Source organism: Herbaspirillum autotrophicum (genome assembly GCF_001189915.1).
In the GTDB taxonomy this organism is placed as follows: domain Bacteria; phylum Pseudomonadota; class Gammaproteobacteria; order Burkholderiales; family Burkholderiaceae_D; genus Herbaspirillum; species Herbaspirillum autotrophicum.
In genome coordinates, this window is the sequence record NZ_LFLS01000011.1 from 57,672 (window position 1) to 156,638 (window position 98,967).

The 98,967-nt window shown below is 55.1% G+C and carries 78 protein-coding genes and 4 pseudogenes (1 of these 82 cut by a window edge); 24 read left to right on the forward strand and 58 right to left on the reverse strand.

What is annotated here, in order from left to right; translation table 11 throughout:
* Positions 1-681, reverse strand: partial view of an MFS transporter gene (locus AKL27_RS10720; protein WP_050462817.1) — the 5' portion only. The gene continues 609 nt to the left of window position 1, outside the view; the window shows 681 of its 1,290 coding nt (coding positions 1-681); the start codon lies at positions 679-681; its stop codon lies beyond the left edge, outside the window.
* 103 nt (positions 682-784) lie between these two features.
* On the opposite strand from AKL27_RS10720, the gene AKL27_RS10725 reads away from it, so the two are divergent.
* Positions 785-1,678 (forward strand): LysR family transcriptional regulator, encoded by an 894-nt coding sequence (locus AKL27_RS10725; RefSeq protein ID WP_050462818.1) that lies wholly within the window; start codon positions 785-787, stop codon positions 1,676-1,678.
* A gap of 26 nt (positions 1,679-1,704) precedes the next feature.
* Here the strand turns inward: AKL27_RS10725 and AKL27_RS10730 are convergent, their stop codons facing one another.
* From AKL27_RS10730 to pgaA, 4 genes are read right to left on the reverse strand one after another with little or no spacing between them, the layout of a single operon-like run.
* Positions 1,705-2,241: a hypothetical protein gene (locus tag AKL27_RS10730; RefSeq protein WP_050462819.1), complete on the reverse strand. Its 537-nt coding sequence runs from the start codon at positions 2,239-2,241 to the stop codon at positions 1,705-1,707.
* A complete protein-coding gene (gene pgaC / locus AKL27_RS10735) occupies positions 2,234-3,505 on the reverse strand; it encodes a poly-beta-1,6-N-acetyl-D-glucosamine synthase (RefSeq protein WP_050462820.1) in 1,272 nt (423 codons plus the stop codon). The genes AKL27_RS10730 and pgaC overlap by 8 nt, the downstream gene beginning before the upstream one ends.
* The gene (gene pgaB, locus AKL27_RS10740) at positions 3,502-5,589 is read right to left on the reverse strand and encodes a poly-beta-1,6-N-acetyl-D-glucosamine N-deacetylase PgaB (RefSeq protein WP_232310963.1); all 2,088 of its coding nucleotides are present in this window, start codon (positions 5,587-5,589) and stop codon (positions 3,502-3,504) included. The genes pgaC and pgaB overlap by 4 nt, the downstream gene beginning before the upstream one ends.
* A gap of 9 nt (positions 5,590-5,598) precedes the next feature.
* A complete protein-coding gene (gene pgaA, locus AKL27_RS10745) occupies positions 5,599-8,100 on the reverse strand; it encodes a poly-beta-1,6 N-acetyl-D-glucosamine export porin PgaA (RefSeq protein ID WP_050462821.1) in 2,502 nt (833 codons plus the stop codon).
* Positions 8,101-8,643: 543 nt separating this feature from the next.
* On the opposite strand from pgaA, the pseudogene AKL27_RS10750 reads away from it, so the two are divergent.
* A pseudogene (locus tag AKL27_RS10750) lies at positions 8,644-9,132 on the forward strand (methylated-DNA--[protein]-cysteine S-methyltransferase); the annotation flags it as partial.
* A gap of 69 nt (positions 9,133-9,201) precedes the next feature.
* On the opposite strand, the gene AKL27_RS10755 reads toward AKL27_RS10750, so the two are convergent.
* The 3 genes from AKL27_RS10755 to AKL27_RS10765 form a co-directional block, all read right to left on the reverse strand.
* On the reverse strand, positions 9,202-11,718 hold the full coding sequence (locus tag AKL27_RS10755) for a TonB-dependent siderophore receptor (RefSeq protein ID WP_083438976.1): 2,517 nt from the start codon (positions 11,716-11,718) through the stop codon (positions 9,202-9,204).
* A gap of 111 nt (positions 11,719-11,829) precedes the next feature.
* The gene (locus AKL27_RS10760) at positions 11,830-12,828 is read right to left on the reverse strand and encodes a FecR domain-containing protein (RefSeq protein WP_232310964.1); all 999 of its coding nucleotides are present in this window, start codon (positions 12,826-12,828) and stop codon (positions 11,830-11,832) included.
* The gene (locus tag AKL27_RS10765) at positions 12,807-13,307 is read right to left on the reverse strand and encodes a sigma-70 family RNA polymerase sigma factor (RefSeq protein WP_050462878.1); all 501 of its coding nucleotides are present in this window, start codon (positions 13,305-13,307) and stop codon (positions 12,807-12,809) included. Before AKL27_RS10765 ends, AKL27_RS10760 begins: the two co-directional genes overlap by 22 nt.
* 386 nt (positions 13,308-13,693) lie before the next feature.
* Here AKL27_RS10765 and AKL27_RS10770 point away from each other — a divergent pair, with 386 nt between their 5' ends.
* The 3 genes from AKL27_RS10770 (at position 13,694) to AKL27_RS10780 (ending at position 16,078) form a co-directional block, all read left to right on the forward strand.
* Positions 13,694-14,860, forward strand: a complete 1,167-nt coding sequence (locus AKL27_RS10770) for an ABC transporter substrate-binding protein (protein WP_050462879.1) — start codon at positions 13,694-13,696, stop codon at positions 14,858-14,860.
* A 30-nt stretch (positions 14,861-14,890) separates the two neighbouring features.
* A complete protein-coding gene (locus AKL27_RS10775; RefSeq protein ID WP_050462825.1) occupies positions 14,891-15,334 on the forward strand; it encodes a cupin domain-containing protein in 444 nt (147 codons plus the stop codon).
* Between the two features lie 132 nt (positions 15,335-15,466).
* On the forward strand, positions 15,467-16,078 hold the full coding sequence (locus AKL27_RS10780) for a helix-turn-helix domain-containing protein (RefSeq protein WP_050462826.1): 612 nt from the start codon (positions 15,467-15,469) through the stop codon (positions 16,076-16,078).
* A 44-nt stretch (positions 16,079-16,122) separates the two neighbouring features.
* Here AKL27_RS10780 and AKL27_RS10785 read toward each other — a convergent pair whose 3' ends face one another.
* On the reverse strand, positions 16,123-17,244 hold the full coding sequence (locus AKL27_RS10785; RefSeq protein WP_050462827.1) for a zinc-binding metallopeptidase family protein: 1,122 nt from the start codon (positions 17,242-17,244) through the stop codon (positions 16,123-16,125).
* Positions 17,245-17,653: 409 nt separating this feature from the next.
* On the opposite strand from AKL27_RS10785, the gene AKL27_RS10790 reads away from it, so the two are divergent.
* Together AKL27_RS10790 and AKL27_RS10795 are read left to right on the forward strand one after the other, a co-directional pair.
* The gene (locus AKL27_RS10790) at positions 17,654-18,673 is read left to right on the forward strand and encodes a hypothetical protein (RefSeq protein WP_050462828.1); all 1,020 of its coding nucleotides are present in this window, start codon (positions 17,654-17,656) and stop codon (positions 18,671-18,673) included.
* A 262-nt stretch (positions 18,674-18,935) separates the two neighbouring features.
* A complete protein-coding gene (locus tag AKL27_RS10795) occupies positions 18,936-19,985 on the forward strand; it encodes an NAD(P)-dependent alcohol dehydrogenase (protein WP_050462829.1) in 1,050 nt (349 codons plus the stop codon).
* 82 nt (positions 19,986-20,067) lie between these two features.
* Here AKL27_RS10795 and AKL27_RS10800 read toward each other — a convergent pair whose 3' ends face one another.
* The 20 genes from AKL27_RS10800 to AKL27_RS10895 form a co-directional block, all read right to left on the reverse strand.
* On the reverse strand, positions 20,068-21,003 hold the full coding sequence (locus tag AKL27_RS10800) for an AraC family transcriptional regulator (protein WP_232310965.1): 936 nt from the start codon (positions 21,001-21,003) through the stop codon (positions 20,068-20,070).
* A gap of 243 nt (positions 21,004-21,246) precedes the next feature.
* Positions 21,247-21,528 carry a hypothetical protein gene (locus tag AKL27_RS10805; RefSeq protein WP_198155939.1) on the reverse strand — a complete coding sequence of 94 codons (282 nt, stop codon included), beginning with the start codon at positions 21,526-21,528 and terminating at the stop codon, positions 21,247-21,249.
* Between the two features lie 96 nt (positions 21,529-21,624).
* Complete coding sequence (locus AKL27_RS10810) at positions 21,625-21,984, reverse strand: DUF6277 family protein (protein ID WP_050462880.1); 360 nt, start codon at positions 21,982-21,984, stop codon at positions 21,625-21,627.
* A 74-nt stretch (positions 21,985-22,058) separates the two neighbouring features.
* Positions 22,059-25,544, reverse strand: coding sequence for a type VI secretion system membrane subunit TssM (tssM, locus tag AKL27_RS10815; RefSeq protein ID WP_050462831.1), 3,486 nt, complete (start codon positions 25,542-25,544; stop codon positions 22,059-22,061).
* Positions 25,538-27,046 (reverse strand): type IVB secretion system protein IcmH/DotU, encoded by a 1,509-nt coding sequence (gene icmH / locus AKL27_RS10820; protein WP_050462832.1) that lies wholly within the window; start codon positions 27,044-27,046, stop codon positions 25,538-25,540. Before icmH ends, tssM begins: the two co-directional genes overlap by 7 nt.
* Positions 27,047-27,127: 81 nt before the next feature.
* Positions 27,128-28,489, reverse strand: coding sequence for a type VI secretion system baseplate subunit TssK (tssK, locus tag AKL27_RS10825; protein WP_050462833.1), 1,362 nt, complete (start codon positions 28,487-28,489; stop codon positions 27,128-27,130).
* Positions 28,489-29,055: a type VI secretion lipoprotein TssJ gene (locus AKL27_RS10830; RefSeq protein WP_050462834.1), complete on the reverse strand. Its 567-nt coding sequence runs from the start codon at positions 29,053-29,055 to the stop codon at positions 28,489-28,491. The genes tssK and AKL27_RS10830 overlap by 1 nt, the downstream gene beginning before the upstream one ends.
* Positions 29,055-29,441, reverse strand: a complete 387-nt coding sequence (locus AKL27_RS10835) for a DUF4150 domain-containing protein (protein WP_050462835.1) — start codon at positions 29,439-29,441, stop codon at positions 29,055-29,057. The genes AKL27_RS10830 and AKL27_RS10835 overlap by 1 nt, the downstream gene beginning before the upstream one ends.
* 24 nt (positions 29,442-29,465) lie before the next feature.
* The gene (locus AKL27_RS10840; protein ID WP_050462836.1) at positions 29,466-30,047 is read right to left on the reverse strand and encodes a DUF3540 domain-containing protein; all 582 of its coding nucleotides are present in this window, start codon (positions 30,045-30,047) and stop codon (positions 29,466-29,468) included.
* Entirely contained in the window at positions 30,047-31,117 is a 1,071-nt protein-coding gene (locus AKL27_RS10845; protein ID WP_050462837.1) for a pentapeptide repeat-containing protein, read from the reverse strand. Before AKL27_RS10845 ends, AKL27_RS10840 begins: the two co-directional genes overlap by 1 nt.
* On the reverse strand, positions 31,114-33,333 hold the full coding sequence (locus tag AKL27_RS10850; RefSeq protein ID WP_050462881.1) for a DUF2169 family type VI secretion system accessory protein: 2,220 nt from the start codon (positions 33,331-33,333) through the stop codon (positions 31,114-31,116). The genes AKL27_RS10845 and AKL27_RS10850 overlap by 4 nt, the downstream gene beginning before the upstream one ends.
* Before the next feature lie 5 nt (positions 33,334-33,338).
* The gene (locus tag AKL27_RS10855) at positions 33,339-35,630 is read right to left on the reverse strand and encodes a type VI secretion system Vgr family protein (protein ID WP_050462838.1); all 2,292 of its coding nucleotides are present in this window, start codon (positions 35,628-35,630) and stop codon (positions 33,339-33,341) included.
* Positions 35,621-38,293, reverse strand: coding sequence for a type VI secretion system ATPase TssH (tssH, locus tag AKL27_RS10860; RefSeq protein ID WP_083438978.1), 2,673 nt, complete (start codon positions 38,291-38,293; stop codon positions 35,621-35,623). Before tssH ends, AKL27_RS10855 begins: the two co-directional genes overlap by 10 nt.
* Before the next feature lie 2 nt (positions 38,294-38,295).
* On the reverse strand, positions 38,296-39,261 hold the full coding sequence (gene tssG / locus AKL27_RS10865; protein ID WP_083438979.1) for a type VI secretion system baseplate subunit TssG: 966 nt from the start codon (positions 39,259-39,261) through the stop codon (positions 38,296-38,298).
* The gene (gene tssF, locus AKL27_RS10870; RefSeq protein ID WP_050462839.1) at positions 39,258-41,120 is read right to left on the reverse strand and encodes a type VI secretion system baseplate subunit TssF; all 1,863 of its coding nucleotides are present in this window, start codon (positions 41,118-41,120) and stop codon (positions 39,258-39,260) included. The genes tssG and tssF overlap by 4 nt, the downstream gene beginning before the upstream one ends.
* A gap of 16 nt (positions 41,121-41,136) precedes the next feature.
* Positions 41,137-41,565, reverse strand: a complete 429-nt coding sequence (locus tag AKL27_RS10875) for a GPW/gp25 family protein (RefSeq protein WP_050462883.1) — start codon at positions 41,563-41,565, stop codon at positions 41,137-41,139.
* 73 nt (positions 41,566-41,638) lie between these two features.
* Positions 41,639-42,166 carry an Hcp family type VI secretion system effector gene (locus tag AKL27_RS10880; protein WP_050462840.1) on the reverse strand — a complete coding sequence of 176 codons (528 nt, stop codon included), beginning with the start codon at positions 42,164-42,166 and terminating at the stop codon, positions 41,639-41,641.
* A gap of 147 nt (positions 42,167-42,313) precedes the next feature.
* Complete coding sequence (tssC, locus tag AKL27_RS10885) at positions 42,314-43,825, reverse strand: type VI secretion system contractile sheath large subunit (RefSeq protein ID WP_050462841.1); 1,512 nt, start codon at positions 43,823-43,825, stop codon at positions 42,314-42,316.
* A complete protein-coding gene (gene tssB / locus AKL27_RS10890) occupies positions 43,822-44,373 on the reverse strand; it encodes a type VI secretion system contractile sheath small subunit (RefSeq protein ID WP_050462842.1) in 552 nt (183 codons plus the stop codon). Before tssB ends, tssC begins: the two co-directional genes overlap by 4 nt.
* 31 nt (positions 44,374-44,404) lie before the next feature.
* Positions 44,405-45,337 carry a type VI secretion system protein TssA gene (locus AKL27_RS10895; RefSeq protein WP_050462843.1) on the reverse strand — a complete coding sequence of 311 codons (933 nt, stop codon included), beginning with the start codon at positions 45,335-45,337 and terminating at the stop codon, positions 44,405-44,407.
* A 634-nt stretch (positions 45,338-45,971) separates the two neighbouring features.
* Between AKL27_RS10895 and AKL27_RS10900 the strand changes: the two genes are divergently transcribed.
* On the forward strand, positions 45,972-46,898 hold the full coding sequence (locus AKL27_RS10900) for a LysR family transcriptional regulator (RefSeq protein WP_083438980.1): 927 nt from the start codon (positions 45,972-45,974) through the stop codon (positions 46,896-46,898).
* Positions 46,899-47,422: 524 nt separating this feature from the next.
* Here AKL27_RS10900 and AKL27_RS10905 read toward each other — a convergent pair.
* From AKL27_RS10905 to AKL27_RS10950, 10 genes are all read right to left on the reverse strand, one after another.
* Positions 47,423-47,827 carry a hypothetical protein gene (locus AKL27_RS10905; RefSeq protein WP_050462844.1) on the reverse strand — a complete coding sequence of 135 codons (405 nt, stop codon included), beginning with the start codon at positions 47,825-47,827 and terminating at the stop codon, positions 47,423-47,425.
* A 17-nt stretch (positions 47,828-47,844) separates the two neighbouring features.
* Positions 47,845-49,077 carry a beta-ketoacyl-[acyl-carrier-protein] synthase family protein gene (locus tag AKL27_RS10910; RefSeq protein WP_232310968.1) on the reverse strand — a complete coding sequence of 411 codons (1,233 nt, stop codon included), beginning with the start codon at positions 49,075-49,077 and terminating at the stop codon, positions 47,845-47,847.
* A gap of 55 nt (positions 49,078-49,132) precedes the next feature.
* A complete protein-coding gene (locus AKL27_RS10915; RefSeq protein WP_050462845.1) occupies positions 49,133-49,450 on the reverse strand; it encodes a hypothetical protein in 318 nt (105 codons plus the stop codon).
* A 166-nt stretch (positions 49,451-49,616) separates the two neighbouring features.
* Entirely contained in the window at positions 49,617-50,618 is a 1,002-nt protein-coding gene (locus AKL27_RS10920; RefSeq protein WP_050462846.1) for a fimbrial protein, read from the reverse strand.
* A 216-nt stretch (positions 50,619-50,834) separates the two neighbouring features.
* Complete coding sequence (locus AKL27_RS10925) at positions 50,835-53,621, reverse strand: fimbria/pilus outer membrane usher protein (RefSeq protein WP_050462847.1); 2,787 nt, start codon at positions 53,619-53,621, stop codon at positions 50,835-50,837.
* A 120-nt stretch (positions 53,622-53,741) separates the two neighbouring features.
* Entirely contained in the window at positions 53,742-54,488 is a 747-nt protein-coding gene (locus AKL27_RS10930; protein WP_050462848.1) for a fimbrial biogenesis chaperone, read from the reverse strand.
* Positions 54,489-54,623: 135 nt separating this feature from the next.
* Positions 54,624-55,181 carry a fimbrial protein gene (locus AKL27_RS10935; RefSeq protein ID WP_050462849.1) on the reverse strand — a complete coding sequence of 186 codons (558 nt, stop codon included), beginning with the start codon at positions 55,179-55,181 and terminating at the stop codon, positions 54,624-54,626.
* A 734-nt stretch (positions 55,182-55,915) separates the two neighbouring features.
* Complete coding sequence (locus tag AKL27_RS10940; protein ID WP_050462850.1) at positions 55,916-56,617, reverse strand: response regulator transcription factor; 702 nt, start codon at positions 56,615-56,617, stop codon at positions 55,916-55,918.
* Between the two features lie 242 nt (positions 56,618-56,859).
* Positions 56,860-57,105, reverse strand: coding sequence for a hypothetical protein (locus tag AKL27_RS10945; protein WP_050462851.1), 246 nt, complete (start codon positions 57,103-57,105; stop codon positions 56,860-56,862).
* 380 nt (positions 57,106-57,485) lie between these two features.
* The gene (locus tag AKL27_RS10950) at positions 57,486-60,794 is read right to left on the reverse strand and encodes an ATP-binding protein (protein ID WP_050462852.1); all 3,309 of its coding nucleotides are present in this window, start codon (positions 60,792-60,794) and stop codon (positions 57,486-57,488) included.
* On the opposite strand from AKL27_RS10950, the gene AKL27_RS27685 reads away from it, so the two are divergent.
* Positions 60,793-61,179, forward strand: a complete 387-nt coding sequence (locus AKL27_RS27685; protein WP_157056884.1) for a hypothetical protein — start codon at positions 60,793-60,795, stop codon at positions 61,177-61,179. The genes AKL27_RS10950 and AKL27_RS27685 overlap by 2 nt on opposite strands.
* A 139-nt stretch (positions 61,180-61,318) precedes the next feature.
* Here the strand turns inward: AKL27_RS27685 and AKL27_RS10955 are convergent, their stop codons facing one another.
* Complete coding sequence (locus AKL27_RS10955; RefSeq protein WP_050462853.1) at positions 61,319-61,672, reverse strand: hypothetical protein; 354 nt, start codon at positions 61,670-61,672, stop codon at positions 61,319-61,321.
* 435 nt (positions 61,673-62,107) lie between these two features.
* Here AKL27_RS10955 and AKL27_RS27690 point away from each other — a divergent pair, with 435 nt between their 5' ends.
* Together AKL27_RS27690 and AKL27_RS28400 are read left to right on the forward strand one after the other, a co-directional pair.
* The gene (locus tag AKL27_RS27690) at positions 62,108-62,557 is read left to right on the forward strand and encodes a hypothetical protein (RefSeq protein WP_157056885.1); all 450 of its coding nucleotides are present in this window, start codon (positions 62,108-62,110) and stop codon (positions 62,555-62,557) included.
* Between the two features lie 1,349 nt (positions 62,558-63,906).
* Positions 63,907-64,145, forward strand: a pseudogene (locus AKL27_RS28400) (IS21 family transposase); the annotation flags it as partial.
* 81 nt (positions 64,146-64,226) lie between these two features.
* Here the strand turns inward: AKL27_RS28400 and AKL27_RS10960 are convergent.
* The 12 genes from AKL27_RS10960 to AKL27_RS11015 form a co-directional block, all read right to left on the reverse strand.
* Positions 64,227-65,264: an aromatic ring-hydroxylating dioxygenase subunit alpha gene (locus AKL27_RS10960; RefSeq protein WP_050462854.1), complete on the reverse strand. Its 1,038-nt coding sequence runs from the start codon at positions 65,262-65,264 to the stop codon at positions 64,227-64,229.
* A 64-nt stretch (positions 65,265-65,328) separates the two neighbouring features.
* Entirely contained in the window at positions 65,329-66,297 is a 969-nt protein-coding gene (locus AKL27_RS10965) for a PDR/VanB family oxidoreductase (protein WP_050462855.1), read from the reverse strand.
* 114 nt (positions 66,298-66,411) lie between these two features.
* Entirely contained in the window at positions 66,412-67,197 is a 786-nt protein-coding gene (locus AKL27_RS10970) for a cyclase family protein (RefSeq protein ID WP_050462856.1), read from the reverse strand.
* On the reverse strand, positions 67,190-68,221 hold the full coding sequence (locus AKL27_RS10975) for a fumarylacetoacetate hydrolase family protein (RefSeq protein WP_050462857.1): 1,032 nt from the start codon (positions 68,219-68,221) through the stop codon (positions 67,190-67,192). The genes AKL27_RS10970 and AKL27_RS10975 overlap by 8 nt, the downstream gene beginning before the upstream one ends.
* Before the next feature lie 12 nt (positions 68,222-68,233).
* Positions 68,234-69,352, reverse strand: coding sequence for an FAD-dependent monooxygenase (locus AKL27_RS10980; RefSeq protein ID WP_050462858.1), 1,119 nt, complete (start codon positions 69,350-69,352; stop codon positions 68,234-68,236).
* Positions 69,352-70,362 carry an amidohydrolase family protein gene (locus tag AKL27_RS10985; protein WP_198155940.1) on the reverse strand — a complete coding sequence of 337 codons (1,011 nt, stop codon included), beginning with the start codon at positions 70,360-70,362 and terminating at the stop codon, positions 69,352-69,354. Before AKL27_RS10985 ends, AKL27_RS10980 begins: the two co-directional genes overlap by 1 nt.
* Before the next feature lie 98 nt (positions 70,363-70,460).
* The gene (locus AKL27_RS10990; RefSeq protein WP_050462860.1) at positions 70,461-71,444 is read right to left on the reverse strand and encodes a VOC family protein; all 984 of its coding nucleotides are present in this window, start codon (positions 71,442-71,444) and stop codon (positions 70,461-70,463) included.
* Position 71,445: 1 nt separating this feature from the next.
* Positions 71,446-72,459 carry a fumarylacetoacetate hydrolase family protein gene (locus AKL27_RS10995; RefSeq protein ID WP_050462861.1) on the reverse strand — a complete coding sequence of 338 codons (1,014 nt, stop codon included), beginning with the start codon at positions 72,457-72,459 and terminating at the stop codon, positions 71,446-71,448.
* Between the two features lie 25 nt (positions 72,460-72,484).
* Entirely contained in the window at positions 72,485-73,570 is a 1,086-nt protein-coding gene (locus AKL27_RS11000; RefSeq protein ID WP_050462862.1) for a porin, read from the reverse strand.
* 64 nt (positions 73,571-73,634) lie between these two features.
* Complete coding sequence (locus AKL27_RS11005) at positions 73,635-74,012, reverse strand: nuclear transport factor 2 family protein (protein WP_050462863.1); 378 nt, start codon at positions 74,010-74,012, stop codon at positions 73,635-73,637.
* 7 nt (positions 74,013-74,019) lie between these two features.
* On the reverse strand, positions 74,020-75,675 hold the full coding sequence (locus AKL27_RS11010) for a sodium:solute symporter family transporter (RefSeq protein WP_050462864.1): 1,656 nt from the start codon (positions 75,673-75,675) through the stop codon (positions 74,020-74,022).
* Positions 75,665-76,000: a DUF485 domain-containing protein gene (locus AKL27_RS11015; RefSeq protein ID WP_050462865.1), complete on the reverse strand. Its 336-nt coding sequence runs from the start codon at positions 75,998-76,000 to the stop codon at positions 75,665-75,667. Before AKL27_RS11015 ends, AKL27_RS11010 begins: the two co-directional genes overlap by 11 nt.
* A gap of 147 nt (positions 76,001-76,147) precedes the next feature.
* Here AKL27_RS11015 and AKL27_RS11020 point away from each other — a divergent pair, with 147 nt between their 5' ends.
* On the forward strand, positions 76,148-77,089 hold the full coding sequence (locus AKL27_RS11020) for a LysR family transcriptional regulator (RefSeq protein WP_050462866.1): 942 nt from the start codon (positions 76,148-76,150) through the stop codon (positions 77,087-77,089).
* A gap of 64 nt (positions 77,090-77,153) precedes the next feature.
* Here the strand turns inward: AKL27_RS11020 and AKL27_RS27115 are convergent.
* A pseudogene (locus tag AKL27_RS27115) lies at positions 77,154-77,522 on the reverse strand (helix-turn-helix domain-containing protein); the annotation flags it as partial.
* Between the two features lie 803 nt (positions 77,523-78,325).
* Between AKL27_RS27115 and AKL27_RS28790 the strand changes: the two are divergent.
* From AKL27_RS28790 to AKL27_RS27695, 6 genes are all read left to right on the forward strand, one after another.
* The gene (locus AKL27_RS28790) at positions 78,326-78,520 is read left to right on the forward strand and encodes a transposase (protein WP_157056886.1); all 195 of its coding nucleotides are present in this window, start codon (positions 78,326-78,328) and stop codon (positions 78,518-78,520) included.
* Positions 78,521-79,064: 544 nt separating this feature from the next.
* Complete coding sequence (locus AKL27_RS11025) at positions 79,065-80,228, forward strand: response regulator (protein ID WP_050462867.1); 1,164 nt, start codon at positions 79,065-79,067, stop codon at positions 80,226-80,228.
* Between the two features lie 33 nt (positions 80,229-80,261).
* Positions 80,262-84,650 carry a response regulator gene (locus AKL27_RS11030; protein WP_050462868.1) on the forward strand — a complete coding sequence of 1,463 codons (4,389 nt, stop codon included), beginning with the start codon at positions 80,262-80,264 and terminating at the stop codon, positions 84,648-84,650.
* Positions 84,651-84,713: 63 nt separating this feature from the next.
* Positions 84,714-86,444: a methyl-accepting chemotaxis protein gene (locus AKL27_RS11035; protein WP_050462886.1), complete on the forward strand. Its 1,731-nt coding sequence runs from the start codon at positions 84,714-84,716 to the stop codon at positions 86,442-86,444.
* A gap of 195 nt (positions 86,445-86,639) precedes the next feature.
* Positions 86,640-87,005: a plasmid pRiA4b ORF-3 family protein gene (locus tag AKL27_RS28795; protein ID WP_408609765.1), complete on the forward strand. Its 366-nt coding sequence runs from the start codon at positions 86,640-86,642 to the stop codon at positions 87,003-87,005.
* A 431-nt stretch (positions 87,006-87,436) separates the two neighbouring features.
* Entirely contained in the window at positions 87,437-87,751 is a 315-nt protein-coding gene (locus tag AKL27_RS27695) for an EexN family lipoprotein (protein ID WP_157056887.1), read from the forward strand.
* A 41-nt stretch (positions 87,752-87,792) separates the two neighbouring features.
* Here the strand turns inward: AKL27_RS27695 and AKL27_RS27125 are convergent, their stop codons facing one another.
* Entirely contained in the window at positions 87,793-88,050 is a 258-nt protein-coding gene (locus AKL27_RS27125; protein WP_083438983.1) for an MbcA/ParS/Xre antitoxin family protein, read from the reverse strand.
* Between the two features lie 834 nt (positions 88,051-88,884).
* On the opposite strand from AKL27_RS27125, the gene AKL27_RS11045 reads away from it, so the two are divergent.
* The gene (locus tag AKL27_RS11045) at positions 88,885-89,130 is read left to right on the forward strand and encodes a helix-turn-helix domain-containing protein (protein ID WP_050462870.1); all 246 of its coding nucleotides are present in this window, start codon (positions 88,885-88,887) and stop codon (positions 89,128-89,130) included.
* A 666-nt stretch (positions 89,131-89,796) separates the two neighbouring features.
* Here AKL27_RS11045 and ssb read toward each other — a convergent pair.
* Both ssb and AKL27_RS11055 read right to left on the reverse strand, forming a co-directional pair.
* The gene (ssb, locus tag AKL27_RS11050; protein ID WP_050462871.1) at positions 89,797-90,303 is read right to left on the reverse strand and encodes a single-stranded DNA-binding protein; all 507 of its coding nucleotides are present in this window, start codon (positions 90,301-90,303) and stop codon (positions 89,797-89,799) included.
* Between the two features lie 271 nt (positions 90,304-90,574).
* A complete protein-coding gene (locus tag AKL27_RS11055) occupies positions 90,575-91,774 on the reverse strand; it encodes an MFS transporter (RefSeq protein ID WP_050462872.1) in 1,200 nt (399 codons plus the stop codon).
* A 420-nt stretch (positions 91,775-92,194) separates the two neighbouring features.
* Here AKL27_RS11055 and AKL27_RS11060 point away from each other — a divergent pair, with 420 nt between their 5' ends.
* From AKL27_RS11060 to AKL27_RS27135, 5 genes and pseudogenes are all read left to right on the forward strand, one after another.
* Positions 92,195-93,922: an ArnT family glycosyltransferase gene (locus AKL27_RS11060; protein WP_083438985.1), complete on the forward strand. Its 1,728-nt coding sequence runs from the start codon at positions 92,195-92,197 to the stop codon at positions 93,920-93,922.
* A gap of 124 nt (positions 93,923-94,046) precedes the next feature.
* Positions 94,047-96,902: an excinuclease ABC subunit UvrA gene (gene uvrA, locus AKL27_RS11065; protein ID WP_050462874.1), complete on the forward strand. Its 2,856-nt coding sequence runs from the start codon at positions 94,047-94,049 to the stop codon at positions 96,900-96,902.
* An 18-nt stretch (positions 96,903-96,920) separates the two neighbouring features.
* The gene (locus tag AKL27_RS11070; protein ID WP_050462875.1) at positions 96,921-97,685 is read left to right on the forward strand and encodes a phytanoyl-CoA dioxygenase family protein; all 765 of its coding nucleotides are present in this window, start codon (positions 96,921-96,923) and stop codon (positions 97,683-97,685) included.
* Between the two features lie 275 nt (positions 97,686-97,960).
* Positions 97,961-98,104: pseudogene (locus tag AKL27_RS28800) on the forward strand (transposase); the annotation flags it as partial.
* A 16-nt stretch (positions 98,105-98,120) separates the two neighbouring features.
* On the forward strand, positions 98,121-98,267 hold the full coding sequence (locus AKL27_RS27135) for an IS3 family transposase (RefSeq protein ID WP_408609766.1): 147 nt from the start codon (positions 98,121-98,123) through the stop codon (positions 98,265-98,267).
* 89 nt (positions 98,268-98,356) lie between these two features.
* On the opposite strand, the gene AKL27_RS27700 is transcribed toward AKL27_RS27135, so the two are convergent.
* A complete protein-coding gene (locus AKL27_RS27700) occupies positions 98,357-98,611 on the reverse strand; it encodes a hypothetical protein (protein WP_157056888.1) in 255 nt (84 codons plus the stop codon).
* Positions 98,608-98,967: hypothetical protein (locus tag AKL27_RS28130; RefSeq protein WP_198155941.1), on the reverse strand; the 360-nt coding region annotated here is incomplete at its 5' end. The genes AKL27_RS27700 and AKL27_RS28130, both read right to left, overlap by 4 nt.

Sequence of the window (98,967 nt, forward strand, 5' to 3'; positions counted from 1 at the left end):
CTCATCGCGCAGCAAATGCCACAAGGATTTCAGCAGGCCACTATAGGAATGCGCGTCGCGCTTGTTACCCGTCTGTGGATAACGCTGCGGCAACACCCGCGCCAGCAGCAACGCCAATAATCCAATCGCCACACCGAGTGCGGCGTACATGCTGCGCCAGCCGGCGAAATCCGTAATCAGGCTGGCCAGCGGACGTGCCAGCAAGATACCCACCATCAACCCCGACATGACATTGCCAATGGTGCGTCCGCGATGTGCTTCGCTGGACATCATGGCGGCCATCGGCACCAGCATCTGGATCGCGCTGGAAGTGGCGCCGGCCAGGAAGATTGCACTCAGGAACAATACTTTATCGGTAGCAAACATGGCACCCAACAAAAACAGGGCGCAACATCCGAGTATCCCCACAATCAAGCGCCGGTTCTCCAGCAGATCAACCAGCGGCACCAGCAACACCAGTCCGACGGCATAGCCCAATTGCGGCAGCATGGCGATGACGCCGGACCACGCCGGCGGCAAATCCAGCGCCTCCTGAATCACGCCGATCACCGGCTGCGGCGCCACCAGGTTCATGATGATGACGCCAACCGCGACTGCGAACAGCAGCGTCAAGGCAGTGGTCAGTGGCGGTACGGTGACAACGGGAGCAATTCCCGATGACTGCGGGCAAGTCTGGTTCATGTTGTTCTTCACGGAATATCAATGCCTTGCAGTGTATGCACATTCACAATATGCAACAATTGAATTATTATCATACACATTATGCAAATATATTTAGACAACCATGAATACCCATGACATCCAGGCGTTTGTCGCCGTCGTTGAAACCGGCTCCATCAGCGGCGCTGCGACGCGCCTGCATTTGACGCAACCGGGAATCAGCCGGCGCATTCAAAGCCTGGAAGCCACTCTCGGCGTGACGCTGCTGGATCGTCTGTCGAAGCCGTTGAAGCCGACCGTCGAGGGACGCGATGTCTACGCGCTCGGTCAGCGGGTCTTGCGCTCGGTGGATGAACTGGTCCGCAGCACCGATGAAAAAAGGGAGTTTACCGGCTCGTTGCGGCTGGGCGTGCCATCGATATTGTCGGAACTGGTGCTGTCTGAACCCATCAACAATCTGTTGGCCGCCTATCCGCGGCTGGGCCTGAAAGTCAGCTCGGCGTGGTCGCCGGTGTTGCTGACGCAGGTGCAAGAGAATGTCGTCGATGCCGCCGTGGTGATCATGCAAGATGATGCCCAACCGGGCGAACGGCTGGCCGGGCACAAGCTGGCCCAGCAAGCGTTGCTGGTGGTGGCATCCGAACAGCTGGACATTCCCGATCACGATATCGGTCTGGATGCCTTGTCGCGCCATCCGTGGATCCTGAATCAGGATGGCTGTGCCATGCGCGGTGCGCTGCGCCGCAAATTTACTGACGCTGATTTACCGCTGGAGATTGCAGTGGAAGCATTCGGCGCCGAACTGCAAATGTCACTGGTCAGCCGCGGCCTCGGACTTGGCATCGTGACGGCCGGGGCATTTTCCCGCAGTGCATTCCGACGCCAGTTGAAAGTGGTCTCGGTGCCCGCCCTGCACGCCAGCTCAGCCTTGTGGCTGGTGCATGACTTGCAGCCGGGACGCTTGATCGGCCCGCTCGACAACCTGAAAAAATCGCTGGCCAGTATCAGCACGTATTAGCAGCACGCGATCAGAAACGCGCCTTCTCAGATACGAATCGCCGCTGAACGGAAGTGTCCGTGTTCATCGTGATAGGCCACCAGGCTGCGGTCGTTTTGCCAGGTGGACAATAGCTGACGATCAAGTTCTGCGTATGCCGCGATCTCCATGATGCTGTCCGGATCGGGAACCGTCGCCAGCAAATTCTTGCGGATGCTGACGATGTAATCCGGATCTTCGTCAGGCTGCGCCGGCGGCGTGTCGCGGCTATCGAAAATCAGTTGTGCACCCAGCAGCGCCAGCAGAATCAGAAACAAACCCAGGCCGACCTGACACACCACAACCAACAGGGAGACATGAATCGTCTCCAGCTTCAGGAAGCATCGATGAGCATACCCGCCCAGTACGGCCCAGGTCAGCAATACCAACAGCGGCCTGAGCAGACGAAACCAGAGCAGCTTCAATACCGCAGCGTTTCTCTTGCCGGCGCGCGCCGATATGTCGAAAGGCTGATAACTGATATCGATAATGTAAGCCGCCATCACCTGATCGGCTGATTGTCGTGCATTTGTCGTATTAGTCATGCTTTACTCCCCGATCCGGACTGACCCAAACAGCGCGTGCTCCGCGCCGACGCAACAACACCGATGGCACCGCCATGACGGTCGTGATCAGATTGATCATCCAGAACGCCAGCGGATACCAGATGGTCCACAGAAAATAGCGCAGCAAATGACAGTCATAGCGGTAATCAATCAGCAACCCGATCATCAATTGCAGAAAACAGGTAAAGATCAACAGCAAGCCGCTCCATTCCGGAATCAGCGCGGTATCCAGCGTGTGCGGCACCAGCCCGAGGGATTTGAGCAAGGCCAGCACCAGTGCCAGCACCATCGAGTACGACCAGAACACGCTGAGGAGATACTCGCCATAAATCGGCCACATGCGACGCTGCGAAAGATGACGCATGTTTGACGAATATTTCAACAAGGTCTGAATCCCGCCCATGGCCCAGCGCAAGCGCTGCTTGTACAAACCTCTGATCGTTTCCGGCATCAGAATCCAGCACAGCGCATGCGGTTCGTAACGGATGCGCCATCCGGCAACCTGCAATTTCCAACTGATATCAATATCTTCAGTCAGCATGTCGGTACTCCAGAAGCCGACATCCAGCAACGCCTTGCGCCGGAACATGACGATCACGCCGGAGACACTGAACAGGCGTCCATACAATTGCTGGGTGCGTTTGATCAAACCGATGAATGAAGAAAATTCTCCTACCTGCATGCGGCCCAGCAAGGTCGATCGCGTGCGGATGCGCGGATTGCCGGTGACCGCAGCAATGTCGTCATGCCGCAGAAAATGCCGCAGCATCCAGCCGATGGCCTTCACATCAAGAATGGCATCGCCGTCAATACCCAGAATGAACTCGCCCTGCGCCAGAATGGTTGCCGTCGTCAGTCCTACCGCTTTACCCTGATTGACGTTCTGATGAATCACCCGCAGCAGGGGAAACCGGCGCGCCATCTCATCCAGTTGCGCGCCAGTGTCATCAGTACTGCCGTCGTTGATCGCAATCACTTCATAATTGGGATATTCCAGTTGCATCAGATGACCGATGACTTCCCGGACATTGTCACCTTCATTGAAACAGGGAACCAGGATGCTGACCCGCGGTAAATCTGCCAGCAATTCCAGCGCATCGCGCGTATCCCTCTGACGCCACTCGAACAGGAAAAAGTGCACTACCCCTCCGGCCATCCATACATAAGCCATGAAAAACGGATAGAAAAAAACAAAGTCGAACAATATATCCAGGCATAGCAACCACCAGATGGCGAGCGTCATTTTTCCACTCCCCGGGAGGGTTTGCGCCCCCTGACTTCAGTTCCCTCGACTTTGCCCGGGACTGATTCCAGAAAACTTTGCTTGGACAGCGTCCTTTTCACCAACCCCAGATCAGGCTGATTTTCCAGAAAGTCATCCGGGTAGTACGCCAGATGTCGCACGCCCATACTGCGCAACAGCGAAAACTGTTTTTCCAGAGTTGCATCGGCCACGGGCTTTCGGACATTCCAGTCGAATGCCTGCAGTTCGAAGATCGTGCCATCCAGTCCGCCGGGCGTTGCCGCCACCCGCCGCGCCAGTTCCCTGAGCCACGGCAGAGGCTCTGCAACCCGCTCCATATAGGGCATCGCCATCACCGCGGTATAGTCGTAGCTGTGCAGAAATTGCTGGTAATTCTGGGCGAACCAATGCTCCGATTCCGGTTCCATCAGCGGCGCCGCATACATGTTGCGGGCGGTCATCAGCGCTGGCTGGGCGGTTTTCAACACCGCGACCAGTTCATGCGTGAAATCGGTCAGATACCGCGTCTTCAGATCCGACCAGCGATCCGCCAGTACCGGCGACCGCCGGATCGCTTCGATATCGGATGGCAAACCCCATGACTGATAGACCTGCAACGCAGCGTGACTGGCATCTTCATAATCATTGAGCGTGGCATCGTCATGAAACAGAACGCCATTGAAGCGCGCATATTTGCCAAGGTCTTCGTAGATCTCCCGAATCAGGTCGCGTACCTGAGGATCGAATGGCGTGAGGCGATGGTAACGATCTGCATATGCCGCTGCCGGTGCGCCTGCACCCATCTTGACTACCGAGCCCGCCAGCGGATTTTTCGACGGCAAGCGGAATGCCATGACCGGCATCCATGCATACACCTTGACCCCTGAGCGCGTCATCAATTGCCAGGCGACCCGGCTGAACAGGTCTGCCCGCAGCGGCAAATGACGATTGGGAAAGTAGACCGAATCGGCGACGCCATCGCCATCCGGATCGGCATACGCTTGCAGGAATACGCTGGTGGGACTGATCTTCTTGACCCGCTCCAGCAAGAGCGACAGATTTTCTTCCTGCTGCTTGGGGTCCGGATCATAAACATAATCCAGATCGACGTGCATCACGCGGTTGACCGGACGCACATCGCCATCAAAACCGGCCGGTGTGCGCAAATAATATAAATAATCGGGCGCCAGCGCGTCGAACGAAACCAATCCGCGCCGGATCCGGTTCAAGGGTACATCCGGCGAATTCGGCCCGCTCTCAAGCGACATGGCGAACGGCAGACCGACAGCATCAGCAGCCGCCAGCGCCGTATTGTTATACGCGCCGTAGGGCCAGACCACCGCGCGCACCGGCACGCCGGTGTGCTTCTCGATCAACTGCTTTCCCAGTTGCAAATCAGCAATCAGACGCTGCTGATACGCGGCGTCGCTTTCATAGGTGGCGGTGCGGGAATCATAGCGATGCGTCACGACTGCCGGTATTTCATTACCTTGTGGATTTGCCACCGTGCCTTTATGCAATGCATGGGTATGCGTGGCAAATTCAGCCAGTCCGGAAGCAGACATTTCAGTGATCTCCGACCAGCTCAGGAATTTTTCGCGCGGCACGCCGGTCTTCCCGTATGACATGACCCGCTGGCCGCCAGGCACCTCCAGCCACTCCGTCACCAGCGCGAAGATGGCCGGAAACCGAAACAGCTTCAGCAGAGGAAATACTTTGCTGTAAAAACTCTGATAACCGTCATCGAACACCAGCAACACCGGCTTTCCCGGCAACGGCGCGCCGCCGTTCCGGGAAGCCCGGATCTGATCCAGCGTAACCGGGTGATAGCCGTTGTCCCTGAGCCAGGAAAAGAAGTTCATCAACACGCTCTGATCGACCGCCAGTTCTTCCGGGTCAGTATCAAACGTGGCCCGTACATTTTCACGTATGTCATGAAACGCAAAAACGCGGAAGGTCTTGCCATCATCGGGATCAGCTTGCGGCAACGATGCTGCCTGCGCCGCCGACAGCATGCCGCCTAGGACCAGCATCCACACCGGCACCATGATGCAGCGCCTTATCAACCAGATCAATATCAGCACAGCGTCTCCTTAGTCAAACGGAACAGACAAGTTCAAATAGCCATAGCTGCGGCGGTCGCTGACCCCATCGTAGGGATGCGCCGCGAGGCCGGCGCCATAGGTCAGCGCCAGTCGTTCACCGAGTTGCCATTCATGTTCGTAGCGGATGCCCCATAATGGCCGGCCATCCTGGCCGGCCTGCCGATACCAGCCAAGCGTGCCGTAAATGCGTTGTGTCAGACGTCGCTCATCCCGTTTCCAGGTCAGCCACTGAAAACGGCTGACCTGCTCCAGAGACGCATCTGTACGAGGATTGAAATAGGCCGCCGGGCGCTCGCCGTTGAGCGCCGCCGCCATGCTCAGCGTGGTTGCGAATTGCGCGCGCGGACTGCTGTACCAGCGCTCGCTCCAGCTCAGCGAAAGCGCGTGACGACGATTGCCATCTGAAAAACCGATATGCTGATAAAGGGTGTCAAACTGGCGACTTTCATTGACGACATAGACGATGCCGGTGTTGTACTCGCTGCCGCGGACGCCATCGGCATATGCCTTGGCAGAAAGATTGATGCTGTTGCTGTCCGCAAAAGCACTCCAGCGCCACTGATCATCAATACGATAAGTGAGCGCGGCCGTGGCACCTGCGGCGAGACTGGCCTGCGCGGTATGGTGCAGACCAGCGCCGATTTTCCAGCGTTCGTTGAGCCATGATATGCCGGCTTCACTGCGCTGCCGGCTGATATTTCCCTGATCGGTGTTGGCATGGACAAAGATTTTCTGCGCATGGACGCGCCACTGATCATTGAACAATGCCGAATTGCCGCGCACTGCGATGCGTTGTTCGCTGTTGGCCACACTGCCGCCGCCGCTGCTGCTGCGGCCTGCACTTGATGCGATTTCCACCGACGGTCCGCGCAACGCATCGTTGGCACGCACCAGACGCTGCACCATCGCCGCCTCGGGAAACTCCCGTTGCAGTTGCGCCACCAGCCTGCTGCCTTCACCAATCCGGTTGGCCGCCAGCAAGGCACTGGCATAACTTGCTCGCGCATCCAGCGAGGTCGGCCTGTCGGTCAGGATCGCTTGCAGCAAGCTCAGCGAAGCATCCATTTGCCCGCGTTGTCCGAGCGCCTGCGCCAGGCCTAGCGAGAAATCCTCATTGAATGGCGCCACGTCATGCAGAATTTCAAAACGCTCAAGCGCCAATTTTTCGCGCTCGGTATACAAGAGATATCTGGCTTGCAGGGACTGAATCGCCAGATATTCCGGATTCGGCTTGCCCAGATTGTTGCGTAATGGTGTCGCCGCTTCCAGTTCGACCAACAACTGTTCGGCCGATCTGAAACGACCGGTATCGAGGTAGGCATAAAACAAACCAATGTGCGCCTCGCTTGGCATGCGCAGGTGGTTTCCGCCTTCCTTCAATGCCTGTTCATACAATTGCACGGCCTGCCTGGAATCACGTTCCTGAGCGCAGGCATCGGCGACAGCCGCAAGAACATAATAAGGAAAGCGGATGCCTTGGCGCTGTCGTTCATGAAACAGTGCAATTGCCTGATCATTGCGCCCCCGCGCCACCAGAGCGACCAGATAATCATTGTCGAGACTGGCGCGCAGCTCACGCATCTGCGGGACATCCGCAAGCGCGTTCCGCAAGTGCTCTATTTTCAGCAACACGGTTGTCAGCGCATCGAATCTGCGCTCGTCGCCAAATACCTCACGGTCGCGCAGTGCCCATTTCAATTCGTCACTGATCGCGCGTTGTTCCAGTTGCCGCATTTCTTCAGGCGTAAACAGCGGCCCGGCGGCGGCCTGTCCGCTGCGTGCCTGTTCCAGCGCAAATGTCGCGGCACCGGTACGTGACAACAAAAACAATCGCTGACGTTGCAAGTCCTTCCTGTGCGGCGCCAGCGCCAGCGCCCTGGCGTAGAGATCAATCGCTGCAATCCATTTTTCACGCGTCTCGGCCAGCAACGCTTCGGCTTCCAGCACCTGCACTTGCTGCACTGTACCGGCGGCGATCTGGCGCAACGCCGGCAAGCCGGCTTCAGCCGCCGGCAGTTGGCTACTATCGATCAGCCAGTATGTCTGTTTGAGCCGGGCATCGAATGCCATCGGATGTCGCCGCATCAACACCTGTACCACCATCGCTTCCAGCGTTACCTGACGCAGTGCGCGCGCCGCGCTGAACAGGGCATCAAGAGCGTAGTCCGGCAATTGCTCCGGCGCGATGGTTTGGATCACCGCTATCGCGGCTGCTGCATGTCCCTGCTCTTGCTGCCACACCAGATAATCGGCCAGCACTCTGACGCTCTGCGCCGCGCTGAGCTGATGCCTGGCGTCGCCGGACACCCAGGCCGACAATGAAGACAAGGCCGCCTCCCGTTCTCCATTTCGATACTGCTTGATCAGTGCGTCATGCCGCGCCTGCGAATAAGGCACGGCCACCGCACCGGGCGTCAGGCCCTGGGCCAGCGTGTGCGCGTGGCTTACGACAAACATCACCAGCAGAAAAGGCAACTTCCGTGACGGCATTGCACGACTCCCTGTTCAAGAACTACTGTTACCTCCCGCTGAGCGAGCCCATCAGCAACCGGACCGGAATACGGATGAACGCATTTGATCAATCAATATTGTTTTTTTAACAATCTCATGATGAGAATGAATGTAGACCCGCATCCACAAGAGCGAAGTAAGAAAACTCTCAAAACCGACATGCGATCTGCAAAACCCGCATGTATTCGATTTACTTCAACGCATTTAGCTGCCGGGAGAGATAGCGGGATTGTGGAAACGACGATGACCATCAACACATAACAACGAGCCGGTGATCATCTGTATGACGGAGGAAATTCCCGGCGTGCAGCAGGTGCACGGTTTGCCGCTGTTCCTGCAAGATGGATGGCTGGCAAGCCATCACGAGAAAATGACAGCGGCTGCAAGGCTGACCCGCATGCTTCGGCAAACCTGTTGCGGATGGCGTATATTCTCACCGTAAACAGGCAGCGCCAGTGCCATCCGGCAAGCGCTGCGGCAACATCAGACATGACCATCGTCTGCGATTTCCGGAACAAGTAAATGACCTATGTATTCAAGACCGCCGACACGCCGGTCGGCAAGCTCAAACTGGTGGCAAACGGCCAGCGCCTGGCGGCAATTTTGTGGGAGCACGACAAACCCGACCGGGTACGGCTCGGCCCCATGACCGAAGATCCGGACAGCGTCGTGCTGTACGAAACCGAGCGGCAGTTGCGCGAATACTTTGCCGGCACCAGACAGCAATTCGATCTGGAACTGGAATTTTCCGGCACCGAATTCCAGAAGCAAGTGTGGAATGCATTGCTGACCATTCCGCTCGGCGAAACCAGAACCTACAGCGACATAGCCTGGCAAATCGGCAGACCCAAGGCGGTGCGCGCAGTGGGTGCTGCCAATGGCCGCAATCCGATTTCCATCATCGCGCCGTGCCATCGGGTGGTCGGCATGTCGGGCGCACTGACCGGATTTGCCGGCGGCTTGCCGATCAAGAGAAAGTTGCTGTCGCTGGAATGCGGCACGCCCGATTTGTTTTGAACCACACTCCGGGCCTACCGGCAACAGCACCGGATGCAGTCTGCATCCGGTGCGCGTTCAAGATCAGAACTTCATACGCAAGGTCACCGCGCCATTGCGCGGCGTGCCGATATGGTTGCCCCAGTTGGTACCGCCGATGGTGGAGTAATACAGCTTGTTGAATACATTGTTCAGATTCAACTGGACTTCCGTGCTGCGATCAAACTGATAAGACGCCATCAAGCCATACACCTGATATGCCTTTTGTTCGACCCGATAAGGTATCGCGCCATAGTTATATGACTGATAGCCGGTGGTGGTCTGGTCCTGGTAAATCGAACTTTGCGCTTGCATGTTGGCGCCGACCTTCCAGGCCTGCATGGCGCCGGGCAATTGCCATGTCGTCGCCAGCTTGACCAGATGGCGCGGCAAGTACGTGTTGTAGTCCTTGTCGACGCTGCCGCCGGCGGCATACTTCGAGACGTTGTAGGTATAGCCGGCAGCGATGCTCCAGCCCGGCAACAACTCTCCTGAGATATCGAATTCCAGACCGCGATTGCGCACCTTGTCGGACGCCTCATAGCACGTCATTGTCATGCTGAAACAATTGGTATTGTTGGCGACTCCCTTGGGCAGATTGTTTTGCACCGTTTGAAACAGCGCCGCCGACGCATTGAGCTTGCCGCCAAAGAATTCGCCCTTGACCCCCAGTTCATAATTGCTGCCGGTGACCGGCGGTAGCAATTGCCCGGTCACATCGCGCTGACTTTGCGGCTGGAAGATTTCCGTGTAACTGGCATAGGCCGAAGTAGTCGGGCTGAGTTCGTGGACCAGACCGGCATACGGCGTGAATTCGCGCGTCGCTTTGTAACTGGCGGACGACCACGAAGTCTTTGAGACATAGTCGACCCAACTGAAACGTCCGCCCAGAATCAATTTGGTAGAAAAAGGCAGATCGAAACGAGTCGCCATGTAAACGCCGGTGTCCTTGCGGCGGCTGCTTTCATAGCTGGTGGACCTGATGGCTGTCGGATACGGCAGACCGGATAAATTGAAGTTCCACGGATCGAACGGGGTACGCACACCGATGCCCGCAGACCAGTAGTACCAGTCGGTATGCTGGACATTGGCGCCGACCATCAGCTCATGACGCCGGCCCAGCAACTCGTAGGCACCTTGCAGATGGAGTCCGAAATTTTCCCGCTCATCGGTATAGCGCAGATCGGTATTGCTGATGCTCAGCTGATCGTTGACCGCATTGGTATGCACCAGCGAACGGCCCATCATGGCAGCCTTGGCTGAAATCTTGTTGGCAGAAAAGGTCAGCTTCCAGTCATCGTTGAATTGGTGCGTCAGTTCGGCAAAGACTTGCTGATTTCTCTTGTTGAGGAAGGTCCAGTCCGGAATCAAGGTCGTGGATGCAGAAAACGGATAGAACGATCCGTCGATGCGGGTCGGCAAGCCGCCCCAGTCATAGCCTCGGTTGCGCTCGTTCTGCAAGACCAGGCCGGCGGTGAGCATGGTGTCGGGCGTGAGGTCGGCTTCCAGAATGCCGTATCCCAACTTGTTGTCCTTGCTGCTGTCTTGCTGATAACTGTTACCGTCAGTACCATACAGCACGCCGCGCGCACGCAAGGTGCCGGCTTCATTGAGCGGGCCGCCGGCGTCGATCTGGGCCGCATACGTGGACCAGGAACCGGCGCTCAGTTCCACGGCTACCTGCTTCTCGCGCGTGGGACGCTTGCGCACCATATTGACCGCTGCCGAGGGGTTGCCGGAACCCTGCATCAGGCCGTTGGCACCGCGCACGATTTCGATATGGTCATACAGCACGGTCGCCGGCAATGACAACGAATCGGTAGAAAAACCATCCGAAATGCTCAGCGGCAAACCGTCAATCTGCAAGCTCTGAATCCGTTCACCACGGGCGTACCACAGGGCGCGGCCGCTGCCGTTATAGGTTGAAGTCAGGCCGGTGGTGGCGCGCAAGACATCATCCAGCGTTTGCAGGCGCTCGTCTTCCATGCGCTGACGGGTGACGACGGAAACCGATTGCGGCGTGTCGCGCATGCTCAAGCCCAAACCGGTTGCGGTACTCATGGAGCCGGTGGTGTAGGAACCACTGCCTTCGGTCACGGCGCTGCGCTCAACGCCGGCAGTCACCACTACCGCCGGCAGCTTGTCGTTGTTGCCTGCCGCAGGAACGACATCCCGTTCGCGCAAGATGTAATCGCCATTGCCCTGATGCACGGCTTGCAGGCCGGTGCCTTCCAGCAGAGAGACAAACGCCTGATCAACCCCAAGCTTGCCTTGCAGCGCCCGCCCCTGTTTTCCGGCCAGCAGCGCCGAGGGTGCCGACACACTGATGCCGGCCTGCGCCGCAAATGCCGGCAATGACGCGGACAACGGGCCGGCCGCGATCTGATACAGGCGCTCGCTGCTGCGGCTCTCCACGGCGCGCGCCGCGCCCGGCTGTTGGGCCAGCACGCTGCTGCAAGCGGTGGCCAGCATCAATGCCAGTGCCCCGCTCCGGTGGCGGGCGGAACAATACGGCGCGCGTGGTGCGCGGACGAGGACTGGCCCCGGGTGTTTCGGTGTCATGCTGCGCTTCCCTTTCGATTCGTCAAATTATTCTGGTTCTCATGACATTGACGAAGCGGCCGGCAAAAAGGGACAGCGACGGTTGAATTTCCGTGAAATTTCCTGAATGGTTCAGAGCGCGCCCACGCTGGCCCAGTAACGCGTGAAATAACGCACGCGCACCGGCAGGGATTGTTGCAAAAGATGAAGCACGGCATCGGTGTCGCGCAGACGGAAAGCACCCGATACCCGCAGATCGGCGACGTCCGCATCACAACGCAAGCTGCCGCGACGATAGCGCGCAAGCTGCGTCAGGAATTCGGCAAGCGGCGTATCGTCGGCATAGAGCAAGCCCTGCACCCAGGCTTCTGCATTGAGCGTCAAGGCACCGGCGGCAGCGCAGGAATCTTCATCAAAACTGCTTTGCCAGCCGGCCTTGATGATCTGCACCGGCCGTTCGCGGTTGACCGGACGTATTTCAACCGCGCCGGACATCACCGCCACATGCGTGCGTGAACCCGCACCGCGTGCATCCTGCCGTACCGCGAAGCGCGTGCCCAGTGCGCGGATCCGGCCATGTGCAGTCTCTACCGTGAACGGCCGGTGCTGCGGTGCCGGATCGGGCGCGGTGTCGATGTGAATCGCGCCGCTCCACAAGCGGATCAGACGCAGTTCTTGATCAAAACGGATATCGACTGCACTGGCGCTGTCGAGCGTCAGGCGCGAACCGTCAGCCAGTTCGATATGACGGATTTCGCCGGTAGCGCTGCGCCATTGCGCATTCCATTCACGCCACGGCGTCGCTTCGTACGCGCCCCAACCGAGCGAGCCGGCCCCGATCAGCAGACACAGTGTTTTCAATGCCGCGCGCCGTTGCCGGATCGATGGCCGGTCCAGTGTCGACATGCCCAGCGCCAGCGGCACCATCTCCAATGTTTTACTGACACGCTCGGCACGTTGCCAGGCGGCTTCATGTTCGGGATCGGCGGCGCGCCAGTTCATCCATGCCTGCCGTTGCGTTTCGCTGAGGGCACCGTCATGCAGGCGCATCAGCCATTGTGCTGCGGCGCGCGCGCTGCGCGGGGTAATGGCGGGCTCGATGACGTGACTCATGCGATCAAGAGAATGCATTGTTCCAGCGCCCGCACCATGTGCCGCTTGATGGTGCGCTCACTGAGATTGAGGCGCACCGCAATCTCGGCATACGTCAGCCCTTCCAGTTGCGCCAGCAGAAACGCACTGCGCACCGGCGGCGGCAAGCCATCCAGCATGGTATCTACCTGATGCAGGGTTTCCAGCATGATCAGCCGTTCTTCCGGCGCCGGCATGAAATTTTCCGGCATCAGCGCCAGCGTGTCGAGCCAGGCTTGTTCCAGCGAGCGGCGCCGGTAATGGTCAATCACCAGCCGTTTGGCAACCGTGGTCAGGTACGCGCGCGGCTCGCTCATCGGGCGTTCGTGGGGTGAAGTCAGCAGCCGGACAAATGTATCTTGCGCCAGATCAGCGGCTTGCTCGGCGCAATTGAGCTTGCGCTTCAACCAGCCCAGCAGCCAGCCGTGATGCGCGCAATAAAGATCCGCAAGGGGATCGGAAGAACGGGCGAAGTGCAAGGGATGCTCCGGAAAAGGCGGCGCATGGCCGTGCGATGCTCCTGCCTGAATCACAATGTATTGATAATGATTCTCATTATTGAGCAAATGCTAGTTCTGCGTCAAGCAGAACCATCATCAAATACGGCGCGCCATCGCCGGTGTTGTATGGCGCGCCATCAGGGCAACGGCAGATCGGCTTCCGCATTTTTCTCCCACCTCAAAATTTGCATTGAGTGAACATTTATTTTGCACTATAGTAAACAACAGAAAAATCAGAACACCTCAAAACAAGACAGGAGACAAGCGCAATGACGCAAAGAAAACCATCGCTGACAATAGCGAAAACACCGGCCCAATGGCGCAATGCCGTCAAATGGCTGGGACTGACGGCCGCGCTCACATGCATGTTCGGTAACGCTTATGCGGCGCCCGAAGCCTTCTCGGGCGACGTGGTCAAGATCGGGATCCTGAATGACCAGTCCGGCTTGTATGCCGATCTGGCCGGACAAGGTTCGGTCGAAGCGGCGCGCATGGCCATCGAGGAAATGGGCGGCAGCGTGGCCGGCAAGAAAATCGAACTGGTGTTCGGCAACCATCAAAACAAAGCTGACGTCGGCGCGTTGATTGCACGCGGCTGGTTCGACAAGGATGGCGTCGACATGATTGCCGACTTCTCGAATTCATCGGTCGGCTTTGCGGTGCAGGGACTGGCTGCCGAGCGCGGCAAGATTGCGATGATCGCGGCCGCCTCCTCCGACTTCACCGGAAAATCATGTACCGCCACCTCAGCGCAATGGGTCTACAACAGCTATACGAATGGTTATGGCCTGGCCAAGGTATTGACTGAACAAGGCTATAAATCCTGGTTCTTGCTGACCGTCGATTATGCTTTCGGGCATGCCTTTGCCAGCGACATGAAAGACGCCATCAAGGCCGCCGGCGGCACGGTCGCCGGCGAGGCCCGGCATCCGCTGAATGCCTCCGACATGAGCTCTTTCCTGTTGCAGGCGCAGGCATCCAAGGCCAGCATCATCGGCCTGGCCAGTGCCGGCGCCGACATGACCACCGCCATCAAACAGGCCGGCGAATTTGGCGTTACTGCCAAACAGGCACTGGCAGCGCCGGCAGTATTCATCACCGACATCCACGGCATGGGGCTCAAGGCGGCACAAGGATTGCGCTTCATTACGGCGTTCTACTGGGATCGCAATGAGCAAACCCGGGCCTGGTCACAAAAATTCTTCCAGCGCCGCAAGGCCATGCCGACCATGACGCAGGCCGGTGTTTACTCCTCCGTGCTGCACTACTTGAAAGCAGTCAAGGCCGCCAATACCGACAACGCCGCAGCGGTGATGAAGAAAATGCGCGAGTTGCCGGTCAATGACATGTTTGCGCAAAACGGTCATTTGCGGGAAGACGGTCAAATGGTGCATGACATGTTTTTGGTCGAGGTCAAGAAACCCTCCGAATCCAAAGGCGCCTGGGATTACTACAAGGTGATCGCCACCATCCCCGGCGACAAGATTTTCAAGCCGCTGGCGCAAAGCGATTGTCCATTGATCAAACGCTAATCAAGAAATGATTTTCCGAAGGAGACTGAAATGACTGCAGCAGCAAAGAATCCGAACCAACAAGACCCGCCGCCACTGGTACGCCACGCCGATGACATGGAGTGGGAAACCATCCGCTGGCCGGGCGAAACCGGCAAGATGCTGTTTCACCCGACGGCGGAAAATCCGACCGCACCGAATGCCGGCCTGTTGCGTCTGGAACCGGGGGCGCATCATCCGTGGCACCGGCATGACTTCGCCCAGGTCTGGTACATCCTGGAAGGCGAATTCAATATCGGCGGCAAGATCTGCACACCGGGCACCATGTTGTTTCACGGCGATCCGCATTGCGAGGAAGAATTGCATACGGCGACCGGCGGCATGATGCTCATTGTGCAGTATCCGGGTCCTACCACGCAGGGGCGCCCGATCTACGACAAGCGTTTCAACATGGACCAGCGTGTCGCCCTTGATCTGGAGCGTACCGACATCTGATTGTCGTACCCGCAATGCCGACAGCCGCCGCAGATACATGTGCGCCGGCTGCCATGTTTTGTTTGACGCATTTCAAGACAGGTACAATAGGCTCGCACCGGCGCAGGCCTTTATCCCTCATAAAAACAAAGCATGGACAACCCAGAATTGATCGCGATTCAAATTGGCAGTCGCATCCGCGAATCCCGCCGCGCACGCCATATCACGCTGCAGGTATTGAGTGCGGAAACCAGTCTGTCCACCGGCTTTCTGTCCAAGCTCGAACGCGGCGAAGCCAGTGCCTCCATCGCCAATCTGATTTCCATCTCGAAGTATCTCGGCCTGTCGCTGCAAGATCTGTTTCAGGCCGGCACCGGCGAGATACCGGCGGTTCCCGATTATGTGTTGTCGAAAGCCAAAGAGCGCAATGACAGCCCACCATTGCCGGCAGTCGGTTATACCTTTCACCGCTCCTGCGGCGACCTGCCCGATCAGCAACTGGCAGCATTCGAGCTGGAGTTTCCGGCCAATCAGGAAAACCAGCCGGTACTGGTGGCGCATGAAGGCGAAGAAGTCTTGTACATGCTGGAAGGCAAGCTGGAATTCCAGATCGGCGATGCCACGCTGGTTCTGGAACGCGGCGACTGTGTCCATTTCGATTGCGAAAAACCGCACATGGGTCGCAATATCGGCAACAAAACGGCACGGCTGTTGATGGTGGTTTCCAGCGCCTCGCCAATCAAGCGCCGCTTCGGAAAAAGCTGAGCAATCCCGGCATCACGCCTTCTTGCGCAACACCGTCCGGCAACTCATGCTTGCGCTCCGGGTTCCGGCTCCCGGTGTGCCTGCCGCATCACCACCTCATGCACAAATGCCAGCTTCAGCAATACCGGCGTGGTTAACGTAAACGGATACGAATCCGGCATGCCGATACTGCGGTTGAGGCTGTTCAGTACATAGGTCAGGGCAAACCATTCCTTGCTGAGTTCATCGAAAGACAGCGCATCGACCGGCGAGCTGTCAATCGTCATCGCTTGTTCGTTGCGATTTTTCGGGCGTAGTTGCACACCGCAGGAATAAGCGGTCTCCAGCGTATCGAACATGTGCAGGTAATGCGCCCAGGTTTCCGCCCAGTCTTCCCATGGATGGCTGCTGGCGTAGACGCTGACGAATTGTTGATTCCAGTCCGGCGGCGGACCATTGTCATAGTGCCGCTGCAAGCTGTCGCCATAGTTCGCGGTCTCGTCGCCGAACAGACGGCGGAATGCATCGATGTCGGGAGTGCCCGCAATCAAACGATCAAAATAGTAATGCCCGCTTTCGTGACGAAAATGTCCGAGCAGGGTGCGATACGGTTCCGCCATCTGGGCCCGCATCTGTTCCCGGTACGCCGGGTCTGCCTCCGCAACATTGATAGTGATCACGCCTGCGGCATGGCCGGTCAATACCGACGGACCATGCGGCACATCTTCCAGGAATTCGAACGTGAGACCGGCGCGCGGATCTTCCGGTTTCGACATTGGCTGCAACTGCAGCGTCCAGAGGGTATGCAACAACCGGCGCTTGGCTACTTCGAGGCGTTTCCAGAGAATGCGGTTCTGTTCTGTCGCCAGCGAAGGAATCACGCTCGTCAGACGACACGATGCACACAGCGCGTTGTCGTCCGCATCGTCGATCATCCAGTTGCACACCTCTTCCTGCACATAGTTGCGGCATTGCCGGAAGAGCCGGTTCTGGTTCACCGGATTGATACTGCGCCAACGTTGCGCGCCGGAGCCGTCACCGGCAATGCTGGTCACATCGGCCGCAGGCGCAAAGCTGCTGATGATCTGAAATTCAGGCTGACAACCCAGCAACCAGCCGCAGTGTTCGCACAGTGTGTTTTCAAAGAAAACCTGGCTGGCACAGTTGTCGCAATGAAACGTCTTCATGCCGCTCCCTGTTCTGATATCGCGTTGTCGCATTGGCATGCATGCACGCGCTGCCCGCATCCGCGACGCGCTACGGAATGGCACGGCTACCTCACTACTGACCGCCGCCACGGCCGCCTTGTTCCGGCATCGGCTGCAAGATGAGCATAAATAATTGAGCACAGATAATGCCGCCAGCCAGCGCGCTGCCGGCCGCTTCGCAGGAAGCGCGCCGCGCCGTCGGACGAAATGCGGCGACCGGCGCTGCGTTTGCCGCAAGTCCTACAAAATGTCACGTCATCGTCCTATGGTCTGCGGCCAGTGCTGTCGGTACATTTCGTGTGTCTTGATGCAAGACGTAAATCATCAGGTTGCGGAGGGTGCGCGACTGAGCTGCCGTTCCATGGTGCATCAATAACAGGAGATCATTATGATAAGTCGTACTCTGCATGAACCTGACACAGAGGCGAGCGGATCCGCCGCCTCCGGCGTGTCCTGGGGCGCCATCCTCGCCGGGGCATTTGCCGCAGCGGCGCTGTCGTTCATCCTCGTCATTCTGGGCTTTGGCCTGGGATTCTCGTCGGTGTCGCCATGGTCGGGCAGCGGTCTCAGCGCTCAGACTATCGGCTATTCGACCATCGTCTGGATCGCCTTCACCCAGATCGCGGCATCCGCCATTGGTGGTTATCTCGCCGGCCGGCTGCGCGTGAAATGGACCAGCGTGCATACTGACGAAGTGTATTTTCGCGATACCGCGCACGGCTTTCTGGCATGGGCAGTCGCCTCGCTGGCTACCGCCGCATTGCTTAGCAGCGCGGTCGGCGCGGTCTTGTCGGGCGGCGCCAAAGTGGCCGGTTCTGCCGGCGCGGCAGTAGTCGCAGCCGGTGGCGCAGCGATGACGGCCGATGCCAATGACAGCCGTGGCGGTGATGGCATATCAGGCTATTTCATTGACTCGCTGTTCCGTCCTGCTACCGCAACCGCATCCGGCGCACCGGCAGCACCCGGCACTGACACCGCTGCCGCAGTTGCACCACTGGCAGACGGTCGCAGCACCCCGGTCACGCAGCCCCAACGGACAGAGGTCACCCGCATTTTCGCCAATGCATTGCACACCGGCGCATTGCCGGACAGCGACAAGAAATATGTCGCGCAATTGCTGGCGCAACGCACAGGCATGAGCCAGGCCGATGCGGAAAAGCGCGTCTCTGACACCTATGCCACGTACAAAAAGAACATCGACGACGCCACCCTGAAAGCCAAGGAAGCCGCCGACAGCGCGCGCAAGGCAGCCGCTTATGGTTCGCTGTGGATGTTTGTGGCCTTGTTGTGCGGTGCCTTTGTTGCCAGCTTTTCGGCGACCTGGGGCGGCCGCCGACGCGACCATGTTGTATTCACCGAAGTGGAACCGCGCATCACCGAGTCCACCGAACATGTCACCATTTCCTAGGAGATCACCATGCCAGCAATTCTGCTTTGGTTACTCGGCGTACCTATTCCACTCATCATTCTGATCATTTTGTTCATGCACTAAGAACAACGCGATCTTGAAATGACAGCCGCGCTTGCCAGCGCGGCTTTTTGTTTTCGCGCGCGGCGGCTTGCCGGGGATTTGCAGTATCAGACAAATATCCGCGAGGATCGCGCTAAAGCCAATTGTGTGAATGCGTTACAGTGTATTCACTGTCTCAACCCTCACTGGACTATCAACCATGACACTCGCACGCGGATATGCGGCATCAGCCGTCAAAGCAAAACTGGCTCCCTTTTCATTCGAACGTCGCGCAGTGAATGCCGACGACGTGGCCATCGACATCAAATTCTGTGGCGTCTGCCACTCGGATATCCACCAGGCGCGTGATGAATGGGGCGGCGCGATGTTTCCGATGGTGCCGGGCCATGAAATCGCCGGCATCGTGACCGCGGTCGGCGCCGATGTCACGAAATTCAAGGTCGGCGACCGTGTCGGTGTCGGCTGCTTCGTTGATTCCTGCACCACCTGCGGTACCCGCCACGCTGATCTGGAACAATACATGCCGGGCCTGGTGCAAACCTATAACAGCGTTGAAGCCGATGGCGTCACGCCAACCTACGGTGGTTATTCCGATCACATCGTGGTCAAGCAAGGTTACGTGCTTTCCATTCCGGACAACTTGCCGCTGGATAAGGCCGCGCCGTTGTTGTGCGCCGGCATTACGCTGTATTCGCCGCTCAACCACTGGAAGGCCGGCCCGGGCAAGAAGGTCGCGATTATCGGCCTCGGTGGTCTGGGTCACATGGGCGTGAAGATCGCGCATGCCATGGGTGCCGAAGTGACCGTGCTGAGCCAGTCGCTGTCGAAGCAGGAAGACGGCCTGCGCTTTGGCGCTGCCAGTTACTATGCCACCAGCGATCAGGAAACATTCACCAAACTCGCTGGCCAGTTCGATCTGATCATCAACACCGTCGGCGCCGCCATTGATTGGAACGATTACCTTCAATTGCTTAAGGTTGACGGCACCATGACGCTGGTCGGCGTACCCGACGCCGCAACCCCGCCGGTCAATGCCTTCCACCTGATCGGCGCGCGCCGCACACTGGCCGGCTCGATGATCGGTTCGATCAAGGAAACCCAGGAAATGCTGGATTTCTGCGGCAAGCACAATATCACCGCGGACATCGAAATCATCGATATCCAGGCCATCAATGAAGCGTTTGACCGGGTCGTCAAGAGTGATGTCCGTTACCGCTTTGTCATCGACATGAAGTCACTGGCGGCGTAACACCTCGCCATAACGCAGCATCCTCACTAAGAAAAAGCACCCGCGGGTGCTTTTTTCTTTTATCTGCGCGGCTAACGCCAGCTCAGGGAACTGCCGCCACCGCTGCCGTCGCAGCGGCAACATCTCCCAGCAACTGCGCCCGCGCCTGCGCGACGTCACGCATCGGCGCCTGACCGAAATGGCGCGTGTATTCGCGGCTGAACTGGGACTGGCTTTCATACCCGACCCGAAATCCGGCAGCGCCGGCATCGATCATATCGATCAGCATCAACTGACGCGCGTTCTGCAGGCGCAGTACTTTCTGGTACTGCATCGGCGTCATCGCGGTAATGGTTTTGAAGTGATGGTGCAGCGACGACGGACTCATGTTGACGTACGCCGCCAATTCATCAATCCGCAATTGGGTGGAAAAATTTTCCTTGATCCAGCTGATCGCACGTCCGATCCGGTGGGTCTGACTTTCCGACGCCGCAACGTGACGCAGCCGCACGCTGTCGGCTCCGGTCAATAAATGATAGGCAATTTCCTTGCGAATGAGCGGCGCCAGAATCGGAATTGCAGACGGCGTCTCCAGCAAGCGCAACAAACGCACGCAACTGTCCATCAACGAGGGCGGCAAATGGTTCACCGACAAGCTGCGCTGGGACTTCTCGGAAGCCACGGCAGCGTTGTCAATCTGGTTCATGGTTTCGGTCAGTTGCAAGACATCGATATCGAGCAGCAGGCACAAATGCGGCCGTTCAACACTGGCTTCCGTAACCCGCGCCATCACCGGCAGACCAATCGACGTCAGCAAATATTCACCTTCGCCATACTGGAAACATTCCGTGCCAAGAATCGCGATTTTGCTGCCTTGCGCGACAAAGGCCAGACCCGGTTTGTATTCCAGCGCCACCGGCTCGGTCGGCACCGAACTGCGGTACAGCCGCAAACCGTCAATCGCCGTCTCCAGACTGCCGTCATGGGGCAGGAACTGCGCGATCAATGCGCTGATTTCCGAATGCAAAGAGTCGAACACGAGCATGTTGAGGGGAGCCGTTGGTGGTGAGGAGTGCAGCCATTATAGCCAGATGCCGTATCTGGTCATGCGGTGGCGATATTTCAAGAGGAGGCGGCATGACAGCCCTGATCCGCCACATGCGACATCCTGCCGGAATTGCCGCCAGACAAAAAAACCCGCTCGAATGAATCAGCGGGCTGTATATTCATCTGCGCAAGGCACTTGATGCAGCATGCGGAAAAACATACTGCATCAGATACATTACTTCGGCTTGACGTCCTGGTTCTCCGTCGATGCTTCTTTCGGTGCCTCTTTCGACACGTCTTGCGATGCGGACGAACGTACCGACTCGACTATTTTTCCGGTACGCGACTGCGCCGCTTGTATTGCCTCATTCGTCGCCGAACGCGCTCCCTGACTGATTTGATTTTGCGCTGAATTCACCACCTGCCCCTTGACCGACTCAAGCAACTGGCTGAATTGCGCATTGGCATTCATTGAAAACAGCACCGCGAACAGCGCCCACAAAAATTTCCTTACCATCGTCAACTCCCATTAAATGAAAATGAAATAACTTGTCAATAGCGCCGGCATCGGCGCACGCCCCGGAGGACATGGCAACACCTGTATTCGCGCTGGTTACTTTCCGGTCTTGAACGGCGCGAAGAAATTTTCCGGCAATTCCTGAGGGAAACCGACCGCATTGGTGGGAGTCAGATCTGACATATTGACGTCGAAGTCGTAGGTTTTCTGGCGTCTCTGCGCGTCCTGATGTGCAGCAACTTGCTTGTCAATGGACGATTTGATATTCGACATCTGTTCCAGCATCTTGTTGCCGACCTGCTGGACGGTCCCGATCATGTTGCTGGCGTTGCTCGTTGAAGCCACCGACATGTCCGGAATCGCATTGATGAACGACTCAGACAGCGAGCTGCCAGCACTTTGGCCATAGCCGTGCATCTCGTTGCACGCAGCCATAATCTCTTTCGGATCAATCATGTCCTTGGGGTCAATCATTACCACTCCTTTTCAGTTTAATTGAAGCGCCGGCGGCGCCTTTGATACCATCTGCATCACGACGGACATCTGAACGACTGCAACATGCCCGACCAAATCGGCGACAGCGCCGTTAACGCCTGCCACTCCAGCCGAACCGTCCCGATGTTCGTCTGATACAGTCTTTCGCGACGGTCCGCGGTTCCACCCGCCGCCTGTCCCGCGTCGAAGAAACGGAACAGCGCCCATGGGCCGGTGAACTGAAGCGTGCTCAGCCGGCCATCCACCGATTTCAATTGCATTTGAATCGCGAGCTTTGTACTTTGGCCGTTCCAGTCAATCCGTTGCGGCGACGTCATTCCGTGCGCATACCGCAACGTCTGGCCGTCGATCGTCAGTTGCACTTCGGATATTTGTGAATCCATATCAATGAAACGCAGCACCGTAGACACCCGCAAATGCCCCGCGTCATCGAGCATGGCGCTGCGGATGCGATCGGCCGCTTCATAAGAAGACAACACGCCCGGGCTTACCATGCCGAGGTTGCCTCCATTCGAATTCAACGCCTTCCATGGCGTACCCGAGGTATCGACATGGGCTGCCAGGTGCTCGCGAAAATAGCTCGCCATCAGCCCTTGCGCGCTGAACAATCGTTCGAAATCGGCCACTCCCGCATCGAGCTGCGAACCCTGGCGAAACGGATAACGTGCAGTGAAACCATTACTGCACACCGATGAGGTTACGCCGGCGGCGCCCCGATTGAGCAACGCACCGGACTCCTTGGTCGTCATCGTGCTGCCGTTGCCGATCAAATCGAACATGATCCCGCGTACCGGTTCCGGCTGGCGCGCAGCGGTTTGCTTGAGCCGCGAAAACACATCGTATTGTGCGGGCAGAACCTGCCCTACTTGCAGTGCACCACTGACCAGTCCCAATTGCCGGTACAGTGGCTCAAACAGGCGGGCCAGCGGATTGGTCGGTGCATCGCTACGGTTATTCAGTTGTGCCGCCAGTTGCCGGATGGCCTGGAAATGTTCCTCGACAACGTGTTCCGGCAATAACACCGTACGATAATGCTGACCACTCAGTTCGCCTACGATCTGACGTCGTCCCTTTTCAAAACGATATTTCTGGCGATCGATCCAGCTATCGATATTGCCTTCATCATTGGCGCCGGTAAGCGTCGTCTCTCGGGCTGCGAAACGCAACAAATTCACCAGCGACGACTGCGAATCCATCATCGCCGCCGCCAGTTGAGCAGCGTCATCAAGTCCCGTCACGCTGCGCACTGTCACATCGTTGAGGAAATTCTGCCAACTGGTAATGTAATTTTGCAAAAACTGAGCCCGGGTAGAGTCGGTCAGCTTCTGAACTACCCCGTCAATTTGAAAGCTGTTGCCGCGCAACTGTTCATCGCGCAACACCCAGCTCTCCTCTTCAAGCATCGCACGAGCGCTCTTCTCGACGCGGGGCAGGAACACATCCGTATAACCCGCCCGCGTGAACCAACCGGATACCGCAACATCGGTGGAAGGGATATTGCTGCGCAAGCGCAGGCTCATCGCCGATTCAAATCCCGCCGCGCGTGACAGCGAGATATCGTTGACATTGGCAGGCAGCTCTTGCGTCCGAATGTGCTGCAGTACGCGTGTAACAAGTGGAATTTGTGCTGCCCGCGCACGCGCCGAACGCACCAGGCTGGCGTCCTCCGGGGTGGCAGGAAGTTTTGGCAGAGAGATCAGCTCGCGCACGTGGGCCAGCAATACGCGCTTATCGTCTTCATTGTATTGTCCGCCGGAAAGACCATCCCAGCGTGTCCCCAGCCAGCGCACGACTTCTTCAGCGTGGCGCCGGTCAGGTCGGCACAGCATCAGATAGACCTTGAGCGTCTGGTATACATCGCCTGATGCACCATCCGCTTGCGCCAGCAATACACGCCGGACTTCATTGTGCAGCTCCGGCATCAACATTTTTTGCAATTGGCGATGGTAGGTATCACGCGCAACATCGGCGACGCGATCATGTTCGAAATACGGCGTCGCCATCCCGCGCCCGGCTTCTTCTGCCTGTATCTGCGCATAACGCATTTGGCCCGCAACCTCAAGCAGCGGTGAGCCGCCATCAGGTCCATACGACACCTGCGCCTGTGCCAGACGTTTCGTCTCACTGAACTGCGCCCAGACATCTTCCAGGTAGTTGCGCTCGGCGAAGTATCCCCAACCGAACCACAGCAGCAGAAACATGGCAAGAACCGGCAATGCCATCGCGCGTATCCCATGACCAACCCGGTTGCGCCATGATCGCTTACCGCTTGGTCGCACCGCATTGCGTTCGAGCACCACCTGTTTGAAAAGTGGCGTCCACAGTTCCCCCAACGATCTGGTCGGTGCTGGCGAACCCGGCATCGTACCGCCGGACTGCGTCACGGCCAGTTCTGCCATCGATCCTATCCACACGCCCCGCAACCGCGCGGCCACGTTGAACTCAGCCGGTGCAATCGCAATTTGCAACCAGACAAAGAGCGTTTTGTGCAACTGGCTCAAGGTCTCCACGAAGCGCAATTGTGCATAATTCGAGGCGACCTCAGTCACCGCCGGTGTGGAGAACAACACCTGTTGCTGGACTCGCCGCTGCAGTTCGTGCAACGCACTGTCCCAGCTCGCGCCAGTTTCCGCAGCGCTTTCATCGCGCGCCTGCTCAGGCAGGCAGAATCCCATTCCGCTGGCCCAATAGCCGGTATCCAGTTGCGACAGCACCGAGACCGCGCCATCAAGCCGGTCGATACCGTTCAGGGCGACATATACCTGCGCCTGCTGTCCGAACATTTCACGCATGTCTGCAAGCCGGCGATGCACAACGTCAGCCATGCGCTTACGCGCTTCCAATTGGGCATCAACCATCACCCCGCTATCAACACACAGCACAACACCACTGATTGGCGCGCTTCCGCGAAGACGGTACAAGCCCTTCAGCAATTTCTTCCAGGCTTCCAGCGACGCATCGTCGATACCCTCGCGCAGATTCCAGCGCCCACCGATATCAAACCAGACAGCATCGTTCGCGATACGAACATTGAGATCCGCACCTCGGCTGTTCAACGGTTCGATCGCAAGTACCCGCTCCTCGCCGGAGCCTGCCGCATTCACTGCCTTCGCCACCAGGTTGGTCTTGCCACTGCCCTCCGTACCCAACACGAGGTACCACGGCAAAGCGCTCATATGCTCCCGACGCAACACGCCGATCCAGTGCTTCCAGCGGCTGCGTGGCTGGCGTTCCCAGCGGGTCTTCAGTTGCCGCCCCAGTTCCTGCAGCCGCTCATCGATAATATCGGCCCGCGCCACCGGCTGCGATATCCGCACCCGGCGCGGGCTCATGGCGAGCCGTGCCCAGAGCCGCCCCAGCGTCGGCCACAGCCCCCACGCCAGCACCAGCACAATCAGGATCTGGCGCACCACGACTCCTGCGAACGGATGATAAATACCAAACGCAAACAACGGCCCCACCCACCAGATCATCACTGCAATCAGAAGCGCAACAAAGACTCTAAGACTGGCTCTTACCATGGTTTCACCTTCTGTGTTGCATAGGGAGATTGTCCTTCCGGTGTCATCTCCACACCGTCCGGCATGGCGTTCGTATCGTGGTAGGGAGTAGTGGCGGCAGCGTTGCGCTCAGTGCGCCTGCCACCGCCCGGAATCACTTTCCACAAGACATCTACCCGGCGATTTTTCTCGTAGGCGGCCGATGTCCGGGCCGGATCCATCGGCTGCGTGTCACCCAATCCTGAAAAGCCGATGTTTCGCTGTACTGCATTTTCAGGGGCCTGCGCCCCGCCCGGCAACGCAGTCCTGCGCAACTCGTTGGCCACGGTACGCGCACGCGCCTCCGACAACACTTGGTTATTCGCGAACTCACTCGTGCGAATCGGTTGCCGGTCGGTGTGACCGATTACCTCAAGGTCGCCTGGCCACGGTGCGAACGCCAGGCCGAGTCGTTCAATATTGCCTTCGAAATCGGCGCGCACTTTGGCCTTGCCGACGTCAAATGCGCCATCGCTGCGAAACACAAGCAGCCAGCCTTCGGGATGTTTGTATGCGGTCAGCCAGCCTTCCGACAGCAGCAGCGGCAGCGGCGGTGGCAGCGTTTCCGCGAGATTGATGGTGCGGGTCGGCGGCATCCATGCGGCGAGTGCATTGCGTATTGGTGCGCCTTGTGAATTCAGTACAGCGCTGATGATTCCATAGATCAGCAACACCGCGGCCAGAGCGACCGCTCCCGCTCTGGCCACAGTCCACCACCGCTGATGCGGTCGCGCCAGCGTGATCAGTTTCGTACCCAACGGCTCGGGTGGTACATGACGCCAGATCAATACATGCAATTGCGAACGCAGGTCCCGCAACAACACATCGCCGCGGTCCAGTACCCGATAACGGCCTTGCCAGCCGAGTGAGAGAATCAACTCGTAGAACGACAGCAAAGCGACGGACGAATCATCCTCGGTCTTCATCCAGCGTGCCAGATCGGAAAATGCATCCTCGCCGCCCCAGGCATCATCGTGAAACTCGACCAACAGGCTGCGTTCACCGTCGTACAGCACCAGTGACCCAGCGCGCGCGGCATCGCTGGCATTCTCGTCCAAATAGGTACATAACAAATAAGACGCGTCGCGGATTTTTTCCCACTCACAACCAGAGCTGGCCAGCCGCTCACGATAAAGCCGTACCTCGAGACCGAGCTGGGTGCGCATGGCCGACTGACTGAGCGAACTTTCCGACAAATGTCGCGACAATTGCAGAATCGCCGGCAACGCATGCGACACGAACGGATTGCTCCAGTTCGCTGATTGCTGCCCGGCTTTCAGGATGGCTACCGGTTCGCTTTGCTGACTGTAGACCACAGGTGAAGTGACTACCGTATCGGCCTGAAGCGCAGAAGGGTTGTCCTTTACTGTCGTGGTCGCACCCACACTGGTGGTCGTACCGATACTTGACGATGCATTGACCAGCGATGACAACGTCGGCGCACGCGTCATCAGATCCGGATTAGAGGCGGCCCGGTCGAGCATGTGGGACGCCGACGTCGCACGCCGGATGGCAGAAGAAAGATTTCTTAGCAAATTCATATTAGTAAAAGCTCATGTCAGTGGTCATGCAACCTTGCCGTCTCGCAAGCCCCATGCTTCAAAGCGCAGGTCTGGAAACTCGCCGACGATGCGCAGCGCCATCGCGGAACCGGAGAGTGTCTGTTTCCAGAACGGATCGCTCGATTCGACTTCGAAGTAGGTGCTTTGGGCGTAATAAGGAATCTGGCGCGGTGGATTGGGCAACGGAATCAGACGCGCCCCCGGCAATTGCAGATCTACCAGTTTCTGAATTTGCTCAACCGCGCCCAGCTTGGTTTGTTGAGGCAGCAACTGACGGAGTTTTTCGGCCGGCATCGCGGCGGAGACCGCAAACACGAGCTTTCTGAGATTCCACTGCTGATCGACCATGCAGATATGGACCTGATCGCCCCGATCTTCGAAGCGCAGGGGCAACACCGGTGTCTCGATCACGCGCGCCAGTGCGTGCCGCACTGCCGTCGCCAGCGGCTCGAAACAACTTTGCAAATCGTCATGGCGATAGCCAAATTCGCGACCGGCCAGTTCTTCGTCAACACCGGGCAACACGCTCAGTCGCCCCAGCAAGCCGATCAGCTCGCGATATAACAACACGGGTGGCAACGGGTCGAACGCATCGAGATTGGCCAGCCGCATGCGGTACTCGGCAATCGCCTGTCTCAGCATCAATTCGATAAAATCCGCGATGCCGCCGCCGGCCGTCAGGATTCGTTGTCCGGACGTATTTTCCAACCGTACCCGCAGCGTACTTTGCAGTTCGTTGATCAATGAATTCAGCACCACATGCGTGCGGGTGTCGAGCAGCGGCGGAATAAAACGCGGATCCAATAGTATCGTGCGGCTCGCACTGCGGCCCGCAACGCGGGCGATCGGTAACGCCACCTCGTCGGTACGAAGCTGCTTTTGCCAACACAGTCGCGTCATCAACTGACCAGTTTCAATCGTCAGGTTGCGCGGTGTGCCTGGCGCATCGAGGCCGATACTCAAGTCGCGGACCTCAGTGGCCGCAGCACGGTAACGCGAAGCCGACGTCACTTCACCGAACGCCATCTCAGGGCCGCCGCTGCCCGCAGCCTGAATCGCGAAACAGGCGACGTCGCCGGCCTGCGCCTGTTCGGTTCCCAGCGGTAACGGCAATGCATCGTGGGATGGCAATGAAAATGCGGTGCCATCCTGGAACACGCCGCGTGCACTGCGCAGGCCGAGCCTGCCAAGCCCGAGCCCGTCCTGATCGACATCGAGCTGCGTAAAACCCCAGCCGTGATTCACGGTTTGTCCGAGTCGCGACGCAACCTGGTGTGAAAAATAACGTTCCAGTTGTTGGAAATGCTGAGTTTCGATCAACATTCCATCACTCCACGCTACCGGCCCAACCGGTAAACTGCTCATTATCTTCGTCTCCTTATACCCGTTGCGTGGGGGGCTGGTTCAACTGCCACGGCATTGGTGTTTATGTTTACAGGTGCATCAAGTGCGAGCGGCACGGGGCCCGGCAGCGATGCGTTATAGATACCGCTGCGCTCAAGCAACACGGCCAGATGAATCACTTCCTGGCCATCGATGCGCACGCGAAGCGGCGCATAATTGGGCGGACGCTGCGCGTAATCCGCGTCTGCCAACAGCCAGATCTCGCCGGTGCGCGGTACTTCGATCCAGAATTGCAAAACCTGATTCGGCGCTATGACATGACGAGAAGCGGCAAGCACGGAACCATCCTGATCACGTCCGGCGCACGACGAATCGTTGCTTCCCATCGGCACCCAATCAGCCACCCGCACGATATATATGCACGACTGAACCGGTCTCGAATCGCCGTTGACACCGGGATTGAGCCGATTGCTGCCTACCAGCGTAACGTGCAACCGGCGCGGCTCGACATTCTTCGAACCAAGCGACGAACACGCTGACAGAACGCTCAGTACGAGACATGCAATCAGCGTCTGGATATATTTCATCAGCTGAGCGTCATCGTGATGGTCTGGGATGGCGTGACTGTCTGACCCGACGTATTCTGCTTATTCGGCAAATTGGTATCGGTCAGTCTGGTCTGCGGCGCACCTTGTATCAACACCTTTCCCGACCCCGTCACATGACGCGACTCGGAGGAAACGGTGCCCGATGCGACCCCGCCCATTGAACCCGGCTCATCACTGTGCGTGATCGGAATAGTCGTATTCATGTTGTGCACCGGCCCGCCGCTGTAAATGATAGTCGGCACATTCGGCACCGCTTCAGGCTTGTTCGCGATGTTCGTATACGATATCGGGATCGCCAGCGGCGGCGTTTTGCAGACATCGGAATCTGACTGCGCCATCCCGCCGGCAGAGCAATTGGCAAACATAACAACCTCCATGTATAAACTGGTTCAACCCATGTGGATTTGTCCGGCGTCGATCTTAATCAACGCTTCGGCCGACACCACAGCGCTTTGTGCATGCATCCCCAAATGCCCCTCCGTATGGACGAACGTGTTTCCGGCACGAGTGGAGTCGGTCCCACGGACATGGGTGTAACGCTCTGCCGCCACCTCTGTAACCACATCCGCCCGGCTCGCGATCTGAACCGCCTCGAAATCCAATCTGTCACTGGCTTGCAGGAGCATGCCGTGCGCCTGTATGCGAAGGCTGGCAGCACCGAAATCAAGTACCACCGCTTCCGCATCACCGCTTCGTTCGAGAATCGCGAGTACCCAGCACCCTCTTGCCGTCTGGTACAACTGGACCAGATCGTCCAATTGCGGTTTGACCAGACAACTGACCGCGACGCGGGCCAGCACCGTGTCGCCGGGCAGTGCAGAAATTCGCCACACGCCGTGGTCCTCCGATCCGCACACACGGCCGATAGTCAAATGATCGGTCCTTGTGAACAGCGCCAGCAGCGGCGCAGAAATTTCTTTGTCGCGTTCATTTACCTTCGTTTCCCGGCCCGGTTGCATTTCACTCGTCATCAGATTCCTCTTGCTCCTGGTTGGATGCGCTGCCGCCAAAGACCATCGTCATCCAGGGCAGCATCATCAAATTTTGTATTCTTCGTGTCGGCAGCGCTCCAGACATTTCTCGGCTGTCCTGTCAACAGTCCGGAGCGACAATCACTGCCGGTCAGATTGACATCACACAAATCAGCACCGCGAGCATCGATGCCCCGCAATTCCGCAGCCACGAGCTGTACGCGTTCGAGTCGGGCATGACGAAAGGCAACGCGCGGAGCGCGCAACGCCTGAAAATCGCAGTTTTTGACATTGGCATGATCGAACATGGCCTGAAACAATTCAGAGTTCCGGATCGTCATGTCGGTCAGTACCGCGTGATCGAAACTCACGAACGGCAACGTGCTCCCGTTTATGCTGCCACCGGTCCAGTGGCTGTGTGACCAGGCGGCCTGTTTCAACTTGCTCGCTTGCAGCGTCATCTGTTCTATTTTCGAATCTATCCAGCGCACGTTGATGCCGCTGCAATCAGTCAGAACAACGCCGGTGCAAAGACTCTGACCAACGATGAAATTCTCAAGCTCGACCGCCATGACTTGCAGTTCGGAAAGCTGGACGTCGATCCACGACACATCGGACCAACGCGCGCCGCGCAGCGAGACCTTCGTCAGTTCGCTCGCCACGAACGATACGTGGGCCGCGCGGACTGCATCGAACTGCAACGACGCACCTTTGATATTGGCCAGCACCATGTCCTTTAACAGACTGTCCTGCCATCTGGCGCCGCGAATCTCGCCGCCCGTGAAGGATAGTCCTCGCAGCACGCTGTCGGCCCATTCCCCCTCGGCGATCTGGCAATTTTCAAAGACCAGACGCGTCAGGTCACAATCTTCAAAGTGATTCGCATCGAACCGGCAATTGACGAATCGCAGGCCGGACAGCCGGCACCGCGACCAGTGCAGCTGGTCGAAATGGCAATCCTCGTAAATCGTATCGGACAAATCGAGGTTTTTGTGCGACGACGTGTAATGCCGTCCCCGAATTACTGACGGCAAGGCGGGCACATCCGGCGGCAACAGGGGGGCATTCATTCGCCCCTCCTGGGTACATCGATTCGTCCCGTGTTGAGGTTCCGGCTCCATACACCGGACTGTGGCAACAGGGCCCATGAAGTACTTGCCCGGATCAGATTGCAATCGTGCATCCGGGTCTCGCGCATGTCGGCGCCGTAAAGGATCGCCTCTTTCAGCGAACAGCCGTCAAACGATGCGCCGGCCAGACAGGCATGCATGATGTTCGCGCCGTCGAGTAACGTCGATGTCCAGTTCGACCGCTCTGCCTTCAGGTGTTGGCCGTTGAATTTGATGAACGAACAGTGATTGACCTGCACCCCGAGTGCCTGCAAGTCCTGAAAGCTCGACGACCGGAACACGCAATCGGTAAGGTGCGCGTGCTCCAGCGACGAGCCGTACGACAATACTGCCGACGACAACGTCGTTTGTTGCCATGTGCTCCGGCATAAATTACTCAACAGCACACTCAGTTTTGTCATCGTGCATTGCGACAGTTTCAGGTCTGTCAGTTTGCATTCAACCAGGTCGATTCCCTTCGCACGTACCTGGTTCCAGGTCCAATGACAGGCATCGACGTCGTTCCAGGACACGCCCTGCCATTCCACATCCTGTATGCAACCACGCGCACCGCCGCCGCCCTGCACGACCACCATCGACCACGCTCCCGCTGTCGCTGTAAAGTCGTCAAGCCGGCACGTCTCCAGGTTGACGCGCTCCAGCGTCACGTTGTTCCAGGAACTGCGCGCAAGTTCGCAACGAATCAGTGCACCGTCCTGCCATTGCACCTCGTTGAACGCGGCATCGACGCATGTGCAGTCGACCATCTGTACCTGGCTCAGCGAACAGTTCAGCCAGTTGCTCTGATCGAATCGGCAACGCTCGAACCGCACTTCTTCGAAACACCAGCCGTCAAGTCGCAACGCCGACAGATCAGCGCCCCGGATGGTCACCCGCGCAAGCCCGGCAGCATCAGCTACGCTCAAACGTTGTCGCCAATCCTGACCGTCAGGCGGCGGTGCCGGCAATGTACCGGATTGCATTTTTTCTCCGGACGCGTTCAGCCTGATCTGGTCTTCGCGTGCCACGGTGAGGCTCATAAGCTGGCCTTCGAGCCGCGTTCTGACTTCCTTGCGATGGTAAGGTACAGGACTAAAACGAGGGTGATCATCCGCATCAAGAATGAGATCCCAACTCCAGCCCCGGTCGACCGACGGCATCAACGGATGATCCGCCTGTTGCGTCGGATCAATGCAGCTCAAGTCCACACGCTGCCCGGCAAATGCCATCAAGGTGTCGACGTCGAATGGTTCCTCCGCATCCTTGAATGCAGCGACCAGCATGGCCGGACTGTCATCAAGAACGTAAGCGGTCGCAATTGCGCCATTCCACCACAGCACACCGATATCACGATCAGGAAGGAACCAGAGAGTCTGTTGCCTGAGCGCAAGTTGATCGGCGCCGGTGCGGTCGGTGCGCGTGACCAGCGCGACTGCGGCAAGACGTGGCAGTAACCCGCTATACCCTGCGCCATGCTCGCCGAAACCGCGCAGTTCGAAACGCGCGCCCGGTGTCCAGCTTTCGCGATGCGACCATTGATCCGGTGCCGCCTGCTGAAAAAACCGAAGATCGACACTGGCAGGCCATCCCATGTGCGTACCGTCACGCGCCATTGCCTCAGACGTGCCGGGCCGGGCGGGCATCCATTGCCGGCGTTCTGGCCAGTCATTTGCGAGCGCCCCCATCGCGGCCAGCGGTTCTGGAGCAACGCCCAGCACCCCCACACGCTGCAATGGCGCCGTACCTGACACGATGCCGAACGGATTTTCTCCGGCCCCGCCCGCGGCCGCCTGCACCGGATCAATCGTGAGTCGCGCGAAGGCATCTGGTGCCGACCCGGGGTTCGCTTTCACGCGACACGACACCGTCTTGCGAACGCCGTCGAGTTCAACCGAAGCGTTCCACTCAACCATGCCTCTATGGTCTGCGGCGGTTATCCGGTGCACTGATTCGCCGGCCAGCAACCACTCCGCGCAACGCTTCGGCATGGCGACCTCGGCCAACGGCACCGATGGCGTCGCCGCCTTCAGCGCCTCCCAGACTGCCGCTTCATGGACCAGGATCGTCGGATCGCTGAGCCGGAAGCCGACACCGATACTGATCGCCAGCATCGGCGTAGCACCAATCTGGGTTCGCGCCGTCGCAATAAGTGCGGCCTGAGGCTTGATATGACGCATCGGCATCAGCTTTTCACTTGCATGCCAAGTTTCTTCAGATCCACACCGGTATCCGAATAACTGGCACCGGTGTACGAATAGCTGACACCGGTGACCGACGTGCTGTTGCCGGTGGTCGAATTGCTTGAACCGACAGTAGAGGTCGTGCTGCCTGTGGTAGACATGCTCGTCCCTACCATTGTTGTCGATGATCCCGTGGTCGACATGGAAACACCGGTGACGCTGGTCGACATGCCCGTATTCGACATCGATGTGCCAACGATACTGGTTGTTGAGCCCACCACTGATGTGCTGGCGCCGGTCATGCTGTTCGATGTCCCGGTAAACGACAGCGAGACGCCGGTCATGCTTTGCGACTGTCCTGTGGCAGACGTGCTGACGTCGGTCATCGAGGTTGAAATGCCCGTCATGCTGGTTGACACCCCGGTCACCGATGTCGTGGTGCCGGTCATACTGGTTGCTACGCCGGTGAACGAGGTGTTGACGCCGACGAACCCTGTATTGACGCCGGTGAACGAGGTATTGACGCCGTTGAACGAGGTATTGACACCGGTGAACGAGGTATTGACGCCGGTGAAGCCGACCGACGAACCGGTAAACGACAAATTGGCGCCGGTAAAATTTACCGACAATCCGGTGAAGTTGACCGACAGCCCGGTAAAGGTTACCGCGATACCCCTGAAACTGATCGCCGCCCCCGTCACCGACGTCGACGTGCCGACCACCGATACGCTCGAATCCTGGCCGACTGCCTTCGAGCTGTTACGCTCGACGGTCTCTTGCATGTCGCGCTCGGCATGAATCATCACGCGCTCCGCGCCACGCTGGTCGTCGAAGGTGAGCTGACTGGCATTCTGAGGTTGTCCTGCCTGCTTGATCGATCGCGATACCAGCCCCGTATAGCGAGCATCCTTCGGCAAGTCGTAGGGTGTCGGATTATCGCCGTTGTAGACGATACCGGTCACCAATGGCCGATCAAGGTCACCGTCCACATACGTCACCAGGACTTCCTGTCCGGCCCGGGGCATGGCGATGACACCCCAGCCCTTGCCGGCCCACGCCTGAGACACCCGGATCCAGCATGAAGCGTCGGCTTCCACCGTCTTGTAGCGATCCCAGTGGAAGTGCACCTTGATGCGCCCCAGATTATCTGTATATACCTCGGAAATCAGGGGTCCCACTACAGTTGCGCTCTGAATCCCCGGTACCTGCGGTCGCGCCGTCACCAGCAGCGGCCGATATGGCTGATTGTCAGCCAACGCCCTGAATTTGACGCCGACATTGCGCCCTTGCGACGAGCTGTCCGGTCCATCCTGGACGAATGACAATTCGCTGCCGATGACGTAATAACGGCGATTGCGCGTAGACGCCGGGTAACCTACCAGCGTAAATGCCTGGCCCGTCGTCAGGCCGCGTGCATTGGCCTCGCCGATCAAAACATGGGCATCTGCCTGAAACGCATCCAGCCGCAGCCGTGCCAGCCGTTCGCCGTTTTGTTCGTCCTGATAGCCCGTCGCGTAGTCGTAATATTCGAGCTGGACACCGGACAATGCCCGCCCGGATGGCGTCTGCGCATCGCTGTCCAGGCGGTTCGACGGCACCAGATAGTTGAAATCGCGCAGCGCGACGTTATTCGACCGTACCCGCCGGGTACGCTGTAATCGCTGCACCCCTTCGCGTCCATGGATGGCCCGCGCTTCTTCGCCGTCAGGCAAATACTGGAGCTGGCCATAGGGCGATGCCTGGTCACCGAAGCGTTGCGTGTCTGACAGCACGACAACATGCCGGTCTGATTCGTGCGCAATCCAGAAATATATTCCCTCGTCTTCCAGTAATCGCTTGACGAAATTCAGGTCGGATTCCTGAAACTGCACGCAGTATTCGCGTGGCTCATACATTCCTTCCAATTCAAAGCGAAAGCCGCTGCGTTGATGTCCGGCGAACACCTGTTCGACGATTTCCGGCACCGTCAGGTTTTGAAAAATCCGGCTGTTCCGGTTTTCTTCCAGGAACGACAACCAGCTTCTCAAGTCCAGCGTATAGGTATATTGCCCGCTCAGTTGTCCGGTGTCATAACCGCCAAACACATAGGTACTGAAGGTGCGCACCGCGCCATTACCCAAATCGATATCAACCGATAACGGCGTACCAAGCAGTTCATCCAGATCCAATTCCGGATCATGACTCAACACATCAATACGATACGACGGCTCCTGCGAGAAATCCTCTCGCACCGTCAACGCCAGCGCCATGCAACCCGAGTCCAGCGCATCACTACGCAATTCGATCAGACGCATGCCGGTTCTCCCTTCGTACCGGCATCAGCCGGCATATTCAGACCAACCGGCATCAACTCCCCATCGGTCTCGTCCTGCTCGGTTCCATCATCGAGTGTGAGCAACAGCCTGTCGGTCGCGGACAACCGTACCGTCTGTAACGTTCGGCCTTCCGCACGCGCAACCAGCACGCCATGCGCCACTACCGGCAGCACATGTTGACGCAGCAATTCGCGTACTGCGCGGCCGTTGGCCGGATGTTGTGCAATTGCCCTGGCAATCCAATCCGCGACGTTGTCTTCGACCTGCCAGCCAAGTCCGTTTTGAGCCAGTCGCTGGCCAATTTCATCAAGCGCCTGATATGCAATACCGGTCAGCGCCGCAAGATCAAGCGGCCGGAACACGACAACCTGAATCCGCGCCAGCAGTGCCGGAGAAAAACGTCCTTGCAATCGCTCCCGCACCAGTGCCTCCAGGCTGGCCTGCGACACCTGCGGATCGGCCTTGCACGATGCTTCAATCTCCGCATCGCCCAGATTGGTCGTCAGCAAGATCAAGCTGTTGCGAAAACTGATCCGGCGTCCGTCGCCATCCTCCATCCACCCCTGATCGAAGACCTGATAGAACACCTCATGAATGTCTGAATGTGCCCGGTCAAATTCGTCGAGCAACAAGACGCTATACGGCTTTTTCCGGATCGCCTCAGTCAGGCGTCCGCCCTTGCCGTATCCAACGTAGCCGGGAGGAGCCCCTTTCAGCGTTGAGGCCGTGTGCGCCTCTTGAAATTCGTTCATGTTGAACTGTACGAGGTTGCGCTCTCCGCCGAACAGCAACTCCGCCAATTTTGCCGCAGCCTGACTCTTGCCAGTACCTGTCGGTCCCGCCAGCAACATGACGCCCAACGGGCGCTGCGGATCGCCGAGACCGGAATGCGAGACATGCAATGCCTGCACAATCGCGCGTATCCCATCTGACTGGCCGTGGATGCAAGTGTTCAGCGAACACTCCAGATCAACGATCCGCTGTGCTTCGTCCTGTGCCAGTTGTGTGACCGGAACACCGGTCCACTCTGCCAGAACTTCGGCGATGACGTGGGCGTCGACCCAGGGCCGCACCAGATGATCAGCATCGACACGTGCCGCCAGCGTGCCGTCATCATCGGATTTGCTTGCAGCTGAAGCCGGCGTGGCGCGCATCCGGGCCAGCCACGAGTTCACTTCCTCGCGTTGTGTTTCAACAATGCCCTTGAGCGTTTCCGCTTCGACTTCAATGCGATTGCGCTGAGCTTCAAGATCAGCATCATCGTCCGGCGTTGAAACACCCATCCGGCGATCGTTAGCCCGCCACTGCAAAGCCTGCCCGATTGCCATCGCCTGCTGCCCGAGGCGCTCCAGGCCGGCTGGCGCACAGCTCTGGCTCATCGCGACCCGCGCGCATGCCGTATCCAGCAAACTGATCGCCTTGTCCGGCAGTTGCCGGGCCGGAAGATAACGTCTCGACAGCGCGACAGCACTGCGCAGCGCAGCATCGACGATGTGTACCTGATGATGCTCGGCAAAACGCGGTGCGATAGTGCGCAGCATGTCAATGGCTGCAGCATCACCCGGTTCATCGACTGCCACGGTCTGAAAGCGCCGGACAAATGCAGCATCGGGCTCGATATATTGCTTGTATTCCGACCACGTAGTCGCCGCCACCATGCGCAATTGCCCGCGCGCCAGCATCGGCTTGATCAGATTGGCGGCGTCACCGGTACCGGCCGATCCACCGGCACCGATCAGCGTATGGGTTTCATCGCAAAACAGAATGATCGGCGCCGGTGCCGCGATCACTGCATCAACCAACGCCTTCAGCCGTTGTTCGAATTCGCCGCGGACCCCTGCCCCGGCCTGCAGACGCGCCAGATCCAACGCCCACACTTGCGCCCCCAACAGACCCGGAGGCACGGCACCCGAGTGAATTCTCTGTGCCAGTGCTTCGACTACGGCCGTCTTCCCCACGCCAGCCTCACCGACCAGGATCGGATTGTTCTGACGTCGCCGCGACAGGATGTCAATCACGATTCGCAACTCGTCATCACGCCCTACCACCGGATCAAGTTCGCCACGCGCAGCCTGGTCGGTCAGGCAGGTTGCCCACTTGGCAAGCACACCATCCGAACCCGCCTCGTCAACCGGAAAATAACCAGAGCTTTGCGACGGATTTTCCGCTGCCTCGGACCATCTCGCTTCCAGCATTTCGTAGCGTTTTGCGACCTCATCGGTTGAAGCCGCAGTGATGCCTTGCGGGATCCGTTGCTGAAGCCAGCGGCGTGTGACATCTTCATCAAGCCACGCGAGCAGCAAATGTCCGGAGCGGACTTTGCCCGACGGTGCCGCAATCTGGCTCCAGATCACGGCAGGACCGACACTGCGCTCCAGCGAAGCAGATATGTCGCGCAGCGAATCTCCGCTTACGTCGAACCCGTCCAGCGCTTTCTCCAGGCGGCGCTTCACGTCGTCGACATCGTGTCCCCATTCCGCGAAAAGCCTGGAAAAATCACTCTGCTCACGCTGCAACAGACACAAAGCCCAGTGGTCAAGATCGATAAAGGTGTGGTGCCTGGACCGACCCAGCGTCGTGGCATCAACCAGCGCCGCATAAGCCGTGCGACCAAGGCAATTGAAAATACGTTCGCGATTCACGTCTAGTTCCGAAAAAAATCGTAGATGGTTAAAGTACGTAGTGCATGATTCGGTCGAGACCATGTATCGACACCGAGGCGCATGCGTCCAATTTTTCCGGCGATTTCAGGGCGTGTTCGCACCTGGACCCTGATCACCGGATCAATCTTGCCGTCGACAAAATCCGTGACGACTGCGCATAACGCCATCGCAGCCGCTGAACGACGTTGCCAGCGGTAAAATTCTGCTGCATCTATCGGGCCGATTACGACTTCCATCGAGTGCTGGACATCCCAAATCCTGGCCCCGATCCGGCGCCCGCCGCGCAATGCCAGCGGCACCGGAATCCAGCGTCCGTGACGCGGCGTGATCCTGAACGGCACACCAAAGTAGCGCACCAGCATTCGCTGCAAATCGGCCAGCGACCGCCGAGGAGCGCAGTACACCCCTGGGAAGGCACGTCGGCAAGCCCGGGCGTCATGACTTGCCGTCGCTTCTTCATGCCGGCGACCGGCATCCGCCAATGCCGTTACCCGCTCGGCGAAAGGATTGCGCGCGCGCTCGTATCCAAGCACCGGATGCATTGACGACCAGGCAAAGTAATGCAGCCATGCCATATCGCCACAAATGACGTTGACAAAACGTTCGAATGCAGCATTGCGTTCAAAGCGCTTTTCTTGCATTGCATGTTCAGTCACGTGCAACGGCATCGGACCATACGGTGCGAACAATCCGAAATGTCTCTGAATCACGTTGACCTGATGATAGTCATCCGCTTCAATGAAGCGGGTCTGTCCGATTCGCACACTCGCAACGTCCGTGCTCGCAAAATGCATTTCTGCCGATTGCTCGATACGCAGCCACGGCGGACTGCGCCTCATGCGTCGCAGGGAGCCGGTCCTTTCCCGCTCCAGCACTTCCACCCGGCGCATCAACTCGAAAAAGTTGCGACGCGGCGTCAGTGCGCGCTGAATCTGTGCAAGGATCACAGCAGTCTTCCTTCGCCGGCGCCGGTGTTCACATGCGTGCTGACAATCTCGCCGTCCAGCCGCACGCCCACCTCTATGCCGTCGTTGAGCGTTGCCGCCTCCGCCAGCGCTTGCGCCAGCAACCGTCCAAACAACCAGCCGCCGCGGTCCGAGTGCGCCGACTCTGCGATATCTATATCGACGCGCGTGGCCTGCACGAAAGAACGCGGCACCGCACGTCCGGCCGCAATAAACGTCGCTTCCAGATGGACCGAGAGCAGACTTTCAATCCGCTGACGGTCAAGCGCGTCGTCACGATTGGCGGCAAGCAACAATTGCTCGACTATCCGCGCGGTGACGTTCTGCGCCTTTCCGACACGCAGCGCGAGCGGGTTTTGCCCCAGATGTGAGGTTGCATCCCAACACATTTCGACGGATGGCATGCCGCGCGGCGCGCTTCCGGGCCACAGGCATTCGATGCGGCGTACGGCGACCGGATCAAGCAAACTGAGTTCAGCATCAAGCAGCGCTGAGGGGCGCCAATCACGGTCGACCACCAGCGCCTTGCCAGTAATCAATGCAATGTCATCCAGTTCCACAGCGTCATCCAGCGTCGATACTGCAATCAGATCGTGGCTGGCGAGCGGGTCGAAACGATCACGTCGCGTGCCGTCGGCGAGCAAGCCGCTCTCTCGCCGCAAGCTATAGCGAATTGCTTCACTTCCGCCTTCATAGCCGGCGGTCTCCAGCACCGAACGTGCCGTATGTGATTTGCCATTGCTTTCGCATACCTGCACGGCCGTCAATCCCCACAGAAAATACGCGGCAGGCAACATCCGGTCCACGGGTATCCACTGTTCGGTCAGATTGGCGTCATACGGCACCGGATCGAAACGCTTGGGATACAAATTAATCACCGGCGTTGCGAACAGACGAAATTGATTCGCGTCAACTTCGCCAACGAGCGAATTCGGTACGTCACGCAATGAAAAAAACAATTCGAACGAACGTGCAGACGGATTGATTTCTGCAACGGCCGCCAGCACATCGAGATAGAATCCGAGCAGCCGCGCCGGCTGGGCAAAATATTCCCGCAACAGCCGCAAACCTGGCAAAGCACTGAAGTCCGGCGGCAGCAGCGCCTCGGCATCGTCTACACCGGACAAGCGGATACCCGTCAGCGGCAACTTCAGAACTTCATCGCCGTGCGCCGTCGGCACCAGCGCATACCACCCGCTGCTCGATGTCAGCAACATCCGATGCAGTGCGTATGCACGCGGCAGATCTCCGGCAAGACTCAGATGCAACGGCGGGACGCTTCCCTCGCCGCCGCACAGTTCGGCGATGGTTGACATTCCCTCCAGTTCGAAGCGGAACCGCAACACCGCCTGCGATGAAGCAAGTTGCTGCGCCAGTTGAGAAGGCAATCCATTCAGGCTTCTGCTGCATTCAGCCTTCGCAATGCGCAAAGGCAGCATCGTCACGTCGCGGGCCGTGGCAAAGGTGACCGGAAGCTTTCGGCCCGGCATGCGGGCCGACACCAGCGTACCGCGAGGCAGCGTATAGCGCCGGAACGCATCGGGGGAATCCAGATCCGGGTGAAATGCAAACGTCGAGATTACGGGCGTCGCCGCCATGAACAACGGGCAGATACGGCCAAGTGCCTGCTGCGCAAACTCGGCACATTCGCGATCAAGTCGCGTCTGTACCCGTGCCGACAGATAGGCAACGCCTTCAAGCAGCCGCTCAACGAACGGATCAGTGATCGCCTCCGGATGCAAACCGAGTTCCGAGGCAACCTGTGGATGTTCCTTCGAAAATCGTGCACCTGCTTCGCGCAACTGACGCAACTCATCGTTGTAATGATCCAGGAAACTCATGATTGTTCGTTGTGCATCAATCGCCAGCCAAACTGAAGAACCCGTTCAGATAATCGAGCGCAAGACTTGCCCTGATCTCGGCACCGTCGTCGCGTGCCGTCATCAGAATGTCAAAATACATCGTATGCGATACATCCCGGTTGCGATCAAGACGTGGTTGCACCTGGATGCGGGTGCTGACCACGCGCGGCTCGAAACGACGTATCACTTCGCCAATGTGCGCCGCCACATGTACCGGATCGAGGCCAATGCCGCCTGATATTTGCAGCGGCGGGCAACCGTAATTCAATACCGAATACGCAACCGGACTGCTATCCGAGGCGTTGATTCGCCCGCCGCGCAGCGAACAATTCATCAATTCAACCAGATGATGCGCAACGATTTCCCGCAACGAGTCGTGGTGAAATCGTTTCGACAGCTTGTTGTAGAGTGAATGTGCGCTCACATGCATATTTCCGTGTGTCACGCCTTGAATCGCGACACCTCCATGGTTTATTCGAAAGAAAAATTCTCTCGGATCAGATTGGCGCGTTCAACTTGAGATCGTAGCCAGCCTTGATGACCGCTCCCATGGCGCCATCATCGCGCTGTTCGCGGTACTCGAATTCGATCTGTGCAAAATTGATCTTGATCTCATCCGTCGGCAGCACGTTGTCGACTTCACCACTGCCATGACCGAGCAGCGAAAACGGCATGTTGCCAAGCGTGCGAAACGAAGACACCAAACCGCTGGCGAAGGAAATCGTAAGAAATTCCTGCTGTCCCTTGCCCGACTTGCGGCAGATCAACTTGGCGCTGCCGATATGGTCACCGGTTGCGCACATCAGAAACAGCTTCGGAGAGGCCTTGTTCGACACCATTCGAAACTCGAAGTCTTTCATCTCGACCTTGCCAGCACCGCCGCCACTGCCGAATCCCCAGCGCCCCGAATTTTCTTCCGCCCATTGCCAGCTCTGGATCTGGATCAGCCCCGGATACTGTTGGTCGGTCGACTCGCCTTCAACGCCATCGATTTGCAGAAAATAATCAACCAATGCATTTGCCATTCTAAGGTTCCTAAATTAGGTTAAAAAACAACTGGTCCACCGTGCACACAATCTTGTCGCGCAACGCCACTCACTGCGATGTCGCTGCACGACATTTCGAAATCCACCATCTGTCGCATGAATCGAAAAGTCTCCGGTCTTCTCAAATCAATTTTCGACATCCAGCTTGGTCGATGGCAGCTTCGAAACCAGTCGGAGGGACACGGTCAATCCTTCCAACTGAAAATGAGGGCGCAAGAAAAATTGCGCGCGATAATATCCGGGGTTTTCCGGAATTTCGTCGACCACCACCTCGGCGGCCGACAACGGACGCCGCGACTTGGTGGTCTCGCTCGAAATCGACGGGTCACCGTCGACATAATTCATCAACCAGTCGTTCAGCCAGCGCTGGGTATCCTCACGCGACTTGAATGTACCGATCTTGTCGCGGACGATGCATTTCAGATAATGCGCAAAACGGCAGGTCGCAAAAATGTATGGCAGGCGCGATGACAGATTGGCATTCGCCGTCGCATCGTCGTCTTCATAGATTGCCGGACGATGCACGGTTTTCGCGCCGATGAAGGCCGCCGTGTCAGAGTTCTTCCGGTACACCAGCGGCATCAGGCCGGATTCCGACAATTCGTGCTCGCGACGGTCAGAAATGGCGATTTCCGTCGGACAACTCAATTCAACTTCATTGTCCTGCGATGGCGAAATGAACTTGGGCAGTACTTCGACTGCGCCACCGGACTCGATGCCGCGTATCTTCGTGCACCAGCCATACGTCTTGAACGCACGGGTTATATTGGCCCCCATTGCATAGGCAGAATTCGCCCAGCAGAAATCTTTTGAAGAATCAGGATCGACTTTTTCCTCGAAACCGAATTCCTCGACCGGTAGCGTTTTCGCGCCATAAGGCACGCGCGCCAGAAAACGCGGAAGGGTCAACGCCAGATAGCGGGAGTCATTGCTTTCCCGCAAGCGACGCCAGAATGCGTATTCGGTTGAGGTAAAAATCTTGGACACATCGCGCGGATTCGACAATTCGTTCCAGTTGTCCATCTGCAGCAGTCCCGGTGCGGCTGCGGAGATAAATGGCGCGTGCGCAGCGGCCGCGATTTTCGACATTTCAGTCAGGATCGATACATCCTGCATGCTGTGATCGAACTGATAGTCCCCGATCAGACAGCCAAACGGCTCGCCGCCAAACTGTCCGTATTCTTGTTCGTACACCATCTTGAAAATCGGACTCTGGTCCCACACCACACCTTTGAAGCGTCGCAGTGTCTTGCCAAGATCTGCCTTCGATATGTTCAGGTAACGAATTTTCAGATTTTCGCTGGTGTCCGTGTTCGAGACCAGATAATGCAAACCGCGCCACGCACCTTCCAGCGTCTGAAAATGCTTGTTGTGCAGCACCTCGGTTAACTGGTCGGAAATCTTCTTGTCCAGTTCCGCAATCAGTTGCTCGACGGTCTGCGCAACGTCTTCCCGAATCACCACCCGGCTACCGCGCGCATACGTCAGCAATGTCTCGACGGCACTCTGGACCGCCTCAGCGGCTTCATTCGTCCTGGGCCGGAACGAGCGACGCAGAATGTCTTTCAGGTCGCCATCAATGCGTTCTTCTACAACGACGCGCTCTGGCGCCGATTCAATCTGGCCGGAAATACTCATTCTCCCTCCTGACCAGGTGCCGGGTTCTCTGGCGTCGTACCGGCAGGAGCCGCTTCAGAAACGGCCGCCTTGAGACCATCCCAGTCCGGATTCTTGAGCAATTCCTGGATCAGATCCTCGGCTGCTACCTTGCCATCCATGTACGTCAGCAATTCCTTGAGGCGATTGCGCGCCTCAAGCAACATCGACAGTTCAGGGATACGCCTGACGACTTCCGCCGGTTCGAAAGACTCCATTGATGTGAACGTCAGATCAATTGGAATCAGCGTACCATCGTCCGTGAGCACGTTTTTCACGTGATAATTCAACGACGGCCGGATCTGCTGCATGCGCTCATCAAAATTCTCGACATCGATTTCCGAAAACCGGCGTTCCTCGACCGGCCCCAGCGACGCGACGTTATCGCCGGACAAATCCGCCATCACGCCTGCCACAAAAGGCAATTCGACCTTTTTCTGGGAACCGTAGATTTCCACGTCGTATTCAATCTGCACCCGGGGAGCACGGCTTTTCCCGATGAACTTCTGCCCGTCTGTTTGACGCACCATATTATTCATACTCCTAGATCAAAAACATCAATTACCTGACGACAGCGCCGGGGCGATCTATCTGGGTAGCCAATGCCCCGCCCTCCGCATAGAGTTCTGCCATCACTTCCTCGAAACTTGCTCCGAGCATGCGTCGAACGCGCAACAAGAAAATCGGTGCGGGATGACTCGGCTCATGAATCCGAAAATATTCAACGATCCGATCCAGCGCTATCTCCACGCCCTTTCGCGTCGTCACTTCAGCTATGCCGTCGACAATTTTTGCGCGTTCGACAGCGACAACTCCCCCAGGCTCGCCGGTGCCGACATCGGCGAAAACCGCGACAGAGACAGCAGCGACGCTCAATCGCGCCAGCGCCCGGCCCAGCAACTGCAAAACGTCCGAGACATCGAAATGCTGCTCAGCGAGCATCATCAAGCCATCCATTTTCAGGAAAGCACCCTGAATTTCCGTCAACAAGTCAAGCGCCGTCGCCTTGAGCTCCTTATCATCGTGAATCGCACTGCCTTCTCCGCTGACAAACGCATTGAGCGAGATACCTGTCGTTCCAAAACTCGCATTGCCGAGCTGATGCAAAAATTGCGGCTCTGATATCCAGCGCAAGTGCAAGGTATGAATCTCTCGGGGAGACTCCCCTGGCAAGGCCCGCGGGTGAATCTCATCAACTGGCGAACTCATGATGTCGGCGAGCACGTTGATGCCCTCCGCCAGTCCGGCCATTCCTCTTCTCGCCATGCAGGCACGCATGTACCAGATCGCCACACGAATATCCTTCGCCCGCGCCAGAAGCCCGAGACAGGAGGTTTCGATCGAACTCCATTGAAAACTGCTCTCGCCTTTTCTCTGCGGCGCATTGCCGACCGCGTCGTATTCACAAATCGCGGCGTCAATCAGAGCGAAGTCCTCGTCAAAATCCAACGCATGAAGCTCCAACACGTTTTCGTTCCGAGAATCCTTGTCCATTACGCCTCCCGATTCATGCTGCTGAAACCAAATCGATTTCCTTTTTTTGCAGAGAAAAATCCGCCACGCCAAAACACTTCGCTGGTTGAACAACAAGCGTCGCGCAGTCGCTGCGCCATGACACAAGCACACTGCATTCACGTTGGAGTCACAATGAATTGAGCGGCTTTTTGTTGGCAAGAAAATAATACAACTATATTTTTGGTTCAGTGCTAGCTACTTCTGTTGAGGGTGTTACCCAAACAAGCAACACCGGGAAGGCGAACCGAAGCGTGGCTGCCGATGAGAATTCGACACGATTGAAATTTTGAAATTTTTATTGTTCAACATGTCGATCTTTCGGACTAATCCTATATTTATTTGAGAAATGAATACTTAAAGTGGCATGCCTGACAATTAATTGATCAGGTGTGGAGACAAAAAAAAGAAACAAGAATGCGCCGTATCGTTTTGAAAACAAGATGACTGATCGGTTGCTACCGAGAAGCGAAGCACCCCTCAACAAAGTTCATCTGGCGGCCGCAGCGCTGCTTTTCTCAACGCCTTTGCGTTACGGTGTCGCGCAGTCATCTGCTCCCGATTGAAACCATGGCGACCAGCCGATACTGAAAAGTACATTGTTTGGAGGCGGCAAATGAATATGGATTTGAACAGGAATCGCATGCGGTACTTCGAGGCTGTGAAGGAACATAAATCGATTCGACGGGCAGCCGAACAACTCAATGCCAAACCGTCTGTCATTACCCGACAGATACAAACGCTTGAAAATGAAATCGGCACCGAGTTATTCGAGCGCAATCACAAAGGCATGATTCCTACCGAAGCGGCCTATTTTCTGACCGAGTTCTGGCTCAGTTGTCTCGCGCAAAAAGAAAATCTGGACGACCAACTACGCACTCTGCGCGAGATACAACATGGTCATATTCAAATTTCGCTGTGTGAAGACGTGGCAGAGAGTTTTTTGAATGAAGCATTGTCTGAATTCATTCACCTCTATCCCAAGGTCGAGATTGTCGCCAACGTCCGGGCAACCAATGCAATTATCGGTAACGTGGTGGAAAACGTCGCTCATATCGGCATCGCATACAATCCGCCCATGTGTGCCGATATAGACACTCATGCCAGTTCGCGACATTGCATCGTCGCGGCAATGAGACCAGGACATGCCCTTGCGCAACGCACTGGCCCCATTTCACTTCAGGATGCAATTGAATATCCCTGCGGATTGATGCCGACCTCCTACGGCCTCGGGCAACTGGTTCAAAATATCGCCTGCGCTGAAGCGTTGACAATCAAGGCCGCTTTTACATCAAACACGCTGCTCATGCTGAAACAGTACGCGAAGGCTTCCGATGGCATTTCCTTCCTGACTGATTTCTCGGTAAGACGTGAAATTGCCGCAGGAGAGCTGGTTGCCATTCCTCTCGCTCACCCCCTGTTGAACAATCAACATGTCAAGGTATTGGTAAAAGCCAAACGCCCGTTGACGCGCGCCGTCCAGGAGTTACTGACACATATCAAGCAACGAATGACAGTATTTAATGACGCCGGCTTCGATTGAAGCCGGTACGTGATGTGCAGAAAACTGCTTCTTCTTGATTGTTGACTCGCGCGGAAAGCCGGTTCATCCGGCCGTAGATTCGCATGCAGACCTGCTCCCCGCTTACGACGTCATCCGGCGCAAACAATCGGGCAGGAATCCGGGGCAATCGACATGGCCTTTTCCCGAGTGATTGACGAGTTACCGCGCAAAAAAGCCCCGCTCCGGGGGGGACGGATCGGGGCAAAAAATGCAGTTCTGCTTGCGCAAAAACTACACCAGGTCGTCAGTTGGTTGAGGGAAACTGACGACCCGTAGAAAGATAACAACATATTTCGTTGCGTTGGCATCCGCTCTCACGCAAAACACGGAGCTGTTGCGCGTGCGTACCAATGCATTGTCTGAGCAGGTAGTTACGCAAGCGACGGCGCCATTTCATTTACCCTCGACATGGCTTGATACTCTCTTACTTTTCAGGAAATCCGGCACCGCCGCTTTTCAATTTCCCGGCCAGCCGCGCGACGAACCGACTGGGAAAACCCGGCTCAATGACTTACCGACTTGCCATTCCACAATGTCTTCCAGCTGTTCTCTTTTGCCAGCAAACCGATCACTGAACATAACGGCTTGAAAAATATCTCGCGCAAAATCCAGCCTTTCCGGTTTCCTGTTGCACGCATGCCCATTTGGTAAGCGATATCTTCGACAAACCAGGTGACAGGAATCTGTGCGATTTTTGCAAAAACAGGATATCGCTGCATCAGTCGTACATAAGGAACGCCCCAGAAATGATAGCCACGCAAAGTACGCTCAGAGAAATTCTCTTTGCTGTACAGCACATCGGCCCGCCAAAGTTCCATGTCAACACTGCCGATCCGGCACAGCTCCGTGCAGATGACTTTCTGGCTAGGCTCCCATACCGGGACTTCTTGTGTTTTCAAGATTTTCATTTGATTTCCTATGTTATCTAAGTATGATTTTTCACAACCAGCACCGTATTACTACCACCAAAAGCAAATGAATTTGATACCGCATATTCAAGACCAGTCACTGGCAATCCTCGCTGTGGTACGTAATTCAAATCACACGCACTGTCTGCCTGCGACCAATGCGTGGTGGGCGGCACAATCTGCGTTTTCAAAGCAAGAATGGTCGCAATCATTTCTATCGCGCCTGCGGCACCCAGCAAATGGCCGTGTGCCGACTTGGTGCTGCTGACCGGGATACGATAGGCATGCTCGCCCAACATTTCCTTGATCAGTGCTGTTTCAACCACGTCGCCGACTTTGGTGGCGGTGCCATGCGCATTGATATAGCCGATTTTTTCCGGCGCGATCCCTGCATCCGTCAGGGCCCGGCCAAAAGCAAGCTTTTGCCCGTTCAAATCCGGTTTCGACAACGACTTGGCATCATTGCTGACCCCATAGCCGACAATTTCCGCGATTGGCCTGGCACCACGCTGCAACGCATGCTCCAGCGACTCCAGTACCAATACCGCAGCGCCTTCCGCCAATGCAAACCCGCTCCGGTCCGCACTAAAAGGGCGGCAGCCAGTGCCCGGCGAATCGCCTGGTTCCTTGCACAACACTTTCATATCGATCCACGACTGGATGATCGCCGGCACCAACAGCGCTTCAGCACCGCCGGCCAGCGCGACATCAAGATAGCCGTCGCGAATCCGCCGAAAAGCCTCACCGATCGCCACGCTTGATGATGAGCAAGCACACGAATAGGTTTGCGATTCGCCCTGTATGCCATAACGCAAACCGATGTGCGAAGCTGGCGCATGGGTCATCGCAGCCAGCACGATCAGCATTTTCTTCTGCGGCGATATCTTGTAAAAATCGAAAAAACCTTCTTGCAAGGATTGGGCACCACCCATTCCACTGCCAAAGAAAACCCCCGCTGACTCACCGAGCGGCAACGGGAGCGTACTCCCTGCCGAATCGATGGCTTGCCTGGCGGCGATGAGCGCCAGTTGACTGACACGATCAAGTTGCCGGTTTTCCAATGTGGAAAAATGCGCATCCATATCGATATCGACAACGCCTAAACCTCGTGTCGCGCATAATTCACTGACCATGCGTATGCCAGTGGCACCCGCAGTCAGATTCGCAAAGAAATCGTCGACGTTATTGCCTAGCGGTGTAACCGCTCCCATGCCGGTGACAACCACCCTGCGTGCAGCAAGCATATTCATTTTCAAGCCCCCTTTTTCCGCCCTGGAACTTGCAGTTCCATTTTTCGGGCATCGTCTATGCCTGCGATTTTTCTTTCTTCAATTCCGTTTTCTGTTGATTTTTCTGGCGCTGGTATTGTTGTAAAAAACCATCAGCCAGTTCGTCGATATCTGTCGGAAATGCTTCCTTGTCAACACCTTCAAAGTTCAGTTCGACGTCATAATGCTTTTCCAGCAGCAACTGGATTTCAACCATCGCCAACGAATCGAAATGCTCGATCAAGGTATCGAATTTCTTTCCTGACAATACCAATTCCCGATCAATGCCCATATATTCGCTGACCAATGTCGCCATTTGATTTTTTACCTCATCAATTGTCAATTCCGGCTTCATTTTATTACCCCCCCGTAAATTAGTAACGTATCAACAACATACGCCAATCAGACTGGCTGATCGCCAGCCCTGCCATCGATGCAGCATCTCCACAAGCATTCTTGCTTAATCCTGCAGCGAGCTCAAACTATTTTCAACTACGACTTAACCGTATCCGCACTACCCGCTAATTCGTTTGCAACGTAAAGGTAGCAACGGTATTTGCGCTCCCTGGCGTCACGGCTGGCCGGGTCTGAATATATTGTGCGGAAAAGCCCATACTGAAGCGTGTACCCGCCGAAATTACCGTTATGCCCGGGGTTTCAAATTGCCCCAGGTTTACCGGTGTGCCGGCCTGATGGAGCATTTGTATACCTACGCCGGTCGCCGTTGAACCACCGCCTAACGCCAGCGTACCTGCGTAACCTGAAATATCAGCCGTTCCATTGAATTGAATCAGCAGCTTTGGCGGCGCGCTGGTGCAACTCACATTCAGGTTGAATGCCTTATTCCCCTGAACCGAATTCAGGCCGGTAAACTTGTTGGTGGCGACGCTGTTCAATGAAACAACTTTGTTGACGGAATCGACATCTACGGTGCAGCCGCCGCTTTGGATATAGCCGCCATTGGAGACATATATCTGCAGTGCCTGATAGCCCGGCACGTTATCGCTGCCATACTCGCCTACGCTCAGCGGACCGGAGCCGACAGTAACTGCGGTCTTGATCAGCTCGAATTTGAACTGCCCCGGAGAGAAATACATCACTCCGCCATTGGTCGTACTGCCCGCTGTTCCGTAGGGATTGCGCCATTGTGCAGGCGCCAGAGTGACGCCATCCGAATAAGTGAGGCGATAGCCGATGCCCGCCAGGTTGGTGCGGTACACATTGGGAAAACCGGCGACCGGAGCACCGCCATTCATCGACGGCGTAAAGGTTTCCAGATCGTTGAGCTGACACGCCAGATAGTTACTCGCGTTGATGAGCGTTTTCGACGGCGCAGTTTGCGTGTATGACGCGAGGACGGCGCCTACCGGAGCCGTACCGGCACCGAACACCGTGCCAATATTGATATTGAACTGGACCTTTTTCGCGCCATAGGGGTTACCGACCAGTGAGCAAGCTGCCTGACTCTCTCCACAGATCAGGAACAATCCTGCCAATCCGAACAAAATATTCCTGATATTCATGTACACACCTTCATCCTGTCAATATTGCGTTTATTACGAATAAATCCGATTTTCTTTCACATGCTGCGCTGCGGCCACCTGCCTGAATATCGTATGAACATTCAACCTGGCCACCGTCTTCACCATTAGTTCTTCATCAGCGGAAGGCATCACATCCGGGCTCGCCTTCCATGCTGATCACGCCGCTCTTAAGTGAAGCAGGTGCGCTGCATTTTTCTATTTGCTTAACGCCTTGCCTGCCTTGACCGCAGAGACTGCCGAAAGTGACACCACCTTCGGCGCCAACACGGTCTGCTGGCAACTGCCTTCGATAAAACTGATGGCTGCTTGTCCTTTAACCGGCTCGGGCAATGTGTACGTCATTTGGCACTGCTGGTCAGCAGCATCACCCCACTTCACGGTCAGCACGCCGCTATCGGCAACACCCCGGACAAACGCTTTGCTGCCCTGACCAACCACACCAACCGGTTGCTGCTGTTCGTTCAACACTTCGGCGGCGAAGGGCAACGGGCTGCCATCAGGACGTGTCACCTTGAACGTGACGGCACGGCTGTTATCGGTTTCAAATTTATACATGACCACCGAACCCATACGTGGCGCGACCGTCTTGCTGGTTTCCTTGAACTGGATATCATCGGACGAACCCTTGGGATCAATCTCGATCGTATTGTTCTCATAAGGCCGCAGGTACGGTGCCACGGCATGACCGCTGCTATCGACCGTGACCCCGATCGCGCTGCTGATGCCGGCACCTTCGGCATTCGGCGCAACAATGATGCCGACGGCATCGCCCAGTGTTTGCGACAGCGATACGCCGCCGGGATAGGCGACGATGCCGCCGTTGGCATTGAACGAAACCTGGCTGTTATCGCCAGACCGGCTGAAGCCGACACCCAGGTTGGCGCTGCTCGCCTGATAACCCATGTTGGCATTGAAATAATTGCTGGTGCCGCCATCACCGCTGGTACGGCTGCCTGATACGCCATAGGTAACCTTGCGCGCCTCGTCCACGGTACCGTTGACACCAACCTGCATATTGGTACTGCTGTTGGAGCCCGTATTCCGTGTCAGATAGCTATTCATCGTCGGCGCATTCGAATCTCGTCCGAGCGGAATCGACAACGACAGCATGATCCGATTGTCGCTGCGGCCACCGTTATAGCCGGCGCCATAGAACACGTTTGCCATCTGCTGTGCCTGCAACTGATCCGACGTCATCGGCGCTGTTTGCGACAAAGTACGCTGCACCGACAGATTCCAGCTCACCCGGCCCCAATTGGCACCGTAACCTGCAGAAAAAGAGGTCTGACGACCGAGGTTGCCGCCCCAATACTGCACCGAACTGCCAGACAGAAACAGAGAACCCGGGCCAACTGCCTGACTGATATTCAGGTCGAGCCGACTGCGCTGACGGTTGATCTGGTTGATGTTTTCACCGCGGGCCGCCAGGCTGCGCACACTGACGGCATCGTTCAACCCCAGATAGCCGCTACTGGAAAAGCGATAAGCGCCGAGCGCGAAATTGGTGCCTGTCTCGGGAATATTTTTGTTGTATGCAATCTGAATGCTTTGCCCTTGCAAAGCACTGCTGGATTGCAATTTCGTGTTCGAAACAGCGGCGTCGACAGCAATCGCCCCGATCGGGGTGCTGACGGCGGAGCCTACCTTGAATTGCAGATAGCCTTCCGAAGCAGCAAAGCCACCATAGCCGGTGAGGAAATTGTTGATCCCCTTCTGCAAAGTACCTTGCATCACCCATGGCGTGGCATTGCTGACGCTGCTGTATTGACTGAGCTGACCTACTGCTACGCTGTATCTGATCGCACCGGGACGCAGCAATTGCGGGATTGCGGCATAAGGCACGACGAACTGACTTTGACGACCACTTGTTTCGGTCACGGTCACCAGCAAATCGCCGCCATAACCGGTGGGGTAGAGATCGTCAATGACAAACGGACCCGGCGCCACCGTTGTTTCGTAAATGGTGTAGCCTCTCTGGCTGATGGTGACGCGGGCATTGCTCTCGGCGATGCCGCGCACTACCGGCGCGTAGCCTTGCTGTGATTGCGGCGTTTGACGATCATCGGTGGCAAGCTTGATCCCGCGCAGACGCACGCTATCCATGATCTGCCCGTCAGTAAAACTGTCACCCAGCACCAGTTGCGATCTGAGTTCGCTGATATCGCGCTGGAGGTAGGTAGCGGTATTCTGATAAGCCGTACGGCCTGTGATCGAACTCCAGCCTTGTGCACCTTGATGCCGCAGGCGCCAGTCGCCCAAATTGATGCCGCCGTTCAAGCCCAGATACGATTGCGATCCGGCGTTGCCGCTGGTGGCCGCCGACGAGCTGAAGTTATAGCCGAGCAAAGCCGCAGTGACGCCGCTGTCGAGCAGAGCAGGATCGACATAGCCACGCGCGGACCGGTTCATGAAGATCTGCGGCACGGTGACGGTAAGCGTCTGTTCACCGGCGTCAAAAGACACCGTGGCGCCTGCGATCCAGATACCCAGGTCGCCGCACAGAGGACCATCAGGAATCTGATGAGCAGCCACCTCGGCTTCACTGCGGGTACCGTCGCCACGCGCAACTTTGTTCAAATCCACCCCAAACCTGGTCAGCATGGCGCGATCAAAACAGGGCATCGCGCTTTCCTGATTTGGCAAGTTTTTGAACACAATATCATTCATGCCCTGCCAGCCTTGATTGACGGAGACGCCAACGCGATAAATGCCAGGCAACACGATATTGGCTTTATCGAACCGAGACAAATCCGCCTGTTCATTCATGCCGGGTGCAAAGGATCCGGCGTCGAATTGCATCGCCGCCAGCGAGAATGGTTTGGCAGGTGCCGCCACGGCTGTACTTGTTTGAAAGAGCAGGCCCGAGAACATGCCGGAAATCAGCATGCTGAGCAAGCGCGGCTGCAATTCAAAAAATACGCCTGCCTCGACATGGCGACCAATAGGATTGCGTTGCAAAAAATGTAGCGATCTGTTCATCATTATTTCGAAATTGAAAACGCAAGTCCAAATGCCTGCTAAAAAGCATGGACACAATGTCAGCGTGGAAAGTCAGACGAGGCGGGATCCTGCAATCCCGGCATGGGATACTTGAAATCCGTTTTACTGCTCAGCCAACGGAGCGGTCAATGGAACAAACGCGCCATAGTCATCAACGATGGAAAACGCGACGTGCGCTCCGGGGCCTGGCGCAGCAGGAGCATTTTTCAGCGAATAATGCTGTACACCGCCTGGCTCGACCATCGTGTAGTCGTCACTCTTGATTTGCTTATCGCCCACGGCCAGCGCCACACTTTGGAACGAGATGTAATACGGCGTAGGATTGCGCACTTGCAACGCTTGGCCGCCGTCCGCTTTTACCAGACGCCACTCAAGCAGCCCAGGCGCGTTGTCTGGCTTGATCGCCAAATTGGCCGGACGGAAAAATATCTTGGTGCGCAGACGGAATGCAAAGCGCAACTGGTTATCTTCTTCGCCTCCCACTCTGGGAGGAACTTCCAGCACATTGAGCCAGAACAAGGTTTCTTTATCGGTGGCCAGCGGCTCTTTGGTATAAACCATGCGCATGACCTGGCTCTTGCCAGACTCGACACGAAAAACAGGTGGAGTCAGAATGAACGGCACATTGCTTTTTTCAGCGCTGAGTTTTTCATCCCCGGTATCGATCCACGCCTGGACCAGACGGGGAAACTGAGCATCGTCATTGGTCAGCTTGATGCTCACTTCACGCTGTTGCGCGGGGTACACCACGCGTGTACCAGATAACATAATGCCGGCGTGAGCAGACAGCGACAGCAAGCTCGCAAAACTCAAAACCAACAAGGCAAAGCACCATTTCAAGTAGCGCATTTTTTTCTCTTTGTAAAACCGGATTCGAACAGCAACTGTATTCAATCCTTGCAAATTCCGTCCTGCCACATGGCAGGACGGAAGGCTTCAATCGCTCTGCTTCATTGCGATTTAAGTCTGATCAGATTTAACCAATCAGTTAAACGCGATCGAGTACTGAACGTTGCTGTTGACAGTACCTGCAGTAGCGGCGCCAGTAGCGAAGTACTGAGCCGAAAATGGCAGCACTGCTGTGTTGTTCGCAATCACGACCGGAGTCGACGATGTGTTGGTGAACAGGTTGATAGGAGCATTGGCTGCACCCGCATCGGCGATTTGCACTTGAACGTTGGTGGCGGTGCTACCGGCAGCCAGATTCAGGTTGCCGCTGGCAGCATCAACCAGTGGGCTGGATGCTTCGAAATGTACGGAAGCGCGGGTTCCATCGGTGCAGCCAGTGTCGCCAGGACCGCCAACAACGATATTGAAACCGGTAGAACCAGCAACAGCACCTTGGCTAGCCAGCGCAGTAGTCGACAGTGTTGGCAGCGACACTGTGAAGTCGCCGTTTGCCGCGCCAGCGGAACCGCCGTGCACAGCGCAAGTAACCGAAGTCAGCTGACCATTGAAAGTAATTGTGCCGTCAGCTGCCTGAGCCGAGCCTGCAAAGCCGATAGTTGCCAACAACGAGATGATGAGTGCTTGCTTTTTCATTTTAAGATTCCTAGAGATTGACGTTACCTTCTCCGCAGGTGCGGAAGAAGGGAGGAGCGCCCAGTAATTTGTTGAGCTAGCGACAGAATATTCGCCAGCAAAATCTCCGGAAATAGGCCTGGTCCTAAAATGAAGGAATTTGTGCAATTGACAACAAGTTGTTGAAAAAACACCACTCATTCACACGGATTTTCCATGAAAATTTCCCGTTTTTTGAACACGAACAGACTGATGAACGTCAGCAGCAGATCGACTTGACGGAAGCAGCATCGCCGAGTGAGATTGCACCGTGGCACATTGTTGTCCGTCAACTTGGATGACGAACATTTTCGACAGGCATGATGTCTCCCCCGCAGGCACTGCATGCCCCGTGAAAGATGGTTGTTTTTCGAAGAATTCAAGTCCGGGGCAATCAGGCTGACCGCAACAGACGACGACAGCACAATGGGTGACGGATGCATTATTGATGGCAGTCGCGCGGCGACGCCGCCCCCGGGCCGCATTACATCATTGCGGCCCCGACGCTGAGGACCGGACGCCAGCGCAAAGGAACATTCCGGCACAAGAAATGATTGACGCGCCGATATGCCCGGCCATCCGGATAGCTTTTACATTCGCCTCGACAGCACTGCTCCATCAGCCATCTCATCCCGCTACAGCCGGAGAACTTGCATGCACCCGGCAGAAGTGCCCGGCATAACGGGAAGGGGCAAGGCCGCTTGAATTGACTGCGACTACTTCGTGGTGTCTTCAGCCGCATCAAAAGCCCGAGACATCGGCGACGATGTCACAAACCCGTTTTCCATCGCATATCTGATGAGATCCACATCCTGCTTGACCCCCAGTTTTTCCATCGCCTTGGTTTTTTGCGTGCTGATAGTCTTCTTGCTTCTGTTGAGCTGCTCGGCAATTTCATTGACCGTCAGCCCTGAAGCATAAAGACGCACTACTTCCGATTCGCGCTGGGTCAGCGCACTGGCGACGACATCACCATTGCGCTTGCGGTCAATCAATTCATTAATATTATTTATCGTGGGAGAAAAGTAATTCCCTCCCGTGTGCGCTGCATAAATCGCAGGAACCAAATAGGAAACGGCATCCGACTTGCTGGTGATGCACGAAATACCGAGCGCCAGAAGTGAGCGCAGCAAGGCCGGGCTGTCGAGCATGGTCAACACCACGATCTTCATCATCGGATAGCGTCGTTGAATAAATGAAAACAAGGCAATGCCATCGCCGTATTCGCCACCGGGCATAGAGTAGTCTGAAATCAAGACATCACATTGATTCTTTTCCAGAAATGCAATCAGCTCCGTTGAATTGCGTGCACTGCCAACCACTTTCAGATTGATTACGCTCGACAATTCCTGCTCGATACCGATAATCACAGCCGGATGATCGTCGACGATGACCACGCGAATCGAAAAATTATCCATTGCAGATTTCCTTGTATTCTTTTGCAACGAGAATTAAGACATCACACCACTGGCAGTATGTCTCCGCCAATAATCATGCCACGAATTAACGATGGGTTGAAGCCTGCGACTGCTGACTGGCAACTCATCGTCAACGTCGCCCGATACCCCTCCTCCCTGCGGTCACTGCCGGCCGGGTCTGAGTACAACGCGCGGTCAACGGGATACTCAACGTTCCGTTGGCAGTGGCAGCAAGCGTGCATTTATTCTTGTTTCCAGCCACCTTCGTGTCCGGACCACCTTTCGAATGCAACCTGCGCCAAGTCCGGCGGCACAAATCCGCGCAATGGTTCGGCTGGCGGCCGCAATGACTGGCGCGCAATTTTTTTGGGGTGGACATGAGTACCGGTTCCGGCAAAGCGTTTCGCCATGGGTTCATCATCAACAATGACGGCAAAGCTGTGTCCACGGAATACCAAAGAAAATTCCAGACCTGATTCAATGTGCAAACCACGTCATGCCAGCTCCATCAAGTCGCTTGCAGAGATGAAAGCGTATTTGCCCCCTCCGAACAGTGAGGGCGGTACATCTTATCGATAAACCAATGCGTATTGAATGCAGGAATTCGCAGTAAAACGTTCCTGAGAATGGATGGAATCTGTGCCTCGCTGTCCAGCTTCCTCAGCGCAAAGAACCAGACCGGACCGTTCCGACCCAACCAAAACAATTATATTTATAGCAACTTTCCATAAGAATCAGCCAAAGCCGTAATCGGCAAAAAAATGCATAAGCCCAGTCCTATTTCCATGTCGATATCTCTCCACTCTGCGCCAAAGGATGCCGCAATCGGTTCTTCTTGCCACAGGACCTATGTGCCCTCTCCCGTCTGCTATTGTGCGGTCTGTTCCAGAACGCACAATACTTCATCCAGCATCGCGTCAAATTTCGGCACGCTTTCAGTCAATGCCGCAACATCTGCCGTACTGGCAAGATGTTCCATGCGCCGGCAAACGGCAACCACGGCAGTTTCACCGATCATCGCAAATACGCCTTTGATTGAATGCAACTGCTCTTGCATCTGAGCAAAATCATTGGTGGCCAGCGCGCGATAAATCATTGCGATCGAATCAGTATTGGTAACGCGCATTGTTTGCAACAATGCCTTGCTCAGCACCGGCTTGCTCAAATTCGGCGAATGAAAGGACGCCGTCCCGCCGCCGCAATGCTTGCGCACCATCTGATCAATTTGCGCCAGCGACATCGGCTTGAGCAACACATCGGTAATACCGATCTGCTTGCAACGCTGGCGTTCTTCCGGTCCCGCGTGCGCGGTGATGGCAATGATCGGCAACCTGGTACCGCGCCGCCGTAACGATGTGGTCAGCATATAGCCATCCATACCCGACATGTTCAAATCGGTAAACACCATGTCATATTGATTTTTCTCAAACAACGCCAAGGCAGCCTGACCGCTGTTGGCCAAATCTGCCGGGTAGCCCAGGGTTGCAAATTGATCGTGGATCAACGCCAGATTGATTTTGTGGTCCTCCACCACAAGTGTTCTGACGGCCGGTATCGCAAAGGCGTTTGTTTCAGTTGGCTGGCCCGGTGCAGCATCAGCCGCGCCCTCCTCCGGCACCAGGGCCAGTGCGATTGCATTACGCAAACCATCAAGGCAATAACATGACAGCGCGGTACGTCTGCCCCGAGTAACCGCTTTTCTCGGACCATCCTCCGCCACATCGATCACCCACGATGCTTTATCACAGGCCAGATTTTCGTCGGCAAAACTCCAGCTGCGTGATCCACCGAAAATCAGCAGGGGCAATGCCATTGCCGGCATCTCTGCCGGATCACTGATCAGGTTGACTTGTATACCCCAGTACCGTAGCTGCTCACCGATAAACTCGCACCACTCCGGCGCGGAACACAGCAGAACCACCGTCGGGAAATCGGGAAAAGCATTGTGCAACTTCTGCACATTGCCGGCCAATTGTAAAGGCAGGCGAATGGTAAAAATACTGCCGGCAGCATCGCTTACATCGAGTGCAATAGTGCCGCCCATCAGCTCAATCAACCGTTTGCATAACGCCAGGCCAAGACCGGTGCCGCCAAACCGGCGACTAATCGATGTGTCGCCTTGAATGAAAGGCTGAAACAAAGCCAAGCGCTGCGGCGCGGTAATGCCAATGCCCGAATCACTGACACTGATCGTCAACACCGGCGGCCCACTGCCGCCGGCAAGACTACTGGCCCAGATAGTCACCTTGCCACTTTCGGTAAACTTGATCGCATTGCTCAGCAGATTCAGCAACACCTGACGCAAGCGGGCCGGATCACCGCGATAGTGACGCGGCATATCCGGCGGCATCGTGTAAAACAGTCCCAAGCCCTTGGCGTCGGCCAGCGGTGCAAATACCAGTGCCACCTGTTCAATGACATCCAGCACGTCAAAGTCGATATTCTCGATCGTCATTTGTCCGGATTCTGCTTTCGAAAAATCCAGGATGTCGTTGATGATGGTAAGCAGCGCTTTCGATGAAGAACTTACCGTGCGCAGGCGATCCGCTTGCAGCTCTGTCAGTTCGGTACGCTCCAGCAACTCCAGATTGCCGAGGATGGCGTTGAGCGGGGTCCTTATTTCATGACTCATGGTCGCCAGAAACGACGACTTCGTCTGGCTTGCAATGTCTGCCGCAATACGCGCTTCTTCCAATTTTCTCTCCAATAGCTTGCGCGTGGTAATGTTGGAAACACTACACAACAGAACATCCTCACTTTGATACTTGGTCTCCACCAGATTGACCAACAGATGCGACTCGGTACCATCTGCGGCCGTGATGGCAAGATCCTGCTCGATAAACCGATTGCCGCGCCGGTTGCCTGCTCCTCCCAGATTGCGCCAATACAAATTGAGAAATTTCCCCTGAAGTGATATGGCTTCATCGTCATAGGAACGCATCACATCATTCTTCAATAATGTATCCCCCTTGACCGACAGCAAACTCAAACCCACGGGGGCAGTAGCAATAATGGTCCGGCTCAGTTCTTCGCTCTCGAACACACGCTGTGAATGGCGGTAGGTCGGCATGAATACCTTCCGATCGAACGACCACAAGAACCCCCAAAGTACGCTGAGCATGATCAAGGACCCGCCGCCGTATGCAAGCAAGATCGGCCAGCGCGCTGCCAATATGGTGCGCCACGAATAGGTGTAAGCGAAGATCCAACCGGTATCCGACAACGGTTCGCTGAACGTGAAATCGCCCGCTTCGTAGTAGTGGTCAGAAGATTGCAGATTTTTTTTCCAGCTTTGGGAGGCAAGGACGCGCCGGGGCAGATCATGATCGACAGACTGGTCTCCCCGCACGCTCAATATTTGCCTGCCCTGACTGTCGAGAATCAAAAAATTCCCGTCATAATCGCCATCATTCAAGACATCCGATAATGCATTGCTTCCCAGGCTGCTCACAAACACAATAAAAGCGTGTCCCTCATCAAATGCAGGGATCACCAATCTGAACATTTTTTCTCCGGTGAACAGGTCGTCCCATGCAGGCAACCAGATAATGCGTCTGGATTCATGAAATTTTCTGGCAATCACGGGATCGCGAAAATTCCCTATATCCGGCGCCAGCCGCCGGATCAGACCTGAGACATCTTCGCCAGCGGCGAGGTTGACCAAGTCATTGGGCGGGGGTGGCGCGATGGTAATGAAGGTGTGATCGAGATTGTAGAAAAAAATACTGACAGGCATGCGTCGCGCCTGGACACTGGCGCTGAGGGTATACGCCAGCTCCCCGGCCAGCGCCAGATAGTCGGCATAGACATTGACCGGACATTTTCCTTTGGCCTCGCCCAGCGACAATTGCGGCAGTACCTTGCTGTTGATCTGGATGACCGCCCGGCAGCCCTGAGAAGAAAAATCATTGAGCAGCGTTTGCTTCGGCCGGCGGCGGTCTGACCATAGCATTTCCGCATTGATCACGCCGCGGCGCAGTGCCGCCTGCTTAGTCTCGATCACGAGCAACAGCAACGCCTTGTGCCGCAAATAGACAGAACGCCCCTCGCCGATGTAATCCTTGATGCTGGACCAGATCGCCAGCACGCTGGCGGCGACAATCATGACCGACAAAGCCAACCCGCCGCCCCACAACAACCAGCGCTGATAGCGTCTGAACAAAGCGATTCTGTGCATGTTTTACCGATTCAATAATGCAGCGGTTCTGAACAAGGCGCCCGGTTGTTTGACAAAAGCGCAATACATCGAAAGAGAATTGTGTATTTCGCCCCGTGTTTCAGACCAGTCCTATTGCTGCAAAGAATATTTCAATTTAAATTCGACTCAACGCGAAAGTGTTATCGGCACAAGAATACAAAAAGATAGAAATATTAAGATGAAACAGGATAATTCAACAAAAGCCGCACAGCTTCTGCTCGGCTATGCACGCCTCTCAAACACTGAAGCCATACATTTCACAAAAGGCATGAATCAGTTCATTTTTGCATCGCCGTCGCAAAAACGACAAATGATGGAATGCTGGAAACAGCAAGGACAAGCATTGCCCGACGAACAACGGTGATCATCAGGCATAACGGATTTTTACTCAACGACAGAATGATTTTTTCCAAATCTGTAAAACATGAGCATGAAACACAACCAATCGACGATTTTATATGAGCGCACTAATAAAATTATCGCCGGCACGCGTACTGTTGTTTTCAGATATCGTGCCCATGGAGAATCCCCAGGTGATCCGTACGGCGCCGCGATTGCATGTTCAAATTTGATTTTTTGCAGCTTTCGGTAAAAGCGAAGTCTCGGGCAACTATATTTTGCAAATCCAGATAAATCAACAAAATGGCGTCTTTTTCAATCATGCCGGGAGAGGTCAGCATGCGCTCATCAAGAATGCGTTTTGCCTGTGCCTCATTGCCGTCGCACATATCGACAACAAACGACCATTGACGCTCTTGCGGAGACTGCTGCAGAAACTCCTGCCGGTGACTCAGAAATTTATATAGAAAGCAGAACACAATCAAAAGAAAGACCAGGCCGGGAATAGCATTATTCATTATCAACACCCTTGATTAAACTGACTTGACAGACAACCGGCCTCAGATGCCGATACCAACAATTTATTTCTGCCGTTAAGTAATTGAACCAGCCGTAGCAACAATGAAATCACGAGGGAAAACCGTATATCAATTTGACATCCCCTGTTTCCAGCTTGACCGCCAGACCTCGACACCACTGAAATGATTATATTTTTAGCAACCCGCCAAGGAAATCAGCCCGAGCCGCAATTGATGCGCGAATGCATAGGCCCGGTCCTATTTGCGTATGGCGGCACATGAAGCAAGGATGAAAACACTGTTCAAATAACTGATATCGGGAAAGGAGGCACATCGCTTCAGGCAGACACGCATATAACTACAGACAACGGCCTCGGGTCAGCGAGGTTTTTCTTTGGTTGAAGTCCGGCATCCAATTTTTAGGCAACACATCACATGCGTGAACAGATCGCGCATTTACCGCAAGGTGCTCACCCCTGGGAAGGAAAAATAATGACAACTGCAACAACAGCATGGAAGACAATTTCAGCAGGCTTTGCTCTGCTTTCTATCGCAACAGCGACAATGGCAAGTCCGGTTGGCGGCATCGCTTACTTTAGCGGGAAGATTGTTGAACCACCGTGCTCAGCGACACTAAACCAGATCGCAACACCCGCGAACCAGGTGAGTATCAATTGCACCCGACCGAGCGCATTTGCAGTGTCCTTCCAATCCGTTGCGAGGTCAGTAGCAGGCTCCGCTGCAAGTCTGGCAACGCAGGAAACCAGCAAGCCGGTTCGCTACAGCACTGGAATACGGGAGCAACGTTCGGTCAACATCCCCTCGACTTCTTCGAATGCCCGCAGCAGTCTGCTCTTGACGACAATCACGATCACCTATCAATGATGCTGCAATTAAAACGACAGGACGCCTACGGGGGGGCGAAGACATCCTGCCGCCAGTCTGAAAAGTTATCAGCCGATGCAGACTGGAGATGCCATTCTACGAAGCGGGGATGACGGGAGCCATCAGACCAGTCTGAAAACGATGACATTATTGCAAACCGGGCTGGCAGTACCCCGGTGCTTGCAGAACCGCCGTGTCTGATGGATCCCTTGTCGGGCGAACGCCGCACGCGATCATCAGTGCCTTCACATCCGGGGACGCGCAGATCTGCACGAATACGCCAATGGCAAATCATCACTTCGAAGCAAGTGGGATCAGTAAACGGAAAAACGGCTCGGATACTGAGTATCTGAGCCGTTTTTTACAAAGCTGAACCGGCTATCGATCAGAAAGGCAGTGCACATAAGAACGACCACATCTCCAGCCAACCTTTTCTAACCGATTGAATTTAATTGGTTTTTTTAAAAATCAAAAACTCCACAGCCGTTTTCTGTAAAGTTACTGAGCATTTTCAGCCATTTTTTCGATGCTTCTGCCATCTGGCCAAAAAAACTGTAAAGCAGGATCTTTACAGTTTCGTCAAGAAAACGGCGGTGCAATTACTTATGCCGCGAACGCGAAAAAATAGCTTAACACTCGACGAACCGTTTCTCTTTCGCAAATCCACTCCTGTTTTTGCCGATATTCAAATTTCGCTACGCCATTTCCGAAAGCGGCAGTATCCGGTTCGATAAGTTACAAGCCAACTCTCTATTTTCTTGAGCTTGCTCATTTCAAAAATCACCAAAATAATATTTCCATATTACTGTTAGGCTTAAAAGTCATTTTCAACTTTAGCTCGGCTCGACCCTTAATTGTGGAAACGAATTGATAATGACGCCAATTTTGTTGACGAGTAAGTTACTTATCTATATGATTTCACTTACCACTCATGCCTTGTGTCGTCATTAGGTTGGCCTCGCTTGGGAAGGAGAAGCCGCTCTTCGGGGCGGCTTTTTCACATCTAGAGAGTATTTGTGCCAGAAGAAACAACAACATTCGCACAGCGGTCTACATCAATGGCTACAACCTGCACTACCTAAACATGTAAACAATCTCTGCAACCCATTCATCTAGGGACCAACAATCAATCCAACATTTAAAAACGTAAACAAATAGCTCTTATAAAGGCTATTTGTTTACGTTTTAAAGAAAAGACCATATTGAGAATAGGTCTCATTTTTAGACGACTCTCGAAACTCCTACTCGATGCCGCATATGCGAAAAAATAATGTAACACACTGAAAAGTTCATCCGATACGAATTCACTCTCATTTTTATGAGCATTCAGTAAATCTTGTGCTTCTGGACGCTTAGGTCTCTCGCGCAACACCGTTAGACGTTATATACGCTAGGACACCATCGAACCTGTCTATGCAGATAGGAAATCGGTGAGTGCTCTCGACAAATATGCGTTCAAGTTATCTACTGGCTTAAAACGGAATCCGCCAAATATCGGAAGCAAAAACGCAGCGTGAAGCAGATGTATTTAGACCTGCGCGTATTGGGGTATGACGGGTCGCGCGACCGCGTTGCGGCGTTCGCTAGACAGTAGAAAGTGGATCAAATGGCGCGGGTCAATTCTGCGAGCAAAGGAACATGATCACTCCAAAAGGGTATGCATAGCGATTCACGCAGAATCGCTAGCTTCGTCTTTGATCAGTGCTTCGAGTACCCTTCGGGCGCGTATTGCTCCCGCATCGCCAGCAAGGAGAACGGGCTTAAGCTCCCAAAACGATTGGTCTTCCATATTCTCTTGCTGTGCCTCTAGCATCGGGAGATCCTCTAGTTCGAAAGGCTTTCGAATGTTCGCGATTGCCGTGTTCGCTCGCTCGTAGCCCGCGTCCCCCATAGATTTCGGAAATCCAAAGCCGAACCAATAATGCGTCGCAGTTTCCGTTTCGGGGGTGAAGAAATGCGCAATATAAGTCGAGTTGCCCGTTCGAGGCGCATCTCCCGATGGTACTGCCCCGACCGAGAGAAGCATATTGGCCGGCGCATCCCACCGAACATCCATCCAACGACTCACTGGAGTTCCCTTTGGAATACGCCAAGCCTCTTCAAGAAAATCAGGAAGCACTTCGTCTTTGGTCAATCGGCGAGACCAGACCGTATTTCCCTCTTGGGACACTTCGCTCACGGCATTTCTGACCGCAGAAGACCCAAGCGTGCTTTTGTGCATGAATTCGATATGGCTGAGATCCATGATGTTGTCCGTTTCCAGCACATAATTCGCCCGCGCGTGCAGATAGTCTTTCGCAACAATTGACGTCTTCGGATCGAGAAAGCTGAAATCCGGAATCGCATCGGAAATAGGCTCGTTATTACCCATCCATATCCACAAAGCACTGTAACGCTCCACTAATGAATATTTGCGCACGCTTGCACCCTTGGGTATATGTCCATTTCCATGTGGATTCCCAACGCATTGACCTTTAGCGTTGAATCGAAGTCCGTGGTACCCGCATTCGATTTCTCCATCACGCAAGCAACCGAGCGAAAGCGGCGCAAATCGATGTGGACATCTATCCTGTAACGCGACGGGGTCGCCGTTCTCATCACGATACATCACGATTTTTTTATCGAGCAAACGCCTGGAAAGCATGGAGTCATTTTTTAACTCATGATCCCAAGCCGCCACATACCATGCGTTGTATAGGAATGTCATATTTGTCTCTTTCTAATATTTTTCTGCATATACAGCACTACCATGGAGGTCCACTTGGAGCCATTTACAAGTCGAGCGTCAGGGTCAGCGATTTCGATCGAGAACAACAAGGCGTCAAGCAGTTGTTTAGACGCTTCTCATCGTCAGTCAGATAGACATCCCGATGATCCGGCTCACCACTCAACACGGTCGTCAAGCATGTGCCGCAAACACCCTGTTCACATGAAACAGGAACATCGACACCAATCGAAGCGAGTGCATCAATAATGGTTTCCCGTTCATTCACGACGACGCTAAGCTCGGAGCGTGCCAATTTGACTGTGAACGTCCTAACTGTGGTATCAGTTGTCAGAACTGGATCGATATGAAAGTGCTCACGATGTAGCCTGCTCTTGTCAACCCCGCAAGACGCAGCCGCTTTCAACACGTGCTCAATGAATCCAAACGGTCCGCATATGTAGAAGTTACTGCGCTCTGGAAGAGTGCGATGAAACAACGCTTCGGCGTCGAACTTGGACAATCCAAGTTCGTCACTGACATAAAGGTTTGTCGCCTCGAGTATAGGCCCTGAAAAAATCCGCTCCTTAAACGCAACTGCGGCTCGCGTGCGGACACAGTAATGAAGATCGAATGGCATTGCTTCGCAGACAAGCTGCTCCGCCATTGACAATAGAGGGGTTATGCCGATGCCGCCCGCAATCAACACGCTGTGGCTGCGGTCTTCGGCCAGTGGAAACCGATTTCGTGGCTTACTTACATCAAGAATGGCCCCCTCACTCAATTCATGAAGCGCTCGAGATCCACCTCGTGAAGCCGTCTCAAGTTGAACCCCAAGAAGATAACGGTCCCTCTCACTCGGCGAGTTACATAGCGAATATTGGCGAACGATGTTTTCACCGAGGCGAACGTCAATATGAGCCCCGGCCGAAAACGGGGCCAGCAAAGATGCATCGCGCGCAACCAATTCAATTTCCAGGATCCGCTCGGCAACGAGACGCTTTCGCCGAACAATGACCTGCTGCTCAAAACTCATTACCAATCCTCTCTACTCCACGATTGCAACAGTGCGCATCCACCCGGCCGATGTCGCTTTGATCCTAACCAGAAAACAGGTGACGGTGAATTCCTTGTCGAGCAAGTTCTCCTGCTATTCCAAAATGGCTACTGCTCGAGTCCAACCAGCGGAAGCTCGCTTAATTTTTACGGGGAAACAACTGACTGTGAACCCTGTAGAGGGGAGCGCCTCAAGATTGTGCAGCTTCTCCAAATGACAATAGGCGATTTCCCTGCCAGCCTTGTGTCCCTCCCAGATCAGTCCGTTATCACCAGTCTTGTCGACCTTTTCCTTTGTATAGATGAAAGGAGCGTCCCAACTCCATGCGTCAGTTCCCGTTATGTGGACACCGCGTTCAAGCAAATAGAGTGTCGCTTCCCGGCCCATTCCGCAGCCCTTGTCTACATATTCGTCTCGTCCGTACGCCGCGCCTGCGGCCGTGTTGACCAACACAATCGTTCCCTCACTAAGAGTCACACTGATGCGCCTGAGTTCGGCGTCAACATCATCCACCGTCACCACGTATCCATCTGGGAAGTGGCGAAAATCCAGCTTGATACCTGGGGCGAAGCACCATTCCAGCGGCACTTGGTCAATCGTCCAGGCTGGCTCGCCACCCGGTTTGCGACGATGATTCATGGTCGGATGAAAATGATAAGGGGCATCGAGGTGTGTCCCATTATGCGTAGTCAGTTGAACTCGCTCGATCGCCCACCCCTTACCGTCCGGCAAGTCGCCAGGTTGGAGATCGGGGAAAAAGGTTTGGATACGTCCGACAGACATATCATGATCGATATACTGGATCGTCGGCCGGGCTAGCTCAGGGTCACTTTTCACATCGTTCTCAAGAGGCATAGAAATATCGATGAACTTAGGCATGACTAACTCCAGGTAAAACTGCATCAATCTCTTCAGACTTTTTCGGCGCACTGATCACACATTGGTTGATTTCACCAAAAATCGAGTGGCCGAACTCGTCAAGCATTCGAATGCGCACGGTGTCCCCTGGTGCAAGGTACGGGGTGAAGCTAGTCCGTCCGTCTAACGTCTCGAGAAATCGCTTTTCAGCGATACATGCAACGCCACTTGTTGCAGCATCATAGTTTGAGACTGTACCCGACCCGATAATCGTCCCGGCGCATAGGTTACGGGTATGAGCGGCATGCGAAATCAACTGCCCAAAGTCGAAAGCCATATCTTTGCCAGAATTCGGCCGGCCGAGCACTTCGTCATTGATTTCTACGGTCAGTTCCCCATGCAACTTACAGTCGCTCCATCTCCCTTGAAGTTCATCCAGTGTTACTGCAACCGGGGAGAATGCGCTCGCAGGCTTGCTCTGGAGCCAACCAAAACCAGTGTCACGCTCTCGGCCTTGGAGTTCACGTAAGCTCACGTCGTTAGCTAGCATGACCAACCGTACGGCCTCACGTGCGTCAATGGGATCAGTGCCCATTGCCACGTAGGCAGTCACAACTGCAATCTCTCCTTCGCAGTCTGTGCCCCACTGCGTGCAAGAAGGAATCGGATCGCCCGGCCCAAGAAATCGATCTGATCCGCCTTGGTACATCAACGGGACCTGTCGATAGCTTTCTGGTAGAACTTTGCCTGCAATGCGTCGGAACAGCGTTGAGTGACTGAGGAAAGCAGAACCGTCTAACCATTGCCATGAACGCGGCAGAGGCGACTCCCAGATCTGCTCTGCAAAGCTAAGTGCATCTGCGATGTCTCCCCTATTCAGCTTTTCATAGGTAGCCTCCAGCAGCGGAGCTACACTGTCCCAGTTATCGATCGCTTCCTGAAGCGTCCGAGCAATGGTTGGCACAGCCAAGCCCCATCGCAAGTCTCGAGACACGACATTCAACGTGCCATCGGGTGTGCCATCCCTCAAAGTTGCAAGTTTCATCTACGCTCTCATTCAAATTGGATTTGTTGCTTCGATCTTGACGTCGCTCATCAATTTAAAGACATCAAGGTCCGGGCAACGACCTTGTTCGTACTCTCCAAGCTGCATGGAAGCAGACTGGATCAGATTTACGCGGGCATAGCGTCGACGCATGAATTGGCTGATCGTCTCCTGCCAAGGGAGGTTTTGTGCAATCACGTCGGCCAGCACCACCGCGTCTTCAATCGCCATAGCGGCACCTTGCCCCAGATGAGGCGTGGAAGCATGCGCAGCGTCGCCGATCAAAACTGTTCGACCAGAATGCCAAGGGAGGGGAAGCATCACGACCTCCATTGGCCGATACACTACGGATTCTGGCGTGACAATATGCTCTTTCAGGTCCTGAATTATTCCGCCGAAACCAGCGAGACGTTCACGCAGTAGTCGATCGAGTTCCGAGGGAGGCATGTATGGATTTCCTTCTTCCTCGGTCACGAGTAGCAGGTACATTGACTCAGCGCTGAGCGGGATCAAGCCAGCCTTCTTGTGATTTCCTACGACCATAGCCCCCCATGTTATGTCGTTGGGCCGAGGCAGGTTGACGCGCCATGCGCTTTGGCCGGTGAAGCGAGTACTTTGCTCACCGAAAAGCCGACTGCGCGTTTCCGAATAGATGCCGTCGGCACCGATCACCAAGTCGTAAGACGATTCTTTTCCGTTACTCAGACTCAACTCAACATGGTCATCCAACGTCGCCAATGATGTAACCCGCGTACCAAGCATGATGTTCGCACCAGCCCGCTTCGCACTTGCCAGTAAAATTTCATGGAGATCGCCACGCTTAATCCCGTTGTATGCTGGAAACTCAGCAATCTGAGGCCCTGGAGCGGCTCGGATCAGACTACCATCCGCGTTGAACCAGCGATACTCGCTGTATGCAAACCCGCGCTGAAGGCATTCTTCTGCAGCACCTATCTTATCCAGAGCAGCCAGCGCATTTGTTGGCTGAATCAAGCCGACACCGGGCACACCCCATTCACTCTTTGATTCAACGAGATCAACTTCGAATCCAGATTTTCCGAGCGCCGCAGCGACCACCAACCCTCCAACTCCGCCACCTACAACGAGAATTTTTTTGTATTTCGAGATCATTACTGTGCAGCTCCTTTTGGTACTTGAGATTCGGTGAGTCCCAGGAGCCGCATTGCGTTACCACCGAGTATTGCAGCTCCCGCTTTATGATCGATTTCTGGTACAGCTCCGACCAGCTTGTGTAATTGGTACTCACCCATATCAAAGGGATAATCGGTACCCGCAAGAATTTGTGAGATGCCTACGCGATCGACAAGATGGCGTAGCGTCAGGTGATCGTAGACAACCGTGTCGAAGAAAATCCTTGAGAGATATTTTGACGGTGCCTGCACGTTGACCCGTGATTCCGGGCGAACTACATATCCGTGGTCGAAACGACCCGAGTAGTAGGGCAAAAAACCACCACCATGCGCAGCAAGGACTTTCAGCAAAGGATGCCGATCAAAGACGCCCCCATAGATCATTTGTCCAAGAGCGACAGTCGTCTCAAGTGGTTGGCCGATGATATTTGATAGGTAATACCTATTGACGCGTTCGCCCAACGACGTGCCAAGTGGATGAAGGAATATGACGAGACCACGTCGCGCAGCCTCCGTCCAGAACGGTTCAAGGAGCGGGTCATCCAAACCATTACCGGTTGGATCCGAAGATATCTCCACACCGAGCAGGCCATGCTTCTCTTGAATTCCGCGTAGCTGCCTCGTTGCCAATTCCGGATATTGAAGCGAAATCGCTCCCAATCCCGCGAAACGGGTTGGATTGTTATGGCATACCGATGCGATGTGTTCGTTCTGAAGTTCTACTATCTCTTCTGATAGCGCTTCGTCTGCCCAGTAGTAGAACTGAGTTGGCGACGGACTAAGTACTTGGAGATCAATCCGCAGACGTTCCATGTCCGCAAGCCTCAAATCGATGTCGTGCAACTTCTTGCTAATCGTTTGGTACATCGCCTGATTGGTTCGCACCGATTCAGATCCAAGTAACCGCAGGCGATCCTGTGCCTCACACAACTTCAGCGGGTGATCAGCCACAAGGGCTTCCACGGCAGGAGTGAACAGATGGCAATGCATGTCGACTGTATAGCATCCAGTCAGGTCAACTTGTGAATCGGACTCGACGCCCCTTGGCACGGTAACGTTCGTGCAGCCGCAAGTATGGCAAAGCATAATTACCTACCAATCGGATCTAAGTACACATCATCCTCGGATGTGAGAAACCGCACCTCAGGCTCGGGCGTTTTTTGAAGAAACTGCTGAAAGTGACTCGCCCAGGTAATGAAGCCAAAACCTGGCGACCATTCGCGAGGAATCCAACCATCGTCGAGATAGTCTGTATCACCTCCGTATTCAGCCTCGCCGCCTGCCGGACAATCGAGATAGTAGAATAGCGCCGACGCGATTCGATGACGGCCTAGTCCGAGGTGACTCTTATGTCCCGCCCGTTCCATGTTCATTGCACCGGCCATGATTTCATCAATGTCTTCCACTCCAAAACATACATGCTGCAGACCTGGGCCGTGGGTTCGCCCCATGAAGTGACAATCAGCGAGGAAAAGGGTGTGGTGTTCAGGAGCACCATCTGCACGTAAAAATACGCCCAGGCCACGCGAATGATCGGACAAGCGGAAACCTAGTCGATGGCGAAAGAAATCCCAAGACTCCTTATAATTCTCCACTCCGTACACAGCATGATTCATCGTGCGAGGTCTGGCGCTCATGCGCCATTTGCGCCAAGTATTCATCCTCTGGACGGCTCCCGGTGCATTAATTGCGTCGGGTGCACAAACAGGCAACTTCCTGACGAACAGTTGCAGGCCCAGCTGGATTCCACAATCGGAGTTGAACGATGCCGTGCCGTGGGCATCGATAGACATCTGACGGTCGCGCGACAGATCCGCGACCAGCCGGTCCAAACTTTCCTTCGTATCGACACCGAACACTGTTCTCACGGACCGATTAGCCGCTACCTTCTTACCGTCCGATGCGTTTTCGGGATCTTTGATGAGCAGAACGGAAGTACCATCAGGCAGAGAAAACGTCGTCCGCGAGTCCGTCGATGTAGTCAGTGGCAAACCGAATTCCGTGAAAAAGGCCGTCGATCGTTCCAGATCAGCGACGCGATACTCGTGAGATGAGATTCCAGTGATAGCCATATTAATTGCGTTCCTTTACAAATGTATTGCGCTGCATTCCGAGACCCTCGATGGCCCCGGTCATGACGTCGCCCGCTTGTAGAAATACTCCGTGATGCATGCCATTCCCAGCCGGAGAACCTGTAGCGAGCAGGTCTCCTGGCAGTAGACGGGCATAGCTGGTGACATATTCGATCTGGGTAGCAATGTCAAAAATCATGTCCGCAGTCGACTCGTTTTGCATCGTCTTTCCATTCACCGTCAAACGAAGTTTCAAGTCTTGTGGATCTGCTACAAAGCGCTGCGGGACGAGAAACGGGCCGCATGGCATGAAGCCAGGTCCGCTCTTGGCTCGCAACCAGTCGGTCCCGATTCCACGCATATCATCCCGATAGATCAGTTCCCGCCTCGAAAGATCGTTTACGATGGTGTATCCCGCCACATAGTTAAAAGCTTCACTACGCGGCACCCGCCATGCCGGTTTACTGATTACCACGCCCAGTTCGAGCTCCCAATCGAACTGCTTCGCATCGGAGGGAATTGTGATCTGGGAGAAAGGGTCTGCCAGCGACGAGATCAGCTTCGGGAACGCATAAGGAATGCCATCCTTGGCCCGTTGCTCAACCCGTCGAGTAACGTGTTCTCGACGCTCGTCCACTGACATTCCTTCGGTATCAACTCCCGCGCCCTGAGCGACGACCAGGTCAATCACGTGCTTCTTGTAATTGGCACCGGTACAAATGATTTGTCGAGGGCTGACCGGCGAGTAGATGGTTAGCTCTCCAATAGAAATCGCATACCTCGACAAATCTACCGAAGCGATTTCCATTGATATGACATCAAGCAACCGGTCCCAGAAAGGCAACAATCCATCCATCAGAACTCCTGCCACATTCACGCCGAGCGATGCACAAAAGTGGTCTAACGGAACAACGAATTGTTCGTCCAGCACAACACCAACAAAATGCTCTCCTCCGCCCTTCGAGAAAGTTCCGAGTGCAAATTTTTGCTTGCCGGGACTAGATTGCGCTTCCATCAGATATATTTCCTTGTCAATTTAATTAGAATGAATGACGTAAGCCAAGATGCGTAACCAATTGGTTGGATGATCCGGAGGCGGTCATCCCGTTCAACTGCGCCACGAGATCACCCCCGTTTTGGTTCTTGCCGCTTACTCGTTCGTACGCGGTGGCCAAGTAGATGTCTGTTCGCTTCGACAGCTTGTAGTCAAGCATTGCACCAACTATGGAAAGACGGGCTTTGTGGAAAACGTCGGTGTAGTTATAGTCAGCACCAAAGATGAGGCGTGGCGAAATATCATGTCGAAAACCAATTTCATAGGTTCTCGCCAGCGATTGCCCTTGGTCAAATTTGGACTGAGTAACGAGCGCATTGACAAAATTTGAGCTGAACTGATAAGACGCTCCAATACCAAAACTCTTGAACATGTCATTGGCACTTGTCGCGCCAAAGGGATTCGCTGCCGCTGACAACAAACCACCACTGCCGATGTTGAAGCCATTGGCACGTAAATAGGACGCACCGATGCTCAGATTTCCGTTCACATAGTTTCCACCCACATTGAATTGAGCGTTCTTCGAAGCGGTTCCCGCAACCTCGCCGAACACGTACTGCGCTTCACCACTGAATCCGCTAATGACCGGGGAGACATATTTGATCGAGTTCTGCACTGGAAGGGTCAATGTTTGATCGTAGTCACCCGGATGGGTTGTCAAGTAGCTCGTAAAGAGCAACATCGCAGACGTGTAGCGACCGATTGTGTCGCTGGTTACAGTTGGCTGGCGACCAAGCATGATTGCGCCGGAGGCACCTTTCAATCCTACCCACGACTGACGCGAAAAGAACGTGCCGTCGTTGGCGATAGAGCCGTCGTCAACATTGAACGCGTTCTCAAGCGTAAAAACGGCGCTCAAGCCACCTCCTAGGTCTTCCGTCCCCTTAAAGCCCAGGCGCGATTGTTGAAGGATGCCGCTTGTCAGTACGACCTTGCTTTTTCCGCCAGCATTGCTAACGTAAGTAGTTCCGGCATCGATGATGCCGTAGATCGTCACGGAAGATTGTGCGGATGCGGTGGCCGATAAGCCGATTGCGGCCAGCAGCGTCCAGCGATTCAATACCTTGGTCATATGTCTCCTCAAATTGGTCAATTTATTTTTTTCTATCTATTTCTTGCCTTGCTTAATGCCGCTCTCATCCCCAGAAAGCGTCAAATTCCTTCATATCCCACGGATTCTCCCAATGCTCGATAAAGAGCCCGTCTTGAAAGCGCCAGATACCAAACGCGGGCATATCGAGGCATTTTCCATCGCGCTCGGCCAATAGATGCACAGGAACCACCCCCCAGTTCTCATCGGCAGTAAAGAAACCATTGTCGTGCGGTCGAAAGGTCGAGCCCGTGAGTTGCTGCATTTGTTCGACGTGAGAACGCATTCCTTCAGCGCCATGAAAAATTCCCGCGATCTGACTGCCTCCTGGCGTATGGCACCGAAAGTCGGAATGCATGTTGTCGTATAAGGCTGAACGTTCCCTGCGATAGAAGCGTTCAAGAAGCTCACGATTTCGTGACATAGTTATCTCAGTGGCCGGATGGAGTTTCGGCACCAATGCCGGTGGTTGACCTGTACAGTTGCTCGTCAAATCTCGACCGTTCCTCTTTACCTCGAGTAGATTTATCGGTGACGCTTCCAATCCAGCATGCAGCAAACGCGATCAGCATTGAGAACAGTGTCGGATTCCCCACTGGGAATATCGGCGCCGGATGATGCAAAGCTGCGACCCAAACCGTAGGACCAAGGATGATCAACGTCACCGAGGACAGAAGACCAGCTCCACCGCCAAGAAGTGCACCACGGGTGGTAAGACCACGCCAGTACAACGCGAGGATAAGAATCGGAAAATTCACACTTGCAGCGACAGCGAATGCCATCGCTATGAGCATTGGCAAACTTTCGGAGCCGAGGGCGAAAGCCATGATCATCGACACAATGCCAAGTGCAACGACGGTGGCGCGGGAGCACAGAATAATCGATCGGTCATTGGCCCGTCCTTTACGAAAAACGTTTGTGTAAAGATCATGACTAACTGCCGATGTGCCCGATATCATCAATCCGGCAACTGCGGCAAGAATCGTTGCAAACACCACAGCGGAGATGTAGCCGTACAAGATATCCCCTCCCACAAGACGGGCCAGGTGTAATGGAACCATATTGATACCGCCAATAAGCTTCCCGTCGGGGCCAAGAAATTCACTGTTATGAACAAGCAGCGGGATAGCTGCGAATCCAAGAAGAGTTACTGTCATCGTGAATCCGATGAAAATGGCGGCAGCAATCACAACCGACTTTCTTGCGGTCGCTGCATCGCGGACGGTGAAAAAGCGCATAAGCAGATGAGGCAGGCCAAGCAGACCAAACATCAATCCCAGACCAAGCGAGAACGATCCAAGGGGGTCTTTCGCGAGATTCACCGGGGTGAAGATCTGCGCGCCGCGTGGGTGTGCAGCCTCGGCTTGCAGAAGGATCTGGCCAACGCTGAAGTCAAATCGATTCAGAACCAGCGTCGCGAGCACTATCAAGCCTACTATGAGCAAAACGGCTTTTGTCGATTGAATCCACGTCGCGGCCAGCATCCCGCCGAAAATGACGTAAATCATCATCAACACGCCAATGATTACGAGCGCGAAGCTATATGGCAAACCGAACAAGGTCTCGATTAGTCGTCCCGCCCCGACCATCTGCGCCACTAGATATTGGAGCACAACGAGCAGTGTTCCTATTGCGGCCAGTGTGCGCACCCGGCTCCCGTCTAGGCGATATGCAACGACGTCGACGAAGGTGTACTTTCCAAGATTCCGCAACCGATCGGAAATCAGAATCAACAACAGAGGCCAACCCGCCACGCTACCCATCATGAAGAAGACAGAATCGTAACCAGCCTGATAGGCAAGACCAGTGCCTCCTAAGAATGACGCTGCAGAGATAAAGTCACCGGCAATTGCCAGCCCATTCTGCCAGCTAGATATGCCACCAGTGGCAAGAAAGTCAGCAGCAGTGCGCGTGCGTCGGGAGGCGTAGAAAGTGAGTCCTAGTGTCAGCAGTGCGAAGGCAACGAAAAATACCAATCCAATCGAATTTGCCGATCCTCGTGCACCTCCGGCGTTGTCCGCCATGGCGGTGACCGGCAGGGAGCCAAAAGCGGTCAGGACGTAGAACCACGTTGTCTTATTTTGCATTGTCCGCTCCCGCTTGATCCTGAGCGATTGGAGTTATCGCTTTCTCCTGGGCATTGATAAAAACGATATAACCGAGCATCAGTAGAAAATAGAGAAACGGGAGCGTGATCCCGATACCGAAAGACCAGGTAACTGGAAGTCCTGAGCTAATCCTTGCTGATGCCCAGACAGGTGGCCAGGAGGTAACAATTAAAAAACCGAGGCTGCTAATAACGACGAAACACGTCGCTACCAACGCCACTGTCCGGCGGCGGCGCGCAAACTGCGTCCCCGACGCGTAAGATGCGGCCGCTGACACGGCACGCGGGATTGAAAGACCGCTCATTCTGTCTCCTGTCAATTGTTTTAGATTTATGTCTATGCACCATAGGTGCGTTGCGAAACTGATATTAGGCAGTCACAACCCATTTGACAAACTACTTATATCCATCGATAGTATTTATAAAATAAATACATAGAAAGAAACTCCGTCATGCGACTCGACAAACTAGATTTGAATTTGCTGGTGGCACTGGATACGCTACTGGACACGGTTAGCGTCTCGGAGGCAAGCAGACGAATGCATTTAACGCAATCGGCTATGAGTAACGCTCTGGGTCGTTTGCGCGATCATTTCGGAGATCCATTACTGGTTCCTATGGGCAGAAAGATGGTGATGACCGAGCGAGGACGTCTGTTGAAAGCACCCATCCGTGAAATTTTGCTGCAGATTCAACAAGTGACGGCGCGGGCTGAGATTTTTGATGCCGCAAGTTCGAATCGTTGCTTTAAAGTGGCGGCTTCGGATTATTTCGTTTTGACATGTGCACCAATAATTCTTGAATATTGTGCTCGTCATGCCCCATCCATCGTCCTCGATTTTCAGTTGCTGACACCAGGGCTTTCAGATGCGCTTGATCGGGGCGAGGTTGATCTTCTGGTTCTTCCGGAAATTTATCGCTTTGAAAAGCATCCATCGACGATATTGTTGCAAGACGATTGGGTCTGCATCGTTTCGAATAGAGGTCCAGATCAAATCTCCAAGGAAGATTTTTTTTCCTGCACTCATGTCGTTAAGGCGCCCATTCACGACATCTATGTGTCGATGGACGAATGGGCAATTCGGCGGATAAATATGCAACGGAAGGTGGCCGGCGCTGTTCCTCAATACGGACACCTTCCCCAAGCTGTAGCGCGCACGCCTCATCTAGCCTTGATCCAGAGAAAACTCGCTGGGCTCTACACAAGTTGGTTACCTATTAAAATCCTAGATTCGCCGATTGACATTCCTCCCTTGGTCGAAATCATGCAATGGAACCGAATCAACGAAAATGATCCAGGTCTGGCTTGGCTCCGATCCGTTCTTTTCGACTTATTTCATGAGGAAAATGGCATAAACGAAATAGTAGAACAGTTACCAGAGGTACTCATCTGAAGGCAGCCCTATGGACATGTCCATTACAGATCGAGTACTAGCAGTGCCGATTTCGAGCGCTGACTGTCCCTTTGCTTGCAGAATTGACCCTATCTAATTGATCCACTTTCCATTGCCGAGCGAACGCGGCAACGCGATCATAAGAGCCTTCAAATCCCAGTACGCATAGATCTGCATGCATCTGCTTGAGACTGCGTTTTTGCTTCCTGGATTTAGTAGATTCAGTTTTAAGCCAGGCAGATAGCTTGAAGGCGTACACATCCAAAGCACTGGCCGAACGCCGGTCTGCGTAGGCTGGCTCTATGGTTTCTGAACGCAGGTAGCGTCTAACTGTGTTCCTGGAGATGCCAAGGCGCTTGGCGATCTCTCTTAGCGATATCTGGTCACGCAGGTGCCAGCGCCGAATAATTCCTAATAATGCCACGTCGATCACTCCAATCTCCTACCTGATTGCTTAGGTAGTGACGAAGAACGGAGTTGGGCTGATTGGAAGCCAAAGTTTGACGTGCAAATTACTAACTCGAACGTGGCCGTGGTAGTGTTCAAGATCAATGCTGTGTCATACGAGATGATTCCATCGCGATCCGATGGGCCTCATCAGAATTGCCTACTCGCAACAGATATCCGGTTCCAAAAGTAGCCAGCCGACCCTCAATTTTCTTGAGCTTGCCTATATCAAAAATCACCAAAATAATGTTTCCATATTACTTTTAGGCTTACGAGTCACTTCTTAACTTGAGCTCGACACGACCCATAATTGCGAAAACGCATTGATAATGACGCCAGTTTTTGTTGACGAGTAAGTTACTTGCCCATATGATTTCACTTACCACTCATTCCTTGTGTCGTCATTAAGTTGGCCTCGCTTCGGACGAAGAAGCCGCTCCTCGGGGCGGCTTCTTTACATCTAGAGAGTATTTGCGCCAGAAGAAAAAAGCATTCGCACAGCGGTCTACATCGATGGCTACAGCGGGACTATGGTCACCTTCGCCGAACTAGCTATAAGTGGCTTGATGTCGTCAAACTCTTTACGGACCTGCTGAGCCAACGCACTCGAAGCGAGAACCTCGCACTGGTGAAAGTGTGTATAGCACACGCCCTGGCTCGGGTTTTTATTGCTAGCGAAGTTTGCAGACGCGACGGAGTGACGTTGTCGGTAAGCGTCAGTTCACAACCGTCTAGACACTGACGCTATCGTCGGCGACGATGATGTCCGCGATCTAAATGGCGGACACCATGCCTTACCTACCTCCCGAATCTAATTCGGCAAAGCCGAAGCGCCGTTCCTTTTCTGCCGAGCAGAAGAAGGTAATCGTCGAAGAAGCGCTCGCTCCAGGCGCGTCTGTATCCCGAGTTGCCCGCGTCCACGATCTCAATACCAACCAGGTATTCAAATGGATGCGGGAGCACCAGGTTAGACGTGCTCGATAGGCAGATACTTGAATTAGTTTTCAAAGTCTGCAATCGGCCGAGGCTGTGTAAAAACGCAAATTTTCAAAAAAACCATTAGTAGGGAGACCCTTCCCAACATCGAGAAAATTGAATAGCGACCGATCTGAGAGGTCGATTTTTCAGTCGGTTAAAAATTCTAACGTTTTTACACAGCCTCGGCCAACAGCGGACATCTGGGCCTCGTAAAAATCCGTCCTCATGGGAAAACGAGTTCGACCATACTGCAGAATTAATGTTTCTCATGAGAAATGATTTCGTTTGCCTCCATAAGATAGAGCTAAGAATGCAGCAGGTTGCGGAGATCAGAAGGCACCAAAACATCCGGCAATGCATAGATAAAATTTTCAGATAAGTCGCTGAACAAGCTATGAAGCAACTATTGTTCTGCTACATTACTTGTCACCAAGCTTGCAATAATCAACCTCAGCGGTTAACAGCCAGTAACGTAGGTGATGAGGGATGCCGGCGAGACACGCAACATCAACATAACAAATAACAGCCACGCCCTGTCCCGGAGCAAGCCATGGAACCTGCACTCGAGTTTTCCCGCAAACCGATCATTCTGATTGTCGACGACAGCCCGGACAATCTGTTGCTGATGGCCAATCTGCTCAAAGAGGGCGACCGGTACGTCGTCAAGATCGCCAACAATGGCGAGAAGGCCTTGCGCATCGCACAGTCCAATCCATTGCCGGACCTGATCCTGCTCGACATCATGATGCCCGGCCTGTCGGGGCACGAAGTGGCGCAGGTCCTGAAGAGCGACCCGCACACACGGGACATCCCCATCATCTTCCTGACCGCGATGGCATCGACTGCCGACGAGACGCGTGGACTTACGATGGGTGCTGCGGACTACATCACTAAACCCATCAGTCCGCCGGTCGTGCTGGCGCGCGTGGAGACGCAACTCAAGGTCAAAGCCGCGGCTGATTTCCTGAAAGACAAGAGCGACTATCTGGAGCAGGAAGTCGCCCGGCGTACACTCGAAGTCCTGGCCATTCAGGATGTGACCATCCACGCGATGGCCTCGCTGGCCGAAACACGCGACAACGAAACGGGCAACCACATCCGCCGCACCCAGTACTACATGAAGATATTGGCCGAGCACCTGCGCGACCATCCGCGCTTCCGTCATTTTCTCGATGATGAAACGATCAAGCTGCTGTTCAAGTCGGCGCCTTTGCACGACATCGGCAAGATCGGCATTCCCGACCGGATTCTGCTCAAACCGGGCAAGTTCACGCCGGAAGAATTCGAAATCATGAAGACGCACACCACCCTTGGGCGCGATGCGATCGCGCATGCCGAGCAACAACTGGGCATGAATGTCGAATTTCTGCATCTCGCAAAGGAAATCGCCTACGGCCATCAGGAAAAATGGGACGGCTCCGGCTATCCCGAAGGCAAAGCGGGAGACGACATCCCCATTTCCGCGCGGCTCATGGCGGTGGCGGATGTCTACGATGCCCTGATCAGCCGGCGCGTTTATAAAAATGGCATGTCGCACGAAGAAGCCGCACGCATCATGCGCGAAGGACACGGCAAGCATTTCGATCCCGACGTCTGCGATGCTTTCTTCGCCTGCGTGGATCAATTCCGGGCGGTCGCGGCACAATTCGCCGATTCCGATCACGACATGGCGCAAAAAGCCGCCGCCCTGCAATTCATTTCCGGTGCCGAATGAATTTTCCGCTGACTGCATGACATGGGAGCTCGCATGAGTTCGGCTTTTCAGATCCTGGAGCGCTTGCCGCTTCGTCATAAGCTGGTGGTTGGTTTTGTGTCGCTGTTGCTGTTTTCCCTTGCCCTCGGCATTCAAAGTCTGCAAACGCAGGCCGACCTGAGCAGGGACCTGAAGCGGCTGCAGGAAGAAGGCATCATCGGCATCGCCAGGGTGCAGGAGGGCAGAATCCATTTTGCACACATGGTGCTTGCGGCCCATCGCATCGTCAGTGCGGAATCGGTGGGAGAACGTGACGAGGCCGTGCAGGAAATGGACGATGCATACCAGTACGTCCAGCAAGCTATTCAGTCGACCCGCCCGACGCTGTTCAAATCGGACAATGTCGAACGTCTGGACCAGTTCGAGATACTCCTCTCCCGCATGCGGCGGACCATGTCGGAGGCGTTGGATCTCTCCAAGCAAGGCATGCGACGCGAAGCCGCATCGCTGGTCGAGAGCATCAGCTTCAAGGAAGTCAACCGCAGCGCCGATAGGCTGCTGGCGGAAATTGCCACCGTCAAAGAGTTTGGCGTGCGCGACACGACGGTGAATGTCCAGACTTTCGCCTTTACCCGCACCGTATTGACGTATGCCTTGCTACTTGGCGGGCTGGTCTTGGCGCTGGCCTTTTCCTGGTTGATCAGCAGATCCATCAGGCGCCCCATCAATCGGGTCAGAATCGCGGTGGAAGAGCTGGCCGCCGGCAAGCTGCACCTGGATATCCCGCATACGGATTATCAGAACGAGACCGGCGATCTGGCCCGTGCGATTGCTTCCTTGCAGACCGAATCAATCCAGCTCGAAACCCAGCGATGGATCAAGTCGCAGGAAGCCATGATTCAGGCGGCACTGCAGCAGGCGGACTCACCGGAAGAACTGGCGGCACTGTTCTTCCAGCATCTGGCCCCGCTGCTGCATATCGGCCAGGGCTTGCTCTACCGCTGGGACAGCGCACGCGAAGTACTGATCCTGGCGGGCGGCTACGCCGTCAGCGGCGATCACGCGCCAGCCGGAAAAATCGAACTGGGCGTCGGCCTGCTCGGCCAATGCGCCAGAGACCGGTTGCCCAGAACAATGCAGCAGGGTGGCGACGGCGCCTGGCACATCCACTCGGCGCTTGGCGAGATTGCCCACAGCGAGATCATGGTGCGACCAATTCTTAATGGCGACAAGCTGGCAGGCGTGCTGGAACTCGCCTGCTTCGAGACCGCAGATGACAGCGCCAGGTCCTTGCTGGAAGAAGTGTTGCCGCGTCTCGCCATCAGCATGGAGATACTCGATCGCTCCCTGACCGTACAACATCTGCTGATGCAGTCACAGGAGCAGGCATCGCGTCTGGAAGAGCAGGCGACCGAACTGGAAGCCCAGCAAGCCGCTCTCAAAGAGACAGAAGCTTGGTTTCGCGGTGTGGTGGAGTCGGCCCCGGACGGCATGCTGGTGGTCGATGAACACGGCAAGATCATTCTCGCGAATACTCAGCTTGACGGTTTGTTTGGCTATGAGACCGGCGAACTGCTAGGCCTGTCCGTGGAACAATTGGTGCCGGCCTCGGTTCGTCCCCGTCATGCCGGGCTGCGTAAAGGTTTCACTAGAGAAGAGGGCACCCGACAGATGGGCGGAGGCCTGATGGATCTGCAGGGTGTTCGCAAGGACGGCAGCCTGTTCTCTGTCGAAATCGGTCTGGCTTCGTTGCCAGCAGTGGGCGAATACGGTCAGTGCGTTTGTGCGTCGGTGCGTGACACGAGTGAGCGCCGCGCCATGGAGGCCAAGGTTCAGGAAAGTGAAAAACGCATGCGCCGGGTGCTCGACAGCAGCCCCGTGGCCATGTCCATCGAACGGCAAGACGACCGTTCGCTGATCTATTGCAACCGGCAGCTGGAAATCCTCACGGGCATGAGCGCGGATGAATTGTTTTCCCGGGACAAGGCATCCGGCTTGTGGGCTGATGACGGATGCAGGCAGCGCTACGCGCAGGCGATTTCCGCCGGCGATGTTCTCAATTTTGAAGCCGACTTCCTCCGCCCTGACGGTTCGGTCGTGGAGGTTCTGCTGAGCGCCATCCAGGTGCCGCTGGCGTCCGGCGACATTACGGTCGAATGGTATTACGACATCACCGACCGCAAGCGGGCCGAAGAGGAGGTCCGCCGCGCCAAGGAGATTGCCGAGGGCGCCACCCGCGCCAAGAGTGAATTCCTGGCCAACATGAGTCATGAAATCCGTACGCCGATGAACGCCATCATCGGCATGAGCCATCTGGCGCTGTCCACGCAGCTGGACAAGAAACAGCGCAACTATATCGAGAAGGTCCATCGTTCTGCAGAAAATCTGCTGGGAATCATCAACGACATTCTCGACTTTTCAAAGATCGAAGCCGGCAAGATGACTGTGGAGCGCGTCGATTTCCGGCTCGAAGACGTGATGGACAACTTTGCCAGCATGGTCGGCCTCAAGGCCGACGACAAGGGCCTGGAACTGTTGTTCGACAGCCCGGCGCACATCCCGACTGCGCTGATCGGCGACCCGCTGCGGCTGGGCCAGGTGCTGATCAACCTTGGGAACAATGCAACCAAGTTCACAGAAAACGGCGAGATCGTCGTCGGCATCAAGCAAGTTTCCGTGACGCCGGATGAGGTGGAGTTGCATTTCTGGGTACGAGATACCGGGATCGGCATGACCCCGGAACAATGCAGTCGCATGTTCGAGTCATTCAGCCAGGCCGATAGCTCGACGACCCGCAAATACGGTGGGACGGGACTGGGTCTGGCCATCTCCAAGCGTCTGGTCGAGATGATGGACGGCCGCATCTGGGTGGAGAGCGAACATGGAGAGGGCTCGACTTTCCACTTTCATGCGCGCTTCGGCCTTCAGCGCAATGCTGCGCCGCGTCGCATGTTCAAGGCGGAAGAGCTGCTCGGTCTGCGTGTTCTCGTGGTGGATGACAACGCCAGCGCGCGCGAGATCCTCTCGACCATGGCGCGCAGCTTTGGGCTGGAAGTGGACATGGCCAGCAGCGGCAGCAAGGCACTACATCTTTTGAAGGATGCCGAGCGCAGGGAGCTGCCTTACGATCTTGTCCTGATGGACTGGAAAATGCCGGGAATGGATGGCGTGGAAACGGTACTCCAGATGAACGCGGGCGAGATTCGTTCGGTACCTTCGGTCATCATGGTCACGGCTTTCGGCCGCGATGAGGCACAGGAAGAAGCTGCGCGCATGCAGGTTCGGCTGTCGTCGGTGCTGACCAAACCGGTCACGCCGTCCACCTTGCTGGAGGCAATCGGCGAGGCGCTGGGCAAAGGGGTCGTGACCGAGACCCGCTCCACCGAACGGCATGATCAAAGCGCCGGCAATGTCACGCTCCTGGCCGGCGCCCACGTACTGCTGGTGGAAGACAATGAAATGAATCAGGAGCTGGCCGGCGAGTTGCTGACGGCCGCCGGCATCTCCTTCATGCTTGCAGAAAACGGCCAGCAAGCGCTCGATATTCTTGCCGGCGACGAAACCTTCGATGGCGTGCTGATGGATTGCCAGATGCCTGTCATGGATGGATATACGGCGACGCGCAAGATCCGCGAACAGCCCCGGCACTCCCGATTGCCCGTCATTGCGATGACCGCCAACGCGATGGCCGGCGACCGCGAACAGGCAATCGACTCCGGTATGAACGACCATATCTCCAAGCCGCTGCATGTCGCGACCATGTTCGCAACGATGGCGAAGTGGATACGTCCGTCCTCTCCTCAATCGACAACGCCGCAAACAAAACGGCCAGAAAATAAGACCGCAGAGTTTCCATCGCTTGCCGGAATTGATCAGGCAGCCGGCTTGGCTACCTGCATGGGAAAACCGGATCTGTATCGTCGCATGCTGCTTAAATTTCAGGAATCGCAGCAAGGCTTCCCGCAGTCCTTCGCCGATGCGTTGGCGGCTGGCGATCTGACAGTCGCCACCAGGCTCGCCCATACCTTGCGGGGTACCGCCGGAAATATCGGCGCGATGACGCTTGCCCAGTCTGCCGCAGACCTGGAGGCCGCCCTCCAGCAGACGGGGGGCGATGTCACATGGGCGCCTTTGTCGGCGACCGTCAACGATAAGCTGCGTACCGTTTTAGCGGGGATCACGCAACTCGGATCTGCTCCGGATTCTGGCGCGGCGCTGGTGGCAACTACGATCTCCGGACCGCGATTCCAGCAATGCCTTGATGAGCTCAAACGTCTGCTGGCCGACAGCGACGCAGCTTCGCTGGATTCGCTGAGCGAACTGGAAGGCATTGTTGCCGGAAGCAGCGAGGAAATTCAGTTGCGCGAGGTCGCGGCGAAGATTGAAACCTTCGACTTCGATGAAGCTTTGGCCTTGCTTAACACCGTGTCTTTCGTGCGATGAACATACTTTGTCATCGACCAGAAATGATCCGATAAATATATTTCTAATCAACAGGGGATGATCATGACAATTTCAAAAAAGCTTCACCTTCTGATTTTTTCCGTGCTTCTGGGATTGGCTATTCTGACGGGGATCAGCGTCTACCAGATCGACCGGGTCAACCGCGCCGCCAGCTACGCGACCGTCAAGACGGTTCCTAGCATCCTCACGATACAAGATGCTTCCGACGCGGCATATTCCATTCGGGTAGCGCTGTGGAAGTACATTGCCGATGCCGATCCTGCGGTACGAAGCTCGACGGAAAAGGCGATGAGTGCGGCACACGTCAAAGTCATCGAGGCATTGAACAAGTACGAAAAAGAAAATATCGCAGACAAGAATGATGCCGAACTGCTGCGCGCTGCCCGTGAGACGTTTGCCGTTTATGAAAAGCAGCGAGAAATCGTCATGGCTGTTGCTGCAGCCGGGAAGATAGAAGAAGCGATGAATTCGATGCTGGCGTCACAAGGCGCCGTCGACAAGATGATGAACGCCTTCGCAGAACAAAAAAAGTACAACGAAAAACTCGGCAAGCAAGGCGCTGAGACGGCGACAGCAACCATGCAGAACGCCAATATTCTCGCGGTTCTCGTCAGCGTGATCGTCGCTTTGGTGGTGGCAATAACCGGCTTGATGCTGTCCCGGAAAATAGTGAGATCGCTTCTTGAAGCCGTCAACGTCGCAAAGGCAGTTGCCGACGGCAATCTGACGATGAATATCCGGGTGACCTCCAAAGACGAGATAGGTCAGCTGATGCAAGCCATTGATCAGATGAATAGCAGTCTTGTCGCCATCGTCAGCGATGTCCGTCTTAGCGTGAACACGATCACTGCAGCCTCCAGTGGGATTGCGTCCGGCAATATGAATCTTTCCGTTAGAACCGAACAGCAAGCAGGGTCACTGGAAGAAACAGCGTCCGCGATGGAAGAACTGACTTCCACTGTTAAGCAAAATGCCGACAATGCCCGTCAAGCCAATCAGTTGGCGGTTTCCGCTTCCGAGGTGGCCACCGAAGGGGGTAATGTCGTCAGCCAGGTAATCACCACCATGGACACGATCAATACTTCTTCACGCAAGATCGTGGACATCATCAGCGTCATCGACGGCATCGCCTTCCAGACCAACATCCTCGCACTCAATGCGGCGGTAGAAGCTGCCCGTGCCGGCGAACAGGGCCGCGGCTTTGCAGTGGTCGCATCCGAAGTGCGCAATCTTGCGCAACGCAGCGCGACTGCAGCCAAGGAAATCAAGACGTTGATTGATGACTCTGTCTCCACCGTCGAGAACGGCAGCAATCTGGTCGCGCAGGCCGGTGCCACGATGGAGCAGGTGGTTACCAGCGTGCGCAGAGTGACCGATATCGTCGGTGAAATCAGTTCCGCCAGTGCCGAACAAAGCAGTGGTATCGAGCAGGTGAACCAGGCTATTACCTCGATGGATCAAGCCACCCAACAAAATGGAGCGTTGGTCGAACAAGCTGCCGCCGCCGCACAGTCGTTGCGGGATCAGGCGCAACATCTCGAAAAGACGGTCAGCGTGTTCAAACTTGACCCTGAACGTGGATCCGCCAATGGCTTCGCTCACGCCGCCGCGCCCACGACCCCGACTGCCGCGATCCGCAAGACAACCGTGGATATCACGCCCAAGCCTGCGCCGATCCAGAAAAACACGGCACCCAAGCCTGCGCTTCCGAAGTCTTCCGCTCAGAAGGACATCGCCGAAAAAGACGGCAGCGGATCCTGGGAGGAATTCTAAGGCGCGCGATGTTGGCAAAATTGAAATGAACAACTTACGCATGCACTCTGATTGATTTTTTCACGAGATAGAGCAATTAGATTGTCAGGGCCTTTCATCCACGCTGCCAAATCTACGCATCCGGTGTCGTAACACTGTTTTCTGTGCCGAAATTAATTTCTTGCTGGACCAGGTGACCAACTTGATCTGGTTTGAGTGTCCAGCTCAGACCGAATTCAGTATCCAAGATCTACTGTCGCCTGCACCATGAGATGGACTAATTCACATTTGCATCAATTTCATATCAACGATCAACAGTATGGAGAGCCTGACCCGTATGGCGGCATGACTTTGATCAATGAGAAGGGAATCAAGCTATCGTCCTTACTCACTGGGAACATACGCGAATTCGTCTACGAATACGATTTCGGCGACGACTGGCTGCACCGAGTGGTGGTAGAGAATGTGCAAGACGCAAATCCTGCATGGAATGGTTCGCTTTGTGTAGCGGTCTTCGCAAGACGATGGAATGTGGATCAATTGGAGAGGGTCAATTCTGCAAGAAATCAACACACAAAATGAAAAAGACGCTTGCGCGCCTTTTAGCTAAGGATGTTTCGCTTCGAAGAGAGGCGTTCCCAGCGTTGTCACCTATAACAATAATTGGACTGTCACGACTTGTCAATATCTGTGATATTGAAAGGAAATATTTAACTCCGCGTCTGTTCGGCTAAGCCTTCAGGCTATCCGACTGCATTCTTCTGGTATGTCTCCGTTGCCGCGTTGATTGCGTTCCTGACCGCTCTCAGCTTGAAAGAAACCAACGGCTAGCGTAGAGAAGAGATGCAACAAAAGGGCCGGCAGCAAAATCATCGTCACAGTGCTATTTGCTCGAAGCAAGTTTATAGATATTTCTTGGACGGCATGATTCGCCCAATAATTTGCATACTACAGTTATACATACTATGATTAGCTATTAATTAAAAGGAACACTGATTTTGTAGGGGGAGTTAATGAGTATCAAGCAACATGGACACAGGTCCTTCTTTTCCACATTGCTTTTTTTATCCTTAATGGCCTGTGGCGAAAAGTCGGAAAATGCGAAGTCTGTAGACTATTACAAGGGCAATCTGGAAGAAGCGAAGACAATTCTTCAGAAATGTACTGCGCTCAAGTCTGGTGAGGTAAGTACTATGTCGCCATCTCAGCGGGCCGCATGGTCAGAAACCACCGTTGGAATCAACTGTGAAAATGCTCGAGTCGCAAGCGCCGACAGTGCATACGATGACCATCAACGAAGCATGCGTGAAGCTGCAGCGAAGTATTGATAGTAGTTAAAGGGATGGCGCGCATTGCCCGGATTCAAACACTATGAAAATGCGCCACCGTCCATTCGAGTGATCAATGTCCGGACGAGATATCTTCCTTCGGCAGTATCCAGAAATTCGATCGGACAGCGATTTCCAAGTGCTGGCACTGGTGATTTCAGCCAGTCGTTTAACCAATAACTGGCATCAAATGTATGCCCCTGTGCAGACTGCGACACCATCGTTTCCACTAGTTTGAGCAATTGGGATCGGAACAAATCCTGTTCTTCCTGGCTCCGAAGAGGTTTGCTTTGTTTCATATTTTTATCCAGCTAGAGAATCTAAATGTCGATCAATGAAGCAGCCGAAAGATTAATAGCTTTGGCGGAAAAAGGCCTTGCCTCGAGCGAGGACCAATAGAAATAGAGCCTCGTTCAAAGCGGATTCGGCCTATGACTGCTGCTGAGTGGGCCGAGATCGTGGAAAAGTCTCGAGACCCCAATCTCAGGAAAGGGAATTGCCTTTCCACATATAAGAATCGAAGAATGAGCTCGCAGTGCTATTTCATGCCGGAGTTAGTTTGCATTATTCAGCTGAACAATGCTTCTTGGACGCAAAATCGGCAAGAATCTGAACTTCCGCGTCCACAGGAAGTTCAGGTTGAACTCGATACACTGGATGTGGGCGATGGTCTCGATCATATTGAAAAAAATGAGTCATTTCTTCGTCGTCATCCCTATAACATCCGATCGCGGAAATTTCCTCTAATCTGATTTTAAAATGGTCTATCTCATAGACTGACTCCACGCAATAAACCAAGCAACGCCCCGCTCCGCAACCAGCAGTCGCCTCAACCAAACGCTCTATCGAAGAAATCATCTGACGATCCAGGGCATTACGCTCCGTCCCCACCGAGTAAGGAAACTGTACTAAGTAGCAGGGTTCCGAATAGGTAATCGCTACGCTATCCCACATCCTAAACGGTGCCAAAAGCAATCGTCGTGCGTCGTTAAGTTCCCAGCTAGCATCTGTGACAAACATAAAAAACTCGTTGAGCAATCAAGAAAGCAGAATTAACCTACCCTATTGATAATCAATAAAAACGCTAATCATAGTATGTAGAATCATAGTATGCAACGACAGACACTTTATGGATGCCTGTCAAGCCTAAAAATAGCCCATTAGTTGAGATCTTCGCCCAAAATGTTCGGCGCAGAAGAATTGCGCTCGGCCTGTCACAGGAAGTTTTAGCTGAGGCTGCCGGCGTCCACCGTACCTATGTCGGAATGTTGGAGCGTGCTGAGAAAAACGTCACTATTTATAATATTGAAAGAATAGCTATTGCTCTCGATGTTCAACCTGCGAGTCTTTTAAGGAAGAACGATATTGCGCCCCAATAGCGGACGCCTGAAGACTGAGGCAATGATTACCGTGGTGTGAATCGGCGGTTGTTACTGTACGCAGCTATTGAGATACTCGCGACTCAATTAAATCAGAACAACTATGCAGGAAGAACCCTGTGAGTTCCATTTTTACAGTCCAAATCGCCATTGTCACCACGATAGGCGCCTTTTCGACGCCAATAATATCAATCGTATTGAGATATTTTCTAATCTCAGCCGGCACTGATCAGACAAAACCGGGAACCAGCTATGTCGCGAGGAAAAGGCAGCATTAACCTTTACAGCCTCACCCCAGACGTAGCGTTTGCGTTGTTCGAAACTTCGATAGTAATCATGGCTATTCATCGAACCATATCTCGATCCAAATAAAAAGCCCATCCTACAAGTTTCTTACTAAGCAACTGAATTGCTTGCAGCTCCCCATTTGGATAATTAATAATTTTTACGTTAAACGACATTTGTTAAGCGCTACCTTGTGTGAATTTCTATCTTGCACATTTCCTGCTAGCAATGACTTTAGCATTACAAAGTAAACGCCCAATAAAAAACCCCTCACTCCTTTACAGAGAGAGGGGTTAAAAATTTTTCTTTTTTTTCTTTTAAAACAACTATTTAGAAAAAAGCAACTGACCAAATATCTTTACACTAAATGCCTTATCAAATTTAGAATGGAATATCGTCATCCATATCCGAGAAGTTCGGTGCCGGACGTGCTGCTGCCGGTGCGCGTGGTGCGCTGCCGGCGCTGCTGCCGCCACCCGAGCTTTGACGGGCCGGGGCCGATGAACCGCCGCCGTAGCCGCCGCCATCATCCGAACCGCCACCACCGCCGCCGGAACGGCCGCCGAGCATTTGCATGGTGTCGGCGATGATTTCGGTAGTGTACTTTTCCACACCATCCTTGTCAGTCCACTTGCGTGTCTGCAGGCGGCCTTCCACGTAGACCTGGGAACCCTTCTTCAGGTACTGACCGGCGATTTCCGCCAGCTTGCGATAGAAGGTAATCCGATGCCATTCGGTGAGTTCTTTCTTTTCACCGCTGTTCTTGTCTTTCCAGCTTTCAGTGGTAGCGACAGCGACATTGGTGACGGCGTCGCCGTTAGGCATGTAGCGGGTTTCCGGATCGCGGCCCAGATTGCCGACGATGATGACTTTATTGACCGATGCCATTATTTCTCCTGAAGTTCTGTCGAATGCCAGTTCTTGCCGCCGGGTGACAACGTTCCGTGTCGTCCGGCATCACCCTGCAACACTCGCGCCCCAATGAAATCAAACACTTGCATGAAGTGTCCTGATCCGGTCATGATTTCCTGAGCTTGCTGCGAGGTAAAGCGGTGAGTTCTTGAACTGTGCTGCTTAAAAATGATGTGCAATTATACCTACGATGCGGGCCGGCCTTCGAAAAACTGAATGCCGCCTGCCGGCCACCGGGGCGTAACGCTTACGATTGGGCCGCAGCAGCCGCCTGTGTGCCACGGCGCGGCAGGCTTTTCATGTTGGCCGCCACCAGCAGCCAGACCAGCGTGGCTGCGGCGCACATCACAAAGACCGAGGAGGCGCTGACATTCTGCTTGAGCCAGCCGCCCAGTGCACCGCCGCAGAACAGGCCCAGCGCCTGCAAAGTATTGTAGACACCCAGTGCAGTGCCCTTGGCTGCCGGCGGCGCGATACGCGACACCAGCGACGGCTGGCAGGCTTCCAGAATATTGAAGGCCACAAAGAATGCAAACAGCAATGCGACCAATACCCACCAGTGCGCCAGCGGATGCGACAAGGCCGCCCACATACCGACTTGCACAACCAGCAACAAACTGATGGCGGCCACGAATACCTGTTTCATGGCACCGCGCTTTTCGCCGATGAAGACGGGCGGCAGCATCAGCACGAATGAGGCCAGTACCACCGGCAGATAGATTTTCCAGTGCTCCGGCAGCGGCAGGCCGGCGTATTGCACCAGTGCCCCCGGCAACACCACGAACATCGCCATTTGCGTCATGTGCAAGGCGAACACGCCCAGATTCAGACGCATCAGCTCGGCATGCCGCAGGACCTCACCCAACGGCACCCGCCTGGCCTTGACCATCGGTGCCTCCGGCACGACCCACACCACCACCGCAATCGCGGCCAGCGCCAGAATGCCGGTCAGGGCAAAGATGCCGCCCATGCCAATAGCCTGATACAACAGCGGCGAAGCGACCAGCGATACCGCAAACGTCAACCCGATGGAGCCGCCCACCATGGCCATGGCTTTGGTACGGTGTTCTTCCCGCGTAGAGTCGGCGATGAATGCAGTGACCGCGGCGGAAATGGCACCGGCGCCCTGCACCGCGCGGCCGATAATGACCCAGATGATATCGTGGGCACCGGCGGCGATGAAGGAACCGAGTGCAAACAGGATCAGGCCGATCACGATGATGCGCTTGCGGCCATATTTGTCAGATGCAGCGCCAAACGGAATCTGTCCGAATGACTGCGCCAGACCGTAGATACCCATCGCCAGGCCGACCATGGCGGCATTGTCACCGCCGGGCAAACCTTTGGCGTGCACCGCGAACACCGGCAGAATCAGGAACAGACCCAGCATGCGCAATGCAAAAATCGATGCCAGTGAGGCACTGGCCCGAACTTCGGCACCGGTCATGCCGGCTTTTAGTGGGGTATCGATGGAAGTGGCGTTCATGGCTGAGTAAGGCTAGATCAAGCGCGCTAGTGCTCGGAAAGCATCAAACCCGCTATGTTATCAGCATTCACCAGCCGCTTTCCGGGTTGTCGGCAATATCGGCCATGGCAACAGCCCGGCTCCGGCGCTGTCGGATCTGTTTCCCGTCCGCTTCGCACGCTCCGCTGTCCGGCCATTTCTCTTCATGCAAAATTCAGCTTGCAGTGGCATGATCCAGACAATATTCAAGCGCCTTCAGCCAAGTCTGCGTCAGGCTTGCAGGGAGATCGCCGGCCCTGTTTCCGCGGCGCAAAATATATCTGTTTTTTTAAGTCCGGGCGGCCCGTTACGCCAAGGCAAATGTGTGACAATACGCGGTTATTTATTTTTAATGTCGGCAGCATGTTCACCTCTTCGCACTCTTCCCCGATGTCATTCCGTTCCGGTTTGTCGACGCGCAACGCATGGTTGCTGCTGGCACTGATCGCCTGCGCCTATCTGCTGCCGGGAATCTTCGGACACGGCCCTTGGAAGCAGGACGAAACCTATAGCTTCGGCGTGATCCACAACATGTTGGAAACCGGCAACTATCTGGTGCCGACCAATGCCGGTCAGCCGTTCATGGAAAAGCCGCCATTGTATTACTGGACCGCCACCTTGTTCGCCACCGTGCTGCACCCATGGCTGAGCTACGCCGACGGTGCGCGCGTCACCACCGTATTTTTCATGCTGGTGACCTTGCTCTTCGTGGCCTTGATTGCGAAAACGTCCTGGCGTCAGGACAATTTCCTGAATTTGCCGGTATTGGGCACGCTGGCGCTGTTTGCCGGCTCGGTCGGGATGGTCAAGCATTCCCACGATTTGTTTACCGATGTCGCCCTGGTGTGCGGTGGCACCATCGCCATGTACGGCTTGTTGCATATCGTCTTGAATACCCAGGCCAGAACGCCGAAACTTTCCGCCGCCATCTGGTTTGGCATCGGCGTCGGCATTGCCGAAATGTCGAAGGGCCTGTTCGTGCCGATCATCTATGCGGCCACCGCGTTCTGGGCCGGCATCATCATTCGCGAATGCCGCTCGTGGGCATATGTGCGCATGATATTGCTGGCAGTGCTGGTCTCGCTGCCGCTGTTCCTGATCTGGCCTTATCTGCTGGCGCAGCACTCGATGCCGCTGTTCATGGATTGGTTCTGGGACAACAATGTCGGTCGCTTCCTCGGTTTCTCCGTGCAAAAGCTCGGCTCCGACAACGACTCCACCGTGATCTTCCGCGCCTTGTCCGGTTTCGCCCTGCCCGGTGCGCCGCTGGCCTTGCTGGCGATTCTGAGCGGCGACTGGCGCCACCTGAACATGCCGCGCGTGTCGCTGCCGCTGATATTCCTGGTGCTGTCGATCTCCGTTTTGCAAACATCCGCTACCGCTCGGCAACTGTATCTGTTGCCGCTGATCTTGCCGCTGTGCATGCTGGGCGCGGGCGTGATTGATCGCCTGCCGTACTGGAGCATGGTGCTCTGGGACTGGTTTTCGCGCCTGTTCTTCGGCATCGTATCGGCGCTGGTGTGGGCGGTGTACTGCGTTTCCATGGCGCCGGTCGAGCATCACCATTGGATCAGCTACCTCGGCAAATGGCTGCCGCTTGATTTCATTACCCCGCTGCAACCGCTGGCGCTGGCATTTGCGATTGCCCTCAGCATCGGCTGGCTGCTGGCCCTGCCGCGTCTGAAGTCGTTTGTGCAATGGCGCGGCGCCTTCAGCTGGTTTGCCGGCATTACCCTGATGTGGGGCCTGGCATATACCTTGTTGCTGCCGTGGGCCGATTATGCCAAGAGCTATGAATACACCTATCAGCGCCTGTCGGACCAGGTCAAGCCGGTCTGGAACCAGGGTGATTGTCTGGCCAGCGTCAATCTGGGGGAATCGGAAGCGCCGATGCTGTTTTATTACACCGGCATCCTGCACCAGCCGATTGACGCCGCCATGAAAACCGAATGCCGCTGGTTGCTGGTACAAACCCCGGCCCCGCAGGGTATGCCCGCCGGTGACTGGAAACCGTTCTGGCAAGGCGGGCGCGACGGTGATACCGAGCAATTGTTCAAACTCTACGAACGCGCCGCTGCGACCGCGAAGTAAGCACGGCTTTGCCTTGCCTGTGTTGCCTTCTGTCGCAATTGTCGAGTCCTGATATAGTACCGGGTTGATCCTCCGCTCATCCGCTGCCACGGCGGCGGGCGGAAAACTTACGCTGAAGGCATCCATGGAAGAAATTCGCATTCGCGGCGCACGCACGCACAATCTGAAGAATATCAACCTTGATTTACCGCGCAACAAACTGATCGTCATTACCGGCCTGTCCGGTTCCGGCAAATCCTCGCTGGCATTTGATACCTTGTATGCCGAAGGTCAGCGGCGCTATGTCGAGTCGCTGTCTTCTTATGCGCGCCAGTTTTTGCAGTTGATGGAAAAACCCGACGTCGACATGATCGAAGGCTTGTCGCCGGCGATCTCGATCGAACAAAAGGCGACCTCGCACAATCCGCGTTCCACGGTCGGCACCGTCACCGAGATCCACGATTACCTGCGGTTGCTGTATGCCCGCGTCGGTACGCCATATTGCCCCGACCATCCGGAAAATCCGCTGGCGGCGCAATCGGTGTCGCAAATGGTCGATGCCGTGCTGGCCATGCCGGAAGATACCAAGCTGATGATCCTGGCACCGGTCGTGGCCAATCGCAAGGGCGAACACGTCGACCTGTTCGAGCAGATGCAGGCGCAGGGCTTCGTGCGTTTCCGCATTCAAAGCGGCACCGGCACCAGCAAGGTCTACGAAATCGATGACCTGCCAAAGCTCAAGAAAACCGAAAAGCACACCATCGATGTCGTGATCGACCGTATCAAGGTCAAGGCCGATATCAAGCAACGTCTGGCGGAAAGTTTTGAAACCGCATTGCGTCTGGCTGACGGCCGCGCCATCGGACTGGAAATGGATACCGGCAAAGAGCATTTGTTTTCCAACAAATTCGCCTGCCCGATCTGCGGTTACTCATTGCAGGAACTGGAACCACGGCTGTTTTCCTTCAACAACCCGATGGGCGCCTGCCCGGAGTGCGATGGCCTGGGCCATATCGAATTTTTCGATCCCAAGCGCATTGTCGCCTTCCCCAACCTGTCGCTGGCCAGCGGTGCGGTCAAGGGCTGGGACCGTCGCAATCAGTTCTATTTCCAGATGCTGTCGAATCTGGCGGCGTTCTATGAATTCGACATCGACATGCCGTTCGAACAATTGCCGGAAAAATCCCAGCAAGTGATCCTGTACGGCTCGGGCCGTCAGACCATTCCGTTCACGTATGTCAATGAGCGCGGCCGCACCGTGATCCGCGAACATACCTTCGAAGGCGTGGTGACCAATCTGCAGCGCCGGTATCGCGAAACCGATTCGATGGCGGTCAAGGAAGAACTGGCCAAGTTCATCAATGAAAAAGAATGTCCGTCTTGCCACGGTGCACGGCTGCGCGTGGAAGCGCGCTTCGTCAAGGTCGGCAGCGGCAAGCAGCAGCGCGCGATTTACGAAGTGGCGGCGACGCCGCTGCGCGAAACCCTGCGCTTCTTTGAAACCCTGAAGCTGACCGGTGCCAAGAAAGAAATCGCCGACCGCATCATCAAGGAAATCGTCTCGCGCCTGACCTTCCTGAACAATGTCGGTCTCGACTATCTGTCGCTGGAACGCAGCGCCGACACGCTCTCTGGCGGCGAAGCCCAGCGCATTCGCCTGGCCTCGCAAATCGGCTCCGGCCTGACCGGTGTCATGTATGTGCTGGATGAACCGTCCATCGGTCTGCATCAGCGCGACAATGATCGCCTGATCGAAACCCTCAAGCATTTGCGTGACATCGGCAACAGCGTGCTGGTAGTAGAGCATGATGAAGATGCCATCCGCACTGCCGACTATGTGGTGGATATGGGTCTGGGCGCCGGCGTGCATGGCGGCGAAATCATTGCCCAGGGTTCGCTGGCCGACATTCTGAAAAGCAAGAAGTCGCTGACCGCCAAGTATCTCAATGGCACGCTGGAAATCAGCGTACCGAAAAAGCGCACGCCGTCCGATCCCGAGCGTCAGCTGGTGATCACCGGCGCTACCGGCAACAATCTCAAGGGTACGACCTTCGAGTTGCCAGTCGGCCTGCTGACCTGCATCACCGGGGTTTCCGGTTCGGGCAAGTCGACGCTGGTCAACGACACGCTGTATCTGGCCGCGTCACGCCATCTGTATGGTTCGCAAACCGAGCCGGCGGCCCATGAAAGCATCAGTGGCCTGGAACATTTCGACAAGGTGATCTCGGTCGACCAGGCGCCTATCGGCCGTACTCCGCGTTCCAATCCGGCAACCTATACCGGTTTGTTCACGCCGATCCGCGATCTGTTCTCGACCGTACCGACTTCCAAGGAACGCGGCTACAGCGCCGGGCGTTTCTCGTTCAACGTCAAGGGCGGCCGCTGCGAAGCATGCCAGGGCGATGGCGTGATCAAGGTCGAAATGCATTTCTTGCCGGACGTCTACGTCCCGTGCGATGTCTGCCACGGCAAACGCTATAACCGCGAAACGCTGGAAGTGCAGTACAAGGGTAAGAACATCACTGAAATTCTGGAAATGACGGTGGAAGAGGCGCATGAATTCTTCAAACCGGTGCCGCTGATCGCGCGCAAACTGCAAACCCTGCTGGATGTCGGCCTCGGTTATATCCGTCTGGGTCAAAGCGCAACCACCTTGTCGGGTGGTGAAGCACAACGCGTCAAATTGTCGCTGGAATTGTCAAAGCGCGATACCGGGCGTACCCTGTACATTCTGGACGAACCAACCACCGGTCTGCATTTCCACGATATCGATCTGTTGTTGAAGGTGATTCATCGCTTGCGCGATCAGGGCAATACGCTGGTCATCATCGAACACAATCTGGACGTGATCAAAACCGCCGACTGGCTGGTCGATCTGGGCCCCGAGGGCGGTGCCGGCGGTGGCCAGATCATCGCCACCGGAACCCCGGAAGACGTTGCCAAAAATCCGGCCAGCGTCACCGGCAAGTATCTGATCCCGTTATTGAAAAAGAAAAAATAATCGTCAGGAAAGATTGCCATGGAAACCCCGCTTTCCAAAGCCCAGCTCGACGCCTTCAGAAATGATGGCTATTTGTTGTTGAAAGGCATGCTGCCGGCGGCAGCTTGCCAGCAAATGCTGGCGGTCACGCAAGATCATTTGCAGCGCGCCGTCGCACCGCTGGAGTACGAAGCTGAAGTCGGTTACGCCGGTGCGCCAGCCTCGCTCGACAGCACCGGCGGACGCACCGCACGGCGCTTGCGCGCCGCCTGGCAACGCGACGACAGTTTCCGGCAATGGGCCAGTTCGCCGCAACTGGTGGCGGTCCTGCATCAATTGTTTGGCGAAGCAGTCCACGCCACGCTGGCGCATCACAACTGCGTGATGACCAAGCATCCCGATTTCGGCACGGCTACCGGCTGGCACCGCGATATCCGTTACTGGTCGTTCGAACGCAATGACCTGATTTCAGTCTGGCTGGCACTCGGCCCGGAACATGCCGGCAACGGCGGCCTCAAGTTCATCCCCGGCTCGCACAAGCTGCACATGCAGCCCGGGCAAATGGATGAACTCGATTTCCTGCGGCCGGAAGTCCCTGCCAATCAGGCGCTATTCGCACAAGGCATTTCTCTGCAACTGGAGCAAGGCGATGTCGTGCTGTTTCACAGCGGCCTGTTTCATGCCGCCGGCAGAAATGACAGCGATACCGTCAAGGCATCGGTGGTGTTCGCTTATCACGGCGCAAGCAACCATGCGCTGCCGGGAACACGGTCGGCGGCGTCGGAAGATATTGCATTGGGTTGAAGCAATGCAATTTCACAAAGTCAATAGGCAGAGTACCTGTCATGGCTCTTGGCAATCAGCACTGCATCGCAGTCGGCTTTGATTTGGCAAACTACGATTGCCGAATGTGGATATGACTGTTCAACCCTATCCTACTTAGCAAGATAAGTAAGGTTCAAGTTTCAAGCGCAGCATACAAGATAGAGAAATTGCAAATCAATAACTAAGGGGGAATGGCCTTCCCCCAGCATGACGGACACTTTCGATAGGGATGATGTTCCTATCGGAGGTATTACATGGCACGTGAAAGACGGTTGTTTTCGGAAGAGTTTAAGCGCGAAGCAGTCAAACTAGTAGGCCAGCCTAGCGCAAGTAAGGCCGGCATCGCCCGAGACCTTGGTGTTGGCGCTAATCTGTTGGGTCGTTGGTGCAGAGAAGCCAACGTAGATGGACAAGTTGGCGGCTCAGAGAAGGTTTCCAGCCAGGGGAAATTTACGTGCCGACGTGTTCGACTACATAGAAAAATTTTACAATCCACGTCGACGGCATTCCACCATCGGCTATCTCAGCCCAGTACAGTTTGAAAATTTAAAATGCACCTAGCGGAAGTGTCCGTGACGACGGGGGAAGGCCAAACCTCAAATTTTTTATCTGTCATAGTGTTACTGGGAATCCGGGGGGGGGGGGTATGCTCATTTTAAAAACAAAAGTAAATAACAAACTGCTGCTGCAAGACATATGAATTTTCTATCTACTGGCTCAGCGTCAGGCGTTAAAGAAATCACACCGAGATACATGGTTTTTCTGAACATATAAGTACGTATAGTGTTTAACATTAAAACTTGCGTTCCAAAAATTGCAGAAAAAACTCCCCAATCGCCCCAAAACTTCAAAACAGCCATTCCTGCAGAAAATAGGGTGAGAAATATCAGAATGAATATTTTCATTTTTTCTCCAATTTGAGATCTTCATCTACAACTCCACTTTTAGTACGAGAAACAAAAGCATCCCATCCTCCCGATAGGCCAATCAACGCAACAAGTCGTGTTGCCGCAGCGGAAGATATCTTTAATACATTTTTTAAATAGCTAGTCGCAGCCTGTGTTGAAGTTTCTTTTCCAAGTGCCTGAACAGGGTCATCAACGATTGATGAAATAATGTTTGTCACGGTTCCTGTCACAGCAGCAGAATTACCAATAGCTCCCCCCGGTACTGCTAGCGATGTTATCGTCGCAGCCATCCCGACATCATCAATAATCTTCTTATCCATCGCCTTGATATAAGCCTGCGTTCCCGGATCAGC

Bases quoted from the DNA above. Each gene is read 5' to 3' on its own strand.
- AKL27_RS10725 (WP_050462818.1), top strand. From the start codon at position 785: ATGAATACCCATGACATCCAGGCGTTTGTCGCCGTCGTTGAAACCGGC.
- AKL27_RS10730 (WP_050462819.1), bottom strand. From the start codon at position 2,241: ATGACTAATACGACAAATGCACGACAATCAGCCGATCAGGTGATGGCG.
- pgaC (WP_050462820.1), bottom strand. From the start codon at position 3,505: ATGACGCTCGCCATCTGGTGGTTGCTATGCCTGGATATATTGTTCGAC.
- pgaA (WP_050462821.1), bottom strand. From the start codon at position 8,100: ATGCCGTCACGGAAGTTGCCTTTTCTGCTGGTGATGTTTGTCGTAAGC.
- AKL27_RS10755 (WP_083438976.1), bottom strand. From the start codon at position 11,718: ATGACACCGAAACACCCGGGGCCAGTCCTCGTCCGCGCACCACGCGCG.
- AKL27_RS10760 (WP_232310964.1), bottom strand. From the start codon at position 12,828: ATGCATTCTCTTGATCGCATGAGTCACGTCATCGAGCCCGCCATTACC.
- AKL27_RS10770 (WP_050462879.1), top strand. From the start codon at position 13,694: ATGTTCGGTAACGCTTATGCGGCGCCCGAAGCCTTCTCGGGCGACGTG.
- AKL27_RS10775 (WP_050462825.1), top strand. From the start codon at position 14,891: ATGACTGCAGCAGCAAAGAATCCGAACCAACAAGACCCGCCGCCACTG.
- AKL27_RS10780 (WP_050462826.1), top strand. From the start codon at position 15,467: ATGGACAACCCAGAATTGATCGCGATTCAAATTGGCAGTCGCATCCGC.
- AKL27_RS10785 (WP_050462827.1), bottom strand. From the start codon at position 17,244: ATGAAGACGTTTCATTGCGACAACTGTGCCAGCCAGGTTTTCTTTGAA.
- AKL27_RS10790 (WP_050462828.1), top strand. From the start codon at position 17,654: ATGATAAGTCGTACTCTGCATGAACCTGACACAGAGGCGAGCGGATCC.
- AKL27_RS10795 (WP_050462829.1), top strand. From the start codon at position 18,936: ATGACACTCGCACGCGGATATGCGGCATCAGCCGTCAAAGCAAAACTG.
- AKL27_RS10805 (WP_198155939.1), bottom strand. From the start codon at position 21,528: ATGGTAAGGAAATTTTTGTGGGCGCTGTTCGCGGTGCTGTTTTCAATG.
- AKL27_RS10810 (WP_050462880.1), bottom strand. From the start codon at position 21,984: ATGATTGATCCGAAAGAGATTATGGCTGCGTGCAACGAGATGCACGGC.
- tssM (WP_050462831.1), bottom strand. From the start codon at position 25,544: ATGGTAAGAGCCAGTCTTAGAGTCTTTGTTGCGCTTCTGATTGCAGTG.
- icmH (WP_050462832.1), bottom strand. From the start codon at position 27,046: ATGCTCGACCGGGCCGCCTCTAATCCGGATCTGATGACGCGTGCGCCG.
- tssK (WP_050462833.1), bottom strand. From the start codon at position 28,489: ATGAGCAGTTTACCGGTTGGGCCGGTAGCGTGGAGTGATGGAATGTTG.
- AKL27_RS10830 (WP_050462834.1), bottom strand. From the start codon at position 29,055: ATGAAATATATCCAGACGCTGATTGCATGTCTCGTACTGAGCGTTCTG.
- AKL27_RS10835 (WP_050462835.1), bottom strand. From the start codon at position 29,441: ATGTTTGCCAATTGCTCTGCCGGCGGGATGGCGCAGTCAGATTCCGAT.
- AKL27_RS10840 (WP_050462836.1), bottom strand. From the start codon at position 30,047: ATGACGAGTGAAATGCAACCGGGCCGGGAAACGAAGGTAAATGAACGC.
- AKL27_RS10845 (WP_050462837.1), bottom strand. From the start codon at position 31,117: ATGAATGCCCCCCTGTTGCCGCCGGATGTGCCCGCCTTGCCGTCAGTA.
- AKL27_RS10850 (WP_050462881.1), bottom strand. From the start codon at position 33,333: ATGCGTCATATCAAGCCTCAGGCCGCACTTATTGCGACGGCGCGAACC.
- AKL27_RS10855 (WP_050462838.1), bottom strand. From the start codon at position 35,630: ATGCGTCTGATCGAATTGCGTAGTGATGCGCTGGACTCGGGTTGCATG.
- tssF (WP_050462839.1), bottom strand. From the start codon at position 41,120: ATGAGTTTCCTGGATCATTACAACGATGAGTTGCGTCAGTTGCGCGAA.
- AKL27_RS10880 (WP_050462840.1), bottom strand. From the start codon at position 42,166: ATGGCAAATGCATTGGTTGATTATTTTCTGCAAATCGATGGCGTTGAA.
- tssC (WP_050462841.1), bottom strand. From the start codon at position 43,825: ATGAGTATTTCCGGCCAGATTGAATCGGCGCCAGAGCGCGTCGTTGTA.
- tssB (WP_050462842.1), bottom strand. From the start codon at position 44,373: ATGGTGCGTCAAACAGACGGGCAGAAGTTCATCGGGAAAAGCCGTGCT.
- AKL27_RS10895 (WP_050462843.1), bottom strand. From the start codon at position 45,337: ATGGACAAGGATTCTCGGAACGAAAACGTGTTGGAGCTTCATGCGTTG.
- AKL27_RS10900 (WP_083438980.1), top strand. From the start codon at position 45,972: ATGAATATGGATTTGAACAGGAATCGCATGCGGTACTTCGAGGCTGTG.
- AKL27_RS10905 (WP_050462844.1), bottom strand. From the start codon at position 47,827: ATGAAAATCTTGAAAACACAAGAAGTCCCGGTATGGGAGCCTAGCCAG.
- AKL27_RS10910 (WP_232310968.1), bottom strand. From the start codon at position 49,077: ATGAATATGCTTGCTGCACGCAGGGTGGTTGTCACCGGCATGGGAGCG.
- AKL27_RS10915 (WP_050462845.1), bottom strand. From the start codon at position 49,450: ATGAAGCCGGAATTGACAATTGATGAGGTAAAAAATCAAATGGCGACA.
- AKL27_RS10920 (WP_050462846.1), bottom strand. From the start codon at position 50,618: ATGAATATCAGGAATATTTTGTTCGGATTGGCAGGATTGTTCCTGATC.
- AKL27_RS10925 (WP_050462847.1), bottom strand. From the start codon at position 53,621: ATGATGAACAGATCGCTACATTTTTTGCAACGCAATCCTATTGGTCGC.
- AKL27_RS10930 (WP_050462848.1), bottom strand. From the start codon at position 54,488: ATGCGCTACTTGAAATGGTGCTTTGCCTTGTTGGTTTTGAGTTTTGCG.
- AKL27_RS10935 (WP_050462849.1), bottom strand. From the start codon at position 55,181: ATGAAAAAGCAAGCACTCATCATCTCGTTGTTGGCAACTATCGGCTTT.
- AKL27_RS10940 (WP_050462850.1), bottom strand. From the start codon at position 56,617: ATGGATAATTTTTCGATTCGCGTGGTCATCGTCGACGATCATCCGGCT.
- AKL27_RS27685 (WP_157056884.1), top strand. From the start codon at position 60,793: ATGTTTTACCGATTCAATAATGCAGCGGTTCTGAACAAGGCGCCCGGT.
- AKL27_RS10950 (WP_050462852.1), bottom strand. From the start codon at position 60,794: ATGCACAGAATCGCTTTGTTCAGACGCTATCAGCGCTGGTTGTTGTGG.
- AKL27_RS10955 (WP_050462853.1), bottom strand. From the start codon at position 61,672: ATGAATAATGCTATTCCCGGCCTGGTCTTTCTTTTGATTGTGTTCTGC.
- AKL27_RS27690 (WP_157056885.1), top strand. From the start codon at position 62,108: ATGCGTGAACAGATCGCGCATTTACCGCAAGGTGCTCACCCCTGGGAA.
- AKL27_RS10960 (WP_050462854.1), bottom strand. From the start codon at position 65,264: ATGACATTCCTATACAACGCATGGTATGTGGCGGCTTGGGATCATGAG.
- AKL27_RS10965 (WP_050462855.1), bottom strand. From the start codon at position 66,297: ATGAGTTTTGAGCAGCAGGTCATTGTTCGGCGAAAGCGTCTCGTTGCC.
- AKL27_RS10970 (WP_050462856.1), bottom strand. From the start codon at position 67,197: ATGCCTAAGTTCATCGATATTTCTATGCCTCTTGAGAACGATGTGAAA.
- AKL27_RS10975 (WP_050462857.1), bottom strand. From the start codon at position 68,221: ATGAAACTTGCAACTTTGAGGGATGGCACACCCGATGGCACGTTGAAT.
- AKL27_RS10980 (WP_050462858.1), bottom strand. From the start codon at position 69,352: ATGATCTCGAAATACAAAAAAATTCTCGTTGTAGGTGGCGGAGTTGGA.
- AKL27_RS10985 (WP_198155940.1), bottom strand. From the start codon at position 70,362: ATGCATTGCCATCTGTTCACTCCTGCCGTGGAAGCCCTTGTGGCTGAT.
- AKL27_RS10990 (WP_050462860.1), bottom strand. From the start codon at position 71,444: ATGGCTATCACTGGAATCTCATCTCACGAGTATCGCGTCGCTGATCTG.
- AKL27_RS10995 (WP_050462861.1), bottom strand. From the start codon at position 72,459: ATGGAAGCGCAATCTAGTCCCGGCAAGCAAAAATTTGCACTCGGAACT.
- AKL27_RS11000 (WP_050462862.1), bottom strand. From the start codon at position 73,570: ATGACCAAGGTATTGAATCGCTGGACGCTGCTGGCCGCAATCGGCTTA.
- AKL27_RS11005 (WP_050462863.1), bottom strand. From the start codon at position 74,012: ATGTCACGAAATCGTGAGCTTCTTGAACGCTTCTATCGCAGGGAACGT.
- AKL27_RS11010 (WP_050462864.1), bottom strand. From the start codon at position 75,675: ATGCAAAATAAGACAACGTGGTTCTACGTCCTGACCGCTTTTGGCTCC.
- AKL27_RS11015 (WP_050462865.1), bottom strand. From the start codon at position 76,000: ATGAGCGGTCTTTCAATCCCGCGTGCCGTGTCAGCGGCCGCATCTTAC.
- AKL27_RS11020 (WP_050462866.1), top strand. From the start codon at position 76,148: ATGCGACTCGACAAACTAGATTTGAATTTGCTGGTGGCACTGGATACG.
- AKL27_RS28790 (WP_157056886.1), top strand. From the start codon at position 78,326: ATGCCTTACCTACCTCCCGAATCTAATTCGGCAAAGCCGAAGCGCCGT.
- AKL27_RS11025 (WP_050462867.1), top strand. From the start codon at position 79,065: ATGGAACCTGCACTCGAGTTTTCCCGCAAACCGATCATTCTGATTGTC.
- AKL27_RS11030 (WP_050462868.1), top strand. From the start codon at position 80,262: ATGAGTTCGGCTTTTCAGATCCTGGAGCGCTTGCCGCTTCGTCATAAG.
- AKL27_RS11035 (WP_050462886.1), top strand. From the start codon at position 84,714: ATGACAATTTCAAAAAAGCTTCACCTTCTGATTTTTTCCGTGCTTCTG.
- AKL27_RS27695 (WP_157056887.1), top strand. From the start codon at position 87,437: ATGAGTATCAAGCAACATGGACACAGGTCCTTCTTTTCCACATTGCTT.
- AKL27_RS27125 (WP_083438983.1), bottom strand. From the start codon at position 88,050: ATGAAACAAAGCAAACCTCTTCGGAGCCAGGAAGAACAGGATTTGTTC.
- AKL27_RS11045 (WP_050462870.1), top strand. From the start codon at position 88,885: ATGCCTGTCAAGCCTAAAAATAGCCCATTAGTTGAGATCTTCGCCCAA.
- ssb (WP_050462871.1), bottom strand. From the start codon at position 90,303: ATGGCATCGGTCAATAAAGTCATCATCGTCGGCAATCTGGGCCGCGAT.
- AKL27_RS11055 (WP_050462872.1), bottom strand. From the start codon at position 91,774: ATGACCGGTGCCGAAGTTCGGGCCAGTGCCTCACTGGCATCGATTTTT.
- AKL27_RS11060 (WP_083438985.1), top strand. From the start codon at position 92,195: ATGTTCACCTCTTCGCACTCTTCCCCGATGTCATTCCGTTCCGGTTTG.
- uvrA (WP_050462874.1), top strand. From the start codon at position 94,047: ATGGAAGAAATTCGCATTCGCGGCGCACGCACGCACAATCTGAAGAAT.
- AKL27_RS11070 (WP_050462875.1), top strand. From the start codon at position 96,921: ATGGAAACCCCGCTTTCCAAAGCCCAGCTCGACGCCTTCAGAAATGAT.
- AKL27_RS27700 (WP_157056888.1), bottom strand. From the start codon at position 98,611: ATGAAAATATTCATTCTGATATTTCTCACCCTATTTTCTGCAGGAATG.